We start from the raw sequence: 115343 nt of genomic DNA, 5'->3' as shown, positions 1-115343 counted from the left end.
GGACCATTCCATAAAATTGTTTTAGAATCTAAAATTACTTTTTTGAAGTTCTCTAAAGATTTTGGACCAGCGTCAAGACCTTGCCATCCATCAGGAATCGCAGTTACGTCAACAACTTGAGTGTTTGCAGTATTTGAGAAATCATCAGCCGCAACAACATCAACTGGAATGTGAACTTGAACACCTTTTTCTTTAGCTGCTTTTAAAATATCTAAAGCCAATTGTAGTTTATCATCCTCACAGATAGACTCACCAATTTTTCCGCCTTGCGCTTTGATGAAAGTAAAAGTCATACCACCACCAATAATCATGTGATCAACTTTGTCTAAGATATTTTCGATAACTGTAATTTTTGAAGATACTTTAGAACCTCCAAGAACAGCAGTAACAGGTTTTTCACTGTTTTTCAATACTTTGTTTAAACTGTCAATTTCTTTTGCCAATAATGTTCCGAAACATTTGTCATTTGGGAAAAACTGAGCAATGATTGTAGTCGAAGCGTGTGCTCTGTGAGCCGTTCCAAAAGCGTCATTAACATAAATGTCTCCAAGTGAAGCCAATTCTTTAGCAAAAGCTACATCTCCAGCTTCTTCCTCAGCATGAAAACGTAAATTTTCTAACAATAAAACTTCTCCCGGTTTTAAAGCTGCAGCTGCATTTTGAGCTACTTCTCCAACGCAGTTTTCAGCAAATTTTACTTGAACTCCTAAAATTTCAGAAGCCGTTTTTAAAATATGTTTTAATGAGTATTTTTCTTCAGCACCTTTTGGTCTTCCTAAGTGCGACATTAAAATCACACTTCCACCTTGTGCTAAAATAGCATCAATTGTAGGTTTAGCCGCTTCGATACGTGTTGCATCAGTTACATTGAAATTTTCATCTAAAGGGACATTAAAATCAACACGGATAATGGCTTTTTTATTTTTAAAATCGAAATCGTTTAAAGTTTTCATTTTTATTATTTTTTAGGTTTTTTTTCGAAAGAACAACAAATATAGGACTTTTACAGTACTAATAAATTCGGATAAACCAAAAAATCAATAATTAAAAGAACGAAAACGTTATAATTTCACAAATAAATTGGTTTATTAAATATTAAACACAATTTTAAGTACAAATTTCACATCTTCTTAAACATAAAAAAACCTTTCCTGTCTTGCAGACCGACAGAAAAGGCAAAAAATGAAACGAATAATTTCTGTTTTTTTGAAACTAAAGCTTACTAATTATTTTTAATATAACAAATCGATAAATTCTTTTGAACTGGAAACATAATGGTTTCATATTCATTGACATCATCGCTATCCAACGATATAAGATAATTTCCCTCCACAATTCCGAAATACGACAACAAAGGCGAATAAAACGTAATTCCGATTTTATGTTTTGATAAATCGGTACGATCTGTATTTATAATATCAAGCTGATAATTAATAAAAGGAAAATAATTATTGCCTAAAACATCGGTTACGCGGTGAAACTTCCCTTTCAGTTGGTCCACATAACCGCTTGCTGCAATTCCGATTAAAAAATGCAGTTTCTCTGCTTTTGGATTTTCTGCCAATAATTCTCGGAACTTATTTTTCGGATTTGTTTCTAAATTGAATTGTTGACTCTGCATTTGATATTCTTTGAAAGTGTCTTCAAAAACATATTTGTCCCACAAAAAAGAAGAAGAATTATCAATAACGATGCGATATGCCAATTTTATTTTCTTGATTTGCATCTTTTACTATTTCTGATTTAGTGGAACTTCTATTACCAACAAAACGGCATTTTCAGACAAAGCTTCCCATTCGATGGTTGAAGTTTTTTTTATCCCTAATCCGTCTTTAGCTTCTAAAAGTCGATTTTCGACTTCAAAAGCACCATGAATCACAAATACAAAAACACCATTGTCGGCATTTTTCAAAGTATAAAAACCTTCTTTTCTTCCATCATAAATCCCGATGAAACCAATGGCCCTTTCAATTTCGAATAAATTATTCAGTTTATTATGTGCATTGAAATCAAATTTATATTGCTGAAAATAATTTTTGAAATACTGTCTTCCCATCTGAAAATCAATTTCAAGATAGCTCACATTTTCTTCTTTATATGGATTAAAGATTTCAACTTCTAAATCGTCATCAGCTGCAATAACACGTATTTGATCGACGCGCAAAAACTCCTCATTACCAATAGAATCCTTATATTCAATTCCGCCAAATAGTGGCAAAATGATTAGATTCGTATTTGAACTTATACCTCTTGTAATTTGCTGTTGTGGAGCCAATATTACCTCGTTTAAGATTTTTAAAGACCCAAATCCGTTTCTGGATAAATCTTGGTAACGTTCAAAATTAAAAGTCGCAAAACGATTGTGCTTCGCAGAATTGAAAACACCTCTTGCGTCTGACTTATAAATTTGAGCTGGAATTTGCGTTATCATTTTTTTATTCGTTTAAAAAACTATCCTGCAACGTTTATTGTGTGTGTTAAAACAAAACCCTCACTTACACTTCCAGTTATAGTTGACATTTCTTTTGCAGTTGAATCAGAAAACACATTATCAGAGGCATTATAGGTATAACCCGTCAATCCTTTTGTATAGCCATTTGCCGATGATGCGTTTACTAGTGCGACCGCACTGTTTGAACCTTCAGGAAAAGCAATTTGAGTTACCAATAAAGATGTTCCGCTGGCATTGTAAATATGCACGTGAATATGCGTCGCTCTACCCGAATACCAACCCGGAAAAATAGACGTAAATGTGACCAATCCATTTTCGTCTGTGGTTTGTCTTCCTCTTAAAAAATGAACTGACGTATAATTCACAGACTGCATTGAAGTTCCACCATATTCAGAGTAATATCCGTCTTTGTCACAATGCCAAATATCTACAATCGCGTTTTTTAAAGCGGCGCAACTTGCATTTGTATTCTTAATCGTGATTTTGATTGTAAATGCAACACCCGTACGATCCATTGTAATGTTTGATTTCACTAAAGACGATGGCGTAATAGTTGGAAACGGCCCTGCAGTTTCAGATGGAGTTACAGAACAATCGCCAGAAGATGAATCTGAACCAGAAGACGAATCAGTACCAGTTGAAGAACCAGAATCATCATCTTTACTGCAAGAGTTAATGATTGGAATCGCTAAAGATGAAATTCCCATTAAACCCAAACCTCTTAAAAACTCTTTTCTTTTCATTGCTTTTATTTTTTAAATGTTATACCAATAGAATGATTAACAGTTATTTTCGAGTAAAATTATTCGAAATTAAAGCGTTGGAAAAAGTTTGAGGTAAACGATAAAATTTATGAGGTAAACAAGGAAAAATTTGTTTTTTGTAGTAAAAATAAGTCGGTTAAAACGAATTGTGGAAAATGGAACACAGATGATACGGATCGAACAGATTGGCACAGATTTATTTTATTCTGAAGCAAAACTCAAATTTGATTGATCTCTGTAAACCCCTTTAATCTGTGGTATTTGTGGTCAATATTATTTCTTGTCCAAAAGTTCAAAAAAAGCTTCTTCGTAACTAGCGCTAATCGGAATTTCAGCAGTATCAATAGTAATTATTTTATTTCTGATTTTCTCCACTTTAGAAATCGGAATGATAAAGGAACGATGAACTCTAACAAACTCCGTATCTGGCAGTTTTTGAAGCATCGCTTTTAAAGTCATTCTTGCAACAACCGTTTTTTGATTTTGAATATGAATTTTTACGTAATCGTCTAAACCTTCGATATACAAAATATCCGAAAACAAAATTTTGATCAAACTGTAATCGGCGCGAATGAAAAGATATTGCTGTTCAATGTTTTGATTCTGCTGTTTCCATTGCGAAAAAGCCTTTTCGGCAGCTTGTTGAAAACGAGAAAGTGAAATGGGTTTTAAAAGATAATCTGTTGCACTCAAAGTAAAACCTTCAACAGCAAATTCAGAATAAGCGGTTGTAAAAATCACCATGGTCTTATTTGGAAGCTTTTTGTAAAAATCCAATCCTGAAATTGACGGCATATTGATATCCAAAAACAATAAATCGACCGGATATTTCTTAAGATATTTAAACGCTTCATCAGATTTCGTAAAGACTTTTTCCAGTTCTATGTAATCAATCGTGTCACATAAACTCTGGAGAATTTCTAATGCCAATGGCTCATCATCTAATGCGATTGCTTTTATCATCCTACTTTTATAGATAAATTTACAACGTATTTTTCTGGAGTATCTTCAATTTTGAGCTGATGCTTGTTTGGATAAACCAATTTTAATCTTTCAATTGTATTCTGAAGTCCAATTCCCGATTCAGATTGAACAGAGAAGGTCTTTTTATTAGAAACAAATAACGTTAACTGTTCTTCAATAATATCAATACGAATACAAATTTCAGAAGTTTGATCTGGATTTACACCATATTTGAAAGCATTTTCGATAAAAGAGATTAAAATAAGCGGCGTAATTTGTTTCCCGAAAGTACTTCCTGTTACTTTATAATCTACTAAAACGGTATTTCCTAGTCGTGTTTTTTGCAAAGAAATAAAATTGTTGATATAATTGATTTCTTTAGTCAAATCAATCACTTCATCATTAGAATTGGTCATAATATAACGCATTAATTCTGAAAGTTGTACAACTGCATCGGGTGTTTTATCATCTTTTTTTAAAGCCAAAGCATAAATGCTGTTCAAAGTATTGAATAAAAAATGCGGATTGATTTGCGCTTTCAAGAAAGCCAATTCTGATTTCACTTTTTCTTTCTCAACACTTTGCAATCTCCCACTAATCGCAAAAAGCAGACTTGATACTACTCCAATTAAATATACTAAAGCTGTATGTCCGTACTGTGTTGGCGGGCCACCCACAAAATCAAAAGGCATTTCTTTAACCATCGATGGGGCCGGACGAAAACCTTTAGGAAAATGAAATGGACGATCGCCAAAATGCGGTTCATGACTTCTAAAATCCAAAAAATTACGATCTGGATGGTCTAAAGTGGTTGATATCCAAAGAAAAAACAAGAGAAATCCAAAAATGCTCAAATAATAAATGAACTTCTTTTCGGAAAAATAAAATCTCGGAATTAAGAAATAGTAGTTAAAATAGAAAAAACAAAGTAGTGTAAAATAGATGAAAAAGTAAATGCGGTCATGCGCGTTTGTGTATAAATGCGGCAACGAAAAAATAGTATTTGTCGATGTGAAGGCATACGGCAAAAATAAAAAAGCGAGGCACAAAACAATGTGTTTCGCGTAAAGTGAAAATTTTGCTTTCATAAATCAAATTTGATTTATCATTTTGACGATGCAAACTGATACTATTCAAATTTAATGTTATTGTAAGTTTATTTCAAATTATTGCGGTAAAAACACATAATGTTGCGACTCGCTTTGTAATAATGGCTTATTTGGCCTAAGAAATGGTTTTGTTCTTATTAATCGTGAACTGGACTCTGCGTACAAGGACAGTTGCTGATAGCCTGCAAGAAATCAAAACCTATAGTTACTACGTGAGTACCTGTATTGTAATTTCCAAGATCGTTGAACATCACTTGGTATGAATATCCAAAGTAAAATCTAGATTTCATAAAACCAGCCATTGGCCCAACAGATAACGGTTTTGGGAATTGGTCATTTAACATACGATATGAAACTCCAACCCAGTAATAATCTTCATAACGATTGTAACGTCGGTATTTGAAGTTAAAATCGGTTGTAGAACGTTTATCACTTGCAAAGTATTGATAAAAGATAGATGGTTCATATTCGATTCGTCTATTTTCCCCGTCGTTAAAAACATATCCTGTGTAAACTTGATAGTTTGAAAGCAAGTTAGGCTCTACACCACGGTATTTATCTACATTTTTCTTTAATACGTTATTCGCATTGAAACTCAAATAGAAGTTTTTATTACGATATAAAGCACTAATGTCAAAGTTGTTGTTTCCCGTATAACGATTATCTGTTACCGATGGATCAAGAATAGGATGTTCAATCGTATTATTAAATTCATCAATATCAATTCTGAAACTGTTGAAGTTATACGAAATACCGAAAGACAAATACTGCTTACCATAATAATCCAGAATCAAGTGATGCGCAAAAGAAACTTTGGCACCTGTTTGTCTTGTGTATCCGTTTTTATCATTATAAAGCGAAATTCCAACCCCTGAACGATCTAGAATTCTAAAATCGGCATATAAAGATTGGTTTTCAGGCGCATCTTTAATTCCGACCCATTGCGTCAAACCATTTGCTCTAATCCGAAGGTTATCTCCAATACCGGCATAAGCAGGTGAAAGTACAAACGGGTTATCAGCTAAATACTGCGTAAACACTGGTAGGTTTAACTCTTGGCTGTAACTTGTTGTTACAGCCATGAGTACTAGGGATAAAATAAACTTTTTCATTGTAATAATTTTTTTAGATAACATCATAGGGGCAATTATTTTGTTATCTGTATAAAGTGAAATGTCCAACAAACTCTCTTGCATCTTTCTCGTCATTTAGTTTAAGAACATACCAGTAATCACCAGAAGGCAATTCCTCACCATTGTATCTTCCGTCCCATTTTTGACCATAGTGATATTTAGCAATTACACGACCGTATCTATCAAAGATTGAGAATTCAAGGTTGTTGTAAATATTAGTACAACCAGGACCCCAAGTATCGTAAACACCATCTCCGTTAGGAGTAAAGTAATTGTCTAAGCAAACATCAATATATTTCATTGGTACTGTAATCGTTGCTGTACATCCGTTTTGATCTCTAACTACTATTACATAATCACCAGATTTGTAGATTTTGAATTTAGTAGAAGAGCTAAACGGTTCTCCATTGAAACTATACTCATAAGCTGGAGCTCCACCTGTTGCAACTACTGAAATAACGTTCATTTCAGGTTTACCTGCGGCTAAAGCAATTGCCAATGGTTTAACAGCTTTAATTTCGAAACTTACTGTTGGAACTTCACATCCATTAGTATGTCTAGCTGTTACGTAGTGATTACCTGGAGCAAGATTAGTGAAAATATTGCTTGATTGGTAAGCACCAGTCGCATCAAGTTTGTAATCTACGTCTGCTGGGTTTGTAATACTTGCATCAACAGTGATAGTTACTCTGTTAGCAGCATGATTATCCACACAGTCATAGTTTATTTCCGCTTTCGGATCTAGAACAACCGGCAATGGCATATTAATTTCAACATAGTTCATACATCCAGCCGCATCTGTAAAGTAAACTGTATGTTTACCACCTGTCAATTTAGTAAAGTCAAATATTGTTTGACCTACTGCACCATTTGTAAATGGTCCTTTTTCAACATCAAGACTTACTTTGTATGGAGCTGTACCACCTAAAATCTCAACACTAAATGCACCATCTTTATCACCAACACAAACTTCAGGAATCATAGAGTTTGGAACTTCTTTTCCTCTCAATAATTCTGGTTGCGTAATTGTGAAATCATGTAAGATGAAACATCCGTTTGCATCCTGAACAATTACTTGGTAATTACCAGGTGATAATTTCTCGAATACATGAACATCATCAAATTGGTTCAAGTTTGGAGAAAGAGCATATTTGATAACTCCTGTTCCACCTTGAGCAAGAATTTCTAATTTACCATTGTTTTCACCGAAGCAAGAAACATTAGTCACATTAAACTGAGCAGTTACTGGCGTTGCAGGCTCTGTGATAACAATAGCTTTAGATGTAAATGTACAATCTTGGCTATCAACTTTTACACTGTATGTTCCAATTGCAAGATTCTCGAATCTTCCATCTGCCTGAGCTGGGCGAATTGCAGTTCCAGCATTGTTTAACAATGTGTAACGGTAATTTCCAAGACCACCAATAGCTTTTGCAACAATTACTCCTGTTGTTTCACCCTGACATTTCACAACTGCATTAGTTACATCTAACTCTAATGTTAGAGGAACAAGAGGATCGATTTTAACTGCATTAGAAACAAATCCAACGCAACCACTAGCATCTTTCACATAGTATTGGTATGTACCAACTGGAACATCAAATGATACTGAAGATGCAAACGTTCCGATAACAGTTGCAAAGTTAGCCGTTGTACTATAAGTATAAGGCGCTTTCCCACCTGTTGCACCCAAAGTAATCTGAGACTGCGTCATACATGTTTGTACTCTTGAAACATCTAATGTTGCTTGAACTTCTGTCGGCTCGCTAATAACGATTGTTGCAGAAGTAGCCTCACAAGAGTATCCATCAGTAACTGTTATTGTATAAGTTCCTGCACTTAAGTTAGAGAATACTCTACCTGATTGTGGTCCTGAAACAATAACTGGATTTGCAGATACAATGTTCAATGTGTACATGTAGTTGCTTCCTTGTCCGCCTGTTGGCTGATTAACTGTAATTACGCCATCTTTACTTCCGAAGCATGATAACATTGATGCATTTGCACTTGCAGTTACCACAATTGGAGCAGGAACTACTAATTGAACATTAGTTGTTGCGATACATCCATTTTCATCTTTAACATTGATCGTATAGTTTCCAGCTGTTAAACCAGTAAACTCAAACTTATCAGAGTATGTGATATGAACAGTAGGACCTACTAATTCATATTGGTAATTTGTACCCCATCCGCCAGTAGCTGATGCCGAAATCTCTCCATCATTGTTACCCGTGATACAAGTAATTTCAGATTTAGTCGTCGTTACTGCTAAAGGAGCTAATGGTTGCTGAATTGTAAATACATTCGTAACTGTACACTCTGGTCTTCCAACCAATTTAGCTGTTACAGAATATTGACCTGCTTTTAATCCTGTAATTCTAACCGGACCAGCATTAGCTGCAGTTCCAGTAATTGTTACTGGACCAGTAATTGTGTAGGTAAATGAACCTGCATCATTTGTTGGATTTAATTGGTTGTCAACAAACATTAAATCAACACTTCCGTCTGCATCTCCATAACAAAGCTCGTCTTTAACCGGCGTTACGTCAATCTCAAATGTATTAGGATCAAATACAAAATGGAAATCCTTAATTGTACATCCTGTTGTTGGATTGAAAATACTTACCGCATAGTTTCCGATCGCTAATCCTGAGAATAATCCCGTAGAGTTCGTTTGATTGAAAACAGTTCCTGATACACCTGAAACTGTATATACCAATCCTGTTGGAGTTCCACCTGTTGTAGCAACAGAAACTTGAATAGTTTCATTATTAATACAAGTAATTGGAGTCACAACATTTACATTAACCTTATCCATAGTAATGAAAGGTGCAATTACAATTGGAGCAGTAGAAGTACCTTCACAACCTTTGCTGTCAAATACTCTTACGCTATAAGTACCACCTGTAAGATCCGTTTCATTGTAGACATTAGAACTACTACTTTGAACAACTGTTCCGTTCTTACTGAATTCATATAGAATATAAGGAGCAGTACCACCAGTCACAGAATTAACTGTAATACTTGCAAAATTTGTTGTATTTGTTCCCGTAGTACATACAAAAGATGAAACTGTTGGTGCATTCACTACAATAGGAGCTGGTTGAATAATTCTAGTATCAACCTGAGCATTACATCCTCTTCCTGAAGTTACTTTAACTGTATAATCTCCAGCCTGAAGGTTATCGAAAACATTCTCTTCTTGAGGACCTACACTTACTGGAACTCCACCAATAGTAGTTCCTGTTAAAGTATATGTATAAACAGGGTTATCGTTTACGCCAGGTGCATTAGGAGCCAAGTGAACAATAATACGTCCATTTGATTCTCCGTTACAATTAACATCTGTTTTCTCTAAATTCAAGCCTGTAATAAGAGTAGCTGCTTTCATTTCAACAGTAACAATATCTTTACAACCTGTCGTCAAATCCTCTACAGTAATAGTATGAGAACCTGCTGCCATATTATTGAATGTTGCAGTTGTTCCAGCAACTACTGGAATATAAGCTCCTGAAGTATATCTATAATTTCCAGATCCTCCAGTAGCTTTAGCCACAATTCTTCCGTCAGGGAAATCACAGCTTGGCAATTTCTGAACATCTAATTGTAAATCAAGAGCACCGCTAATAACTACAGCACCTGTTACAGTAGTTGTACATCCGTTAGCATCTCTTACAGTAATATCATAAGATCCTGAAGAATTTACACTGAATGTAGGACTTGATTGGAATCCTCCACCAATACTGTATTCAAATGGTCCTACTCCTGAAGTTACTGTAACTGTGAAATCATATGTTCCTGCTGCGCTAGGACATTGACTTGTTACACTTGCAGTAATACCGCTTGGAAGTGGCGCTGTTGAAATATTTTGTGTTTGTACTAAAGTTGTACATCCGTTAAGATCTTTCACATAAACATCCCATGCTAAAACAGTTCCGTTATTAGTATCTACAACAATTTTGCTATCACTACTGAATGCTGTTGGAGCGGCAGTTCCATTAGCTACAGCTGCATATCCGTATGCCGGAGTACCACCTGTTGCAGTTACTGTAATTGTTGCATTTTTATTATTACAAGTAATGTTTGTTGCTGTCATTGTAAAATTCAATGGTGCAACTGGCTGGTTAACGATAAAGTTAGAAACGTTGTCAGTACATCCTGATGTATTATCAGTAACTGTGAACGTGTAACTAGCCGCAGTTAATCCTGTATATGTTACCACATCACCTGTTTTTGTAAATGTTCCATTATTTGGTGACAATGCAAATGTATAATTCGCAGGAGCAATATAATTGCTGATTGTGAATGCAATAGAACCTGTAGCTCCTCCATTACACAATACGTCACTCATTAACTGTGCATCAACATTAATTTCGCTTGCTTTTTTAACTTCAATAGAACTTAAAGTACTACATCCATTAGTATCTGTAACCTTAATTTGATATGTTCCAGGTAACAGATTAGCAAAACTTCCTGTCGCATTTGATGTTGCTGAAGCAGCTGGCTGAACTATAGCATAGTTATATGGAGCCACACCTCCAACAATATTGCTCACTGTTATCGTAGCCGCTCCTCCCACTGTATTACAGTAAATTGGTGTAGCCGAAAGATCAAATTTCGTTGGTGGATTGTATGCAGGAACTGTTACAGATCCTGTCGCTCTACATCCATTAACATCAACCACAACATAATTAATTGTTGACGCTGCATTTACAATGTGAGTTGGAGAACTTCCAAATGTCACACCGTTATCAAAACTATAGCTATATGGTCCTGTACCATCATGAGCTGTTAGTGTAACCAAAGCATCTTTTGCAATGTTAGATGGATCACATCCAAATGGTGAAACAACATTTGCTGCTGTTAAAACAACAGGTTCGTTGATATTCACATTAACAGAAGCTGACGAACATCCTTTTGCATCCATAACTGAAATTGCATAAGTTCCTTTACTTAATCCAGCAAAAATATTAGAGTTAACAAAAGTTCCTCCATTAATACTGTATTTATAAGGTGCAACGCCATTTGAAGCTGTTACAGTAATACTTCCGTTTGAATCACCTTGACACAATGCATCTACAACTGCTGTATTAAACATTGGAATCGTAAGCGGTGTTACTACTACCGGAACAGAAACTGCCTCACAAGTTACTGCGTCTTTTACTCTGAAAGTATAAGTTCCAGCTGTACTTGTAACAAATGGTAATGCTGTAACTGGTTGGTAAATTCCACTGTTATTAAGATCATATTCGAAAGAATATGTTCCTGCACCTGTACCTTGTGTTGCTTTCAATGTAATTGTAGCATTGTTTGTTGTACAATTCAAATCTTGTGTAAGAGTTGCTTGTATCAACAATTCTTGTCTTAATACATAAGTAGCTTTTGCCACACAACCATTACCATCTTTTATAAAGAATTCATAAGTTCCTGGCGCGTTTAATGTAAAGTTAGGACTAGCATAATAACCATTACCTATACTATACATTGGTGGTGTTGCGATTGATGGATCAGTCGTTCCAGTAATTGTAATTGGAACTGGTCCACCAGTGTAGCAATACACATTAGCATTAGGATCAATTGTTGGCGCCGCATGTTTTGTAATCGTGATAGTTGTTTTATCAGAACAAATCAAGTTTGCATCTTGTACATAAACATCCCAATCATTTGCACCTAAATCATCATAAGCTAAAACAGTACTATTACTAGTTGTATAGTCTGAAGCTACCGGAGTAACTCCAGTTTTAACAAATGCATATTTATATACTGGAGTTCCACCTGTTGCTTGAACCGTAACAATAGAACCTAAGTAACAATTTGCAGGAGTTTTAGAAACTAAAGCAACCTCTAGTATCGCTGGTTGAGCAACATCGATCGTAGCCGTAGCTGGACAACCTGTAATAGCATCAATCACCGAAAGTGTGTAAGTATTAGCTGGCAAATTAGTTACTGTGATAACGTCACCAACTTGCGTTGCAGTACCTACAGCCGGACTTAATGAATATGTAAATCCACCTGCTTTGTTTTCAACTGTAAACTTAATTGAACCATCAGCGCCACCATTACAAGAAACATTTTTAATTAATGAACTTGCAACTGTAATATTTGTAACCGGAGCCACTGTATAAGACTCATTATAAGTACATCCGTTTGCATCTGTAATCTGGAATACATACGTATCTGGATCTAGATTGGCGAATGTAGTTCCTGGCTGTTTAGCTCTTACAATTGGAGATAGGATCTCATATTGGAATGGCGCAACACCATTTGTATGACTTGTAATCTCAACTGTACCATTTACTAAACAAGTAACAGGAACTGTTGTTGCGAATGTCAAGTCTGTAGGTGGGTTCAATGCCGGTACGTTCACACCGTTTGTGATGGTAACCGTACATCCGTTGGCATCCTTAACCATTACATCAAATGTAGCTCCTGCGAATGTCTCGTAGGTAGCGGTTGAAGAATAGCTTGCCCCATTGTCATAGCTGTACTGGTATGGCGTAGTTCCGCCTGACGGCACAACCGTAACCACAGCCTTTGATGGCGCGTTGCCTGACGTACATGATAAAGCAGTTGTCACTGATGATGTAGCTGTCAATAATGTCGGCTCAGTAATAGTTACAGGAACTTTCGCTGAAACGCATCCCTTAGCATCCATTACCTGGATATCGTAATTTCCTGCTGCCAAATCTGTAAATGTATCGGCAGTGCTGAAAGCTTTCAATATAGTAGCTCCTTGCGATAATTGGTATTTGTATGGAGAAATTCCGTCAGCAGCCGTAACTACGATGCTTCCGTTGCTTCCGCCTTTGCAGCTTACATTTGTTTGTGCAAATGTTGCTGTCGGAGTTGTTGTCGGTGTCACTGTGATAATATTTGACACAGCCATACATCCCTGAGAATCGGTAACTCTGAATTTATATGTTCCAGCCGCATAAGCCGCAGGAAGAGCCACATAAGTTCCGCTGTTGTTGATTTCAACCTCATAAGTAGGATAAACTCCTGTTCCTCCGCCTGGAGTCAATTTGATGTCTGCAGCCAAAGTACATGTCAGATCCTGAAGAAGCTCTGCCACCAAAGTAACCTGAGGCTTAACTTCATAACTAACGATATTTGATTCGCATCCGTTGCCATCAATAATGCTTAATTGATATGTTCCCGGAGCTGTGATATTATAAATAGGGCTCGTCTGAACCGATCCATTGATTGAATATTTCGGTGTTCCAACCGGTACTGTCTGGCCAACTGACAAATCAATCGCGATTGCTACGCCTTGGAAACAAACTGGAGCTGGTGCAACAATTGTTGGAGAAGCATCCTTAACGATTGAGATCTGAAGCGGCGCTGTGATAACACAGTTGTGGGCATCCTTAACATAAACATCCCAATCCAATGAAGTTGCAGGATTCAGCATAGCGCTGTCAGAGCTTGTATAAGTTCCTGCACCTGCACCTCTTACCACGAATGAGTAAGTATATGGAGCTGTTCCGCCTGAAGCCACAACGCTTGCCTGAGCATCTGCATTACAGTTCGCGTTCACAAAAGGATTGGCAACTAACGACAATGCAGCTGGCTGGCCTACCGTAATTGATGCCGTAGCCGTACATTGAGTCGTATTGTCTGTAACCTGCAATACATAGTTTCCTGCAACCAAGCCAGTAGCAGTAACAACGTTTCCAGACAGTGCAAGCGTGCCTGTACCTGTCGTGAAAGCATAAGTGAATGCTCCTGTATTGTTTGAAACAGTGAATGTTGCAGAACCGTCATTGCCTCCATTACAAGAAACATCTGCAGTCAATTGTCCTGCAACCGCAATATTGGTTACCGGATCTATCGTATATGATTCCTCATAAGTACAGTTGTTCGCGTCTTTTACTTCAAACAAGTATGTACCTGCTGGCAAGTTGGTGAATATACCGCTTGCCGCACCAGAAACGTTTCCAGTTTGTGAAGCAGGAGACAAGATCGCAAATGATTTTGTTCCAACTCCGTTCTGTACGTTGCTGATCGTAACCGTACTGGTTTGTCTAGCTGCCGGCAGGCAGTAGATTGGTGTTCCAACTATATCCATATCAGTCGGCGGGTTCAATGCCGGTACGTTCACACCGTTTGTGATGGTAACCGTACATCCGTTGGCATCCTTAACCATTACATCAAATGTAGCTCCTGCGAATGTCTCGTAGGTAGCGGTTGAAGAATAGCTTGCCCCATTGTCATAGCTGTACTGGTATGGCGTAGTTCCGCCTGACGGCACAACCGTAACCACAGCCTTTGATGGCGCGTTGCCTGACGTACATGATAAAGCAGTTGTCACTGATGACGTAGCTGACAAGATTGTTGGCTGACCAATAGTAATTGGTTTAGTAACTGTACATTCTCTTGCATCTTTAACTCTTACTACATAAGTAGTTTTTGCTGGCAAGTTTTTAAATTCATTTGAATCTTGGTATGCTCTAACAATAGTTGCCCCATCTTCTAATTGGTATTTAAATGGACCAACACCTGTAGCAACAACTGCCGTAATCGTTCCGTCAGAACCTCCATTACAACTAGTATTTACAGAAGAAACTGCAAAGTCTATTGTTGGAATAGCATCTAAGTTGATTGTATAAGTTGCTTGACAGTTTTTAGCATCAGTAACTGTAAACACGTACGTACCAATACTACTTGCTGTTAAAACATTACCTGGTACAGCTGGTACCGCAGTACTTGTACCTCCATTATAAGTATATGTATAAACATAAGGACTATAACCATCTGTAGCTGTTAAAGTAAATTGAGCATCTTCACTTCCAACGATACAGCTTAAATCTCTAGTTTGTTTAACATCAAGTTTAAGTTGTGGTTTAACCTCAAATGGTATTGTAGCAGTACATCCTTTACCGTCTTTAATTACTAAATTGTAAGTTCCTGCAGCATTAAATGTAAAATCTGGTGAAGTTTGGAATACACTTCCATTTACACTATATGTTGCACCACCAACAATTGCAGAATCAACCGTTCCAGGAATTGTAAATGTAAATGGAACACCTGTATAACAGATAGCTGGTGGAACATTGATTGTTGGGTCTTTATATTTGAAAACTTTTACAGTTACAAATTTGATACAACCAAAAGCATCTTTCGTGTAAACATCATAATCGATTCCTGTAACACTTCCTGCTCTAGTGAATGTATTGCTTGATACCCAAGCAGTAGTCGAAGGAGAATCTCCTGCCGCAACTACTTGATAAGTATAAGGTCCTGTTCCATCCTTTGCCTGAGCTGAAATAGTTCCTAAATTCGTACAGTCTGCAATTGAAGTAGCTGAAGCTGAAAGTGATAAATCAATAGCTGATTCTTCAATTGTAAAGTTTGTTTTTGAAACTACTGAACAACCAACATTAGGTCCATTGATCTCTTCAACCAATATATAGTATGTTCCAGTACCTAATGATCCAATCGTAATATCGCTAGTTGTTGCTCCCGCAGCTAAATTCGTTATAGTAGTAGGTGGAACAATTTCAACATTCGTAAATGCCTGATGAATTGAATAACGTACATCTACAGTAGCGGCAAGATAGTTATTTTTAATAGCAAATTTAATGCTTCCATTACCCGCATTTTTACAAGTAATATTACTAGCGACATCCTTCACAACTTCCAATTGAGAATTAGTTGGAATTGGATCTGGTGCTGCTTGGAAGTAGTAACATCCAGTACTTTCAGAATAAACAATAAAAGTATATGATATACCCGGTGTTAAGCCAGTATAAACTGCTTGTCTAGGAGATGTTTCGCCTATCCAGCCATTTGTTCCATCAGCAACAAACAGAGGAGTGCTTGGACCTTTATAGATATTAAAATGGAATGGTCCTGCTCCAGCGTAAGCACCGTCAATTGTAATAGTAGCTGAGCCACCAGTAGCTGAACAACTTGCAGCAGTATCAATTGTAATTCCAACACTAGTAAGTGGTGCTGCAATCAAAACGTCCTTCTTAAATACAGAACAACCATTTGTATCAACAACTCTAATTTGGTAAAAACCAAAATCAACAACTTCAAATATAACACTAGTACCTGGAATACCATGAGCCTCACCCACATAACCATTAACTCCAGTAACATAGTAATCATAAGGACCAGTACCACCGGTTACTGATTGAATGATGATTTCTCCTTTTGATACACCACCTGTACTTGCATCACAGTGCATATCGTTTTTATCCCAAACCACTACTAAAGCTGGTGGTTCAGAAATAGTAATATTTTTAGTTACTGAACATCCTTTTGCATCTGTAACTTTAACACTATAATTACCCGCAGCTAAACCAGATGTTTGTGTTCCATAAGGATGACCTGTAGTCGTATTTAAAACTTCTATTGTGTAAGGAGCAAGTCCTTTAGTTTGATCGATCACAATATTTAATGATCCAGATTCATCTTTGTTACAAAGAATATCTGGTCCTTTAGTCATAGTGAAATCAGGATTAACTGGTACAGTAATCTTAACAGGTACTGTTGTAGTGGTTGTACAACCAAGTCCATCAGTTACTGTGAAGATATAATCACCTGCATCATTTGTAGTCAAGACATTTCCAGATAGAGTTGCTGATGGTGCAACTGGTGAACTTGTGAATGAGTACGTATACACTCCATTACCACCACCTGCAGTTAAAGTAATTTTAGCTGCCTCATTTCCGGTAACACAAGTAATGTCTTTATCTAATCTAGCAGATAAAGTCAATTTATCATTAACGATAACTGGAGTAGTCGTTTGAGCCGTACATCCATTTGCGTCTTTTACCCAAATGTTATAAGTACCAGCCGTAGTAACCGCAAATGTATTACCTGCCTGATAAGAAGTTCCATTAATACTATATTGTAAAGTACCCGTTCCAGTACCGCTTGCAGTAATAGTATATGTACCAACTCCTAAACATTGGCCTACAGCAGAAGCTGTAACTGTTGGTGCATTATCTTTAGCAATTGTCACGTCTAATTTAACTTCACAATTGTTAGCATCTCTTACATAAACATCCCAATTTGTTGTTGCTGGGTCAAGATATGCAACGTTGCTTGGTCCAAAATCAGAAGCATTTGGTAATACTAAATCATGAACGAAAGCATATTTGTAAGCGATTGTTCCGCCCCCAGCAGTAACTGTTACTTTTGAAGTACCAACAAGACAGTTAGCATTAACTGTTGCATAACTTGCCGTTAAAGGGTTTGTTGGTTCACTAATCGTGATTGTAGCACTTGCAGGACAATGAGTAGTATTATCTTCTACAGAAACTGTATAATCACCAATAGACAATCCTGTCAAAGTAATCACATCTCCCGTAGTACTCATTGTGTATGGTAAACCTGTTGGGTTACTTGTAATTGCAACGGTGTAGTTTCCAGTAGCACTAAATCCTGAAACTGTGTATTTAGCAGATCCTGTCGAATCTCCTTTACATTTCACATCACTTAATTTACTAACTGCTACTGCAATCGGTGTAACCGGATTTACCGTCACCGATTTGGTGTCGTAGCATCCGTTGGCATCCGTAACCTTGAAAGTATAGGTCGCATTCGGTGCCAAGCCTGTGAATACTCCAGAGCTCGCTCCTGTAACATTGCCCACAGCAGATGCCGGTGCAGTGATAGCGTAAGCCAGTGTGCCAACTCCTGTCCCTGCTGTTGTCGTTACAGTAACTGTACTTGTGGTAGCTGTACATGTAACCGCTGAAGCAGTAGCTGTATTGATTTTTGGCGAATTCAATGGAGCCAATGTAATCGGCACCATTGGTGAAAGACAGCCGTTAGCGTCTTTTATGATAATATTGAAAGTTTGTGAAGCTCCATTGTCGTTTACTGACAATGTATTGCCTGCCACAAAGCTTGTTCCGTTGTTGTAGCTGTACGTATAAGCTCCCGTTCCGCCTGTTCCTGTAACTGTGATCAATGCTGATTGCTTTGCATTGGTTGCGCTACATGTGAACTTCGTCGCCGATGGAGTAGCCACGATAGCCGTAGGCTCTGTGATCGTAACATCAACACTTCCTGTACAGCCTTTGCTGTCTTTTACATAGAAAGTATGCAATCCTGCAGCAAGTCCTGTAAAGCTGTTGCTTGCGCCATATGTGCCTGCAAGAGAAGTGCTGTAAGAGTAAGATCCTGATCCGCCTGCTCCTCTCAACAATACAGATCCGTTCGAGCCTCCGTTGCAAGTAACGTTTACCTGAGTAGCCGTTACTGTAGGGTTGGTGATAGGGTTTACTGCAATAGAAACTATCTTCGTACAAGCCGGCGTATTTGAATCTGTGATCTCAAAATTATATGTTCCAGCTGTTGCAGCGTTTGCATAAACAATCTGAGTGCCCGTCACTGGAGTGCTAGAGCCGTAGGTTCCTGTTCCAGGATCAACTCTGTATGTGTATCCAGATTTTCCGCCTGAAATATCAACTGTGATTTCTGCATTCGGAGTAGCGCTGCAGTCCAGCTCTTTGCTCACCCTGATGGTAGCCGTCAATTGAGGGTAAACCATGATCGGAGTCGCTGAAGCCGTACAGTTATTGGCATCTTTTACCCAAACCGTGTAAGCTGTAGCCGAAGCAGAAACATTGAACACGTTGTTTGTTGAGAAGGCTCCGCCAACTCCGTTGATTCCGTACTGCAGCGTGCCTTTGCCTCCCGCTCCTGTAGCTGTGATCGTAAATCCGCTTCCTGAAGCCGTACACTGATTGCTCAATACTGCCGTTACCGTTGGAACCGGGTCAGAAGATAATGAAACCCCAACTAGGTCTGTACATCCGTTTGCATCTTTTACATATACATCCCAGTTCATGTTCGCCCCGCTGTTAGTATCAACTGTAAGGGTAGCGCTTGGGCCATAAGCCGCCGCTAATGGAGCCGCAGCATTATGCAGCACAACCGCATAGCTGTAGTTGGTTGTTCCGCCTGTAGCCGTAGCTGTGATTGTCGCGTTGTCATTGTTGCAGTTGATGTTTGTGGCAACTGCCGTAACATCCAATGCCAATGCTGGCTCGCCAATTACTATGCTAACTGAGTTCGTACAATCTGTAGCAAGGTCTTTTACCTCCACAGTGTACGTTCCTGCTGCTACGTTGTTTAATGTCAGCGTATTGCCAGATTTTGTCAACGTGCCTGTACCTAAAGTACCTGCCGTCAATGTGAATGAATAATTCCCAACTGTTGCAATTCCTGAAATGGTATAAGTACCTTTTCCTGTAGAAGTGCCCTTGCACGTAGCATCATTGTTCTTGTTGCCCGCGATAGCGATCACCGTAACCGGATTTACCGTCACCGATTTGGTGTCGTAGCATCCGTTGGCATCCGTAACCTTGAAAGTATAGGTCGCATTCGGTGCCAAGCCTGTGAATACTCCAGAGCTCGCTCCTGTAACATTGCCCACAGCAGATGCCGGTGCAGTGATAGCGTAAGCCAGTGTGCCAACTCCTGTCCCTGCTGTTGTCGTTACAGTAACTGTACTTGTGGTAGCTGTACATGTAACCGCTGAAGCAGTAGCTGTATTGATTTTTGGCGAATTCAATTTATTTAAAACAACTGATCCGTTTGTGATACATCCTTTTGCATCTTTAACAGAATAGTTGATCGTCTGGTCTGATCCATTGTCGTTTACTGTCAACGTTCTTCCCGCTCCATATCCACCGCCATTAAAGCTGTATTCGTATGGTGAAGTTCCTGTTGTAGGCACATTTATCGTTACCGAACCTGCAACTTTTGTATTAGTCGTGCTACAAGTAAAACCTGTTGATGTAGCACTAATTACTAATTTAGTTGGTTCTGTAATAGTAACTGTTACTTTACCAACACACCCTTTACTGTCTTTTACAAAGAAATCGTGATCACCTGCAACTAATCCTGTGAAAGAAGAAGCAGATCCATAAGTGATACCGTCTTTGCTATATTGATAATTCTGACCTCCTGTTAATGAACCTCCAGCTCCAATTAATTGTACTGAACCGTCTGTTCCTCCATTACAACTAACATTAATTACTGGGTTTGCTGTAACTGTTGGATTAGAAATAGAAAGTATTGGAGTAGTCGTTACAAATGTACAACCGTTCGCATCTGTAACTCTAATTAAGAATGTTCCAGCTGTTGAAGTCGTGTAAACATTAGAAGCCATTAAAGTATAAGTAGTTCCTCCATTTGTAGAAACTTCATATTTATAAGGAGCATTTCCTCCATTTCCATTAACCGTAATAGTTGCATCTGGACTTGTTGTAGAACAATCCAATTCTTTTACAGTGGTAGTTGCTGTTAATTGTGGATAAACTGTAATTGGTGTAGCTTGAGCAGTACAATTATTTGCATCTTTTACCCAAACAGTATATGGAGTTGCTGAAGCAGTAACATTGAAAACATTGTTTGAAGAGAACGCTCCTCCAACTCCGTTGATTCCGTATTGTAAAGCACCTGTACCTCCTGTACCTGTAGCAGTAATTGTAAAGCTATTTCCTGAACCCGTACATTGATTATTTAACACTGCTGTAACTGCAGGTACTGCATCTTTTAATATTTTAATAGATACAAAATCCGTACATCCGTTAGCATCTTTAATGTAAACATCCCAATCCATAACAGTACCATTAACTGTATTTACAGTTAATTTTGGATCTGTTCCGTAAGTTGATGGAGCAGCAGCGCCTTTTTGCACTACAGCATATGTATAACTAGTTGTTCCTCCTGTTCCAACTGCAGTAATAATTGTTGTATAATTATTACAGTTAACATTCGGTGCTGTTGCAGTAACATCTAAAACAGCAGCAGGCTGTGTTAAGTTTACTGTATATGAAGACTGACATTTTGTTGTTCTGTCTGTTGCTGTAATCGTATAAGAACCCACTGGTTGAGCTGCAGGTACACTAATCGTGTTATTCCCTGCTCCTGCTACGTTATTCGCACTTTGAATAGTAGTTCCTGAGCCATTTGTAATAACATAATCATATCTGCTCTTAATTCCGTTAATTGTAAACTGAATTGTTCCTGTACCACCATAACACTTAATGTTTGTAAGAACTGATCCTCCTGTAGTAATATCAGGAGATCCATTAACTGTATATGATTTTGTAAATGAACAACCTGTTTTAATATCTGTTGCTTGGAAAATATAATTTCCTGGAGTTAATGATTTAAACTCACCATCAGAATTAGTTGCTGTATCATATCCTGCTGGACCTGAAATAATCTGATAACGAATTGGCGCAGAAACACCACCTTTTACAGCAGCAATATTAACATGTCCTCCTGGAGGAGTTGTAGAACAATCATAACCGCTATCAGTAATAGTAATATCAGTAATTTGATATAAAGTCGCAATTGTAACACTTAATGGTCCAATTTGACAGTTATTATTGTCTTTAATATAAGCTGTTACTGTACCAGCAACTGATGTTGAATATGTATTAACAGAAGTAAAGTTTGAAGTTCCGTTGAAACTATATTGGTAAGGTCCTGTTCCTCCAGATCCTGTTACAGTAACAACAGCTGGAACTGTTCCAGTAGAACTACATGTAAGTTCTGTTGCAGAAATTGTTCCTTGAACAACTGTTGGTTCAGTTAATGTAATTGAACCAATTCCTGATTTACATCCTTTATTATCGATTACCTGGAATGGATAAGCAATTCCTGCTTTTAAACCAGTATATTTTATAGTAGATGAAAATGCACTATTATTAAAACTATAAGTATAACTTCCCGATCCTCCAGAAGCTACTAAAGTAACCTCTCCTGTAGAGCCACCATTACAAGCAATTTGTACTGGCTGTGCAACAACAGTTGGATTAGTAATAGCATCCACAGTAGCTGTAATTATAGCTTTACATGAAGTTGGGCTATTTGAATCTGAAATTTCAAATGTATAAGTTCCTGCAGAAGGAGCTGCATAATTAAATGAAGTTCCTGTAATACTTATACTAGATCCATAAGGATTTGAATCTAATTTCGCTCTGTAAGTATAAGGTGCTGTACCTCCAGAAACATCAACTTTAATAGTTGCTCCAGTTGTATTACAATCTAATGTTTTAGTAATAGTTGGAGTTGCTTTTAATTCTGGTGCAACAACAATATTACCGACTGTTGCTTTACAATTATTACTATCCGTTACTACTACACTGTGTGTTCCCACACCCACATTTGTAAATGTATTTGTTGTAACTCCAGCTGCACCATCTAAACTATATGTCAAAGTACCTGTTCCTGTAGCCGTCACAACAATTGTTGCTTTATCAGCAGCATCATAACATAAGTCTGATGTACTTGCTAAAGTTGCTGTAGGAGGTGTTGGAACATTAACAATAACTGCCGCAGAAGCTGCAGAAGGACAGTTATTCAAATCTTTTGCAACAATTGTATATGTTCCTGTTGGCACATCTGGGAATACTGCTGAATCCTGGAATGAAGTAATAACGGTAACACCATTTGCTGCTCTAAGCTCATATTTATAAGGAGTTGTACCTCCAGTAGCTGTAGCCGTAATTGTAGCACCAGTTGTACATGTTGGTGGGGTTGTAACCTGAGCTGTAACTGTAACCGGAGTAGGGGTTCCTACTGTTTTACTAAATGTTTTTGAACAGCTTCCCGCAGCGTCACTTTGAACTACAACCGTATAATTACCAGCTGTTAATCCATTGATTGTTACTGGAGATGTAGTAGAACTTTTTAAAGTTCCCCCATTTACAGAATAGTAAAAACTTCCGTTAAAATTTTGAGCTGTAATAGTAATAGAACCTGTGTTTCCACCGCTACAAGCTACATTTTGAATTGTTGGATCTAAAACAGTAAATGCTTTATCGCTTCCAACTTCAAATGGGAAATCTCTCGAAGATAAACATGATTTAGGTAATTGATAAACCGAAATATCATCAATCAATAAGTCGTTTCCGTTATATTCTAAACTTCCTGAACGAATAACAAATGTCAGGTTTGTATTATTTCCTGGATTTAAAGAAATTGTAGGAATCTCAATCCATTTTGTTCTGTTTGGGTCGTTTTTAGCTTCAGCAATTTTTCCAGTATCAACACGAGCAACAACATTTCCTGATGGATCCACTAATTCAAATCGAACAATTGGAGCCGCTCCGTCAACACCTGCGTTTAATAAATTGGCAACAGCCAAATCTACTTTTACTGGCTGATTTGGAATAACGTCAGCGATTGGTTTGCTATATAAAATACCGTAGTCACCCGCAGCCGAACCAATATTTACTAATAAATACCTTCCATCGGCAACAGTACCATTAGAAGTGTGATCTTTAAATGGATACCATGCTGTGTCGCTTCTCCAAAAGAAACTAGCTACAGAATATTGATTATCCTCAACAGATCTTGTAGGATTAGGGCAAGTATGAATATTTACATCTTGATTGTTAAAGCAATAAGCCGCCGCAATACCAGGACTGGTAGTAGGAGCTCCTCTTCCGAAATCTTCTTTTAATAAATTACTATAAGTAGATGCCGCAACAAGATTATATTTTACAACAATTTCATGAGAACCTGTCGGAATATTATTGAATACATTATTTGTAATAGGTGTATTTGCAACACCGTCTAAATAGTATTCATAAGTATAATTTGATCCTCCTGTATTTGTAACAGTTGCCGTTGTTTTTCCAGTTCCATCGCAATTGTAAACAACAGGAGCAATGGTAATTGTTGGATCTGCAGGTTTTGGATCTAATTTAACATTGTAAGGAATTGTATAAGTACATCCTACATTATCTTTAATAACAAGGATGTATGTTCCTTGTAAGACATCTTTTTCAGGAGATGACTGCCAAGTTGAACCTCCGTCAAAACTATATTGATAAGGAGCTACTCCACCTGAAACGTTTGTAATTCTTAATTTACCACCATTTCCACCTAGTGTACATCCTGCTAATTCTGCCACACCTCCAGAACCTGTTAATTCAGATGTTGGCGAATCAATTGTTATTACCTGAACTGGATCTGTACAAGTTGTTCCTGATAATGTATATTTTACTAAGACATTATAAGTACCTCCGCTTAAGTTTGAGAATGTTCCATTACTACTCCATGTTGAACCGTTATTAATACTATACTGCATTGTATAACCATTCTGCGCAGTAACATTAACTCTAATCTCACCTTTATCAGAATAACACTTAATATCTGTTTTACTGATGGTATATACTGGTTTAGGACTTGCTGTAAATGTAATCGAATTTGTTGCTTTACATCCATTTGCATCAGAAACACTAATATTATAAACTCCTCCTGCTGGCAACGTTGCGAATGTTACCGGAATTGTAGCACCTGTATAAAGTACATAATCTCCACCATTAAGTGAATAATAATATGGCGAAGTTCCTCCTGCGATAGTTAACTTAATGCCACCATCTTGACAAGCTGTTAAAGCTGGAGACATCGCAGGTGTTACAGTAAGTTTTGCAACAGAATTAATTGTAATATCCTGAGTTGCTGTACAACCATCATCAGTAATAACCTCTACCGTATAAGTACGACCAGTTGTTAATTGATCATATAAATATTGATTGTTTGAAATTTTTCCAGAAGTATTTACAAGTGTCTTAGGTGATTTTCTGTAAATATTAAAAGTATACTGAGGATCAGCATCGTTTGCTACAATTAATACCTGACCTAGATCACCATTACACAAAGGCTGAGATGCAGTAGCAGTCATACTGAAATCTCTTTTTCTAATTACAATATCACCAATATTAAAAATACAAGGATTGGTAGTTACACCAACTTGTTTGATATAAATAATATATGTTTTTTGTGTTACTCCTGTTCCCCAACCACTTCCGCTAATTGAAAATGTTGGACTAGACTGATAAGCACCTGGCACAGGATTAGCTGTTTGTTCAGCAATTGCATATTGGTACTGAGCAGATCCTCCACCAACAGTTATGCTTCCAGCTTTTCCACACATAATATCTTTATGTGTTTCTGTTGGATTAAATACGTTTTTATAAACATTGAAATAAAAACGGTTAAAACAACCACCAGTATAATTTAATGTCAAACGGAATTGACCTGATTGATCAGCTCTATAAGTAGGTCCTTCACCAACTTTTGTCCATGTACAAGAAGTTCCTTCGTTAGCACAGTTTTGGCTAGTTGATGCTGTACAGCTACTTTCATCTAGTTTCTCCCAAATAATTACGGAACCATCATTAATTCCTGTTGGAATATCTTTATATGAATTTGCCCCACACAAGAAAATGTTTGGTAACAACTTACCATTACTTGTACACTGTACTACTTGACTAGCATAATCGATAACAGGATTCGTAGCAATTCCTCCAAAAGGAACTACTGTAATTTCCTCTGTATAATCAGTACATGGTTTGTTTGCAATTCCTGTAACTTTATAAACACCAGGTTGCGTTACTGTAACAGATTGACCTGTTGCAGAAAATGACCCAGGTCCTGTCCAAGTGTAACTAGCATATCCGTCTGATGCTTTAATTACTTGGCTTGCGCTACATAAAACTACATTTTGTGTAAACTTACAATCTTTAACTCCAACTAAGAAGTTTGTAGATTGAGGTGTTCCAAGATTACATGAAGTATATGACGACAAACTCGGATCATCTGTAATTTGGTTTTTATTAATATCTCCCTTATAAGTAGCATAAGCTGAGTTCTTAATAATATTATCACAAGCATCACTCAATTCATTACAAGTAGGAACAACTTTTACGCTGAATCTAATTGTACTTCTAACAAATGGAGGACCAGGAATTAAATTCTTTTTAACTAAAGCGTCAGGAATTTTAAAAAGAATTGTTCTTGTTGCTGCATCATAAGTAACATTATTTGCAATTGTCATTCCTGTTGGAAGTGAAGTAATATCACCAGGGAAATTGAAATTAATGTTTTTTGGCAATACGTCCTTAATTACAAATTCTTTAGCATCATCATTACCTTGATTTTCAAATCCAATTACATAGTTTAATTGCTCTCCTAAAGTCACATCTTTTAAGCTAGCATCTGCACCATTTGTATCAAAAACTTGTTTTGTCAACAATATTGTTGGTTCGATAATTTCAACAGCAAAAGTTGACAAGAAAGCACCATAACCGTCACTAGAAGTCGTAAGCCTTAAAGTAGCGCCTGTTTCATCATTTGGAACAACACTATTTATTGCACCAGAACTTGATGGTGGATTTGGAATAATAACATGATCAATATCAAATCCCATAGTATTAGTACTATTAGGATTTCTTGATAAATAATGAGATCCATCAGCAGAAACTGTCGCATTAAAGAAGTTTCCTATTGGATTAACTGCATCATAGATAACTGTAAATGCACTTGATTTATTTGCTTTAAATTGTAAATCGTCACCTGTTTTAAGGTTATCACCTTCAAGAGCACCAACACCAATTTTTGCATTAACAGGAAATGGAGCTGGTAACGTTTGAAAACCATTTACCGTATAATCTACTGTTTTAATTCCTCCTGCATCTGGGTTAACACCTACATAACCGTCAAAAACAGAAATGAATTTACTTGGCATTGTTGGACTTTCGTAAATTACTACTAAAGACCATCCTCCAGCACCACCACCATCACGTTTTCCTAAAGCGGCACGTACATTACCTACTGTATAAACACCATCAGCATTTGCTAAACCTTGTAGAGTAGTCGTTACATCTTTAAAACATACATAAGGAGAATCTTTGAAAGAATTTTGAACATTAGTATAATTATATCCATCAAAAATAACTTCATCCGCTGTTACATTTTGATAGGTTCCTCCCGGTGTTTTAAATTTAATTGTTTTCCAAGTATCAGCAGGTCTTAATGAACCATCATATTTCTTTCCGCTATCAGTACTTCTTTCATAAGGATAAATAGCTGACCAATATAAACCTGCAAAAACAATTTTTTTACAACTATTATTAATTTTTAATTCAGCTTGAGATGAACTGAAAACCCCAGTTGCAGGGTCAACATTGATATATTCAACATTGTAATCATTGTTATCTCCAGGTGAATTAAATGGAGTATTAGCCTCAGCTGTCAGTGTCGCAAGATTGGTAACTGTTCCTGTAAATAGAACTCCTGTTTGAGGTGCTCCATTTCGATTATACGTTGGAGCAGTGTTTACCTTGTTAATAACAGTATTACCTATTAAAACAACATCTCCTTTAACTTTTATACTTCCTCCAGTAAGTCTCGGAGTAAAAGCTTTTCCAATCTGAGCGTTTACAGAAGTAAAACTTAAAAGCAAGAACAGAATAAACATCACTGCTTGCGATGCTTTTTTTCTATTTAAAGTCATTATTTTATCTAAACCGAAGTTCAAATTAGAAAAATAAAACTCTAAATCCTCTAGCTGACATTTTGCGTACGATAGTAGGTTCGTACCAAATGTAATGACAGTTTTTACACTTTTTAAGATAGTAGGTTTTTTCATGGTCTTCATTTTGTTTTTGGCCTGATTTATTTCTTAAGGGGCATTAAAAAATAAACTTTAGCGCTCTGAAACATTTTATTATTAAGTCCTTCTTATAATGATAAGAAGGACTGACTTTCTTATTTACTGCTATTAATTCTCAACTTTTACGATGGCTAATTTGCCGTTGTAAGGTTTGCTTCCTTTTGCCTCTAAAGCTTTCGTAGCCTCTTGTAAACCTTCAAATTTCTCGTAATAGATATAATACTTACTTGTTGCTATATTATAAAAGAAATTAATATCTGAACGTCCTGCAGCAACTGCTTTTGTAAGGAACTCATCTCTCTTTTCAACACTGCTATGAACGGCAAGAATCATGTAATATCCACTTTCAGAATTTTTAATGTTCTTGATGATCTGCATATTTGACTGGTCTTCACCAAAATCAAAATCGCTTGCTGTTAAAGGTGTACTGCTAATTTTAGTAGTTTCCCTAATACGTTTAAGAGCTGCTTGATCCTGATTGTATCTTCCTTGATCATTTTCGTATGCTGCACGCTTAATTCTACGTTTTTTCTCGATCTCAGTTTCTGCTTTAATACGCTCTAAATTCGCAAGTAAATCAGCACTGTCCTGCTCCATTTTCAATTGTGCTGCTTTCAATTGATTTATCTTTTCTAGATAAGCTCTGTTTAAAGCATCATTTTTATTCGGAACCTTTTTAAGCCTTTCATTGTATAAATTCGTCAGCTTGGCAATCTCGTCTTTTTGAAGTCTGTTTGCTTCAGCAATATTTGCTTTTAAAGCTTCTAACTGACTGTTTTCTGCCGCTACACTTTTGAATGGTTTTGGTTCTCTATATATTCCTTTTTCACTTAAATCATTTTCCTCTCTCAAGTCATTCAAATCTTTTTGTTTGTTGGCTACTGTTGCATTAAACTGAGCCAATAAATCACTTTGATTTTTGCTTGAAGCGTCTAGAGATTCTGTTAAGTTGTCTATCGCTTTTGCTGTTTCATCTTTTTGAGCTGCTGCCGCTTTTGCCGCTGCTGCTTCTGCATCCGCTTTAGCTTTTGCATCAGCTGCTAATTTTGCTTGACGAGCTTCTTCTTCGATTCTTGCTTTTTCTTCAGCATCTTGTTTCGCTTTCAATGCTTCTGCATCTGCTTTTGCTTTTGCATCAGCTGCTAATTTTGCTTGAAGTGCTTCTGCATCCGCTTTCGCTTTGGCGTCTGCTGCAAGTTTCAATTTCAATGCTTCTGCGTCGGCTTTTGCTTTAGCGTCTGCTGCTAATTTCGCTTGACGAGCTTCTTCTTCAACTCTAGCTTTCTCTTCAGCTGCTTGTTTTGCTTGAAGTGCTTCAGCATCAGCTTTTGCTTTTGCATCAGCAGCAAGTTTCAATTTCAATGCTTCTGCGTCGGCTTTTGCTTTAGCGTCTGCTGCTAATTTCGCTTGACGCGCTTCTTCTTCAACTCTAGCTTTCTCTTCAGCTGCTTGTTTTGCTTGAAGTGCTTCAGCATCTGCTTTCGCTTTGGCGTCTGCTGCAAGTTTCAATTTCAATGCTTCTGCGTCGGCTTTTGCTTTGGCGTCTGCTGCTAATTTCGCTTGGCGAGCCTCTTCATCAGCTTTTGCTTTTGCATCAGCTGCTTGTTTCGCTTGTAATGCTTCTGCATCTGCTTTTGCTTTTGCGTCGGCAGCAAGTTTAGCTTTTAATGCTTCTGCGTCGGCCTTAGCTTTCGCATCTGCAGCTAATTTCGCTTGACGAGCTTCCTCTTCTTGTTGTAATTGTTTAGCTTCTGCATCTGCTTTCGCTTTTGCAGTAGCCTCAGCATCGGCTTTCACTTTTGCATCCGCTAGCAATTGAGCCTGTAATGCTTCCATATCTGCTTTTGCTTTTGCATCAGCAACAAGTTTAGCTTGAAGTGCTTCTGCATCAGCTTTTGCTTTCGCATCAGCCGCTAATTTTGCTTGACGAGCTTCTTCTTCAACTCTAGCTTTTTCTTCTGCTGCTTGTTTTACTTTAAGAGCTTCAGCATCGGCTTTTGCTTTTGCGTCAGCTGCTAGTTTAGCTTGAAGAGCTTCTGCATCTGCTTTTGCTTTCGCGTCTGCTGCTAATTTTGCTTGACGAGCTTCTTCTTCAACTCTAGCTTTTTCTTCTGCTGCTTGTTTTACTTTAAGAGCTTCTGCATCGGCTTTTGCTTTTGCGTCAGCTGCTAGTTTAGCTTGAAGTGCTTCTGCATCAGCTTTTGCTTTCGCATCTGCTGCTAATTTCGCTTGACGGGCTTCTTCTTCAACTCTAGCTTTTTCCTCAGCTGCTTGTTTTACTTTAAGAGCTTCAGCATCTGCTTTCGCTTTTGCATCGGCAGCAAGTTTAGCTTGAAGTGCTTCTGCATCAGCTTTTGCTTTTGCGTCTGCTGCTAGTTTAGCTTGACGAGCCTCTTCATCCGCTTTAACTTTTGCTTCAGCAGCTTGTTTTGCCTTAGTTTCTGCATCGGCTTTCGCTTTTGCATCAGCAACTAGTTTCGCTTGAAGCGCTTCTGCATCAGCTTTTGCTTTTGCGTCAGCAGCTAATTGTGCTTGACGAGCCTCTTCATCGGCTTTTGCTTTCGCATCTGCAGCTTGTTTTGCTTTAAGCGCTTCCGCATCAGCTTTTGCTTTTGCGTCAGCAGCTAATTTTGCCTGACGAGCCTCTTCAGCTTCTTTTAATTGTTTTGCCTCCGCTTCGGCTTTTGCTTTTGCAGTAGCTTCAGCGTCTGCTTTAACTCTTGCATCAGCAATCAATTTTGCTTGTAATGCTTCCATATCAGCCTTAGCTTTAGCATCAGCAGCTAGTTTAGCTTGAGCTTCTGCATCTGCTTTTGCTTTTGCATCTGCCGCTAATTTTGCCTGTAATGCTTCTGCATCGGCTTTTGCTTTCGCGTCAGCAGCTAGTTTTGCTTGTTTAGCTTCTTCTTCCGCTTTAGCCTTATCAGCAGCTTGTTTTATCTTTAATGCTTCAGCATCGGCTTTTGCTTTTGCTTCTGCTGCAATTAATGCTTGTCTTGCCTCAGCGTCTGCTTTGGCTTTAGCATCAGCTGCCAATTTTTCTTTTAATGCTGCTTCTGCCGCTTGTTTCTCTTTCAGAGCCGCCGCCGCTTTTGCTTTGTTTGCCGCATCTATAGCCGCTTTAGTTTTAGCTTCTGCCGCTGCTTTTGCTTTTGCTTCTGCCGCTAGTCTAGCTTGATATGCATCCGAATCAGCTTTAGCTTTTGCATCAGCTGCTAAAATTGATTGTAAATCTGCTGCTTCTGCTTTTGCTTTTGCATCAGCTTTTTTCTTCGCTTCAGCCGCGTCCGCTTTCGCTTTTGCATCTGCTGCTAATTTAATTTTCAATGCCTCTGCATCAGCTTTTGCTTTTGCATCTGCCGCTAATTTTGCTTTCGCAGCAGCCTCAGCATCAGCCTTAGCTTTATCTGCAGCTAATTGCGCAGCTGTTTTTTGTGGCTCTGCTGGTTTAGCAGTAGTTGTTGCTGTTTTTGCTTTTGCCGCTTCAGCATCTGCTTTTGCTTTTGCTTCAGCCGCTAATTTCAATTTCATTGCTTCAGCATCAGCCTTAACTTTATCAGCTGCCAATTGAGCTTGTGTTTTTTGTGTTGCTGTGGCGCCTGGTTTATTTGCAGCAGCTTGCGCTCTTGCAGCAGCAGCAACGTCAACACGTGCTTTATTGTCAGCAGCTAATTGTATTCTTCGTGCTTCAGCATCAGCTCTTGCTTTATCAGCAGCTAATTGAGCTTGTGTTTTTTGTGTTGCAGCAACTGCTCTATTTGTTGTTGCAGTTTGTGCTCTTGTTGCAGCCGCGGCATCAGCTTTTGCTTTTGCTTCGGCAGCTAATTTAAGTTTCAGTGCTTCAGCATCAGCTTTAGCTTTACTATCTGCTTCTAATTTTGCTTTTGTTGCAGCTTCAGCATCAGCTTTAGCTTTTTCAGCAGCTGCAAGTCTTGCTTGTTTTGCTTCAGCATCAGCAATCGCTTTTGCTTCAGCAGCTAATCTTGCTTTTTCAGCACCATCTACTCTTGTAACAGGAGTTGATGGAGTCTTTTTAGCCATTACAGGTTTTGGTTTTGAAGGATCGATAAGAGAACCTTCATCATCATCACCATAGTAGTAATTTCTGTTTTTGAATCGGTAAGCAATTGCGAATTCATGAGAACCTCCTAAATTGGTAAAATTCCCAAAACCTCTTTCATAATTATACTCTATAGAAATACTTGGCGAAATATTAGCTCCTAAACCAGCTGAAACACCATATAAAGTATTATAACCTACTTGTGCCCAAACTCCTTGCGGAATTGAAATCATTGCAAGTCCAGACAAAACTGTCTTATCTTTTTTGATCTCCGTTTTTACAATTCCAGAAAATTTACTTCTGTCAAAAAACCCATAACTATCAAGGTATCCTGTGTACATACCATGCAATTCGATTGCTCTTTCTGGATCTTCTTTTACCATTCCAGAACCAAAATTGTAAAGAATCAAATTGTTGATCGATAAACCAAAATCAAGAAATGCTGTACCGTAATTGATTCCAGGGTTAACTGTAAGCAATGTATTTGACGGAATGTTATCAATTGGAAGATTTGGATCATTTGAAACAATTTTACCTTTGTTTAAACCACTTTGGTACGCACCAACGTTAAGACCAAATGTCAAATTGCTGTCTTCCTGCAAAACGATATTATGGGCAAAGTTGGCTACACCTCCAAATACGGTAAACACACCATAATTTTGTTGAAATAATCCGAAAGCAAAAGCTTCATTCTCTCTGAAACGACCAGAATAACCAAATAAATACGTATTTGGAGCATCATCAAATGAAACCCATTGTCTTTTATTATAAAAACTCACATAAGGATTTGATTCGCGTACAAAGCTGAAAGTTGGGTTAATTATGTATCTATTGAACTTTAAAGAATTTCTGATAGGTAAAGAAAACGAAACAACTCCATCCTCAGATTTCGTATCTTGAGAATAGAGTACATTTGAAAAACCGTAAAATAAAGTTATGAATAGTAGGATTTTCTTCATTTTATTTTATCAGAGTTATTGATCCTTTCTTTTCACCTGTCTCGGAATGAATAACATAGTAATAAACGGGATTTACATTTTTAATATCAATTGATCCAGACGGGGGCCAATCGCCTTGATAGTTGACAACATCAAGCACCATGTCTCCGTTTGAACTAATTATTTTTACACTAGTTTCTGGGTTTTTATATTCACTCGGAATATCCCATACATCATACGGATAACTGCTCAAGCTAATAATATTTGCAATTTTTTCTACTGAAGTAACTGGGTTACTATCATACGTAACTGTAAAAGGTAATTCCTTCTCAACGGTACATCCCGTTGCCTGGCTTACTTTTACTTTGTAATTTCCACGTGTTGCTACTAAATACGTATTAGTGTTAGCACCGGCAATTACAGTATTTCCAAGATACCATTGAAATGTTGGATTTACAGCGTTTGTTGTCACCGTAACACTTAATGTTTCGTCTGGGGCAATAACATTGGTTTCTGGGACATTTAATGAGGCATTAAAGTTATTTCCTTTAAGGTCGATTGTTCCTGTCGCTTTACATCCGCCAAAGTCAACATCAACAGTATAAACTGCTGCTTCGTTTGTGGTATAACTGCGGCTTGTCGCACCAGCGATTACACTTCCATTTTTTTTCCAAACGTAGCTATTTCCTGAAGTTGCTGTTAATACAGTTCCTGTTCCGCTAGAACAAAATGGATTTCCTAAACTTGAATCGATTGTTACTGATGATCCTGATCCTGAAGTTGTAACAGTAACACGATTTGAACTTAAATTATCCTCTGAACACAATCCGTAGTCTAATTTTGCATAATAAGTTCCAATCGAATTCACAACTAACGTTGTACCACTTTGTCCTGCAATTAATACATCATCTTTGTACCATTTGTATTTAAGATTTGGATAATTTGCCGGTGACGAAGGAACATCGCTAGGAGTTGGATTATAAACAGAAAGCGAAATACTTCCGCCAGAACAAATTGTAGCAGTTGGTGATTTTTCATTAATATAAAACGAACTCACATATGTACTATAATACGCTGGAAAAGAAGTATTGTTTGCTAAGTTTTTAAACCTTAAACTATAAACCGGTGTTGCTGTAACACTTTTTACACGCAGACTGTAAATGTCTGATCCTTTTAAATTTGTTGGAACAGCAAAACGAATGGTTTGTTGTTTTAAAGTTGGATCATCTGTAAATGAAATTTTTGTAGTAGCTGTTGGGGTTGTAAAATTCCCAGCATCATCAGAAAGTTCTACTTCGAAAGTAGTTCCTGCTGGAAAATCTACATAACTAAAAGTAGCCGAATATTGATTAAAAGGCGCGCCATCGATAATAAGCCCCGCGCAAATTCTATCGAAATTTAATTGCTGGGGCACTATCGTTTGGGCATAGCTATTTGTTTTAGTACATAAAAAAATACTAAAAAAAAGAATAAATCGGATTACAGATAGCGTAGTTTTCTGAATCATATAGTTCTTGTTCTTGCTAAGTCTATATTTTCAAAAAACAAAATATCGATGAATGTTTCTGAAAAATCATATTTATAGTTTTCAATAATGTCCTTTGCAAGAACAGAATAAAAAGCTGTAATTGATGAATTTTCTTTGCACTCAGAAGTTTGTTGATCCTTCGCGTCACTAGCTATAGCAAAGCTATCCTTGGGGATGGATAGCTCTACTGCTAACTGATTAGAATTATCTAATTTGCTGATCACTTTTGTATCAGCCGTTTCTGTTTTTTGGTTATTACATGCCAATGCGATGCCAGTAGTATCAGAAGTGTTTTCTGATTTACTTTGTGCTTTTAAAACTGCAATAGGCGAAACCAAAAATATAATATAAATAAAATATTTTTTTATAGATGGGGCCATTATGTCTTGATCTTTATTTGGTCCGAGACGAGACTAACATAAATTGTGTCTGGGGACTTTATTAATAAAATTTACGCTCTGAAATAAAAATCGAAACTTATCTATTTTCCGCTAGATGCTGTAATTTTTCCTAACTGTAATCTGAAATCTGGTTTCTTAGGATTGTAAATATCAATGAAAGTTTCTTTGTTATCACTTTGTGACATCACATTGAAAAACACAGGGTTTCCGTACCAGCTTTCTAAATCTTCATTGTTAGAATTGTACTCTGTAAAGATGTTTCCGTTACATAAGTTGAAGTACATTTCTTCAATTTTGATTTTCTTAAGATTAGCATCGTTAATCTCTGTTTTACTGTCTAATAATACAGCAGGATTAAATCCAGAGATTACGCTTCTTTTCATTTCTAATGAAGCCGTTTCAGCAACATAAATTGCCTCTTTTACTAAACCAGCCTGAATATCAGCTTTGATGTTCTCACTGTCGTTCAACATTGTCATATTTGTTGCCACAACAAGAGTTGTTTTTTTAGTAAAATCAGTTTCGCTTTTCTTTTCGAATGATTTTACCTCCATACAACGAGATCCATCTTTGTTACTTGATAAATAAGATGATCTAACTGCCAATGAGTTAAATAAACGACATTGAACACCTTGAGTAAATTTAAAATCGTCATTGATTGACTTGTAAGAAACTAATTTAGTAGCGTTTACATCACCTCCAAAGAAAGCAAATGAATCACCACCAGAGTAGCTCACCATAACGTTGTCTAAAATAGTTTTAGCACCAACACCAGCAACAGTTAAACCATTGAAAGTATCTACACCTTTAACTTTTTTTCCTGCGAATTCGATTCTAACGAATCTTAAAACACCAGAATTTCCGTTTACGTTGTCACCACCATAAGTAGTTAAACTTGGATCTAAATCCATGTTGTAAGAACCAACATTTCCAAATTTATTGATTGGTGCGTCACCAAGAAGTACGATTCCTCCCCAGTCACCAGCTTTTTTCTGGCTTCTGTTAGAAGTAAATACGATTGGATCAGTTTCTAAACCATCAGCGATAATTTGTGCACCTTTTGTAACTACCAATGTTCCTTTAGTTTCGAAATCACCAATAATTAAAGTTCCTGGTTCAATTGTTAATACTGCATTGTTTGTAACATAAACGTTGCCTTGCAAAACATAAACATTCCTCTTCAGCAATTTAGTGTTAACAGAAATGTTTCCTGCTAAAATTTGATTTGCTTCTCCATACTCTACTTTGTTAGGCTTAAATTCGGTCCAGTTATTTAACCAATTGTTGTAGCCCATAATTCCTTTCTCTTGCTGAGCACTCATACTAGTAACTGTCAAAAGAACGCAGATCATTTGAGTAATTTTTTTCATGATAAGGGGGTATTAGGGTTAATATATAAATTTGGGTATGCGTAAATGAAAAAACTCATCTCGATTTTTTCTGAAATAATCAGAACACATCGAGAACGAGTTATTTTTTATTACTCTCTTAATGTTTTTCGAAAATCTAGATCATCTACGTAAACGGATTAAAAGAGGTTTTAAAAATATGTTTTTTTATTACATTTCGTTCAAATCGTTGAACTCGTGTAATGATTTCAATGTGCTTTCGTAAAATAAAATCGCTGCGATCAAGTTTCCTTTATCAGAGTAAGGCATCATCTTTCTTTGGAAATCCACTGTCGTGTCTAAGAAAGTTGTAGTACCAACTGCTTGCGCATCTAATACTTTTTTGTGCTCACTATCGTCTGGAATACCTAAGTCGGCCATGGTAACTCCTGGTTTTGTAACCAACGCAATGTACGGAAGGGTTTTCACTAAAACTTTAATACGCTCAATGTACAATTCCAAAAGTTCTCCTTTTTGCATACCGCTCAATTCTTTTTGATCATGGTATTTTCTGATAAGAGCTGTTGTACTAATTATACTTCTTGGAGCATTTTTTGCTTGCGCTGAAACAGCTGCAGTTGTCAAGAAAAAAAGTGTACTTAATAAAATAATTTTCCCTTTCATAGATTCGATTTATAATTGGTTGTTCATGCAAACAAAAATATATAAATTAACTTAAATCGCAACTTTTATAAATTCTTTTTTCAAAAAAAAAACTTAAAAAAACCTTAAAAACCAGTCGTATGTCGAGAAAATGTGCGTTTTAACGAGTGTTTTGTTAAATTTGTTAAAATCAAAACCGTAAGATTAAAGCTATAAAAAAGAGAGGTTTTCTATCTTTAAATAGGCAAAAAAACATTACGTTTGTCGTTTTTGGCAAAAAAATATTAACAAAAAAGTCTTCATATCTGCTAGCGTGAAGTAATTTATTAACAAAATTAAATTGACACAATTGTAGTTTTTTTAAAAAAATCCTATCATTTTTTTTGCTCAAAATTCAACTCACAATCTTTTAATCTAAAATTTTTGCCTACATCATTTTCTTATATCTTTGCTTCATGCAATTTTCTCAAATTTTAGGTCAAGATTATATCAAAAGTCACTTGATAAAAAGTGCATCTTCAGGACGAATTCCGCATGCGCAATTATTTATTGGGCCAGAAGGAAGCGGCACTTTATCAACCGCAATCGCTTATGCGCAGTATATTTTGTGCAATAATACCGGTAACGAAAACGAAAATGGAAATGATTCCTGCAATTTGAAATTTCAAAACATTTCACATCCAGATCTTCATTTCATATATCCGACAGTTACAACTGAAGATGTCAAAACCAAACCAAAAAGTCTCGATTTCATTCAGGATTGGCGAACATTTGTTCAAGAAATGCCTTATGGAGGATTATTTGATTGGTACAAAATTTTAGGTGTTCAAAACAAGCAAGGTGAAATTAGAGTTGAAGATGCTCAAGAAGTTTTAAAATCCCTTTCGCTGAAATCATACGAAGGTGGTTATAAAATCATGATCATCTGGATGGCCGATAAAATGAATATTGCAGCTTCAAATAAACTTTTAAAACTGCTTGAAGAACCTTCAGAAAAAACCATTTTCCTTCTAATTTCTGAAAATGAGGAAGATATTATTCAAACTATTCGCTCTCGTTGTCAAGTAATTCACTTTAATGGACTTCCTGAAAAAGTAATTGCAGACGCCTTGGTTTCACGTGAAAATATTGATCCGAATTTAGCCAAAAAAATTGCGCATCAAGCACAAGGAAATTTCAACAAAGCACTGCATTTACTAAAAGAAGACGATTCTGAATATCCCTTTGAACAATGGTTTGTAAACTGGGTTCGTGCCGCTTTTAGAGCGAAAGGAAATGCCGCTGCGATTCAGGACTTAATTTCCTGGAGTGAAGAAATCGCAGGCCTTGGACGCGAAAGCCAGAAAAAATTCATCCAGTTTTGTATGGAAATGTTTCGACAAGCTTTATTACTGAATTATCAAGCTCCAAGCCTTGTTTATATTGAACCAAAAGTGGACAAATTCAAACTCGAAAATTTTGCGCCTTTTGTTAACGGAAATAACATTCACGAAATTTTTAAAGAGCTTTCAGATGCTATGTACCACATTGAAAGAAACGGAAATGCAAAAATAATCCTAACCGATTTATCTATAAAACTGACTCGTTTAATCCACAAAAAATAGTCCTCAAATGAACAATGTTGCCTCTATTTTATTACTAGCATTTTTAGCCATAACATTTTTACAATCAGGCTATGAAAAGATTTTTTACTGGAAAGATAATGTAAACTGGCTGAAAGAACATTTTGCCAAAACGCCATTAAAAAACCAAGTTCCTTTAGCGCTTATGCATTTGCTTATTCTCGAATTAATTTCAGGAATTTTATCTGTTGTGGGTGCCATTCAAATCGCATTAAACAGCGGACGCGAATTCGGTTTTTACGGCGCGATTTTTTCATGCATCAGCTTATTGATGATGCTTTTCGGACAAAGACTTGCAAAGGATTATGATGGCGCGAGAACCATCGTAATCTATTTTATACCAGCTGTTATGGCTGTTTATTGGCTGAATTAATTAGCCTGCTTAATTATAATTTTACAAAAAAATGAATTCAAAACATCCTTCAGAATCTATAACTATTTTAACTGATTTAGTTTTACCGAGCGAAACAAATCCTTTAAACAATCTTTTTGGTGGCGAATTATTAGCCCGTATGGATCGCGCTGCAAGTATTGCCGCACGCAGACATTCGCGCCGAATTGTAGTTACTGCTTCTGTAAATCACGTTGCTTTCAATAGAGCAATTTCGCTTGGAAGTGTTGTTACTGTCGAAGCAAAAGTGTCAAGATCTTTCAAAAGTTCCATGGAAGTTTATATTGACGTTTGGGTTGAAGACCGTGAATCTGGAAGCAGAACCAAAGCAAACGAAGCGATTTACACTTTTGTTGCTGTTGATGATACCGGAAGACCTGTTGAAGTGCCAACAATTGTGCCGGAAACCGAACTTGAAATCCAGCGTTTCGATGCCGCATTGCGCCGTAAACAACTAAGTTTAGTGCTTGCAGGAAAAATGAAACCATCAGAAGCGACAGAATTACGAGCTTTATTTTTGTAATCAAATTTGTGACAATTTGGAACAATTTGGAAGAACCAAACTCCAAAAAAAAGAACTAGTTTTGCAATTCAGAAGTTCAGTTAAATAAAGTTTAGAAAGTTTTTTCTTACTTTTAAATTTTATTCTGGAAGCCAAAAAATAACAATTAAGATAATTTAAAAAAATATGAGTTCAGACAAAGAAGCCAAATTAAAAGCGTTACAACTTACGCTTGATAAACTTGACAAAACATACGGAAAAGGAACCGTGATGAAAATGGGCGATAGAGCCATTGTGGAAGTAGAAACGATTTCTTCTGGCTCACTTGGCGTTGATTTAGCGCTTGGCGTTAATGGATACCCAAAAGGAAGAATTATTGAAATTTACGGTCCAGAATCATCTGGTAAGACTACGTTGACATTGCACGCGATTTCAGAAGCACAAAAAGCAGGAGGAATTGCCGCTTTTATCGATGCTGAGCATGCTTTTGATAGAAATTATGCTGAAAAATTAGGTGTTGATATCGAGAACTTAATCATTTCGCAACCAGATAACGGAGAGCAAGCATTGGAAATTGCTGAAAATTTAATTCGTTCTGGAGCTATTGATATTGTTGTAATTGACTCGGTTGCTGCCTTGACTCCAAAAAGTGAAATTGAAGGCGAAATGGGAGATTCAAAAATGGGTCTTCACGCACGTTTGATGTCTCAAGCTTTAAGAAAACTTACTGGAACTATCAGCAAAACAAATTGTACTGTTTTCTTCATTAACCAATTGCGTGAAAAAATTGGTGTAATGTTTGGAAATCCAGAAACTACAACGGGTGGTAACGCGTTAAAATTCTACGCTTCAGTTCGTTTAGATATTCGTCGTTCTGCTCAAATCAAAGATGGAGAGAATGTAATTGGAAACAGAACTAAAGTTAAAATCGTTAAAAACAAAGTTGCGCCACCATTTAAAACAGCGGAATTCGATATTATGTACGGAGAAGGTGTTTCTAAAACTGGAGAAATTCTTGACCTTGCTGTTGAATTTGATATCGTTAAAAAAGCAGGATCTTGGTTTAGCTATGGTGATACAAAATTAGGTCAAGGACGTGATGCTGTTAAAGCTTTAATCAAAGATAATCCAGAATTAGCTGAGGAATTAGAAGCAAAAATTAAGGAACATATGAAAGAATTAGCAAACGCTTAAATCTTTCAAAATCTGTAGATTGTAGATTTACATTTTCAAAAACCCGGAAGTAATTACACTTTCGGGTTTTTTATTTTAAAAAAAATTTAAAAATCGACGCAACCATTTCAAAAAATCACATCTTATAAATAGTTATAAAATTTTATAGGCATCGCCATAAGTGCCTTTTTTAAATTTTTAGAATGAATTTGGTTGATTTGTTTTAATGAAAATCCGTTGGCTTGTTTGGTGCCGACGGGTTTTTATTCAAAAAAAAGAAAAAAAAATTTCATCACTCAAGCAACCTTTTTCATTTTTAGCTCTCTATAATAGTGTGACGTTAACTTGAGTTCTAACCAAACTCTTTATTATCAATCCTTAATGTTTTTAATCATGAAAGAGAAAATTGAAGTGTTGTACAATAAAAACCGCAGAAAAACCAAATTGAAGTTTAAAAAAGTATTGCGATTTATTTCTGAAAAAATCATTCACAGATAAGATTTTTGAATAAAAATAAGGGGTTATTTTAGTTCAAAAGAAAACCCGGAATCCTAGAGCTTAAGGATTACCGGGTTCTGTTTTTTATTTTTTAGAATCTTTCTTCTGAAATTGGACTAACTCGTTATAAATCAATTGTCGGACACGATCTCGAAGTTCTTTTCGATGGTCACTTGTCACACCGTTTGTTTCTACAAATGGAAGGATTTTTGCACGCATTTTTCCGGGACTTCCACTTAAAAAAGTATATGAAAAACGCTCTTTGTTATCTGGAAAAACAATTGGCACAATCGGAATTTGATGTTCTATTGCTAAGCGAAAAGCTCCGTCTTTAAACTCATCCAGTAAAATGCTTTCATCATCTGGAACGCCTCCTTCAGGGAAAATACAAATACTAAGTCCTTGATTAAGTCTATTTTGAGCTCTTTTGAAAACTTCATTTTTACTTTTTGAAGAATTTCTGTCAACTAAAATACAAGTTCTTTTATAGAAAAATCCAAACAGTGGAATCTTCACCAATTCTTTCTTTCCCACAAAAACAAAAGGATTTTTAATAAGGGCAAGCATCAGCATGATATCGGTCATTGAGGTATGATTTGCGACAATCATATAGCTCGTATGTTTGATCAACTTTTGTTCGCGTTTTACTTTGTAATAAAAACCCATCCCGAAAAGGATAAATTTAGCCCAAATGCGGGCCATTTTGAAGAAATAGGGATATCCGCGTTCTGATGCAATAGAAATCAGCAAAAACGGCATCATAATCAATATTGGAATGGCCATTAAAACATAAAACCAAATGCGCCATAAAACCCAAAAAACAATCTTAAATATTTTCATAACTTCAAAAGTAAGAAAACCCAAATGAATTTTTAAAAGATTTTTTTAACCACAAAGCACGCAAAGGTTTTCACAAAGAAAATTGCAAATTTTATAAGCTAAAAATTACAATATGAATAAAGTTCACAAAGCTAATCTTAAACAATATTATAAGAAAATAATTACTAAATTGGCTTCATAACTCTATCCCACACTACAAAAAAATAATTAAGATTAGATGATGACAATAGAAAATGATTTAGCAAAAATTTTAATTGGTTTAGCAATTGACGTGCATAAAGCGCTAGGACCAGGCTTACTGGAGAATACATACAAGGAATGCTTATTTCATAAAATCGAAAAAAGCGGAATTAATGTGCAAAAAGAAAAAGCACTGCCAGTAATATTTGAAGAAATAAAATTAGATTGTGGCTACAGAGTTGATTTATTGATCGAAAACAAACTTATAATAGAAATAAAAAGTGTTGAAACTTTAAATACAATTCATCTTGCTCAAACTTTAACTTACTTAAAACTTGGTAATTACAAACTGGGTTTACTAATTAATTTTAATGAAATACTCCTAAAAAACGGAATTCGAAGAGTCATCAATGATATATAAACTCAATGCCTTAGTGGACTACTCAGCGCTATTCCATTTTACAATCATCTTAAAAAATCTTCATACTTTGTGTAAAACCTTTGTGCACTTTGTGGTTAAAAAAAACATCACGACCTTTGTTGTTTAAATAAATAAACTTGCAATCTTTGCGGTTAAGAAACAAAACTAATGGCAAAAATACTTACTGGTGTTCAGAGTACAGGAACGCCGCATTTAGGAAATTTATTGGGAGCAATTATCCCAGCAATTGAATTATCGAACAATCCTGCAAATGAATCTTATTTGTTTATTGCTGATTTGCATTCCATTACACAAATCAAAGACGGCAAAACATTAAGAGAAAATACATATAGCACCGCAGCAGCTTGGCTTGCATGTGGCTTGAACCCAGATAAAGTTACTTTTTACAGACAATCTGATGTGACGCAAACTGCCGAGTTGACTTGGTATTTGAGCTGTTTTTTTCCTTACCAAAGATTGACTTTGGCGCATTCGTTTAAAGATAAATCAGATCGTTTGGATGATGTTAATGCCGGACTTTTTACCTATCCGATGCTTATGGCAGCAGATATTTTATTATACGATGCTGAATTTGTTCCTGTTGGAAAAGACCAATTGCAACATCTTGAAATCACCCGTGATGTAGCTTCACGTTTTAATCACCAAATGGGAGAAACTTTTGTGCTTCCGGAAGCTAAAATTCAGGAAAATATCATGTTGATTCCTGGAACAAATGGTGGAAAAATGAGTAAATCTGCAAACAACATCATCAATATTTTCTTAGATGACAAAGCATTGCGCAAGCAAGTCATGAGCATTGAAACAGATAGTACACCTCTTGAAGATCCTAAAAATCCAGACACTTGCAACGCCTTTGCTATTTATTCATTATTAGCAAATGAAGAGCAAATTGCACAAATGAGAGCAAATTATCTTGGCGGAAATTATGGTTACGGCCACGCCAAACAAGCTTTGTTTGAATTAATTACGGAAAAATTTAAGACCGAAAGAGAAAAATACAATTACTACATAAACAATCTTGAAGAAGTAGATGCCTTACTGAAAAAAGGTGCCGCAAAAGCTTCTGTCGTTGCAGATGGCGTTTTAGCAAAAGTTCGCAACGTACTCGGATTTGAAAAATAAATCAAAAGAAAGCCTAATAGAAATGCAATCTATTAGGCTTTTTTCTTTTTAATAAATTTATGTTTTTAAGCTCTGCTAAGGCGCACCATCAACAAAATTAATCGTATCACAACGATAACAATTACTGCAATAGACCAGCCAGGAAACCCTGAAGAGCTGCTTGCACTATTCTCTTTTTCATTCGCCACATCAAGTTGGTTTTTATTTTTTCTGAATAAGTTATTCAACTCATAATCAACTGCATTATAATTAACTAAAGAAGAAATCATCGGATTCATTAATTCAAGTCTCAAGACCGAATTGCTATGTAAATTGTATACTTTGTTGTAAACGGCTCTAATTTTTTCATCTTTTTCGGCAGACCTAAAATGAGAAACTAAAACATAAAAACTGCGGTATTTTAAAAACTCAACTGTTTCACTTACAGCAGATGGATGTAAACTTCCGTTAACGGTTTGAATCGCATAATCAAGCTTTTCAGATACTTTATTGCTCAATTGCTCTAATGAGCTTTCAGGCAAGTATTCCTTAATTTCAAGCAAATCATCAATAGTATCGAATCGATTATTTGCCATATAATCATCTAAAATCGCATCTAAATCCTTAGATAAAAATTTATCCATAAAAACTCTAACATCCTCTTTACTAGACGAAATTGGATGATCAGAAATAAATCTGTTGCGCGAATAATTCTTTTTTGAAAAGAAGTTATATAAAATTCGGTTATTGCAAAGAAACAACAGCTGATTAGCGTAATTTTCCATAGCCAAAACCAAATTTTGGCCTAAATCAGGTGCAACATTTGCATTTCCAGAACGCTCAATTTCAAACTGTTTTTTTGCTTTTTCAATGTCTTCAGAGCTGAAAGATCGTAGGTCTGCGTTGTAAATTCCAGCGTTTTCAAATAATTCAATTATATTCATTTAACTTTAAGTTTTTGGTTAAAACAAATATATTCTTTTATTTATTTCATACTAATTTCTTTATTAAAAACCACTTAAATCGCTTCAAACATTTTTCCGGGCAATGGCCTTATTAAACCATTAAGTTCCATATTCAAAAGGGCACCAGACAATTTAAAAATCGGGAAATTGCATTCTAACGCAATGATATCCAATAGTTCTTTTCCATTTTTAACCAAAAAATTATAAATAATTTCTTCATCAGGATTTAGTTCTACAAAAAGCTGTCGTTGAATTTGTTTTGGTTTATTTTCTAGATCCCAATTCAGCACATAAATCAAATCTGCCGCACAGGTAAGGACATTCGCTTTCTGTGTTTTTATTAGGTTATTACAGCCTTGACTGTATCGGTCGGAAACACGCCCTGGAACCGCGAAAACCTCTCTGTTATAATCATTTGCTAAATTGGCCGTAATTAACGAACCACCCTTATCAGCAGATTCAATTACGATGGTGGCTTCGCTCATTCCGGCCACAATTCTATTTCGGCGCACAAACTTTTCTTTATCCGGATTTGAAGAACTCCAAAACTCGGTTATAAAACCACCATTTTCCTCCATCCTGGCCATATATTTTTTATGCGTTCTCGGATAAATTTGGTTTAATCCATGAGCTAAAACACCGATCGTTTGCAAATTATTTTCCATAGCCAATTGATGCGCTGCGATATCAACACCATAAGCAAATCCGCTTACTATTACAGGATCAAGAGGCACAAGATCTTCAATAAGTTTTCTGCAAAAATCAACTCCGTACGAAGTAACTTGGCGCGTACCCACTATGCTAATTAACTTTTTATTTTTCACGTTTATGTTTCCTGACGAAAAAATCAAAACCGGCGAATCAATGCAATGTTTAAGTCGATCTGGATAATCTTCGTCTTGAAAAAAAGAAACATTCAACCCATCCGATTTGATGAATTCCAATTCTTCACTGGCTTTATTGAAAATAGTTTTATCTTTTAGATTCTTCAATAAAACAGAACCTACCCCATCTATACCCGCTAATTGATTTGATTTAGCTTTAAAAATAGCGGCCACATCCCCAAAATGATTTAGTAATTTTTTAGCTATGATATCACCTACTCCATCCACTTTCATTAGGGCTAATAAATAAAATAAATCTTGATCTGACATTGAATAAAAGTATTACTAAATAGTTGAAAAATTTCTGAATAAGAACGCAAAAATAAATAAAACATAAGTTATTTCTTTCAAAAATAAAGAAATTAAATCAACGCAATTTTAAATTTCTTATTTACAAAAATATTTCCCTACAGATACTTAAATCTTTTAAAAATTGATTCTAAAAATTTCTTTTGCCAGTATAAAAAAAAGCTATTCAAATTTGAATAGCTTAATATGTTGTTTATAATATCATGTTAATAAACATTTTATTGTTCAGTATTGAATGACTTTATGAATAAATCATATACTAAAATGTAGTACATACTCCTTCATTAGCACTAAAACCACCATAGTAAGCAGTTACTCTTACACAAGCTTTGTTTAATGCTTCTAATTTTAAATCAATAACAACTTGAAACGGCCCTAGATAATCATTGAACACTTGGATAGTTCCACCTTCTAATATTTTCACTTTTATAGGAACATTTTCTGTAATCTTTATACCAAAAACCGCCAATTTTATTTGAACTGTTCCTTTAAAAATACCATTTGAATACTGACAATCTTTCAATTTTACAGAAAGTGAAAAGTTTTTATCTTCACTATCCATGATTTCAGAAATCAAAACGTTATTAACGTGAATATCTAATGTTGAAAAATCTTTTTCGACTTTCCACATTAAAACAGAAGCGTGATCTGCAAATCCACAATCGTCTGGTTTTTCACCATTTCCAGGTAAAAGAAGAAATTTTGGTTTGTCTAATTTTATACAAGCCCCTGCGGTCTTTAATCCAACAACTTTTACAAGGGATGGTCCGTCTCCAAATTGCTTTAATGATGAGAAATTTTCTTTTGCTAAATCCAGTTTAAGAACTGAATAAGGTTCTCCAAATACTTTTACTAAAAAATTTTCTTTAAGCTGTTCACTAATAAATTTTTCCATTTTTTGATTTATTTTAATTTTTCCTACTCTTTTGGCTTTTCGGCATCGCCCCGTTTATTTGAGTGGTTTCTAAACTCCACTTTTTTCAAATCTTCAATAGTCTTTGGTCATATTTTAATTGTCGAACTCTAAAATCAACTATCAAATAACTCATTGATTATTAAACCAAAATTCTATATTATAAGACAAAAAAAAATCCCTACAAATAGGGATTTTTTGGTTAACTTTTATTTCAATTCTGGTTTAGGGAAATTTAAAAATCATATTTCCGTTCAACAGCAAAACGTATTAAATCGGTTTTGCCATAGAGATTCATTTTTTTGAGGATATTTTTACGGTGTGTATCTACGGTGCTTTTACTTATAAAAAGTTCTTCGGCGATTTCGTTAGATGTTTTTCCTTCTCCAATAAGTCTAAGTATTGTCTTCTCTCTAGTGCTTAAAAGAATGTTTTCTTTGGTTAATTCGTCTTTGACAGCAATTGCATCGTCAAAAAAAGTTTCGTTGCTTAAAACGGCTCTAATCGCTTCGATTAATTTTCTTAGCGGGGAATTTTTCATAATATATCCTGAGGCTCCCGCTTCTTTCATTTGCTGAACAGCTTCGGACTGATCAAACATGCTAAAAGCAATAATTTTGATCTCAGGAAATTCACTCTTAATTATTCTCGTAGCACTAATTCCGTCACATTTTGGCATTCGGATATCTGTAATTACAATCTGTGGCCTTTTTTTTCGAACCAATTGTATTAATTCATCTCCATCATTGGCTTCACCAACAACGGTAATATCCTCTTCAAATTCTAAAGAAAGTTTAATACCGTCAATCAGCGACTGATGGTCTTCTGAAATTATTATTGTGATCATAATGGCAAATCTATAATGATGGAAGTTCCCTTAGTTAAAATTGAATCGATTGTGAATGTCCCGCCCATCTGTTCTACTTTTTTCTCCATGTTTTTAAGGCCTATACCCGATTTCCCAACAATCGTTTTCGGATTGAATCCTTTGCCATTATCTTCAATAATGACATTAATTTCCTTTGGTGATCCTTGTGTTAAGTAGATGTTTACTTCTGTTGCTTCAGAATGTTTTATAATGTTTGTACACAGTTCCTGAATCATACGAAATAAAGCAACTTCTACAGTATTTTCTAATCTTTCTGTAAGTTCAAACGGAATAACATTGATTGTTAAATGCTCTAAAACACTCATTTTCTCAGCCATTTTATTAACCGCAACCAACAGTCCTTCACTGCCTATAACTCCCAGGTTTTTGAGATGCGCAATATTTCGAACCTTTTGATAAGCCTCTTCTAATAATATATCGGTTTTCTCGTAAAGTTTATTTGACTGTGGGTTTTCAACTTCACTTTGACGATTCAGATTTTGGAAATTTAACTTTAATGTAGCCAAAATACTGCCCAAATCATCATGCAATTCGTTGGCTATATTTTGACGTTCCTTTTCCTGACTTTCAAGCATTAAATCAATTTCGTTAAGCTCTTGGTCTCGGAGTATTTTTTCCGTTTTTTGTATTTGAATTAGTTTCTCTTGTTCTGCAATTTTTTTCTTTTTAGTGATGTTTTTATATCCTAAAACACTAATTAACAAAACAATAATTAAAACACTCGCTATCAGATATAAAATTACGTTGTTTATTTTAATGTCTGTTTTTAACTGAAGATTTTCAAGTTCTTTTTCCTTGGTTTTGTATTTGGTATCAAAATTATTAATGGCAATATTTTGCTGCTCTGTATTCAAAGAATCGTGATATTGATTCGAAATTTCTAAATGATATAATGCTTTACTAAGATTGTTGGCGTCTTTGTAATTCAAATAAAGAAATTTATTAATATTTTCCTTGTTAACTTTAATATACTCTATCAGCTTTATTTTATCTGCCTGATGTAATAAATCAATTGCTTTTTCGTACTGACGAAGCTGAGAATAATTAGATGCCTGATTCATCAAATTATTACAGATGTAATTGGGATTGGGTGTTTTCTCTTGATGCAAAATTAAATTATCCTTGCGCAGGTAATACAAACTAGAATCTGGTTTGTATAAAACATCACTAAAAAGCACAGCCAGATTATTATATATCTTACTCTCAAGCTTTTTATCTTTTACAACTTTATTTAAAGTTATTGCTTTTCTAAAGTAAGACAGACTCTCCTGAGCTTCTTTGCTGTTTATTTTTAAAGAAGCTAATTGAACATAGCCTTTAAGAATTTTAGAATTATCTTTTGTGGAAAAGGCATAATCCATATATTCTTTAAGATAGAATTGGTGTTTTTGAGTATTATCTTTATAACTAACTAACAATGAAGCAATATTGAGATTTATTTCCATAGCCTTATCGATAATATTTGCTTTCAAATATTGTTTTTTCGCAATTAGATAATTTTCAATCGCTTTTACATCATTGTTTTGTTTACTATAACTTTTCGCTGTCAAAAAATAATAGTACCCTAAATCTTCAGGTAAAAAAGCAGTGGTATTTACCATCGAAAGTTCCGTCAATGCTTCTTTTGACTTCCCATTTTCAATGGATTTTTCGATGGAACTCAAAACTTTATTTTGCCCCATGCAAATGCTCACCGTACAAAGTAAAGTGAGCATGAAGCAAATAGTGATATGTAATTGGTTATTTACCATCTTCCTCACCTTCACGAATGGTCCCTTTACCGGTTGTGTCAGGAGTAACTATGGGGTCGAATGCAGCATCAAATATTTCTTTAGGCGTTTTTGTTAATTCATGGTTTTGATGGTGAAAAGCTGCTTCAATTTTTTTAGTAAAATCAATTTCTGCGGTACCAATTTTAGTTACATTTTTTGTTAAATCAATTACAAATAACTCAAGATTAGGCTTATTAGTATCAATTTTTAACTCATCACCTTTCAAATCTTTAAAATGAATTACAATTTTATTTCTTCCTTCACCTGAAATATTATAAATTTTGAATATTTTATAATCGTTATTAGTCGCTTTTTCTGGTAAAATGACACCAATAACTGCTTTTTTTCCTAAAACAACACCTTTTAAGTCATAAACTTTCATAATACTATATTTTATAAGTTAATAATAATCAAATCTATGTAATTATAAAAGAAAAAAAATACCTACAAATAGGTATTTATAAATGATCTAAAACCTAAAAATCACTTTAATTTAAAGATAATCAATAGGTTATTTTTTGTAACTTTTTGATTCCTAACTTCATCGACCTTCTTAAAGGCTAATAAATAAAACATGTTTACAATTTTGCATCAGTTAAAAAACATTATGTAAAATAGGAATAAAAATTAAAAGAACTTTTGACTAAAAAAAGTGTAATTTCTTAATAAAATTTAAAAATTAGCTATTAACTAAAATACAAATTTTAATAAGATTTTAATTAAAAATCTAAAAATCAAATAGCTATAAAAAAATCAAAATTGTTAATAAAAATTGTGAATAAAATTTTGATAACTATATTCGTTCCATAACTTTGTTACTATGAAAATCGAAAACTACATAGGACAGTTATTGTATCGTTATCAGTGTGTAACGGTTCCAGGATTTGGTGCATTTTTAACAGAAACTCAGTCGGCTCAGGTGAATGAAAACACGAACTCGTTTTCTCCACCTAAAAAATTGATTTCTTTCAACAGTCATTTGAAAAATAACGACGGTTTGCTTGCCAATCATATCGCAAATGCTGAAAAAACATCTTATGGTTTTGCCGTTAGTGCAATAGCATTTGAAGTTTTAAATTGGCAAAAAACGCTTGAAGAAGATGGTACAATAAGCTTAAAAAATATTGGTGAAATTCGTCTGAATTCTGAAAAGAATATCATTTTCACTCCAAATGATCAAACTAACTATTTGGCAACTTCTTTCGGATTAAGTCCGTTCATTTCACCTGTTGTGAAAAAAGAAATTTTTGAACGAAAACTGGAAGAAATTACAGAAAAAGAAACTGTTGCACTTTTTGGTGAAGAGGAATCAAAATCATCAAATTCATTATTGAAATATGCTGCCATTTTCATTCTAGGACTTGGTATTACAGGAAGCATTGGATATCCTTTATACCAAAACCAAATTGATTCTCAGACATTAGTGGTTGAAAGTGCCGTTCAGAAAAAAGTAGAAAACAAAATTCAAGAAGCAACTTTCTTCATTCAAAATCCTTTGCCAGCAGTAACGCTTTCAGTTGATTCGGCAAAAGTAGAAACTCCTGAAGCAAAACTAATGCCTTACCATATCATGGCGGGTGCTTTTAGAAGCGAAGCAAATGCTAAAAAAGCCTACGACCAATTGATCAAAGATGGTTACAAAGCACGTATGCTAGGAGAAAGCAAACATGGTTTATTTCCCGTTTTATACGGAAGTTATGCCACTATGGAGGAAGCAACAAAAGCTCAAAAAGAAATACAAAAAGGAGAAAATCCAGATGCTTGGATACTAGTCGAAAACTTATAAAATTCTCAAAAATCCTATTCGAACTGAATAGGATTTTTTTTGTCCTATTCTGCTGTTTTAAAATTCTTCTGTGGTATTGTGGATTCTTTGCATCCGATAATTTAGCTTCTTATTAAATTTTAAAAAATGAAAAGCATCAAAATTATTGCATTAGCTGTCTTCCTAATAAACAGCACTTATTTCTTTGCACAACAAACCAATACCCAACAAAAAACTTTGGAATTGAAACAAAAGAAAATGGATAAAGACTTCAAAAATCTTTCAGATCAAAACCATAAGGCACTTGATACTAAAATCGCAGCATTAAAAAGTGAATTGAAAGAAGTTGAAGGCAAAAAGAAAAATCTCGTCAAATCTGAGAATAATTTGAAAACGACAATAAGCAAAATTGAAAAACTGCAATCAACAAATCAAAAATTGGAGAAAAATATTGGCACTACTTCTCTTTCAGATGAAGAAATAATCAAACAGTGCATTAAAAACGAGGTAAACATTAAAAAACTCAAATTAACGCAAATAACGCAGCAAAAAGAGCTTGAAAAAGTGATCTCAACGCTATAAGCAAAAAGCCGATTCGGTTTTGAATCGGCTTTTTATTTTTGTTTATCGTGGAACAAATATTCTTTTCAAGTCTATTTTACATAATGTTTTAAGCCCGATACATTTCAAAATCAATTAATGCTGGCTTTGAACATTTTAAGTTCATCCCAAGTAAATTCATCACCATATTTTTCTTTCAATGGAGCCAAAGATTCTTCTTGATAAAATTCAAAAGCATCACGAAGCGCCAGAATTTTATCATCTGGAAGTACTTCGGAAATCTCTACTTTCTTGGCTTGAATCAATTTTATCAAATGCGTTTCGACAGTCTGTTTCGTTATTTTTCTAATTCGAGCTATTTCCTCAATGGAATTTTTTTCCAACCAAAGTTCGTGCGTTTCCTCAACAGTAGTCTTTTTTGGGCCTTTTTCGGCTGTTTTATACACTTTTTTAGAAGAATAACGCATTTGGGGCTCTTCGACCTGAAACATGTCTGTATTGGTCATTTTAAACTCATCTCGAATTCTCGAAATTTTATCTGTTTTATAATTTTTGATCGCCGGAGAAGTCAAACTTTCTTTACTGATTGTTTCACGGGAAACCACAATTTCCATCAGTAATTTGGCTTTCATCAATCGCAATACTGCTTTCGTCTGCAAATCGTCAAGAACGGACAATTCTTCGTAAAACTCTTTTACTTTTTTAAATTTTTGAATTTCAGCCATTTTCGATAAAAGATCCGTGACCAATTTATCCATTGGCTTAAAAAAGTAATCGTAAGCCGCTTCTACCCTTTCTTTTACAAAAATCAGATCGACTGTTTCCTTGCAGAAAATTTTATTCAATTGCGTGATAAATTTTTGCGAAGGATCTATCAAACTTTCCATTGAATCCAAACGCTTGTGCGCCCAAACAGAATGTTTTGATTTTTCAGAAGTTGTCGCATTTTCATTGTAACTGAATCTGTGATTTCGCCATTCTTGAGCCAAATCTGTCCAATTAAAACTGTTGATCAAATAGTTATGAATAAAATTCTTGGTTTCAAAATGAAGCGAATTTTTCAGATCATCTTCGGTAGCTTTGTTCAAAGCGTAATCCATCACATCTTGATCATTCGAAAGTCCGTTCATTTGCATCGAAGAAAGCAAAATAAGCCCGTTTAAGGAAGTTAAACGCGAAAGTGCAACATAAGCTTGTCCAGGCAAAAAAACTTGCGATACATCAAGCGCTGCTTTCTCAAAAGTCAAACCTTGGCTTTTATGCACCGTAATTGCCCATGCCAATTTGATTGGATAATGCGCAAAAGTGCCTAAAACCTCTTCTTCAATCTCTTTTGTGAGTTCGTTTACTTTGTATCGAATGTTTTTCCACTCGTATTTTTCAACTTCGATGGTTTTATTTTCTTCTGGAAAATGAACAAAAATTTCTTCGGCCGAAAGCGATTTTATCACACCCATTTTTCCGTTGAAATACCTTTTTTCAAATGATAAATCATTCTTTACAAACATTACTTGAGCGCCAACTTTTAGCTTCAAATTTTCCTCAACAGGGAAAATTTTCTCCGGAAAATCGCCCACTACAAAGGGCTGAAAGCTAAATTCATTTCCTGGCAAATCACTGATTGCTTGCTCATTGATTGTATCTGCTTTGGCATTATGCGTCGTTAGCGTAATATATCCCGGATTCATTTTTAAATCAAAATCAGGTTTGACATATTGATTCAAAACTTGAATATCTTCTTTTGAAATTTGATTGTTTCGAAGATTGTTCAAAACCGAAATAAAAACATCATCACTTTGACGGTAAATCTTAGATAATTCAATATACAAAGGCGGATTTTGCTGAATTACATGCGAATGAAAAAAGAATTTTCCTTTGTAATAATTGCGCAACGTTCTCCACTCTTCATCCCTAACTACTGGCGGTAATTGCAATAAATCACCAATAAAAAGCACTTGAACTCCTCCAAAAGCCCTATTATTTCTTCGGACCGTTTGCATCATAAAATCGATAGCATCCAGTAAATCAGCACGAAGCATACTGACTTCATCAATGATCAGCAACTCCATATTTCGGATCACATTTCGCTTCACATTGTTCATTTTAAAATGTCGGCGAAGCGATTCTTTATTCTCAAATTTCACTGTTTCCGTAAACTGGGAACTCTCTTCATAAGTGGGAATAAAAGCCGAAAATGGCAATTGAAACATCGAGTGAATCGTAACACCTCCAGCATTAAGTGCTGCAATACCAGTTGGCGCCACAACCACTGTATTTTTGTGTGTTGTAGCGATAATTTCACGCAAAAGAGTTGTTTTTCCTGTACCGGCTTTACCCGTAAGAAAAATAGATTTTTGCGTCTGATTTATGAATTGTAAGGTGTAAGCAGCAGCTTCTGAAACGTTTTGCATTAGGCAGGTATTAAACGCCAAAAATATCGCATTTTTATAAAAGAAAAAAACCTAAATCAATTGCTGATTTAGGTTTTCTTAGTTTAGTTAGTTTTGGAAGTCTTATTTTTTAGCCTCTTCTTTAGCTGCTGGTTTATCTTCAGCTTTTGGAGATGCTTTGTACTTGTCATTCAAAGCTTTAACTATTTCTTTGGTAATATCATACTTGTCTTCAGCATATAATACAGTTGCTGCATCGCCAGTACCGTAGATATATGCATAACCGTTTTTCTTACCATAATCTTTGATGAATTTTTTAACTCCACTGATTAGAGAATCCATTTCTACACCACTTTCTTGCTGTAATTGCTGTGATAAAGCTTGTTGAGCGTAACCCAATTGTTGCTCTCTTTTTTGCAATTCAGCTCCTCTTTGTTGTGCCCATTGCTGACCGTTAGCCTGCGCTTGGCTTTGAAAATTAGCAGCGTCTTGTTTAAAACGAGTAATTTCAGCTTGTAGTTGTCTTCCTTTTTCCTCTGCTTGAGCTTTGTATTTAGCCTCAAGGTCTTTCGCTTCAGTGTATTCTTTCATTAAAACTGAAGTATCTACGTAAGCTGTTTTTACTTCCTTAACTTCAGCTGTTTGATTACAAGAAACAGCCAAAATTGAAAGCCCGATAATTACTAATGCTTTTTTCATTTCTAAATTTCTATTTTTTTTATTGGTATGAAAGACAAAAATATAAAAAAATAAATAGCATCAACATAAACTTTAAAAAATGCTAAAATTTTATGATATTAGTTTTCTTTATGGAATATTTTGATGCCATAAAATATCATTATCAAAAATGGCTTTCATAGCTTTTTTTAGCGAAATCTTTTCAAAAAAAGAGACATAAACCCTCATTTCGTCTTAAAAAGTCCCGTAAACAGGCTAATTTTACGTTTTGGACACTTTTAATTCCAAAATTAGCTCCCAGATTTTTTTTATTTAGGCAAATTGAATTTTCCATCAAAAACAAAATTTTTTGAGATAAAAATCAATTTCAAATTGTATTTTTTTTTCAATTCAAATTTGATTCAAAAAGTAGGTTCATTTCATTTTTGATTTTTTTTAATTTTCAAAAAGACATTTTCTAATTTTTTAAAATTTCAAAATTCGAAGTGAAAAAACACAAAAAATGCCACAAAAATGTGGCATTGATTTTATTTATGAAGTCTAAAAACACTATAAAATATCACTATTAAAAGTGGCTTTCATAGCTTGCTTTAGAGCGATTTTTTTAAAAAAGACTACACAAAGCCTGCTTTTGACTGAAAACAGCCCTAAAAAGGCTTTATTTTGCGTTTTACTTGTTTTTTAAGACATAAATGTGCGATGAATACTCTTTTGTACTTGACGCTTTCAAATTTGATTTTAATCCGACGAAAAACGCCGTGATAAAATTCATTTTTCCAGTTTTGTATTTTTCAGACAAAAGACTCACGTAAAAAGAATCAAATTTCATTGGAAGCACTTTTTCCAATTTCATATCGACTTTTTCAAAAAGCGATTGAATGGCTTTTTTTGAAAAATGCCAAAAGTGAATTGGCACATCAAAAGCTGCCCAAAATTCTCCGTAATGTTTTGCGTCGTAAGATTTGAAATTTGGAACCGCAACAATTAAAGTTCCAGTTGGTTTCAAAAGACGCTTCAATTCCTGAATTTGTAATTCTAAATTTGGGACGTGTTCCAAAACATGCCACATCGTAATTACGTCAAAAGAATTATTTTCAAGTTCGCGAGTTTCATCAACAAATGAAATTCCTTTTTGCTTTGCAATATTTTTTGCTCGGTCGCTTGGTTCAATTCCAAATGTTTCCCAACCGTCATTTTTTGCCGTCAATAAAAAATCTCCAGTTCCAGCTCCAATGTCTAAAATTTTTCCTTTTTGAGATTGTTCAGAATTGATCAAATTCAATTTATTTTTTAAAGCAATGCTTTTTACAAAATGATAGGCTTTTTCAAAAATTGAACGTTTGTTATCTGTGTGCGAAATATAATCTTCGCTTTCGTAATATCTTCCTAAATTTTCTAAATCTGGTTGCGGAGAAGTAATCAGCATATCCAAATTTTCATCATAATACAAATCGAAAATTTCTTTTGAAACAGAATGGTCTTTTACAGTAAGAAAATGTTTTTTGTTTAAAACGTCCATTTTTTAATTCTAGTTATTTTTTGGTTTAATTGTATAACAAATCCTAAAAACGAAAATTTTCATTTTTAGGATTTCTATTTTATAATTCTTTATTCTTCCAATTTATTTTGACAGCCGAAATTATTTCATTTTCAATTCTGATATCTGAAAAAATTTCGAAGTCATTTTTGACATAAAACAACAAAGGCGATTTGTAATTTTCACCATTTTGTTTTTTATCATTTTCGTGATCAATTACCCATCCGTTTAAAACATCAAAATTGTTTTTCATTTCATTTAGCAAAAAAGTTCCGTAACCTTTTCCTTGAAATTGATTATCGATCATAAATCCGAACCAGGTTTCTTCTTCTCTAAAAAAAGTAAATGCCCACCCGTTTATTTCATTTTCTTGATCAACCAAAAAGAAATGTTTCAGATCGATTAAATTTTCTAAATACATTTCAAATTCCTGAAAAGTTTTTGAACCAAATTGCAACGGATATTCATTATTCCGAAGTTGCCAGATAATCTTCTTTTCGTTTTCTGATAAAATACTTTTCTGTACAATTTTCATAGTTTCACGTGGAACAAATTATTTTGTTTCAAGTTTCAAGTTTCAAGTTTCAAGTTTCAAGTTTCAAGTTTCAAGTTTCAGATTTCAGATTTCAGATTTCAGGTTTCAAGTTTCAGGTTTAACGTTATAATGTTTCACGTGGAACCTGAAACTTGAAACTTGAAAACAAAAACTATCTTCCCATATAAATCAAAAGCACGGAAATATCACTTGGTGATACGCCGCTAATTCTTGACGCTTGCGAAATTGTCACTGGGCGAATTTTACTTAATTTTTGTTTCGCTTCGATCGACATAGATTTTATTTTATGGTAATCGAAATTCTCAGGAATTTTTACTTCTTCTAAACGATTTAATTTATCAGCATTATTTCTTTCCTTTTCGATGTAACCCGAATATTTAACTTGAATTACAGCTTGCTCTACAATTTCTTCGTCAAGATCATTCTCTTTGATGTAAGCATCTACTTTTTCAAATTTCAACATATCTTCTAATTCAATCTGCGGACGAGAGAAAACTTTAAACATTTTATCCCCCTGTGAAATTGGTGCCGATTCTTTCTCAACTAAAATTGGATTTGTTTCTGCAACCGTAACACTTGTTTCTTTGAAGAACGCAACCATCTTTTCAGACTCGTTTAATTTGTGTTCCATTCTTCGCATTCTGTCTTCAGAAGCTAAACCAATTTCATATGACATTGGCGTCAATCTGAAATCGGCATTATCTTGACGCAACAATGTTCTATATTCTGCTCTTGATGTAAACATACGATATGGTTCTTCCGTTCCTTTCGTAATTAAGTCGTCAATCAAAACTCCAATATATGCTTCATCACGTTTTAAAATCAAAGGTGATTTTTCATGCACTTTTAAATGTGCATTTATTCCAGCCATCAAACCTTGTGAAGCTGCTTCTTCATATCCTGTTGTTCCGTTAATCTGTCCGGCAAAATATAAACCTTCAACTAACTTTGTTTCCAAAGTATGTTTCAATTGTGTTGGCGGAAAATAATCATATTCGATTGCATAACCCGGACGCAAGAATTTTACATTTTCAAAACCAGCTACAGTTCGCAATGCTTTAAATTGAATATCCTCTGGAAGCGAAGTTGAAAATCCGTTTACGTAAACCTCACAAGTTTTCCATCCTTCTGGTTCAACAAAAAGTTGGTGGCGTTCTTTATCTGCAAAACGATTAATTTTATCTTCAATCGATGGACAGTATCTCGGACCTAAACTTTTTATTCTTCCGTTGAACATTGGAGAACGATCAAAACCAGATCTCAAAATATCATGAACTTCTAGCGAAGTATACGTCATGTGACAAGAACGTTGATGCGTTAACGGAACGGTTAAATCCGAATAAGAAAACTTATCCGGTTTTGCATCTCCTTTTTCTTCATTCATTTTCGAATAATCCAAAGAACGACCATCAACTCTTGGAGGTGTTCCTGTTTTCATTCTTCCTGCTTCAAAACCTGCTTGAATCAAATCTTCGGTAATTCCGGTTGCGGCACTTTCGCCTGCTCTTCCTCCACCGAATTGTTTTTCTCCAATATGAATCAAACCATTCAAAAAAGTTCCATTTGTCAAGACAACAGATTTCGAACGAATCTCAACTCCAAGTGCAGTTCTAATTCCTTTTATCTTTCCGTTCTCAATAATCAACCCTTTTACCATTTCTTGGTAGAAATCCAAATTAGGAGTTCCTTCCAACATCAATCTCCATTCTTCAGCAAAACGCATTCTGTCACTTTGAACTCTTGGCGACCACATTGCAGGTCCTTTTGATTTGTTCAGCATCTTGAACTGAATTGCAGTTCTATCTGAAACAATTCCGGAGTATCCACCAAGCGCATCGATCTCACGAACGATTTGTCCTTTTGCAATTCCACCCATCGCAGGATTACATGACATCTGTGCAATGTTTTGCAAACTCATTGTAACCAACAAAGTTTTGGAACCCAAATTTGCTGCCGCTGCCGCGGCCTCGGAACCGGCATGACCAGCACCCACAACAATAACATCGTATTCTTCTAAAAACATTTTTGTTTTATTTTTTCTCCGAAAACCATTCTACGAACGTTTCAGAATTACTTTTTCTTTTCTGTTCCACGTGGAACGAAATCTTTAAAATTCCAATTTAAAAATCCAAATCCCAAAACCATTATGTTTCACGTGGAACGTTTCAATCATTTTCGATTATCAAATTGACTAGTTCAGTTTATTTCTCAAAACCAAATCAAACTCTTTTATCTTCAAAAACGTTTCACGTGGAACACAATTTCAAAGAGTTAAAATTTCAAAATCAAATCTCTTTTTATAAAAAACGTTTCACGTGGAACATTTTAAAATTTTAAAAATCGAACAAATTTTCGATTCAGATTAAACGTTCCACGTGGAACGTTTTACATAAAACCTACAAGGAATCTCTTTAAATTGTTTCACGTGGAACATAGATGTTTTTCTATCTTATCTGAAAAACGTTTCACGTGGAACATATTATTTTAGTTTTTTTTTTAGATGTTTAATTACTGTTCCACGTGAAACATCTTAATCTTTTCATCTTCTTTTGAACGCATTAATTCAGCATCTGCATCTGTCTTATCTTTGTATCCACAGTAATGTAATATACCATGAGCGAGAACACGCTTCAATTCTTCATCAAAAGAAACATTAAAATCTTTAGCGTTGTCTTCTACTCTTTCAACAGAAACAAAAATATCCCCGTTCAATTCATTACCAACTGTATAATCAAAACTAATAATATCAGTTAGTGTATCGTGATCTAAATACTCTACATTTATTTTATGAAGGTATTCATCATCACAAAAAATATAATTTATTTCTCCTTCATTCTTGTTCTCAGAAACTATAACAGCACTCAACCAATCATTATATTGTTGTTCGTCGCTTAAAGTAAATTCTGTTTCGTAATTAAAGTTTATCATTTTGTATTGAAATATTCTTGAACCTTTTGATTAAAATTCGAGCGCAAAGGTAGCGATTGTCTATTTAAAATTTCTACACTATTTAAATATTCAGTTAATGAGCTTGGTAAAGCGTTCGCTCGATTCGGAAACTCTGCCTTATTTGTTTCAGATTCTCGCTTCGTATCTTGACCTTGCTGTTGCATTGCGTTGTTTAATTTTAGCAACTCTTGCTGAATATTTAAAATTCTCTGAAGGTTCTCATTCTTAAATCCTTTATTTAAAATCTGTTTTTCCGAAGCTTTCATCTGATCAATTACAGACTTTCCTTGTCCGTCTAAACCTTTCTTCGATAACTCATTTTGTAATGCTTCACGAAGTTTTACTTGCTCTTTATAAATCTCCATTATCTTTTCAGCGTCTCCTTCTCCATCTTCACCTTCATTTCCATTCTTTCCTTTTCCTCCATTTTGGTTTCCTTGACCATTTTTGCCTTGACCACTTTTTCCGTCTTTGCCTTGTCCATTCTCTTTTCCTTCTCCTGGTTTTGAGTCACCACTTTTTCCATCTTGACCACTTCCAGGTTTCTCGCCAGACTTCATTCCGTCTTTCATTTTATCAGCAAGACCTTTTTGTTTTTGAATAATATCTGGCAATTGCATTCCTTGTCCATCTCCTGGTTTTGGTTTTCCTGCTCCAGGATTCGCCATTGACATTTGCATATTATTTAATAAGTCACTTAAAAAGTCGGCTAATTTGTTTGCAGATGAAACTGCATATTGCTGGTGCGAAACTCCTTTTGGGATTTGTACATCAGTCAAAACTTCAATTGCTTTGTCCATATTATATTGTACATTTCCAATTTCCTTTGTAACATCTTCAGAAATTTTTGGATTTCTAAGTGACATGGCAAACAAACTATCATCGACATGTTTGAACTGTTGTTTTAAATTCTGCTGAATTTTAATGTTCTTCGTATAAGCAGAAGAACCTAATTTTATCGATTTAAATTGTTTCATTACATCTTCCTGAGATAATGAAAAAGCTAAAAGGTTATCCAGAATCTGACGAAGCATCGCAACATCTTCTTGCAATTGTTCTTGATCACCGGCTTCCATATTAGACTCCATTTGCTCGGCCATACTTTTCATTTTCTTAGCCGCACTTTTCTGTTTTGGCTTAGCCGAAGAAGTATTCTTATTACTTAATTCTTCAGAAGCTTTATTCAAATCGTTCTCTACATCTTTTTCTTTAGAAGCATCTTTCGGAATATCTAAAGGAGATTTCAATGAGTTGTTTTCTTCTTTTAAATCTTTTAAATCTTCCTGAATTTTATCAAATGATTTATTGATTTCGTCTTGCTTCTCTTTTGTATTTTCTTTGTCTTTATCTGATAACTGTTCCTGTTGTTCTGACAGTTTATTCAATTTTTCAGCAACTTGTCCAGCTTTCTTTTCTACATAAAAACGCTTCGTTAATTCAACTAATTGTTCTAAATTACGAGATTGGTTCTTGCTGATCTGTTTGAACTTTTCCATTTTATCAAACAAGTCATCGCTGTTCATTTTATCATTTAAGTTCTTTAACTCGTCTAATAGTTTTTGATTTTTCTCTAAATCTTTCTCTGCGTTATCTAAACGCTTTTGTAAATCTTCAGCAGTTTTATCCTTTTTCTCTTTACTGAATTTATCCAAATTGTTGTTCATTTTTTCAGTAAACTGTTTCATCATTTCGTCTTGTTGTTTCTGACGTTTGATAAAATCATTTACTTTCTGCTGATCTTTGAATTCTAAATTATCTTTTTCTTTTCCTGTATTTTTCAGTTTATCCATTTCAGAAAATTGCTTTTCTTGATTCTTTAAAGACTTCGATAAACTGTTTATGTTGTTATTTTGTTGTTGCAATTCGGCATCCTGAATTTCATCTGTAGTAGAAACGCGATCTGAAAAAGTAGAAGATTTTGTACTCTTGAATCCGTGCAAAGCATCGTTATCAAAAACCTCAAAATAGTATTCATAAGATACTCCTTCTTGAACAGCAAGGTTACTTGGAAAGTTAAAAACAAACTGATCGAACACCGCTTGCTTTACAGGAATAGTTCCACGCTTTGCAGTTTGTGGTTTGTTCCTTTCATAGTAAACAATCTGCAATTTTGATAAACCATAGTCATCTCCCAATCTTCCTAACACATAATTCTTATCTAATTTCAAACTGTCCGGCGCTGGCGCAACTGTGATTGTTGGATGCTGATCTTTAATAACTGACAGCTGATAATCCAGTTTTTCATAGTTTTTAACCTTATTATTCGAAGTAAGAATTTGATAGTCTGTATTTTGAACTATATTTTTAGCTAGCTTAAATTCGTTTTCATCCTTTTTAAAATTAAAAGATGCCCTTTCATCCTTCCAAACTACCTCTTGGGTTGATTGCGTATTCATTCTCCAGGTCACAGTTGTACCTTCAGGAATGATTGCATTTCCTGTTCCTTGAATAATTTCTGATTTCTTTTTTAAATAAGATGGAAAGTTTAAAATCATTTCGAAGTTAGCAATTGACGGAACTGTGATTACTTTCAATTCGTATTCGTTTGATGAAACTGAATTTCCTTCAAAAGAAAAAGCAACATCTGAAGTTGGTTTTTCAATCTTGAATTCGAACTTTCCTGTTTGAGAAGATTCCATAAAATAGCTTTCATCACCAATATGAATCATAACATTTTCTGGAACAACTTTACCTTCAGTTTCAACTTTTACAATAAAATCTTTGTTTTGTTCGGTTTGCAAATTATCATTTAAAACCACAAATTTGAAAGGAGCTGGTGGCAAAAACGAAGCATTGAAATGCACTACTCTATTAAAACTTTGAGAAATTATACTGCTATTTCCAGAGATAAAAAATACAGCAAACAACAAAACCGGAATCAAAGCCAAAGGCAAATACTTCTTGTTTGATTTAAAATTGATGGCATTCCCAAACGGAATTGGTTGTAAAGAATTTGCTTTTTGTTCGATAGAAGCCAACATCAATTCTGAACTTTCAGCTGAATTTTCATTTGAAGAAAGCTGTAAAAAGTTCGTCAGCTTATCGCTTACCTCTGTAAAATGATTTCCAATAATTGCCGAAGCCTGATTGTAATCAATTCCTTTTTGCAGTTTGAACAATTTGAATATTGGAAACAATATAAATCGGAACAAAAGGAAAACTTCAACTCCAATAAACAACCAAAATAAAAGTGTTCTTCCCATTGGTTTTAACCAAAGGAAATACTCAACAAACAACGTAAATAAAAAATACAACAACCCAAAACCAATAAAAAGAAGCGCTCCTTTTATCAATTCGTTGGTATAATATTTTCTAATAAACCCCTCTAATTTTAGATATATTGCAGATGATGTTTTCAAAATAAAATCTCTTTTAATTATAACCCATAAAAGTACTAATTATAAAGATTCAAATTCCAAAAAATAAATTCCAAATTCCAAGCATTCATTCCGTTTGGAATTTGGAATTTTAAAAAATTGGAATTTATCTAAAGTTGTATCTTTGCAACAAAATTTATACAAATGTCAAAGCAAGTTCGTGTGCGTTTTGCACCAAGTCCAACAGGACCATTACATATTGGCGGAGTTCGTACTGCCCTATTTAATTATTTATTTGCAAAAAAACATAACGGTGTTTTTTATCTGAGAATTGAAGATACAGACCAGACTCGTTTTGTTCCAGGTGCAGAAGAATATATAATGGAAGCATTGGAATGGTTAGGAATTTCTCCTCAAGAAACTGTTGGAAAAAATGAAAAATTTGGTCCGTACAGACAAAGCGATCGTAAAGATTTATACCAAAAATATGCTGATCATTTGATCAATTCAGGTTGGGCTTATTATGCTTTTGATACTCCAGAAGCATTAGATGCTCATAGAAAACAGCACGAAGCTGAAGGAAAAACATTTATTTACAATCATCACAATCGTGAAAAATTAGATACATCTTTAGTAATTTCTGCTGAAGAAACTTCGAAAAGAATTGCAAATGGAGAACATTATGTAATCCGTTTTAAAACTCCGGTTGATGAAACTTTGCACTTGAAAGATATCATTCGTGGTGATGTTAAGTTTGAAACAAACCTTCTTGATGATAAAGTTTTGTTCAAAAGTGACGGAATGCCAACCTACCATTTAGCGAATATTGTTGATGATCATTTGATGGAAACGTCACACGTAATTCGTGGTGAAGAATGGTTACCATCAATGCCACTTCACGTTTTATTATACAGAGCTTTCGGTTGGGATGCACCAGAATTTGCACACTTGCCTTTGATTTTGAAACCAATTGGAAACGGAAAATTATCTAAAAGAGATGGTGATAAATTAGGTTTTCCAGTGTTTCCATTAGAATGGAAAACGGAAGAAGGCGTTTCATCTGGTTACAGAGAGAAAGGATTTTTCCCAGAAGCTGTTGTAAATTTCTTGGCTTTATTAGGATGGAATGATGGAACTGACAAAGAATTATTTTCTCTTGATGAATTAGTTGAAGCTTTTGACTTGAACAGAGTTCATAAAGCAGGCGCTAAATTTGATCCAGAAAAAAACAAATGGTTCAATCACCAATATTTAGTAAAACAAAATGATGCCGATTTAGCGAAAAGCTTCTCTCCTATTTTAGAAGAAAAAGGCGTTGATATTTCTAAATATGACATTACAAGAATCGTTTCATTGATTAAAGAAAGAGCAAATTTCGTTTCTGATTTTTGGGATTTAACTGATTTCTTTTTCCAAGCTCCAACATCTTATGATGAAAAAGCAAGCAAAAACTGGAAGGAAGAAACTCCAGCTTTAATGCAAGAATTGATTTCGACTCTTGAATATATTGACGGTTTTGACTCAGCAAATATTGAAGCAATCGTCAAAGATTGGTTAACTAAAAATGAAATCGGAATGGGTAAAGTAATGCAACCTTTCCGTCTAAGTTTGGTTGGCGCACTTAAAGGCCCTCACCTATTTGATATTGTTGAAATCATTGGAAAAGAAGAAACAATTTCTAGAATTCAGAAAGCGATCGCAACTTTATAAAAACAAAAAAGCTCCCAAAATTGGGAGCTTTTTTATTATATTCCTATTTCTCAAAAAAGGTAATCTTATAATACTTATCATTATCCGATTCAATTAGCCAATTTCCCTTATTTGAAACCAAACAGTTTACGGAAATCTTATCCTTTGATTTATTCAATTCCACTAAATAGTTTTGAATCCTTTTATCAGTACTATTCAAGTGCATCGTATCAAAATCGAGCTTTAATTTCTTATATTCTTTCAAATTAAAAAAAGCCACAACTTGAGAATTTCTATATTCTGATTCCCACATTTTATCTACATCAAATGAAATCTTTTGACTACTTTTAATAGCACCTGTTGATAAATCTAGTTGGCTATAGAAATAATATTCTGCCGAATAGTACTGAAAAATTGAAAATACTCCTTGCCCATTTTCAATTCTAAAACCATTACTTAATCTTAATTTAGAAGCATTTCTGTTCATTTCAGCATCAGATATTTCCTGAACTTTTTGCCAAACTTGTTTTCCTTCAGAATCAAATTTAATTACATAATATCCTCCTACTTCATTATTTACAAGTCTCTCATCTTTCTTACCAAACAATCCATAAACATATATATCATTTGTATCTTCATCTAAATAATAATTATTGATCGATAATTGATCTGCAAATTTGTCATTGAAGCTTTTTGAAAGACTATTATAATTTGAATCAATTTCTCCTCCACTATTGTTAGAAAGTATTAATGGCTTTCCAACATTTATATTATACGACAGTGTCTTAGTGTTTTTGCCATCTAAATCATAAATAGCTCTGTGAAAAACAAATGATCTCGCGTCTTTATTAATAAATTTGGTAGTTACATCAAAAGAATTTTTATGATAGAAAATCTTGTAAGCTACTTCATCTAAATTGTAAAAATCTTTTTTATTCACAGTAAAAAAAGACGGTTTATCTAATTTTATTACTTGAGTTTTTTTCAGTTTGTTATTATATTTATGAAGAAACAAATTCCCTTTTTCAATATTGTCAAGATATTTGTTTTTCTCATTTCCAACGCTATATGAGAATTCTTTAGAAAAAAGAAAGAAATTTTTATTACTATCTAAAGTAGCAATCAACTTATTGTTTTCAAAAATTTTAGTACTACTAACCCAGCCTACACCATTAAATTCAGTACCTACAAAAGTATTATCAATTGTAGATGGCTTAAAATCTAAAAATTTTCCATTTTCAACTATTTTAGTTCCTTTGAGATTGTCCAAACTAAAAAGATCAACTTTATTGATTCCCCTGATGGAACCGTAAGCTTTTCCTTTTTTTACGAGAACTTCATTCTCATTTTTCAGAATTTCAAATTCCACAGGTTTGTTATCTTTTTCAAACTTTTCCTCTACAATAGTGGTTTGTGCATGTAGATAAAAAGAAGAAAATAAGGCAATACTAAAAAGTATTTTTTTCATAATTTTTTGTTTTTGGTTAATTTTTAATCAAATTTAATATAAAAATTTAACACTAAAAATCATCTAAAAAATAAATAATAAACAATTTTGATTATATATTCGTATTTTTAGAAATTCATAAAACTAAATTAATATCACCATGGGTACAGCATTTATTATTCTAATAGTCATTGGACTATTTATTTTACTGTCGTCTTTCTTTACTGTAAAGCAACAAACAAGCGTAATCGTAGAGCGCTTTGGAAAATTTACTAGTGTCAGAAATTCGGGTTTGCAATTAAAACTTCCAATAATTGACAGAATTGCAGGTCGTGTAAATCTAAAAATTCAGCAATTAGATGTTCTTATTGAAACACAAACTAAAGACAATGTTTTCATCAAAATGAAAGTTTCTGTTCAGTTCAAGGTAATACAGGAACATGTTTATGAAGCTTTTTACAAATTAGAATATCCTCATGATCAAATAACTGCTTATGTATTTGACGTTGTTCGTGCCGAAGTTCCTAAATTAATTTTGGATGACGTTTTTGTTCGTAAAGATGATATTGCAATTGCAGTAAAAAGAGAATTGAACGAAGCAATGACAACTTACGGTTATGACATCATCAATACGCTTGTAACCGATATTGATCCAGATATCCAGGTAAAAAATGCGATGAACCGTATCAATGCTGCAGAAAGAGAAAAAACTGCCGCAATGTTTGAATCTGAAGCTCAACGTATTAGAATTGTAGCTAAAGCAAAAGCTGAAGCTGAAAGTAAAAAACTTCAAGGTCAAGGTATTGCCGATCAACGTAGAGAAATTGCTCGTGGATTAGTAGAAAGTGTTGAAGTTTTGAACAATGTCGGAATTAATTCGCAAGAAGCATCTGCCTTGATTGTAATTACACAACATTATGATACGCTGCAAGCTATTGGAGCTGATACCAATTCTAATTTGATATTGTTGCCAAACTCTCCACAAGCAGCAAGCGATATGTTAAACAATATGGTAACTAGTTTTTCAGCTTCAAATATGATTGGAGAAGAAATGAAAAGACAAAACAAAAAAACTAAAAAACCAAACAATTCGGATATAAACTTCAATCCATCAGATACTTCAGAGCCAACAGAAACGGCTTAATCAAGAAGAGTAAAATAAAAAAGAGGCTTAATTGCCTCTTTTTTTATTCATAAACCAACCAATTACATAAGGTAAAATTGATTGAAGAATTTTTACATAATGATTTGAAAAATAATCAGTGTAAGATGAAACAAAGCCATTTACAATTTTTTGTGGTGTTATGCTCTCTTTCGTTTTCTGAAAACTTAAAACTAATTTTTGATAATTAATCTCTTTTTCTAATTTCAAAATTTCCAGATCTCGGTCAATTTCTGCGTACGATGCGTATTTTTTCCTTTCCATAATTCTTAATCATTAAAAAAGATTTCCGAAAATTTCTCTAAAATTGGGCCTTCAACAAACTTGTCTTTTACAAAGAAAAGCAAAATAGTAAAGAAAAGATAGATCCCTCCTACTGCCAAAAATCCTAATGCATTGCTTCCTAACAAAGTACCAAAAGCATAAGCCAACGCAATTGACCCAAAAAGCAATACCATACTGAAGCACAATAAAATCAAAGTAAATTTAAAAATCAAAGTGGTTGATTTCATTGCTACTTTAAAGCCCCAAAGCTTATAATAAGCCAAATGACTTTCAATATATTCTTTAGCTTGATCCTGAATATTTTCAGTATTTTCTTTTAATTCTTCAAAAGCCATAATTCTGATTTTAAATAAAAAAACACATTACTTTTCATAAAGATAATCAAGTAATGTGTTTTTAGAATAATTTTATTTTTGAAGTTTAGCATTCTGAGCTTTTAAATCAGCCAATTTAGATTCTAAAAAAGTGATTACTTCCTCAGTTTTGTAACTCATATTCGAAAGCAATTCTTCATAAGTTCCATCCATATTTTCTTTTGCGTGTTTGAATTTTTCGCGAAGAACTTCAGAACTTGCTGAAAGAGAATCCTGCAAATTGTTTTTTGCATCATCTAAACCTTCCTTCAATTTTGCACGTGTCTTTGATCCTTTATCGGGAGCAAATAAAATTCCGATAGCTGCACCAGCTGCGGCAGCGGCTAAAATTGCGGCTGCAGTATTTAAGTTCTTTGACATAATATTAAAATTTAAATGAATAATAAAGGTAACCTTTTTTAAAATATAAATTACTGAATAAATGTTATTTACATAAATTTAACACAATAATTAGTACATATAAGTCACAGCCTCATATTTACCATCTTTTTCAGTTATGCTAACAAACGGAGAACCATTTGAAGCCGATTTGCTCTTAATTCTCATAGCCGTTTGGTTTTGATTTGCAATTGGCGGTTCACCTTTTGTCCTTGTCGAAACTCCTGAAAATGTTCCGGTTTGTTTCAGTCCTATTGTCTTTTCTTGAGGTAAAACAGTTACCATTTTGTAATCATCTTTTGAATCAACAACTACTTTATCAGAGATTTTTTGAGTTTGATTCGTTTTTTTATTCGTAATTTTTGAAACCGCATATTTACTGATCTTTACTTCTTCAGCGCTTCCGTTTTGCGAATAATAAATTAAACCATTTTCATTTTTTATAAAATTAACATCAAGTTCTTCACCGTTATGTTTTGTGATTTGATGTGTTTGTGAAATTGCAACATTTGCAAATAATAATGCTAGCGTAAAATATAATACTTTCATGATAATTAGATTTAAATTAAAAATTAAAAAACTGTCAGATATTGAAGTATAAAAACAATAACTGCCTAAAACCAATATTATGGAATCTCATCATTATGAAATAATTTGAAAAATACCTTTTACGCGAAATATTATCAAAATCAATTCACAATAAAAATTAGAACATAAAATTGTCTTCTCAAGAATTCAATTCTGAAATTATATCAAAATAAAAAATCGTCTTTTTTAATTTTAATAAAATCCAACTTAGAATCTAATCGGAAATATTAATTTTTAGAAAATCAACACTGACTTTTCGTATTGAGATAAAAATACCAACTTTATAAACAATTGTGTGTTAACAACCCGTTAAACTGACAAAAACGAGGTCAAAACCTTAAATAAAAGCTAAAATTAAACAATAATTTAAAAAACGAGTTATCTATCCAACCTTTTAAAATAATTTCTTAAAATCAATTTATGAAGGTTAATTTTAATAAATTATAACTATAAAAATTTAAAATATGATTAATTTTATAAATAATAAACAAAATATCATTTAAAAAAAATCATAATAATAAAAAACTATAACAACAAAAATGATCAAAAAAGATAATTTTGACTTAAATTTTAAAATTTTGCTGTTTTTAAAAAAAATTGAAGGCAAAAAAGACTAAAATTCAAATAAAGCTCAACAATAAACAATCTTTTAAAAAACGAATTCTGTATCCAACAAATTTTAATTTTATCTTAAAATCAATTTATGAGAGTCAGTTTTAATCTATAAAAATTATAAAAAATTTAATTTCAATAGTAAATATATATAATAAAAAAAAGCGCTTATATAAGCGCTTTTCATAAATTTATCTGATACTATTACTTTACCATTTCAGAAAGAATTTCAATTTCTCTTTCCGAAGCATTTTTTGGCGGATTTGAATGTAATTTCGAAATTTCTTCAGAAAATTGATTTCTCAAACTTTCACTTTCAATATCTCTTAAATTCAAAAGTGATTTTGATCTTACATAAGTCGATTCACTTTTTAAAGACATTGAATATAATTTCTTAATATCTTCTTCTTCAAAATCTGTAGATTTCCAGTTTGAATATTTCAAAATAAACTGAGAAAACAACAACGAAGCCTTATTATTGTTGATATTTTTCTTTAATGAATTCTGAATCAAAGAGAAACTAGAAACATTTTTGATGTTCTCTCCTATTGCGCTTTCAATTGCAATACGTTCTGGTTTTGTTTCAACTTTGAAATATTTGTTGATTTCTTTTAAAGAATTGTTGATGCTGTTTTCTTCTTTTTTACCTTTTTCTTCCCAAGCATCTTTCAATCCAACTGTTTTGTTAAACACTAATTTTGAAGGAGTTGAGTCTTTATCGACAGTAAAATATCCTAAACGTTGGAACTGGAATTTATCTTCATTTTGAGCTGTTGATAAACTTGGCTCAACATATCCAGTAACGATTTCTAAAGAGTTTGGATTCACAAAATCTAAGAAATTTTTCTCTTTGTAACTGTCCGGAGCTTCATCTGTAAACAAACGATCATACAAACGAACTTCTGCTTCCAAAGCATGTTTTATAGAAACCCAATGCAATGTTCCAGATACTTTTCTTTGGCTTGCTTCTGTTCCGCTTCCACTTAAAGAATCGGTATCATAAGTCACATGAATTTCTGTAATATTGCCTGCAGCATCTTTTATAACTGATTCTCCTTTAATGATATATGCATTTTTAAGACGCACTTCTTTTCCTAAAGTCAAACGGAAATATTTAGCTGGAGCTTCTTCCAAAAAGTCTTCTCTTTCAATATATAATTCACGAGAAAAAGGTACTTTTCTGAAACCTGCATTTTCATCTTCTTGATTGTTTTCAGCTTCTAACCACTCCTCTTTTCCTTCAGGATAATTTGTAATTACCAATTTTACAGGATCTAAAACAGCCATTACACGAGGTGCAATTTTGTTCAAATCTTCACGAATACAGAATTCTAAAACCGATACATTGATCAAATTATCACGTTTTGCAATACCAATTGTATTAGCAAAATTACGTAACGAAGCAGCTGTATAACCACGTCTTCTTAATCCAGAAATAGTTGACATTCTTGGATCATCCCAACCGTTAACATGCTTTTCCTTAACTAGTTGCTGTAATTTTCTTTTACTAACAACTGTATGCGATAAGTTACGTCTTGCAAATTCTCTTTGCTTTGGACGAAGCTTATTATCATCAAAAATTTGATCTAAAAACCAATCGTACAATTCACGGTGAGGCAAGAATTCCAGTGTACAAAATGAGTGAGAAATTTGTTCTAAATAATCACTTTGTCCATGCGCCCAATCGTACATTGGATAGATTTTCCAAGCATCTCCAGTTCTATGGTGATGTTTGTGTAAAATTCTGTACATGATTGGATCACGCATTAACATGTTTGTTGATTTCATGTCAATTTTTGCACGAAGAATATGTGTACCAGCCTCAAATTCACCGTTTTTCATTCTTTCGAATAAATCCAGGTTTTCTTCAACTGAACGATTTCTGTACGGACTATCGGTTCCTACAGTTGTAGGAGTTCCTTTTTGAGTTGCCATTTCTTCAGAAGATTGACTGTCAACATACGCTTTATCTTTTTTAATCAATAAAACTGCCCAATCGTATAATTGTTGGAAATAATCTGAAGCATAGCATTCTTCTGCCCAAGTATATCCTAACCATTCAACATCTTTTTTAATAGCATCAACAAATTCCTGCTCTTCTTTTTCAGGGTTTGTATCATCAAAACGTAAATTCACAGGAGATTGATAATCAATTCCTAAACCAAAATTTAAAGCAATAGAACTTGCGTGCCCAATGTGTAAATAACCATTAGGTTCTGGTGGAAAACGAAAGCGAAGTTTAGTATTTGAAAGACCTGATTTTACGTCTTCCTCTATGATTTGTTCAATAAAATTGAGTGATTTCTCTTCTGATGCCATTATTTTATAGTAATTTTAGCAAAGATAAAAAAAAGGTTTCAGCTTTCAGGTTTAAAGTTATTTAACTACCGCAAAACCTGAAACTTTAAACTTGAAACAAGATAAAAATGGGAGTTATAAAACTGAAAAATATCCGTACTTTTTCATACCACGGATGTTTGATTGAAGAAGGAAAAATTGGATCTGATTATACTGTTGATCTAAAAATTAAAACCAATTTACAGAAATCAGCCGAAACAGATCATCTTTTAGACACTGTTGATTACGTTCATTTGAACAAAATTGTGACAGAAGAAATGGCAATTCGTTCGCATTTATTAGAACATGTAGCCAAAAGAATCAATATTCGAGTACTTGCAGAGATAGAAACTGTAGAAAAAACAACAGTTTGGGTTTCTAAAATTAATCCTCCTATTGGTGGTGATGTTGAGTCAGTTACTATAAAAATGACGGAAATAAGAAAGTAATTTTTAAAACTAAAATTGCATTTTTTCAAAATACTTCATTTGAAACTTTTGATTTTTAAAGATTTTAGTTACTTTTGCCATCCGTTCAAGTAATGGCGTCGTGGCCGAGCGGCTAGGCTGGGCTCTGCAAAAGCTCCTACTCCGGTTCGAATCCGGACGATGCCTCTAAAACCTCTAAAGCAATTTAGAGGTTTTTTTTATGTCTAATTTTTCATAAGAATGAAAAACTGGATGTCGAAATCGTCAACTTTGTCAAAGTTTCAAACTTTGACAAAGTTCTACATCACACTTATAAACACAAAAAAACCTCTGAAATTCAGAGGTTTTAATTATCTTTTTAAAAGCTTTTTTTCATTTTTTATTCTCTTAATACTATCTCTTTTAAACTCTTTATTTTCAAAATAGTTTTCCTGTACTTGTTTTTCCACAATAATAACTTTTATTGGAATAAGTCTTGGTAAAAGATAATTCTCAGAACCAGGGAAAGAATAACTAACATCATCAATTACGAAAATAGAACCCTTCTTTAACTTTTTAACTATATTATTAATATCATTATTAAAACTATTTCCTTCAATTGTAACCTTTTTATTATTAGAAAATTTTACAATGAAACCATTTATTTTATATTTAGTAAAATTCAAATCAAAAATAAAATCATTAGGAAAACTATAACCAATAATAGAATTATAAAGTTCTTCTTTTGTCATTTCAATAACACATTCAGTACCACATTTTCTATTATTAATTGTAGCCAAAGGATGATCCAAATCTCTTATTCTAAATTTATGTTCTTCTGTAATTTTTGAACCATCCTTTAATTCAATATCAATTTTAATGATAGAATAAAGGCCCTGTCCTGGTTTAAGATTATACTTGCCTTCTTTAACTTTAGTCAATCCTAATCCTGTAGCATCAAAAGATTTACAATTTGGAACAGCAACAGAAATCGGATTAGAAACTCCTCTATAAATTACATTTATATTATCTGTTGAAACTATGCTAAGGTTAGATTTAATAGAACTTAATGAATCATTTTGTGCAGTAATATTCAAGTAAAAAAATAAAAATAGATAGGATACTTGTTTCATAAGCAACTACTTCTTCTCTATTCTTTCAAAAGCATTTTTAACCATTTCCTTTTCTTTTGGAAACCAACCTTGAACCACTAAAGCAACACCAAAAACCATTAAAACAATGCTAATTCCTTTTTTGATTTTAAGAATATTAGTTGGTGTCATTTTACTTTTTAATTGTTTGGCTAAAAGTATTTTAATACAATCAACAAGTAAATATGTAATAATAACAGCTGTAAAAAAGGTCATCATTCTTGGTGTTTGCATTTGAAGTTTTGGTCCAATTGAAATAATTACAGCTAACCAAAAACCAAGAACTCCAATGTTGATAACGTTCAGTAAAAAACCTTTTACAAACAAACTTCCGTAGTTTCTTTTCAGAATATCACGGTCAATTTCTTCATCATTTATTTTTTCTTCTTTCTTTAATTTTACAAACGAAATAATACCATAAGAAAGCATAATTATTCCTCCAAAAATAAAAAGAGCTGGATCATCTTTTAGGCTGGAAATCAATCGATAACTTCCTAAATAGGCAATAGCAATAAAAAATATATCGCCTAATACTACGCCAAAATCAAAAACAATCGCCGCTCTGAAACCTTTGGTAATACTGGTTTCTAATAGTACAAAAAACACCGGACCGATCATAAAGCTTAAAAAAAGTCCCCATGGCAGTCCAGCCAGAATATCATTTATCATTAAATATAATTTGTTATTTTACTTCTTCGATTTTACCGCCAAAAACTGTTTTTTGGTTGATTTGTTTTGGTTTTCCATAAATGTAAATAGAGCCTCCTGCGCTCACTTTTGCATCGACAAGGGTTGAAGCATTAACATCGGCTTTTCCTCCCGCAGAAACGCTTACAGTCGTCTGAGACGTTTCTAATTTACTTGCCAGCAAATAACCTCCAGCTCCTAAACTTGCATCTTGATTTGCAGCCTTACCAGCCAATGTAATTGAACCTCCTGATACTGAGCTTACTTTTAGTTTATCAACATCTAAATCAACATTTATAATACCACCTTCTTGTGCACTTACTTTAAACGAAGTTGCTTTGATCGCTTCATTACTCGTTACTGTTGCTCCTTCATTTACATCTATAAGTTCTATATGTTTGTAATACAATGTAATACTTAAATCATTTCCTGACAAAAGTTTTGGAAAAGGCATTCTTAACTTCAAGATACCATTTTTATTAACCACTTCAACTTCTGCTTCTCTTGCGCCTTTTATCACAATTCTATTTTCAGATGCCTGAACGACTTTTACACTTAATTTATCGAAAACCTTAACGGTATCAAAATCTCCCAACTCTTTGGTAACCTGACCAAAAGACATTTGTACAAATAAAATTGCTGCTCCAATAATTAGCTTTCTCATACTTTTATTTTTAAATTAATTATTTATTCCGCTCTTCTCAAAAAATGAAAATCAAGTTGTTTTTTAACTAAATCTGCATTTTTTACTTTAACATAAATCTCGTCTCCTAACTGCAATAAACGATTTGAAGTTGCTCCAACCAAAGCGTATTGTCTTTCATCAAAAGTATAGTAATCCTCTTTTATTTCTCTGATTCTTACCATTCCTTCGCATTTGTTAGAAACGATTTCAACATAAATTCCCCATTCAGTAACACCAGAAATAACTCCAAGGAATTCTTCATCCTGATGATCCTGCATGTATTTAACCTGCATGTATTTAATACTATCTCGTTCAGCATTTGTTGCTAAATTTTCCATGCTTGAACAGTGCAGACATTTAGTTTCGTAAGTTTCTTCATCAACAGAAGCTCCTCCGTCCAAATAATACTGCAATAAACGGTGCACCATAACGTCTGGATAACGACGAATTGGTGATGTAAAATGGCTGTAATAATCAAAAGCCAAACCATAATGTCCAATATTATCTGTTGAATATTTGGCTTTGCTCATACTTCTAATGGCAAGAGTATCAATAAGATTTTGTTCTTTCTTACCATTTACTTGTTCCATTAAAGCGTTGATTGATTTTGCTATATCATCTTTTGTTCTAAAATCAATTTTATAACCAAATTTAGCAATTACAGTTTGCATTGCAATTAATTTATCTTCATTTGGTTCATCGTGAATACGGTATACAAAGGTTTTCTTTTGTTTTCCAATGTATTCTGCCACTTTTCTATTCGCCAAAAGCATGAATTCTTCAATCAAATGATTGGCATCCTTTGACACTTTGAAATACACGCCTTCAGGTTCTCCAGCTTCATCCAAATTGAACTTAACTTCTACTTTATCAAAAGAAATCGCACCTTGCTGCATTCTTTTTCTGCGTAAAATTTTCGCTAATTCATCTAATTTTAAAGTTGCTTCAACGATTTCATCAGAAACTAAATACGAACTTCCAGTAATTGAAATATCAACTGGAATTGTATGATCTTTAGTTTCAATGATATATTGCGCTTCTTCATAGGCAAAACGCTGATCTGAATAAATTACAGTTCTTCCAAACCATTGGTTCATAACTTGAGCTGTCGGAGAAACTTCGAATATTGCTGAGAAAGTATATTTTTCCTCATTTGGACGCAGTGAACATGCAAAATTAGATAATACTTCTGGAAGCATTGGCACTACTCTATCGACCAAATAAACCGAAGTTGCTCTTTGATACGCTTCATCATCCAGAATGGTATCCTCTTCTAAATAATAGGAAACATCGGCAATATGAATTCCGATTTCAAAATTTCCGTTAGATAACTTTTTGAAAGACAAGGCATCATCAAAATCTTTTGCATCTTTTGGATCAATCGTAAATGTAAGCGTATCACGCATATCACGACGTTTTGCAATCTCTGATTCCTGAATCGAAGTATCTAATTTTTGTGCAAACGCCTCTACTTCTATCGGGAAATCCGATGGCAAACCATATTCTGCTAAAATAGCATGAATCTCTGTATTGTGCTCACCAGGTTTTCCTAGTACTCGAATTACAGATCCAAACGGACTATCAGCTCTTTTTGGCCAATCTTCAATCTTCACTAAAACTACATCTCCGTTTTCTGCTTCGCCAATTTTATCCTTCGGAATAAAAATATCGGTATACATTTTAGGATTTGCAGTCGAAACAAAAGCAAAGTTTGGTTGCATATCAATTACGCCTACAAACTCAGTTTTATCTCTTTCGATAACTTCAATTACTTCACCCTCAGGTCTTTTTCCTTTTCTTCTGTTATAAACGTAAACTTTTACTTTGTCTTTATCTAAAGCACGATTCAAATTATTAGTCGGAATAAAAACATCTTCTTCAAACTCATCACAAATAAAATATGCCGTTTTTCTGCTCGTCATATCTATTGTTCCTTCATAGTAATCCTGGCTTTCAGCTTTAACTAAATATTTTCCAGGTTCTGTTTCTATAATCTTCTTTTGTGCAGCTAGAATTTTTAAATCTTTAATAATCTGATTTCTGCTTTTTGTATCATCAAGTTCTAGCTTTGCCGCTATTTGTTTATAATTGAATGTTTTATTAGCACTTTGCGATAAAATTTTTACTATCTTACTAGAGAAATCTTTCTCTTTTTTTATCGGCTTTCTAATTTTCTTACTCATATATCTTTTCTTATAAGGTTTAAAATTACAAATAAGATATCAGAATATAGATTTTAACAATTAGAATTATTAAAAATATAACTTTTCGTACATTTACAAAAAGACCTAATATGGAAAGCTTTAAGACTATCGCCGTATTCAATTATCTACATGAAACCGTAATTCTCAAACACTTACTGGAGCAGGAAGAAATTCCCTATTTTTTCGAAAACGAAATCACGCTTTCCGTAGCACCAATGTATTCAGCGGCGCTGGGTGGCATTCGTCTCAAAGTTCATCCAGACGATTTCGAGCAAGTTCAAGAAATTCTGGACAATCTCAACAATCCTCTCAAAATCGTCTGAAACAAGATTCAAACAAATTCAAAAAAGAGAAAAATTCAATTCATTCAAAAATTTTTTTCCTTTTCAACTTTTTTAGTTTTCAACATATATTAAATACAACAAAAAAGATTTTTAAAAATTTAAAAAAAATTTATGGTTATTATAGTGTGTTAATATGTCGAATAATTTTTTTTTTGAAGTCATTGAAATCTCGTTTTACTTATTTATTCTGAGTTATCAACATAGTTATTTTTTGTTAAATGATTAATTTATAAGACTTTTTGTATTTTAATTAACAACGGTTGACAACCAAATTTAAATTGATTTTGTAGATAAGTTGATATGTTGATTTCTGTTGAAAATGATATTTTTGGTATTGATAACTTTTCCAAAAATTCACGAAACTTTTCTTGCATATTTAATTTCACTTTTGGATTATGAAATTTTTGAAAACAACCAAAAAAAACTTCTAATTTTCTTTTCGAACTTATTAACATTTTCTGTTAACTTAAAGTTAATTGAATATCAACGAATTACAAACTGCTATTAACACCTTAAAATTTTAACAAATATTCTGAATATTATTTATTGATTGTGAGATACTTATGAAGTTATTAAAATTGTTGATAACCTGTAAGATTTTGAAAATAAGATAGTTGTAAAAGGAGAGTTTTATATCATGAATCACAAGGATTTCTAGAAACTTCAATTTTAAATTTTAATAATGTTTAAAACCCTCGATTTAAAAAGAAATTAGTGAAAATTGGTGTAATTCGTGGCAAACATATATTAATTGAGTAAATTTGCATTACACAACTAAATAGTATTTAAAATGAAAATTTCGATAGGAAACGATCACGCAGGACCAGAATATAAAAAAGCAATTGTTGAAATGCTGAAAGCGAGAGGATATGAAGTAACTAACTATGGTACAGATACTGATGCTTCTGTAGATTATCCAGATTTTGGACATCCCGTTGCGAATGATGTATCTGAAGGAAAAGCTGATTTTGGAATCGTAATCTGCGGAAGCGGTAATGGAATCGCAATGACTGTTAATAAACATCCGAAAGTAAGAGCTGGTTTATGCTGGACGAAAGAAATCGCGTATTTAACTCGTTTACACAACGATGCAAACATTGTGAGTATTCCAGCGCGATTCACATCTATTCACCAAGCTGTTGAAATCGTTGAAACTTTCTTGGATACCGCTTTTGAAGGTGGAAGACATCAAAACAGAGTGAATAAAATCGCTTGCGCATAAAAAGTCAAAAAAAATTCGGTGCTTCGCACCTATTAATAAACACACCGGGCCGATTTTTAATTGGTCCGGTTTTTTATTTTAAGTATTTATAATTCAGTGTTTTAGCAAACTTTGAAATACAGTTTTTTGAGTTATCAACAATGTTAATATCTATTTTCTGTAATTGAAAAGGCAAATTATAAGCGCAATTTGAATAGCTAAAATTCCAGCGAACTTTACAATAAAAGATGTTTTGGACGTTTTATGTGTAAAGATTAACATTGCTGTTAATAAACCGATGGATCCACCGATAAGAGCAAGGAAAAACAGGGTGTTTTCAGGAATTCTGCGTTTTTGCTTAACGGCAAGAAATTTATCAAATCCAGCAATTACAAATTCAAGAACATTTACAACTAAAAAATATATTAATAAAACTTCCATTGGCTAAAAAATAGAAACAAAGATATTATTTTAGCCAAGTGAATAATGATCTGTTTAAGGTTTTAAATAAACAGATTATGTCAAAATTATAATCAAGAATTATTTCATTTCAAACTATGACTAATATTCAATTCATTGCCAAGTCAGTACAAGCGCCGGCGATTAGCATTCAAAACACGGTAAAATTATTAGAGGAAGACTGTACGATTCCGTTTATTTCGCGTTACCGAAAAGATGCGACAGGAAATCTCGATGAAACTGTTATTGAGCTGATTGCAAAATTGCAGAAAGAATACGATACGCTTGTAAAACGTAAAGAAGCCGTTTTAAAATCGATCGAAGAACAAAAAGCGCTTACGCCAGAATTGAAGAAAAAGATTGAAGACAGTTTTGATTTGCAAGAAATAGAAGATTTCTACCTTCCTTATAAAAAGAAGAAAAAAACAAAAGCTGATGTAGCGCGCGAATTTGGTTTAGAGCCTTTAGCAAAATTGATTATATCTGAAAGTGATGCTGATATCGATTTTATTTCGACGCAGTACATCAATGAAAATGTTATTAACGAAGAAGCGGCAATTCAAGGCGCAAGAGATATTGTAGCCGAATGGATCAACGAAAATATCTATGTTCGTAAACAGCTTCGTAGATTGTTTCAAAGAAAAGCGACCATTGCGACAAAAGTGGTTAAAAAGAAGGCCGAAGAAGAAGGAGCACAAAAATTCAACCAATATTTTGATTGGGAAGAACCGTTGACAAAAGCGCCAGCGCACCGTTTATTAGCAATGCTTCGTGCAGAAAATGAAGGTTTTATAAAAATGAAAATTGATGTTGATATCGACGATGCTTACGATGTAATTGACGAAATCATCATTAAAAAACAAAATAATACAACGGCACATTTACAGCTGGCGATCGAAGACAGTTATAAACGTTTGTTGAATCCGGCAATTGGAAATGAAACCTTGCAAGAAGCAAAAGCAAAAGCAGATGCGAATTCGATTCAGGTTTTTGCTAACAATTTAGGTCAGTTATTATTGGCGCCGCCGTTGGGAGAAAAACGTATTTTGGCAATCGATCCAGGATTTAGAAGCGGTTGTAAAGTAGTTTGCTTAGATGAAAAAGGCGATTTATTATACAACGAAACCATTTATCCGCACGCGCCTCAAAACGAGGAATCTATGGCGATTAAAAAAATCCGTTCGATGGTAAATGCCTATCAAATTGATGCTATTTCGATTGGAAACGGAACAGCTTCGCGTGAAACGGAGTTTTTCATCAAAAAAATCGCGTTTGATAAGCCAATTCAAGTATTTGTGGTTTCTGAGGCAGGAGCATCTGTTTATTCAGCTTCAAAAATTGCGCGAGAAGAATTTCCTAATTATGATGTAACGGTTCGTGGTTCGGTTTCAATTGGAAGAAGACTTTCAGATCCGTTGGCTGAATTGGTAAAAATCGACCCGAAGGCAATTGGAGTAGGACAGTATCAGCATGATGTGGATCAAACGAAATTAAAAGAAGAATTAGATAATACGGTTATTCGCTGCGTAAACTCGGTTGGAATCAATATCAACACCGCAAGTAAACATTTACTAAGTTATGTGAGTGGAATCGGGGAGAAGCTGGCGGAAAACATTGTACAATATCGTTCTGAAAACGGACCTTTTGAAGATAGAAAACAACTGAAAAAAGTGCCACGTTTAGGAGATAAAGCGTATCAGCAAGGAGCAGCGTTTATCAGAATTACGAATGCTAAAAATCCGCTGGATAATTCGGCGGTGCATCCAGAAGCTTATCCAGTTGTGGAAAAGATGGCGAAAGATTTGAATATTTCTTTAAATGACTTAATTGCCAACAAAGAGAAAACAGCGCTTATTAAGGCCGAAAAGTATGTAACACCTGAAATTGGTTTGCTTACACTAAAAGATATCATAAAAGAGCTTGAAAAGCCTGGATTGGACCCAAGAAAGTCCGCTAAAGTATTTGAGTTTGATGCCAACGTAAAATCGATTAAAGATTTGAAAACGGGAATGATTTTACCGGGGATTGTTAATAACATCACTAACTTCGGCTGTTTTGTGGACATCGGAATCAAAGAAAGTGGTTTAGTGCACATTTCGCAGTTAAAAGCAGGATTTGTAAGCGACGTAAACGAAGTGGTAAAACTACATCAGCACGTTGATGTAAAAGTGACTGAAGTTGATGAAGATAGAAAACGAATTCAGTTGACGATGATACTTTAAAAATTTCAAAAAATAAATTCCAAATCCCAATGGTTTAAAACAAAAAAATCCCAAACTACATAATTGCAGTTTGGGATTTTTAATGTTTTTTTGACTTTCTTATTTTTGTTCCTCTTCTTTTTTAGAAGGCGCAGGTGAATCGTCTTTAGCAGCGTTTTTGAATTCTTTGATTCCGCTTCCTAAACCTTTCATTAATTCTGGAATTTTTTTACCTCCAAAAAGTAATATCACAATACCTACTATAACAAGGATTTCTGTAAGACCTAATCTTCCCATGATTGTATAATTAACGCCGAAGCAATTTTGATTTCTATTCTCACCGCAAAGGTATATAGAATATACGTACAACGACAGTTTTTGGATTAAAATATTTGTTTTCTACCACGTTAAATATTTTATAAAATAATAAAATTGCAATATTTGCCGTTTTTTCTCCCATAATAAGAACATGATTAATCACTATATTTGCTAGTACAAACAATAAAATGGCTAAAAAAAATAAAAATTTTAGAAAAAAATTATTCATCAAAAACCGATTGGTAATTTTGAACGAAAATACTTTTGAAGAAATTTTTTCATTAAGGCTGACTTTGATGAATGTTTTCGTAATGTTCACTTTAGGCGGCATATTTTTGATTTTAGTTACTACATTTATCATTGCTTTTACGCCGCTTCGCGAATTTATTCCGGGTTATTCGTCTTCAGAATTAAAACGAAATGCAACCGAATTGGCGATAAAATCAGATTCGTTGGAGAAAGTTTTAAAGCATAATGAAGCCTATTTAAAAGGAGTTCAAAAGGTTTTAAGAGGAGAATTGGAGTATGCAAAATTTAATAAAGATTCTATTATTGCCGAAAATGAGGAACATCAGGATGTAAATATGAAGGCAACTGAAGAGGAAATCAAGCTTAGAGAAGATGTTACAAAAATGGAGAAGGAGCAAAGTGAAAGCAAAAAAAACAATAAGAAAAGTGACAAAAAATAATACCACAAAAAATGTCAATTAAGTCAATTGCTGCAAAAATATTTGCTCGAAAAGTATATAAACAAACGCTCAGATGGGCAGAAAAACCAGTTGAAACCCAGCAAAAGGTTTTTAAAAGTTTAATAGAAAATGCGCAAAACACCGAATTTGGAAAAGATCATCATTTTGATCAAATAAAAAGGATCAGTGATTTTCAAAAAAATGTTCCAATTCGGGATTATGAGGATTTGAAAAACTATGTTGAAAAAGTCAAATTAGGCGAGGAGAATATTCTCTGGAAAGGAAAACCAATTTATTTTGCTAAAACTTCGGGAACAACTTCGGGTGCAAAATACATTCCGCTTACAAAAGAATCCATGCCTTTTCATGTCGAAGCGGCGCGCAATGCGATTCTCCATTACATCAATGAAACTGGAAATGCCAATTTTGTTGACGGAAAAATGATTTTCTTGCAGGGAAGCCCAATTTTGACTGAAAAACACGGAATAAAATTTGGGAGACTTTCTGGAATTGTAGCGCATTTTGTTCCGAAATATCTACAAAAAAACCGAATGCCATCGTGGGAAACGAATTGCATTGATGATTGGGAAACCAAAGTAAATGCGATTGTTGACGAAACGATAAAAGAAGATATGTCGGTGATTTCCGGTATTCCGTCTTGGGTTCAAATGTATTTTGAGCGTTTACAGGAAAAAAGTGGCGGAAAAAAGATCAGTGAAATATTCAAAAATTTTAATTTGTTTATTTACGGAGGTGTTAATTACGAGCCATATCGGGCGAAATTTGAGCAAATGATTGGCAAAAAAGTGGATAGCATTGAGTTATTTCCAGCTTCCGAAGGTTTTTTCGCCTATCAAGATTCTCAGAAAGAAAAAGGAATGCTTTTATTGCTGAATTCGGGAATTTTCTATGAATTCATCAAAGCGGATGAATTTTTTACAGAAAATCCAAAAAGATACACAATAGGAGAAGTTGAAATTGGGGTAAATTATGCTTTAATAGTTTCTACAAATGCCGGACTGTGGGGATATAATATTGGTGATACGGTGCAGTTTACATCGTTAAAACCATATCGCGTTATAGTTTCGGGACGTATCAAACATTATATTTCAGCTTTTGGGGAACACGTAATTGCAAACGAAGTTGAAAATGCTATGAAAGAAGCAACAGCCGGAAGTAACATTGTAATAAACGAATTTACCGTTGCACCGCAAATTACACCAGACAGTGGATTGCCGTATCACGAATGGCTGATTGAATTTGAAAAAGAACCCGAAAATATGAACGCTTTCGCCGAAGCCATTGACGATTCAATGCGAAAGCAAAACATTTATTATGACGATTTAATCACCGGAAATGTGTTGCAGAAAGTAGTGATTACCAAAGTTTCAAAAAACGGTTTCCAAGAATACATGAAATCACAAGGAAAATTAGGCGGACAAAATAAAATTCCGAGATTGTCGAATGATAGAAAAATTGCGGATAATCTTACAAAAAATAAATAATATTTCCGAGATTAAACAGTTATTTATCCATACGAATTAGAATGGATAAGTAAATGAAAATTAAATGAGTCAAGGAAAATTTCAAAATAAATACCGTATTTCTTCAATAAGAGCGCAATGGTGGGATTATGGTTGGAACGGAGCCTATTTTATAACCATTTGTACTCAAGACAGAGAACATTATTTTGGAGAAATCCAAAACGGTAAAATGATTTTGTCAGAGGCAGGCATAATTGCCGATTTATTGTGGCATCAAATTCCAATGCATCATAAAAACATTGAATTAGGCGATTTTGTGGTCATGCCAAATCATATTCACGGAATTTTGATTATTGATAAACAGAATAATATTGATTTGGATAACAGGAATAATACCAATATTGTTGTACAGACAGGGCATACCCTGTCTCAACGATCTCAATCGCCTCAACAGTCTAAACCCAAACCGCCAGGTTCGCAACGATTTCAAAACATTGGAAAAAATACCATTTCCTCTGTAGTTGGATCCTATAAATCTGCTGTAACAAAACACGCTAACAGACTAGGATATCCATATCAATGGCAAAAATTATTTTACGACAATATCATTAGAAGCAATAATGACTATCAAAGAATTTCTGATTATATTGTTTCAAATCCAGAAAATTGGGGAAAAGATAAATTTAAAAATAGCAGATAAATCAAAATAATTTTTCATTGGTTATGGTGCAGATTCAGGGCATGCCCTGAATCAACAAACGTTACACAAACAGTGAGAAATAACGCGAAAAGATTCATAGTTAAAAGGCAAAATCCTTACATTTGAATTTATAAATAGAATAGAATGAAAGAAACCAAACATATATCAAGATCAAGAGCGCAGGAATCATCTGCAGCTATCGAAAAAATGTACATTACAATGCGTCATTTATTTAACCGTGGTTTTTACAAACCAATGGGAGTTTCTGGCGATAGTTTAAGAGAGTCATTATTGGCATTACGTCCAGAAATCTACGGAAATATTGCCGAAGAAAAAGTAGAATTAAACGGACTTTTATACGTTATTGAACGTCTACCAATCGGAATTGAGCAATGTCGATTTATCAATTTAACTTCTGATGAAGGCTATTCAAAATCTCATTTCCAGCCGATTGTTCCTCCAAAAAGAAGAAGAAATTGTTACCGAATTGACGAAGAACAAATGAACGTAGAAATCACGCGCGGACGCTCGGATATTTACGATATTTTGACGCATTTGACTTTCATTTTCATTGAATCTCATAAAATCAAAAACCGCGTTTTAATTGATGACGGCGGTGAAGTTTCACGCGATTGGCTGAAATTGGAACAAGCAGTAATGCAAACCAAAAAATTGACGCAGATTGAAAAAGAAAAAGCAATTTCGCACGTAGCGAATATCTTGGCTAGAACATTTGAAGAAGTTTTGGATATTTATGATGCATTTGGTTCAGAAAATGCACCAGATCGTTTCTTGCACGTTATCTATTGGTTAGGAAAATTGGCAATTGAAGAAATTGTTGAGAATAATAAACGTACAATTACCTTCAGTCCGGTTTTGCGTGAGCGTTTAGGACACCATATTCACGGAGAAATTTGGGCGACAAACATCAAAGAAGTTTTAAAAACAAATGACCTTTTGAAACGTCCAATTCACGTAATTAGTGCCAATATGCACAGTGTGATGAACTCGATTTTTGCGACGCCTTTATTAACGCCAAAATATAAAGGCAAAACGGATTTCTTTATTTATGAAGAATTAAGCGGTTCGGGTTCAAAAGAAATAAGAGGACAAGTTGAAGAATTGGCGTTGAAAAACGGAATGATTTCGTTACCAGATTGCTCAGGAACAAATATTGACGTTCAGATTTTTGATACAGCAAAAATTGACTGGTCAAAAACAGCATTTTCAAACGCAAATGTTGGCGAAGAAAAACCAGTCATTATCGTAATGGATTATGCGTTTGGAGAACAGGCGTATGAAACGATAGACGAGCTTTTGAAACCATTTAAAAAAGAAACTTTGCTGAATGTAAAATCGGTTTCGATTATGGGTAAAGCTGGAATTCTGGAAGGCGGAAAAGGCGATATCATGATTCCGACAGCGCATATCAACGAAGGAACTGCTGATAATTATTTCTTCGAAAATGAGCTTACGGGCGAAATGTTTAAAGGAAATGATATCGATATTTACGAAGGGGCGATGGTTACCGTTTTAGGGACATCTTTGCAAAACAGAGATTTGCTGAAATTTTTCCACGAATCAACTTGGGGCGTAATTGGTCTGGAAATGGAAGGATCTTACTACCAGAAAGCGATTCAGTCGGCATCAAAAATTAGAAAAAGCGTGCCACACGACATTAAAGTTCGTTATGCGTATTATGCATCAGATAATCCTTTGGAAACCGGAAGTACGCTGGCTTCAGGCGGATTGGGAACAACTGGTGTAAAACCAACATATTTGATTACAATTAAAATTTTGGAACAAATTTTCAACGTAAAATAAATTATAAATGAGTACAAAAGTACCCCAAAATCAGGATCAGGAAATCGATATTTTTCAGCTTTCAAAAAGCATTGGAGGTTTTTTTGATCGTTTGAATAGATTCATTTTTAGAGCTATTCAATTTTTTATCCGGAATTGGATTGCGGTTCTGATTTTGTTTGTACTTGGAGTTGCGCTTGGATTCTATTTGGATTCAAACAAAAAATCATTTCAAAATCAGATTGTGGTTACGCCAAATTTTGAAAGTGTTGATTATTTGTATGCCAAAATCGATTTGATTGAAGCCAAAATTATTTCTGGAGACGCAGATTTTCTGAAAAATACCGTTGGAATTCAGCATCCAGAATACATCCGAAAAATTGAAATCAAGCCCGTTGCAGATGTTTATAAATTTATCGAAGACAAGGAGCAAAACCTGGAATTGATCAAATTAATGGCTGAGGTAGGTGAGATCAAAAAGGTTTTAGAAGATAATGTAACGAGCAAAAATTACACATATCACACTATTTCTTTTATTTCATCTGAGCCGGCAACCGAAAAAGAAGTTGTCGAACCACTTTTAAATTATCTGAATAATTCCGCTTATTATAATGATATTCAAAAAATTGGATATAAAAACCTAGAAAAAGAAATAGCTCAAAATGATACGATAATTTCGCAGATTGATCAAGTTTTAAGCAGTCTTTCGGGCGGTGCAAAAAGCGATAAATTGGTTTACAATAATGAAAATTTACAGCTAAACGACATTATAAAAACCAAACAAAAACTAGTTACTGAACAAGGAAAAAACCGATTCAGGCTAATCACTTTTGATAAAACGATCAAAGAAATCAACTCTACGTTGAACATCAATGAAAATAAAACGGTGAACGGAAATCTGAAAATCATTTTGCCGTTTGTTTTTATTTTTCTTTTTGTTTTGGTGAGTCTGTTTTTCAAATTTTACCGTAAACAGCTTGCTCTTTCAAAGGCAAATCAACTTTAATAAATTGAAAGCCAATTCACTTTTTGAGAGATTTTCACAAAATCCGTTTTTAAAACAAAGCTTCGGTACCTTGTTTTTAAGGATTTTTGGAGTCCTTTTATTGTTTGGTTTTACTGTTTTCCTTACCAAATCTTATAGTCCAAAATTAGTAGGTCAGTATGATTTTGCACGTTCCTTTCTTATTGCCGTCGGAAGTATTTGTTTATTAGGTTTCGATCAGTCGATTTTGTATTTCAAAGGGCGATTGGCAAGCCTTGACGCGATTGAAGAACTAAAGAAAATATATTTCAAAATGGTTGCAATGCTTTTTGCAACGTCAATTATTGCATTGCTCGTTATTTTGATTATTGACGAAAAAATCATCAACAATTATTTTGGAGATTCTGAAGTGTATTCGATTTTTTTAAAAGGCTCGTTGACACTGTTTTTCTATGGATTATCGACTTTGAATACAGAAGTTATCAGAGCTTTGGACAAACTTTATATTGCAGAATTATTTCGAAATATCGTCAAATATATTCCGCTCATAATTGGTTCTGTTGCGTTGTTTTATTGGCACAGAGAAACCTATTTGGTTGATGTTTTTTTGCTTGGATTTGTGTTTTTGGCGGTAATCAGTTCGATATTCGTTTTTTATTATTTCAGTAAAACAGTTTTGATAGAAAGAGATGCCATTTTTTCACATAAAGAAATCTTCGTGAAATCATATCCAATCGCGATTAGCGGTATGGCTATTTTTTTATTGATGTGTTTTGACATTATGTTTCTGAAAAAATACAGAAATGACGAAACTGTAGCTTTTTATTCCGTTGGAGTGAAATTAATGACGATTATTTCGGTAGTGATTTTGACAATCAATATTACGGTTTCGGCTAAAATTTCGGAATATTTTGCAAGCGGAAATAGAGCCGAATTAATCAAAATCGTAAGAAACTGTTCTCGATTAATCTTCGGAATAACATTTCCGGTAATTCTCTTAATCAGCATTTTTTCAGAATATATTTTATCCTTTTTCGGGCCTCAATATATTGTGGCAAAAGAAGCGTTTCTAATATTAGTGATTGGCCAAGGAATTTGCTCGGCATTTGGTTCGGCGCCAATTTATTTGAATATGACTGGAAGGCAACACACTTTTCAAGTAATTTTGATTATTACCGTAATTTTAAATTTTGTTTTAAACCGATTTTTAATTCCGCAATACGGAATGATCGGAGGGGCAACTGCGTTTGTTTCAAGCTCGTTTTTCTGGAATTTTGCTGTTGCGGTTTTCATTTACAAAAAAGATAAAATAAAGGTATTTTTGAATTAATAGTAAGGAAATGAACATTCAAAAAGAGCATCAACTTTTTAGCATAATTATACCTGTTTACAACGTTGAGGATTATTTGCCACAATGTTTGGACAGTATTTTGTGCCAAAGTTTTTCTGATTTTGAATTGATTTTAGTCAACGATGGTTCTACAGATTCTTCATTGAAAATATGTCAAAAATACCAAGCTGATTTTTCTCAGATAAAAATTATCGACAAAAAAAATGGCGGTTTGTCCGATGCCAGAAATGTAGGGCTATTATCGGCAAAAGGCGATTATATTATTTTTACCGACAGTGATGATTATTGGCAGGGAAAACAAGTTTTAGAAGATTTAGGACAAGTAATTTCTCAGACAAATCCTGATGTAATCATACACGAAGAAAGCCGATTTTTCTCAGAAAATGATGTTTTATGTAAATACAATCAAAGATTCATAAATAACAAAAATGGGAAATTTGAAGATGAGATTCTAAATTTGGTTTATTATGATTTATATGTTGCATCGGCTTGGGATAAAGTTATTAAAAGATCAATTTTGATTGATCATCAGCTGTTTTTTCCCATCGGAAGAAAATCAGAAGATATTGAATGGTGTGGGAAATTGATACATTATTTGAAGACTTTCAGCATTTATTCCAAATCATTTTATATTTACCGCCAAGTCCGAAAAGGTTCAATTACGACAACCGTGAGCGCAAAACATATCGAAGATGTTTATGATATGGTAAAAGAGGGTTTGGGCTCAGAAAAAATGAAATCTGAAATTTTAAGCAAAGCAATCGAAAATTATTGGGCTTGCAATTATGTCGTAATTTTAAAAGACTTTTATGTTTTGTCGGCCAAAACGCGAAATGAAATTTGGAATAATTTAGTTTCGTGGAAATACTTGCTTCAAAAAGGGCGAAATTTAAAAGTGGACAAAGTCATGAAATTTTACTCGTTTTTGAACTTCAAAGCGTTGATTTTCTTTTTAAACGGTTATCGAGTAAAAACAATTTGGTTTAAAAAATACAGAACACTGAAATAGATTATGCAGGTTTTAATTAAAAAAAGTACAGCAGCATTTTTGCTTATTGCGGCAGCTAATTTAGTTGTGGCATTTTTGTCTTATTTTATTCTGCCTCCAAAATTTTTCTACGATACTGCCATTATTATTTACGATAAGTACAATGAAATTGGGTATTTAGGAAGTTATCCGCTTACGATTTTGTTTTATAAAATTATTGGTTTTAGGCATCTTCCTTTTCCCATAATTGCGTTGATTCAATTTCCAATTTTAATCTATATTTTATACAAAATCGGCATTCCGGATAATTTTGAAAAACTGAATATTAAGAATATTTTAGTGTATTTGGGCATTTTTATGATTGCGATTTTTATCTCAATGCCGTCAAAAGAATTTATAACGTACTTATTTATCGCGGTAATTGTTTTATTGTGCCGAAACGAGCGATTTTCGTTCCGAAAAACAATTCTGATAGCCTCAGTGCTTTTGGTTGTTTTTGGTGCTTTATATCGTCCTTATTTTGCTTTGATTCCTGTTGTTGGTGGCGGAATGTATGCAGTGAGTTTCATCAATTTTAAAAACAAAACAGTAAGTACCATTTTTTACGGTTTGCTGATTGCGGTTTTTTTATCACTGAGTTATGGCGTCGTAAAAGGAAAATATTTTTCTGAAATAAGTAGAGAAGTGGTAAACAGCTCAAGAATGGTTTCTGGAGATGCCAATTCCATGATTACTTCGCCAGTAAAAACAGATACTTGGTACGGAGAAACAATCGGGATTTTTTATGGATTTTTTACTGTAAATCTACCATTGAATGGGTTAAAACACATTCTTTCTCCTCAAATCATTGTTTTTGTAATTTGGCAGCTTTTGGTGTTTTATATTTTGCTAGTCCGATTTTCTAAATGTTTGATAGCAAGAAAAAAGTATCGTTATGAACTTTTGATTATGTTCATTTTGTTTTCTTTTTTTATTCTCCAGGGCGTTTTTGAACCAGACTTAGGTTCATCGATCCGGCACAAAATTGGGATTTTTCCTTTAATCTATTTCGCACTTTATTATGACCATTTCCGAAAAGAACTTCAATAAAATATTTCACTTATTCTTGTGTGTAATGGCGATTGCAATGATTTTCAGGAAACCCTGTTCATTGCTGATTGTTTTCTTTGCAGTGTTTAGTTTGATGTTTGCCAAAAAATTGAAATATTCTAAAAAACAATTCGTTTTAATTGCTTGTATTGCCTCGCCAGTTTTACTGGAATTACTGCTTTTTTGGAATAATGATTCATTTCTTTTAGGATTGAAGGCGATTGAAAAAAGGACATCATTGCTAGTTTTTCCATTGTTTATTATTGGAAACTATCAACGCGTAGATTTCTTTAAAATAGTTCGGACATATGTCGTTTCGACAACGGCGTTAATGATTTTTTTCTTGATTCGCTTTGTCATTCTTTTTCCGGATTTAATAGATAAATATCTCAATCGAATTGATTTGTGGGAAATGGGATATCAATTTGCAGACAGCATTGGAATTCATGCGCCAGAATTGAATATGCATTTGGCTTTTGTTTCAGTTTGTGCGCTGTATTTTGTTTTCGATAATTTTAAAAATCAGCAAAAAACAGGATTCAAAATTTTGAGTATTTTGGTTTTCCTGTTGTCTTTTTTCTTTGTGCTTTTGGTAAATACCAGAATGGCTTTGATAAATGTTTTAATCGGATTTATGATTGTTTTCTTTTACGAAATCCGATCCAAATTTAATCCGAAGAAGATTCTTTTAACGGGCTTTTCTGTTGTTGTTTTATTGGGAGGAATTCTGTTTTTATTCATTCAGAAGAATCCATATATGAAAGAAAAATATTCCTCGGTAACTTTTGCTTATATGGACAAAGTTGGAAAACTAGACGAAATTGATCATCCCGAAATAAAAGTATTTAATTCGTTGGTAACGAGAGTTTCTATCTGGAAATCGGCTTGGGAATTATCAGTAAAAAATCTTCCTTTTGGAGTTGGAGCCGCAGATGGAAAACCGGAATTATTTAAATATTACCGAGATACAAATCAGCATTTTTTGGCGAAATATGAGTTCCCCACGCACAATCAGTTTTTGGATTTTCTGCTGAAATTTGGAATCCTCGGACCTTTGGTCGTAGTGCTTTATATTTTTACAATTGGCTATTTAGGTTATGATCTAAAAAATGCGATAATAGTTTCTTTTTTTCTCATTTTTTTCACCTCAAATTTAACCGATGATCTTTTGCTCAGCTTTGACGGAATTGCCTTCAGCGGTATTTGGTCCTCTATTTTTGCGAGTTATTGGTTGCAGCAGAAAGTTACTCTTGATAAAGTGCCAAAAGCTGTTTAAAATTTTGATTTTTATCGAATAATTGCCGGCATCTTGATAATGCATTTTCACCAAATTTTGCTCTAGTTTCGGTATCTTTTAAAATTTCGAAGAAAGCATCTAATTCGGTTATTTCCTTAAAAAGAAACCCTGTACTGTTGTGAAGAACAGCATCTTTGTTCCCGATAATATTAGTAGCAATAACAGGTTTTTGCAATGCCATAGCCTCAAGAACAGCAATTGGCAAACCTTCCCAAAGGGAAACTTGCATATAAATATCAATATTGTTGAGCTCTTTTAAAACTGTTTTTCGGTCTAAAATCCAGCCTGTAATTCGGATGTTTGGTGCTGTAATTAAAGGTCGTAATTCGCCGTCGCCAATCCACACAAAATTAAAATCTGGAAATTTTAACGCAATTTGATTGAACATTTCAGGATTTCTGGCAGCGGTAATTCTGGCCATAATGCCAATTGTTAGTTTTTCGTTTTGATGAGGTGTGTAATGTTCTTGAACATTTGCAATATCAATACCGTTTCGGACTAATTTTGCAGGCCCTAATTTTTGAGCAATTTTTTCCTCGGTGTCGCCGCAAGCGACAATTGTTCCACCAAAAAAACGCTGGAAACCTTTTTCAATTGTCCAATAAAATGTTCGGAAAGTGCTTGAAATATCAGTTCTTAAAAATGAATATCCGTGAGGCGTGTAAAAGAGTTTTTTCTTCTTAAATAGAAAAAAATAAGCCACTCGGCCCAAAACTCCTGCTTTTGAAGAATGCAGGTGAATAATATCTGGATTTAATTTTTTAAGCTCTTTTGTTAATTGATAAGCCGATTTTATGTCTTGAAATGGAGATAACTCCCGAACCATATTGACCTGGATCAGTTTAACACCATCTGAAAATTCAGATTTGATTTTTTGAGCATCTATTTCTTTTCGATTACCGCTATAAATAATAGTGGTTTCTACGTTTTTGTTTATTTCATCATCTCCAAAGAAAGTCGATAAATCTCTAAAATAAGTATAAACGCCACCACCGAGCGCCTCAATTACATGTACAACTTTCAAAATATTGGATTTATTTTCGAGGTAAAAATAGAGAAATGAGTTTAATATTTATCTCAAAGGTAAAACTTCTTTTTAAGATATGGTTTCAAGGGTCATTTGAAAGGACAGATATTTTAGTACATTTGTGCGTGTATCTTGGGTTTTATTATTGAATGAAATCCGAAAATGTTCAATTAAAACAATTATGAAAAGAATACTTATTACCGGAGCTGCAGGATTTTTAGGATCGCATTTGTGTGACCGATTCATTAAAGAAGGCTATTTTGTTATTGGAATGGATAACCTGATTACTGGAGATCTCAAAAATATTGAACATTTATTTAAGTTAGAAAACTTCGAATTCTATCACCACGATATCACGAAGTTTGTTCATGTTCCAGGTGATTTAGATTATATTTTGCATTTTGCGTCGCCAGCAAGCCCGATTGATTATTTGAAAATTCCTATACAGACTTTAAAAGTTGGATCTTTAGGAACGCATAATTTATTGGGACTAGCAAGAGTTAAAAAAGCAAGAATTTTGATTGCATCGACTTCTGAAGTTTATGGAGATCCTTTAGTTCATCCGCAAACAGAAGAGTACTACGGAAACGTAAATACAATTGGTCCACGTGGTGTTTATGACGAAGCAAAACGCTTTCAGGAATCAATCACTATGGCGTATCATACTTTTCACGGCGTAGAAACCAGAATTGTGCGTATTTTTAATACGTATGGGCCAAGAATGCGATTAAATGACGGGCGTGTAATCCCGGCGTTTATTGGACAAGCGCTACGTGGAGAAGATTTGACAATTTTTGGAGACGGAATGCAAACGCGTTCTTTCTGTTATGTTGATGACCAGGTTGAAGGTATTTACAGATTATTACATTCTGATTATGTGTATCCGGTAAATATTGGAAATCCTGATGAAATAACAATTAAAGATTTTGCTGAAGAAATCATAAAACTGACAGGAACAAATCAGAAAGTAGTTTATCATCCACTGCCAATAAATGATCCTTTGCAACGTCAGCCAGATACTACAAAAGCAAAAGAATTACTTGGCTGGGAAGCAAAAGTAAGCCGTGCAGAAGGAATGAAAATCACTTATGAATATTTCAAATCATTATCTCCGGAAGAACTTGCCAAAGAAGAACATAAAGACTTTTCTAGTTATATAAAATAAAATTTCAGACAGCTCGAATTTTAAATTGAATTCGGGCTGTTTTTTTAATAAATCCCAAAAACAATTAGTATAAATGAGCGAATTAGTTTCTATTATTGTACCCACATATAATACTGAAAAGTTCATTAGACAAACAATCGAATCAGTTCAAAATCAAACCTACAGTAATTGGGAAATGATTTTGGCGGATGATGCTTCTACAGACAAAACGGTTGTTATAATTGAAGAATTTGCGCAAAAAGACAGCCGAATAAAACTCTTCAAATTACCAGAAAATAAAGGAAATGGTTTTGCTAGAAATACTGCTTTAGAAAAAGCCACAGGAAAATACATTGCCTATTTAGACGCCGACGATTTATGGTTTCCAGAGAAATTAGAAAAACAGATTCAGTTTTTAAAAGCAAATAATTTACACTTCACTTTTAGTTTTTACGATTCTATTGATGAAGAAGGAAATGATTTAAATAGAAGAGTCGAATCACCAAATCCGCTGACTTATAAAGAATTGTTTTTCTGCAATTATGTAGGCAATTTGACAGCGATTTATGATGCTGATTATTTTGGAAAAATCATTTTGGAAACGTCTCAAAAACGTCAGGATTGGAGAATTTGGCTTACGATTTTAAAACAAATTAAAATAGCTAAACCAGTTCCAGAACCTTTGGCTTTTTACAGAATTAGAAAAGATTCTGTTTCTTCTTCAAAATTCAAATTAATCAAACACAACTTTGGAGTTTATCGAGAATTCCACGGGTATAATTTTGTGTTTTCTGTTTTGTTGATGATTCGGTTTTTATATACTCAGCTGATTGTAAAAAAACAATACATAAAGAAGATTTAAAAAATGGAGGTCGCAATTTGCGACCTCCATTTTTTTGTCCTATAAAATATTTTAAGACTAAATAGTAAACTTGAAGTCACAATTTGTGATATCAAGTTTTTTAAAGTCACAATTTCTTCCAGGATGTTGATTAAAATTGGAAGTCACAAATTGTGACCTCCAATTTAAGGTCGCAAATTGCGACCTTAAAGAATTACTTTTTATATCCAATTTTTACTCTTTCTTCTTCATTTTCTTTTTTCTCAGTTAATTCATCTAAATAAGAAAAAACCAATTCTATATTTTTATCATGATTTTCTAACTTCTTCTGAATATGAAGAATATCAACCTTAATTTCAGTTGTATCCAAAAGCATTTGTCTCACTTTCGTGAAAATCCTCATGATTTGAATATTGGTTTGGATTGCCTTGTCGCTTTTTAATACGCTTGAAAGCATTAGAATTCCATGTTCTGTAAATGCAAATGGTAATGTTCTGCTTCCTCCCCAACTTGAAGTCGCAATTTGCGACTTCAAGTTTTCGAATTCATTTTCTTCAAGTTGAAACATAAAATCCTGAGGAAATCTCGATAAATTCCTTTTAACTTGCTCATTTAGTCTTTTAGTTTCTACATTATAAAGTGTTGCCAAATCAAATGCTAGCATCACTTTTTGTCCGCGAATAAAATATATTTTATTAGAAATTGTTTCTTCAGAAAGAAGAGAATGATCGTCCATAAGTTTTTAAATAAAAAACAAATGTAAGATTTTATTTATATTATAAATAAGATTTAAATTGTTTTAGCTTGCCGCGATTGGTTCTTTCTAAAACTGTTTTTCGGGCAAAACTGAAATTTAGATTGGGTTCTAAGTACAGATCAATTGCTTGTTTTATTTTTTCGATTTGTTCTGAAGCTAATTCATTTTCAGATACATATTCAATTTCGAAAGTATCTAATTTGATTTGTTTGATAATGAATTCTTTCACGTTTCCATCATCTTCAATAATGCTTTTGGTAACATAATAAAACGTCAAACCTGGAGATTTTTTGCCACTTGGTAAAATCGCAACATCATTTGTTCTTCCAATAAGTTTTTTTAGAATTGGTTTTTGAGGCGTGCTTTTTTCATCCAAAATTCCAATGTCGCCAATTTCATATCGAATGAAGGGATTTGCTTTGTTGAATAAAGACGTAATTACAATTTTTCCTTCTGTTCCATGTGGAACAGAATTATTGTTTTCGTCTAAAATTTCGACAAATAAAGTTTCAGCATTTACTTGCCATTCCCCTTGAGGGTTTTCAAAAGCAATCAAATCTAATTCAGATGCGCCATATTCGCTGATAATTGGAATTCCGAATTGTTTTTCCAACAATTTTTTATCCGATTCAAAAAGCATTTCCGAAGTAACAAAACAAGCTTTTAATGTTGGGCAAATCTCTTTTAAAATAATATTTTTTTGTTCCAAATATTTGGCAAACAAAACAATAGAACTGGTATATCCGTTGAGGTAATCGAATTTTTTGGTTTTGAATTTCTGTAGAAATTTTTCCAAAACGTCATCAGATAAATCAAAGACCGGGAAGCGAAAACGATGCGTCAAAAAATCCTTGAAACGCTCTTTTTGATAGCCAATAAAATCCATTGGAATTCCGTAAAAACGGGCTTGATATGAATGATTAAAATCAATTCCAAACCAACCAAAACGCATAATATTAGATGCCCAAGTCAAAGCATGCGAATATTTGTCTTTAGCAAAAACAAAAGGAGTTCCGCTAGATCCAGAAGTTTTGTTGAGGTAAACGGACTTTTTGGGATAACCTTTTGAAAGCCTTTCTTCCAGCGGTTTTTGTAAATTCTGTTTGTTTAAAATTGGAAGATTTTCCCAATTTTCAGCAGTTGAATTTCCGGCCAATTCCTTGTAAAAAGAGTTGTTTTTTAAATGAAAATCAACAATTTCTGCTTTTTTAGTTTCGAGAAACGAAGCAAATTCTTCTTCAGAAAAATGAACAATTTTATCCAATTCGGCTTTGGCTTTCTTTATTGGAAAACCATTTAATTGAAGCGAAATATCAAAAAGGCGAATCATTTTTCAGAATAATTTTTCGTCAAAAATAAGGTTTAGGAATTAGTAACAGTGCAGAACCAACAACTTTTTAAAGATTTAATTATTTTTTACGTGCAAAAGCAAGTATTTTTGCACCACAACTAAATACAACAACACCATGACAATTTTATTATTGGGATCAGGCGGAAGAGAGCATGCATTTGCATGGAAAATGACACAGAGTCCGCTTTGCGAAAAACTTTTTGTAGTACCTGGAAATGCAGGAACTGCTGCAATTGCTGAAAACATTGCAATTTCTGCTACAGACTTTGAAGCAGTAAAAGCATTAGTGCTTAAAGAAAATATAAGTTTAGTAGTCGTAGGACCAGAAGATCCGTTAGTAAAAGGTATTTACGATTTTTTCAAAAACGACGAAAGTTTAAAAAATATTCCAGTTATTGGACCATCGCAATTAGGTGCGCAATTAGAAGGAAGTAAAGAATTTGCGAAAGAATTCTTGATGAAACACAATATTCCAACTGCAGCTTACGATAGTTTTACTGCTGAAACAGTTGAAAAAGGATGTGAGTTTCTAGAAACTTTGCAACCGCCATATGTTCTAAAAGCAGACGGTTTAGCAGCTGGAAAAGGAGTTTTGATTATTCAGGATCTTGAAGAAGCAAAAACGGAACTAAGAAACATGTTGGTTCATGCAAAATTCGGTACAGCAAGTTCAAAAGTTGTTATTGAAGAATTCTTGGACGGAATCGAATTAAGCTGTTTCGTTTTGACTGACGGAAAAAGCTATAAAATTCTTCCAACGGCAAAAGATTACAAAAGAATTGGAGAAGGAGATACAGGTTTAAACACAGGTGGAATGGGAGCAGTTTCTCCAGTTCCTTATGTGGATGCGGTTTTAATGGAAAAAATTGAAACTCGTATCGTAAAACCAACTATCGAAGGTTTCCAAAAAGACGGAATCGAATACAAAGGTTTTGTTTTCATTGGATTGATCAATGTTAAGAACGAACCAATCGTAATTGAATACAACGTAAGAATGGGAGATCCCGAAACTGAAGTTGTAGTTCCAAGATTGAAATCAGATTTAGTTGAATTGTTCTTATCTGTTGCAGATCAGAAATTAGGAGACTTTAATTTAGAAGTTGATCCAAGAAGTGCAACAACTGTAATGGTTGTTTCTGGCGGATATCCGGAGGATTTCGAAAAAGGAAAAGTAATTTCTGGATTAGAAAATGTTACAGATTCTATAGTTTTTCACGCAGGAACAAAATTAGATGGCGAAAATGTCGTTACTAATGGAGGACGTGTAATTGCGGTGACATCATATGGAGATAATTTCCAAGAGGCCATAAAAAAATCTTACCAAAACATAGATAAACTAAGCTTTGATAAGATGTATTTTAGAAAAGATATCGGTTTCGATTTAATCTAAAAATAAATTCACCAGCCCTTTTTAGTTAAAGGGTTTGGTTTTTTATTTTAAAAATGAGTGAGCCGTTGTATCTTGGTTTTCTGTTCCAGCATCATCAAAAATGCGTAATTGTTTAATCCAATAAACGATTGCACATGCACAGATGGCCATGAAAATCCAGTTAATAGTGTTTGCACCAACCCATGTAATTAATTCCAAATGACGTAAAAAATCAAGAGGAGCAAACAAAATGTTAACGAATAGGTATTGAATTCCTTCAAAAAAAGCTGTCATAATTTTAAAAATTATATGTTATTTATTGTTGTGTAATGCTTTGAAGACAAAATTCGATTAATCGAATCTTTTTTCAACTTGTTCGGTTTTTCATTTTAAACAAGTATTATCTTTACAATCACAAAAGTATAAAATATCCTTATGATAACAAGTGTTTTTAAAAAATCTACACCATTAAATTATTCTTTGGTTGTAATTTTAATACTGGTTTTCTTTTTTCTGTTTCAAATTCAAGAACCATCTTGGATAACAGCTCCTTTTTTAGCATTTCAAAAAGTGAGTTTGTTGTGCTTTATTTTGGCTTCTTTTTTCCTTGTTAATTTCATCGTAAAAAAGAACGGGCTCAGTAAAGACAATGGATATTCGATATTTTTCTATTTACTTTTTATATTATTTTTCCCCACCATATTTAACGATTCGAATGTTATTTATGCCAATTTCTTTTTATTGCTGGCACTTCGAAGATTAATTTCATTGCAGTCATTAAAATCTTCAAAAGAAAAAATATTTGATGCTTCTTTTTGGATTTTAGTAGCTTCGTTATTTCAATTTTGGTGTATTCTGTTCCTGATTTTAGTTTTTATATCAATTATTTTTCACGTTTCGCGCGATTATCGCAACTGGGTTTTGCCATTTGTGGCACTTTTGGCAGTTTCATTAATCTTTTTATTGGTGTCACTTTTATTCCATTTTGACGCCATTGCATTTTTCGAAAAAAGAGCTGTAATCGATTTGAATATCGACTATTTTAAAAATAATTACGAAAACGGAGCACTTTCAATTTATGTTGCAGTCGCACTTTTCTTTGTAGTTTCAATGTTGATGACATTGTCAAACAGACCACAAATTGTACATTCTTCCTATAAAAAAGTAGTAGCTTGTTTTTTCATCGCGGCCTTCGTTTTTATTCTTTCACCAAATAAAAGCAATGATTTGTTGCTGTTTAGTATTACGCCTTTAACCATTATGGCATCGAGCCACGTAGAATATATGCAGCAAAAATTAAACAACGAAATTGTGTTTTATGTGCTTATTTGCTGCAGCTTATTTACTTTTTTCTCTCAACTATAATTTGCTTCCGTAAGCAAGATCGCCGGCGTCGCCAAGTCCTGGCACAATGTAGTTTTTTTCATTAAGTTTTTCATCTAGAGATGCCACCCATAAATGGCAATTTTCAGGAAGATTTTTTTCTAAATGGGCAATTCCTTCTGGCGCTGCAATGACTACAACAATATGAAATTCTGTTGGAGTAGCATTTTCCATCAGTTTTTTATGAACGGCTACAATTGATTGTCCTGTTGCTAACATTGGGTCTAGCAATAAAACCGTTTTATTATTCAAATTTGAAATGGCTTGATATTCAACTAAAATTTCAAATTCATCATCGCCATTTGGATGAAATCTGCAGGCGGAAACAAAACTGTTTTCGGCATGATCAAAGTAATTCAAAAAGCCATTGTGAAGCGGTAATCCCGCTCTCAGAATCGGACATAAAACCAAATCGGTTTCAATTTCAGTCGTTTTTTTAATTCCAAGTGGTGTTTGAATATCGACACTTTTGTATGGCAAAGTTTTGCTCAATTCATACGCCATAATTTCGCCAATCCGTTCAATATTTCTTCTAAAACGCATGCTGTCGTTTTGAACATTTACATTTCTTATTTGGCCTAAAAAATGATTCAGAACGCTGTTGTTTTCAGATATATAATGAATTTTCATATTTAAATTTTAAAGGAATTGATTGTTTTTAAGACAAAAATGAAAAAATAATGGATTTTTTCACACTATAAAAGTATAAAAAGTATCTTTGTGTCTCTAATAATTAAAGACATGTTTTCAAAATTAGCATATTCGGTATTCGAACAAAGCATTAAGGATTATCATCAATTTGATAATGTTGATCAGCCTATCAACAATCCTTACCCAAAGGATAAATTTGAACATTTACTATATCTAAAAAACTGGATTGACACTGTTCAATGGCATTTTGAAGATATTATTCGTGATCCACAAATTGATCCGGTTGCGGCATTAATTTTAAAAAGAAGAATTGATGCTTCAAATCAGGAAAGAACTGATATGGTGGAATATATTGACAGCTACTTTTTGCAAAAATACAGCTCAGTACAAGCAAAAGACGGAGCAAAAATCAACTCTGAAAGTCCAGCTTGGGCATTTGACAGATTGTCAATTTTAGCTTTAAAAATTTATCACATGCACGAAGAAGCTACACGTGCTGAAGCTTCTCAAGAGCACAGAGATAAATGTCAAGAGAAGTTAAATGTACTATTGGAACAAAGAACAGATTTATCTACAGCAATTGAAGAATTATTGACAGATATCGAAAACGGAGACAAATTCATGAAAGTGTACAAACAAATGAAAATGTACAATGATGATGAATTGAATCCAGTTTTGTATCAAAATAAAAAATAATTTGGCCGACTTGTCTACCAAAATTAAACACATAGCCGTCATGAGACTATCCGCAATGGGAGATGTCGCCATGACGGTTCCTGTTTTACGAGCTTTTGTAAAACAATATCCAACGGTAAAATTGACCGTTATTTCACGACCTTTTTTCAAGCCTTTTTTTGACGGAATCCCAAATGTGGAATTTTTTGCTTTTGATGAAAAAGAAAGACACAAAGGCTTTCCTGGACTTTTGAGATTGTTTAAAGATGTGCAACAATTGAAGATTGATGCTTTTGCAGATCTTCATAATGTTTTGAGATCTAAAGTTGTGAGTTTGCTTTTCGCTTTAAGCGGAAAAAAAAGAGCAACGGTTGATAAAGGCAGAGAAGGAAAAAAAGAATTGACTCGTGCAGAAAATAAGGTTTTCAAACAGTTGCCAAGTATGTTTGAACGACACGCAAAAGTGTTTGAAGAACTTGGTTTTCCTGTAGATTTATCAAATCCTGAATTTCCTAAAAAAGCAGTTTTAAGCGCAGAAATCACCGATTTAATTGGCGAGAATTACCAAAAATTAATTGGAATTGCACCTTTTGCTCAGTACGATTCTAAAGTTTATCCTTTGGATTTAATGCAAGAAGTAATTGCAAAATTGGCTGAAAATAAAGACCAAACGATTTTGCTTTTTGGAGGCGGAAAAAAGGAAATTGAAATTTTAGATTCGCTTTCTGAGCCTTTTAAAAATGTAATAAATGTAGCTGGAAAAATAAAGTTTCAGCAGGAATTAAAATTGATAAGTAATTTAGATGTAATGCTTTCTATGGATTCTGGAAATGCACATATTGCAGCCATGCTCGGCGTGAAAGTGGTTACGCTTTGGGGCGCGACACATCCTTACGCAGGATTTTTGCCATTTAATCAGACGTTAGAAAACGCTTTAACTTCAGATCGTGATCAGTATCCAAAATTGCCAACATCGGTTTATGGAAATAAAATAGTTGAAGGATATGAAGATGCAATGCGCACAATCTCTCCAAAGAAAGTGGTCAAAAAATTGAATTAGGCGTATAATCCATTTAAATCATGGATAAAATACCCAATTGTTTTCTTTTTGTTTCGATCGGCGACAATTACAACAAAATGATTTTCTTTCTCTGTAGATAGCAAAATGTGCTCAAAATCTTCGGTTGAGTTTCTGTATACTTTATGTACCAATTCAGATTCCTTAATTTTATTTGAAAGTATTTTAGCCATTTTTAATTTGCTGATATACGGCCAGATATTAAACATGCTTTTGTCAGAAATGGCTATTTCAGTCATTTTGCCATGAGTTGTTTCGGCCAATTTTTCTTGGGTTAGTAATTTTGGTCCTTTTTTGCTTCGGTGTTTTTTAATTATAAAGTAAACACAAAAAAAGGCTGTTACTACAAAAAGTGCTATAAATGATAAACGAAGGATGTGATGTATTGTCATGATATTTAATTTTTAAATGTTGACAAATTTGATCTTACTCTGTAAATCCCTAAAAAGACGACGAGATTGCGATTACTTTCATTTCCCTACTAATATACTAAAAATTCGGCAATTTTTTAAATAAAAATTTGTTTTTATTGTAATCCTAATTTTAACAGAAATTTCCTTGGTGGAGAAATTTTACTAATAAAAAAAATCCCAAATTCCAACTTTTATAATTGGAATTTGGGATTTTAAATATTTGAAATTTCAACGATTAAACATCATCGTAATCAACATAAATTGTTTCTGATGTTGGATGCGCTTGACAAGTTAAAATCAAGCCTTCAGCGATTTCGCTATCCGTTAAAATTGAATTTTTTGTCATTTCTGCGCTTCCTGATGTCACACGTCCTAAACAGCTGCTGCAAATACCGCCTTGACAAGAATAAGGAGCGTCAACACCTTGTTTTAAAGCAGCATCAAGAATCGTTTGTTTTTTAGACATTTCAAAAGTAACTTCTTCATCATCAACTAAAACCGTGATTTTGGTATGTCCTTCTTGAGAACCTTGAATTTCGTGTTCTTGAGCAGAAGATGTAAAAAGCTCAAATTTGATAGCTGATTCTTTTACATTTTTTTCTTTTAAAATACCCGAAACTGTATTGATCATTTCTTCTGGTCCGCACAAGAAAAACTTGTCAAATTGAAGTTCTTTATGTTTGTTGTTCAACACAAAATTAACCGCTGATTTGTCGATTCTTCCAAACAAAGCATTTTCTGCTTTAGCTTGACTAAATACGTAATGCACGAAGAAACGGCCAACATACTGCAATTGTAAGTCGTGAAGTTCTTGATGAAAGATAGTTGCTTCAGGAGTTTTATTTCCATAAACCAATACAAATGAGCTTTTTGGCTCACTTTTTAAAACTGATTTTATAATTGAAATTACAGGAGTGATACCACTTCCAGCAGCAAACGCTACGTAATTTTTTTGTTTTTCAGCATCTGGTTCAAGTGTAAATTTTCCTTCTGGATGACCTACCTCTAGAACATCGCCAGCTTTTAAAGTTGTATTAGCAAACTGAGAAAAAAGACCATTTTTTACTGCTTTTACTGCAATTCGCAATTCACCGCTTTCTGGCGCTGAGCAAATGGAGTAAGCACGTCTTATTTCTTGATTATCAAGTGTTAATTTTAAATTTATGTATTGTCCAGCTATGTATTTGTAGTCTGGCTTTAGTTCTTCAGGAACATTAAAAAGTACCGAAACTGCATCTGCTGTCTCGCGTTTTACCTCTTTAATTATAAGTTTTAAGAATGAAGGCATGGTTATTTTTTTTTTGCAAAAGTAGCAAGAACTAAGTAATTGACACTTACTAAAATATTTTTTTTAACTTTTTTTGTAACGTTTTCCTACATTTGGTCTCTTACTGAAAAACTAAAACAAATAACCATGATAAAAAAGTTTATTTACCTTGAATGGAAAGCCTTTGTCAGATCAGCCTCGTTTGGAGCAAATTTGGCCATGAAAATTTTAATCGGTTTTTTGATGGTGTACTTTTCAGTACTTTTTGTTGCAATGGGAGTGGGCGCATTTTATGTGCTTAAAAAAATGAACCTGGAGCCTTTAATCACCATTAACAAATTCTTGATTTATTATTTTTTGTTTGATCTTATAATTCGTTTGTTGATGCAAGCAATTCCGGTTCTCAATATTAAACCGTTATTAGTTTTGCCTTTCAAAAAGCCTACGATTGTTCATTTCTCTTTAGGAAAAACAGCATTATCATTTTTTAACTGGGTTCATGCATTATTTTTTGTGCCTTTTTCAGTTGTGTTGTTTATTGAAGGATATGACGTTTTCGGAATTATATTTTGGCTTTTGGCTATTTTTTCTTTAATCTATATCAACAATTTTTTAAACATCATTTTAAGCAATATCGATAAATTATTTGTTGTTTTCATTGGGTTGGCTTTAGCATTGGGAGCAGCGCAATATTACAAACTTTTCGATATCACGTTTTTCACAACACCTTTTTTTCAAGGGCTTTATGATATAAAAGGATTGTTTTTGATCCCAATTTTATTCTTAATCGGATTGTATGCATTTACATTTAAGTATTTCAAAAACAATTTATATCTAGATGCGGGACTTTCTAAAAAAGAAGACATTGCGACTACCGAAAATTATTATTGGTTGAATCAATTTGGAACTTTGGGAACGTTTCTTAAAAATGACATCAAATTGATCAAAAGAAACAAAAGATCAAAAACAACCCTTATTATGAGTTTCTTCTTTTTGTTTTACGGATTGATCTTTTTTGGAAACACACATCAGCCGGCGGTTATGTACATTTTTGCAGGAATATTTGTTTCAGGTGGCTTTTTATTTGTCTTTGGTCAGTTTGTACCGAGTTGGGACAGTTCGTATTATCAATTGATGATGACACAAAATATTCCGTACCGAAATTATATTACATCAAAATGGTGGCTTGTTGTTATTGCGACTTTTATTTCAACAATTTTGGCTTCATTTTATCTTTTTTACGGTTGGCAGGTTTATTTGACCATTGTGGTCGGCGCCATTTATAACATTGGAGTAAATTCTCATCTGGTTCTTTTGGGAGGAGCATTTACCAAAACGCCAATCGATTTGAGTAATGCCGGCGGTGCTTTTGGAGATAAAAAAGCATTCAATGTAAATGCAATGCTTTTGACTTTGCCAAAATTATTGCTGCCTTTAGGATTATACGGAATCGGACTTTATTTGGGTGATAAAACGCTTGGTCTAATGTTGGTTGCAGGAGCTGGAATTTTGGGATTTGTATTTAGAAACAAAGTTTTTTCAATCATTGAAAAAAGATACAAAATCGAAAAATACAGTACAATCAGCGCTTACAAACAAAAGAATTAATTAGATAATTAGTCATTGAGCCAATTAGAAAATTATTCTAAAATATAAAATCAACAATCTAAAATCAAATAACCATGATACAAGTAAATCAACTTTCAAAAAAATATAACGGCACAACAGTTTTAAATATCGAAAATCTTGAAATTCCAAAAGGACAAAGTTTTGGGCTTGTTGGAAATAACGGCGCAGGAAAAACAACTTTTTTCAGTCTGCTTCTAGATCTTATTCATCCATCGACTGGAAATATAAAAACAAATGATATTCAAGTAAATACCAGCGAAAACTGGAAATCTTTCACAGGATCTTTTTTAGATGAAAGTTTTCTTATTGGCTATTTGACGCCTGAAGAATATTTTTATTTCATTGGTGATTTACGTCATCAGAATAAAGCCGATATTGATGCGCTTTTGGCAAAACATGAAGAATTTTTTAATGGTGAAATTTTAAAAAACAAAAAATATCTTCGTGATTTATCAAAAGGAAATCAGAAAAAAGTAGGGATTATTGCAACGCTTATTGGAAATCCGGAAGTGATAATTCTAGATGAGCCTTTTGCAAATTTAGATCCTACTACCGTAAGCCGTTTGAAAAAAATCATCAAAGAATTAGCCGATGATCCGAATGTAACTGTTTTGGTTTCAAGCCATGATTTGCAACACACCGTTGAAGTTTGTGACCGAATTGTTGCGCTTAATAAAGGTGAGATTGTAAAGGATATTCAAACTTCTAAGGAAACCTTGCAGGAGCTGGAATCGTTTTTTGCAGTTTAAGTTTCTATATTTCAAAAAGAAGCGTAATTTTACAAGTCATTATACTAAAAGTGCTTTTTATAAGTTAATGCTTTAAAATTGATTCTATTGAAAAAGAATACTCTTAAATATAGTTTTTTTCTCACTTTTGCATTGCTTTTGATAGCGTGTTCCACAAAGAATAACACCTTTGTGAATAGAAATTCGCATGCTTTAAGTACCAAATACAATATTTTGTATAATGGGGAAATTGCCCTTGAAAAAGGACTTAAATCTATTCAGGCCAATAACCAAGATAATTTTTGGAAAACACTGCCAATCGAAAAAATGCAATTTGATGAAAATTTTTCGGAAGGAGAAAAGGCAAAAAATCCCGATTTTGAATTAGCAGAAACAAAAGCAACAAAAGCCATTCAGAAACACTCCATGAATATTGGAGGAAGAGAACGAAATTATCAGATAGATGAAGCTTATTTAATGCTGGGAAAAGCGAGATATTATGATCAGCGTTTTATTCCTGCAATAGAGGCATTCAATTATATTCTGTACAAATACCCAAACAGCAGCAATATTTACACGGCAAAAATCTGGCGCGAGAAAACCAATATGCGTTTAGGAAATGATGCAATTGTGATTAAAAATATAAATCTGTTATTAAAGAAAACAGATTTGAATAAGCAGACTTTTTCTGATGCAAATGCACTTTTGGCTGAGGCTTTTTTAAACACAGAACAAAAAGATAGTGCAGTAGCCAAATTGAAAATTGCAGAAAAATTTACCAAAATAAACGAAGACCGAGCACGTTACCGTTTTATTTTGGGGCAATTATATCAAGAGGCCGGAAAAAGAGACAGCGCAGTTTACTTTTATAACGGCGTAATCGATATGAATCGAAAAGCCGATCGTAAATACATGATGCATGCTTATGCAAGAAAAGCACAGATGTTCGATTATGAAAAAGACGATCATGATATGTTTATTGAAACCTATAATAGATTAGTCGAAGATCGAGAAAACAGACCTTATTATGATATTCTGTTTTATGAAATGGGAGTGTTTTTTGATAAGAATAACGAGCAGAAAGATGCTTTGGAATTTTACAATCACTCCTTAGCCAGAAAATCGAAAGATCCATATCTTGTTGCTTCAACCTATCGAAATATTGGAAACATGTATTTTAGAAATACAGATTATACCATGGCTGCGAAATATTATGACAGTACTTTGGTGAAACTTAATCCAAAAACAAGAGAGTTTGCTTTTATTGAAAAAAACAGAAAAAATCTAGATAATGTAATCAAATACGAAGCAATTGCAAAACGCAATGACAGTATTATCAAGGTTTACAATTTGCCAGTAGAAGAACGTAAATTGTATTTTGAAATTTATATCGCAGAGTTAAAAAAGAATGATGATGCGAAACGACTTCAAGAAGAAAAAGAAAAAGAAAAACAGGCAAACATTCAACGCAATACAAATGCAAACAATGGATCAGCTGCAATGAATCCGCCTAATAAAATGGATTTAGCTGCTGGAGCATTTAATCCCCCATCTGGAAATGATGGTGGAAGCACTTTTTATTTTTACAATCCAACAACGGTTGCTTATGGAAAAGTGCAATTCAGAAAAATGTGGGGGAATCGTGCTATAGATGGAAACTGGAGATTAGGGTCGGCAAAATCCTTTGTTAATACTCCTATAAAAGATTCACTAAATATCAATCAAGATTCTATAAATGCATTACAGCAGGTAATTCCGGAAAAATACACTACAGCATTTTATGAAAAACAGGTTCCTACAAGTCCTGTTGTTATGGACAGTATTGGCAAAGAGCGAAATTTTGCTTATTATCAACTAGGACTTATTTATAAAGAAAAATTCAAAGAATATAAATTAGCGAGCGATAAACTAGAGCAATTATTGCAAAACAATCCAGAGGAAAAACTGGTTTTGCCATCTATGTATAATTTGTATAAAATTTATCAAATAACAGATCCGGCTAAAGCGGAACGAATAAAGTCAGAGATAACAACCAAATATTCGGGTTCGAGATATGCGCAGATTTTAAACAATACAAATTCTGAAGACTTAGCTTCTGCTGACAAGGAATACAATAAATGGTATAAATTGTATGAAGAAGAGCAATTTGTTGAAGTTTTAAATAATATCGATAATCTTATCAACCAGTATTCTGGCGAAGATATTGTTTCTAAGTTTGAATTGCTGAAAGCAAATACTTTGGCAAAAGTAGAAGGCTTGGCGGCATACAAAAAAGGACTTGAAAACGTTGCAGATAATTATCCAAATAGTGAAGAAGGAAAAAGTGCCCGCGAAATTTTGGAAAAAGAAATCCCGACTTTAGAAAAACTTGATTTTACGGCAGTTGACGGCAAGAATTGGAAAATTTTATATGCAGTTCAAAACAATGACAGTAAAACGGTTAAGAAAATCGAAGAAGCAATTAAAGTATATATGTTAGTCGAAAATTATGAAAGATTAACAACTTCATTTGACAAATACAATAAAAACGAAAGTTTTGTAGTTATTCATGGTTTAAAATCAGAGGCGTATGCCAGAGATGTTTCAGGAGTTTTGAGAGAGGATAAAAAATATAAAATCTCGAATATGCCAATTATTATTTCAAGTGATAATTATAAGGTAATTCAAATCAAAAAAAATCTTGACACTTATTTAGCCCCAAAAACCCCATAAAAGCCATGTTTGAAAAAGTCAAAAAAAGCAGCACAGAGAATTTAGGAAAAACCAACAGAATTGTGGAAGGAACTTCTATTGTTGGAGATATTGTTTCAAAAGCTGATTTTAGACTGGATGGCGAACTGATTGGAAATTTTACTTCGCAAGGAAAATTGGTTATCGGTGCTTCAGGAATTATTAAAGGTGAAATTATTTGCCACAATGCCGATATCGAAGGAGAATTTCAAGGGAAATTAAAAGTTTTAGAAGTTCTTAATATTAAAGGAACGGCACGTATTCATGGAGAAATCGCCGTTGGTAAATTATCGATAGAACCAGGAGCTGAGTTTACCGCTTCCTGTACAATGTTAAATTCGAATCCGGTTATACTTTTAGAAGATGGAAAAGGAACCGAATAATAATAGGAGAAATAAATGGATAGCGCTGATTAATATTCCGATACAAATGGGCGCTATAATCTTTTTGTTTTCTTACTTAGGGACCTGGCTTGATGAAAATCATCCGAGCCCTAAAGTTTATTATCACAAGATTTTGATTATGGTTGGTGTGGCCATAGCATTATATAATGTATTTCGTCAGGTTAACGAAATCAATAAAACAAAATAATGAAAGCTTAAAAGCGGCTAAATAATTGCATCTTTGCAAAAAAAAATACAGCATGTTTTTAAAAAAGTACAAACTTGTTTTCTATTTAGTCGTTATTGCATTTGTTTCCTATATAATACACAAGGGAGTTTTTTTCATTTTTAAAATTGATGATCAAAACTTTTTTTACAGTTTAGAAACACTGTATTTGATCTTTTTGTTTTTCTCCGCCTTATTAATAATATTGACATTAAAATTTAAAAAAGACAAGTTCGATACTATCGGAATGTTTTTTATGTTGGGAACTTTTGTTCAAATGTTTTTGTATTATGGATTCCTTCGACCGATTTTATCAGACAAGATTCATAATGTCTCTGTTGAAAAAAGCAATTTTTTTATAACATTTATGCTATTTTTGTTATTTGAGACGGTTTTAACTGTCCGATTATTAAATGAAAAGCGTTAAAATAACAATTCTTTAAAACAAGGTTTAAAAATAATTTTTCATATCCTTTTGAATATTAATAAAAAATGTACCTTTGCACCAAATTTTAGAAACGTAAAAAAATAAGATTTTCCACGATATGGTGATTTCAAACAAACCACTCAGCTTTATTCTAGCAGCTTTTGTAGCTTGTCTTCCACTAATGAGTTTTTCAAATACTGAAAAAGACTCTGCGCATGTTCAAACTGAAGCAGCCCATGAAGGCGCTACAGAAGGTCAGCATGCTGAGCCAACAGATGTTAAATCTAAAATAAAGGCATTTATTGGTCACCACGTTTTAGACTCTCATGATTTTACTTTGACTCAAGATGATGAGACAGGAAAATATTATGGTTTTCCATTACCAGTAATTATTTGGGATAATGGTTTACACATTTTCTCTTCTTCAAAATTCCACCACGGTCATGAAGCAGCAGAATCAAATGGTAATTATTATGCAATTAATCACCATGATGGTAAAATTTACAGAACTGATGCAACAGGAACAATTACTGAGGATGAAAAAACAGGACATCCAACAAATGTTCGTCCGTTAGACTTCTCAATTACAAAAACAGTACTTTCTATTTTTGTTGCAGCATTATTAATGTTTTGGTTGTTTACAAGTTTAGCAAAATCGTATGCTAAAAATGGAGGAATCGCTTCTGGAGTTGGAAGATTCTTTGAACCACTTGTAGTTTTCATTCGTGACGAAGTTGCTATTCCTAATATTGGAGAGAAAAACTATAAAAGATATATGAGTTATTTATTGACTATATTTTTCTTTGTGTTATTCTTAAATATCTTTGGATTGACTCCACTAGGAATCAATGCAACAGGAAACTTTACAGTTACATTTACTTTAGCAATCATTACTTTCTTAATAACAAACTTTTCAGCTAACAAAAACTACTGGGGTCACATTTTCTGGATGCCAGGTGTACCAAAATTAATGCGTATAGTTTTAGCGCCAATTGAATTGTTGGGAGTTTTTATTAAACCATTCTCATTAATGATTCGTTTGTATGCAAACATTTTTGCAGGTCACATCGTATTAATGAGTATTATTGGATTGATGTTTATTTTTAAAAGCTGGATTGGAAGTACGTTATCTTTTGGATTATCATTTGTACTTTCTATTCTAGAAATTTTAGTAGCATTTTTACAAGCCTATATCTTTACAATGCTTTCTGCACTTTATTTTGGTTCAGCAGTAGAAGAGCATGGGCATGAAGAAGCGCACGTTTAATCAGAATGTTTAATTTTTAATATATATATTATGAACGGTTTAAATTATGTAGGTGCAGGATTAATCGTAATCGGAGCAGCATTAGGAATTGGTAGAATCGGTGGTCAAGCAATGGACGCTATCGCTCGTCAACCAGAAGCTTCAGGAAAAATCCAAACAGCTATGCTTATCGCTGCTGCACTTATTGAAGGTATTGGTTTCGCTGCGTTATTCGCTGCTTAATTAAAACACAAAAAGACAATAGTTGCAACGGTTGGTTGTAACTATTGTTTTAAAAATAAAACATTAAAATAAAATTGCTCTTTGCAGTAATTTAAAAAGATATAATTAAAAACTTATAATTCTATATAATGGAAAAGTTAATAAATCAGTTTGAGTTCGGTTTGTTCTTTTGGCAAGTATTAATATTTGTTGGATTAATATTCTTGTTGAAGAAATTTGCATGGAAGCCAATTCTTGATGCAGTAAATGATAGAGAACAAGGTATTAAAGATGCATTGCTTTCTGCTGAAAACGCAAGACAAGAAATGGAAAATTTACAAGCTGACAATCAAAGAATTTTGAATGAAGCTCGTGCAGAACGTGACGCGATGTTGAAAGAAGCTCGTGAGATGAAAGAGAAAATGATTGCTGATTCTAAAAATGAAGCGCAAGCTCAAGGTCAAAAAATGATCGAGCAAGCTAAAGCAGCTATCGAAAGTGAAAAAAATGCTGCAATGGCAGAATTGAAATCTCAAGTTTCGACTTTATCATTAAGCATTGCTGAAAAATTATTGAAAGAAGAATTATCTAACAAAGAATCTCAAACTAAATTAGTAGAGAAAATGTTAGGTGACGTAAAGTTAAACTAAGATTATGGCAGGTACAAGAGCAGCAATTCGTTATGCAAAAGCAATTCTGGACTTAGCAAACTCTAAAGGTGTTGCCGAAGCTGTAAATAACGATATGAAATCAATTGCAAACGCAATTGAAACGAATCAAGAATTGAGCACATTTATCCTAAACCCAACAACAACAGTTGAAATTAAACAAAGTGCTCTTTTAGAAGTTTTTGCAAATGTAAATGATGTAACTAAAGGTTTGTTTCGTTTATTATTTGAAAACAAAAGATTTGAAATTTTAGCTTCAATTGCACAAGAATATACTAAGGTATATGATGAAAGTAATGGGCTTGAGGTTGCAAAAGTAACTACAGCTGTTCCTTTGGACGCAGCTTTAGAAGCTAAAGTTTTGGCTAAAATCGCAACTTTATCTGATAAGAAAATTTCAATTGAAAATATTGTAGATCCTTCAATCATTGGTGGATTTATTTTGAGAATAGGTGACAAGCAATACAATGCTTCTGTTGCAAACAGATTACAAGTATTAAAAAGAGAGTTAAGTAATTAGTTTTATAACACAAAAAGTGTCTAAATTATAAATTAAGATGGCGGAAATCAAACCTGCTGAAATTTCAGCAATATTAAGAAAGCAAGTAGAAGGTTTTGAATCTGGTGCTACGCTAGAGGAAGTAGGATCAGTACTTCAAGTTGGAGATGGTATTGCTCGTGTTTACGGGCTATCTAATGTTCAATATGGTGAGTTAGTGGAATTTGATAACGGTATGGAAGGTATCGTATTGAATCTTGAGGAGGATAATGTTGGGGTTGTATTATTAGGACCATCAACAGGAATTAAAGAAGGATCTACAGCAAAAAGAACTCAACGTATTGCTTCTCTTAAAGTAGGTGAGCAAATGGTAGGACGTGTAGTTAACACTCTTGGTTTTCCAATTGATGGAAAAGGACCAATCGGTGGAGACTTATACGAAATGCCTTTAGAAAGAAAAGCACCTGGAGTTATCTTCCGTCAGCCAGTAACTGAGCCATTACAAACAGGAGTAAAAGCAGTTGATGCTATGATCCCAGTTGGTCGTGGACAACGTGAGCTTGTAATCGGTGACCGTCAAACAGGTAAATCAACTGTTTGTATCGATACAATCTTAAATCAAAAAGAATTTTATGATGCAGGAAAACCTGTATTCTGTATATATGTTGCAATTGGGCAAAAAGCTTCAACTGTAGCAGGAATCGCTAAAATGTTAGAAGAAAAAGGAGCAATGGCTTATACAGTTATCGTTGCTGCAAATGCTTCTGATCCAGCTCCAATGCAAGTTTATGCTCCATTTGCTGGTGCTGCAATTGGAGAGTACTTCAGAGATTCTGGTCGTCCAGCTCTTATCGTTTATGATGATTTATCTAAACAAGCTGTTGCTTACCGTGAGGTTTCTCTTTTATTAAGAAGACCACCGGGACGTGAGGCTTACCCTGGAGACGTTTTCTACTTACACTCTCGTTTATTAGAGCGTGCTTGTAAAGTAATCGCTGACGATGGTATCGCTAAAAACATGAACGATTTACCAGATTCTATCAAATCTATCGTAAAAGGTGGTGGTTCATTAACTGCATTGCCAATTATCGAAACTCAAGCTGGTGACGTTTCTGCATATATCCCAACAAACGTAATCTCTATTACAGATGGTCAGATTTTCCTTGATGGAGATTTGTTCAACTCTGGGGTTCGTCCTGCTATCAACGTAGGTATCTCTGTATCTCGTGTTGGAGGTAATGCACAAATTAAATCAATGAAAAAAGTTTCTGGAACTTTAAAATTAGATCAAGCTCAATTCCGTGAATTAGAAGCTTTCGCTAAATTTGGTTCTGACTTGGATTCTGTTACATTAAACGTAATCGAAAAAGGAAAAAGAAACGTTGAAATTTTGAAACAAGGTTTAAATGATCCTTATCCTGTTGAAAACCAAGTTGCAATTATTTACGCTGGATCTAAAAACTTGTTGAGAAACGTTCCTGTAAATAAAGTAAAAGAATTTGAAGTTGACTTTTTAGCTTACATGAACAGTAAGCATAAAGATACGCTTAACGCGTTGAAAGCTGGTAAATTTGACGATAACATTACAGATGTTATTGAAAAAGCAGCAAAAGAAGTTTCAGCAAAATATAACTAATTAGATAATTGGTAAATTAGATAATTAGAGAATGGTTTCACATATTCTAATTATCTAATTTTCAAATTGTCACATTTTCTAATTAATAGATGGCAAATTTAAAGGAAATCCGTAATAGAATTACTTCCGTTTCATCGACGATGCAGATTACATCGGCTATGAAAATGGTTTCTGCTGCAAAGCTTAAGAAAGCACAAGATGCAATCACTGCAATGCGTCCTTATGCCGAGAAATTAACGGAGTTGTTGCAAAATCTTTCTGCTACACTTGATGGTGAAGTTGGAGGAGATTATACAACACAGCGTGAAGTAAAAAAAGTATTGCTTGTAGCGATAACTTCGAATAGAGGTTTATGTGGTGCATTCAATTCAAATGTAATTAAGGAGATTAAAAACCGTACTGATTTTTATGCTGGAAAACAGGTTGATGTTTTTGCTATTGGTAAAAAAGGTGGAGACGCTTTAATCAAAACGCATAAAATTCACGGTCATCATAATGCAATTTTTGATAATTTGACTTTTGAAAACGTTGCAGGAATTGCTGATGATTTGACTGGAAAATTCTTATCTGGAGAATATGACAGAATCGAATTAATTTACAATCAGTTTAAAAATGCTGCTACTCAAATTGTTCAAACAGAACAGTTTTTACCGCTAGCACCTATTAAATCTGATGCATCAGTTTCTGCTGGAGATTATATTTTCGAGCCTTCAAAAGAAGAAATTGTATTGACTTTGATTCCTAAATCGTTAAAAACTCAATTATATAAAGGTATCCGCGATTCATTTGCTTCAGAGCACGGAGCACGTATGACAGCTATGCACAAAGCAACTGACAACGCTACTGAATTAAGAAACCAATTGAAATTGACTTACAACAAAGCACGTCAAGCGGCAATTACTAACGAGATCTTAGAGATTGTTGGTGGAGCTGAAGCTTTGAACGGATAATAAGATATTCAAGAATAAAAAAAGCCAGCAATTTGCTGGCTTTTTTTTGCATTTTATGGAAAGTGGTTTGTGATTTATTTCTAATCGGTTTATAAAATGGTGATTCTCAATTT

At 33.8% G+C, this 115343-nt stretch carries 86 protein-coding genes and 1 tRNA gene (1 of these 87 only partly in view); 41 read left to right on the top strand and 46 right to left on the bottom strand.

Going from position 1 to position 115343, the window contains the following annotated elements; translation table 11 throughout:
• The 13 genes from AAYQ19_RS12375 to AAYQ19_RS12315 all read right to left on the bottom strand — a co-directional run.
• A protein-coding gene (locus tag AAYQ19_RS12375) for a phosphoglycerate kinase (protein WP_343536630.1) crosses the window boundary here: on the bottom strand, positions 1-953 show its 5' portion. Its footprint begins 235 nt before the window's first position; only the first 953 of its 1188 coding nucleotides appear in the window; it begins with the start codon at positions 951-953; its stop codon lies off the left edge, out of view.
• Between the two features lie 269 nt (positions 954-1222).
• Complete coding sequence (locus AAYQ19_RS12370; protein WP_343536629.1) at positions 1223-1726, bottom strand: hypothetical protein; 504 nt, start codon at positions 1724-1726, stop codon at positions 1223-1225.
• A 6-nt stretch (positions 1727-1732) separates the two neighbouring features.
• A complete protein-coding gene (locus AAYQ19_RS12365; RefSeq protein ID WP_343536628.1) occupies positions 1733-2431 on the bottom strand; it encodes a pirin family protein in 699 nt (232 codons plus the stop codon).
• 20 nt (positions 2432-2451) lie between these two features.
• A complete protein-coding gene (locus AAYQ19_RS12360; protein WP_343536626.1) occupies positions 2452-3195 on the bottom strand; it encodes a dioxygenase family protein in 744 nt (247 codons plus the stop codon).
• Positions 3196-3489: 294 nt separating this feature from the next.
• Positions 3490-4179 (bottom strand): LytR/AlgR family response regulator transcription factor, encoded by a 690-nt coding sequence (locus AAYQ19_RS12355; RefSeq protein ID WP_343536624.1) that lies wholly within the window; start codon positions 4177-4179, stop codon positions 3490-3492.
• Entirely contained in the window at positions 4176-4961 is a 786-nt protein-coding gene (locus tag AAYQ19_RS12350) for a sensor histidine kinase (protein ID WP_343536622.1), read from the bottom strand. Before AAYQ19_RS12350 ends, AAYQ19_RS12355 begins: the two co-directional genes overlap by 4 nt.
• A gap of 464 nt (positions 4962-5425) precedes the next feature.
• Complete coding sequence (locus AAYQ19_RS12345; protein WP_343536620.1) at positions 5426-6400, bottom strand: PorP/SprF family type IX secretion system membrane protein; 975 nt, start codon at positions 6398-6400, stop codon at positions 5426-5428.
• Positions 6401-6443: 43 nt separating this feature from the next.
• Positions 6444-27839, bottom strand: coding sequence for a T9SS type B sorting domain-containing protein (locus AAYQ19_RS12340; RefSeq protein ID WP_343536619.1), 21396 nt, complete (start codon positions 27837-27839; stop codon positions 6444-6446).
• Positions 27840-27971: 132 nt separating this feature from the next.
• Positions 27972-32882: a PorP/SprF family type IX secretion system membrane protein gene (locus tag AAYQ19_RS12335; protein ID WP_343536618.1), complete on the bottom strand. Its 4911-nt coding sequence runs from the start codon at positions 32880-32882 to the stop codon at positions 27972-27974.
• Position 32883: 1 nt separating this feature from the next.
• Positions 32884-34275, bottom strand: coding sequence for a gliding motility protein SprC (gene sprC / locus AAYQ19_RS12330; RefSeq protein WP_343536617.1), 1392 nt, complete (start codon positions 34273-34275; stop codon positions 32884-32886).
• A gap of 89 nt (positions 34276-34364) precedes the next feature.
• Positions 34365-34769, bottom strand: coding sequence for a hypothetical protein (locus AAYQ19_RS12325; protein ID WP_343536615.1), 405 nt, complete (start codon positions 34767-34769; stop codon positions 34365-34367).
• Between the two features lie 101 nt (positions 34770-34870).
• The gene (locus tag AAYQ19_RS12320) at positions 34871-36160 is read right to left on the bottom strand and encodes a beta-helix domain-containing protein (protein WP_343536614.1); all 1290 of its coding nucleotides are present in this window, start codon (positions 36158-36160) and stop codon (positions 34871-34873) included.
• A gap of 189 nt (positions 36161-36349) precedes the next feature.
• Positions 36350-36802 carry a hypothetical protein gene (locus AAYQ19_RS12315; protein WP_132988283.1) on the bottom strand — a complete coding sequence of 151 codons (453 nt, stop codon included), beginning with the start codon at positions 36800-36802 and terminating at the stop codon, positions 36350-36352.
• Positions 36803-37236: 434 nt separating this feature from the next.
• On the opposite strand from AAYQ19_RS12315, the gene AAYQ19_RS12310 reads away from it, so the two are divergent.
• The 4 genes from AAYQ19_RS12310 (at position 37237) to recA (ending at position 40490) form a co-directional block, all read left to right on the top strand.
• Positions 37237-38385: a DNA polymerase III subunit gene (locus AAYQ19_RS12310; protein WP_343536612.1), complete on the top strand. Its 1149-nt coding sequence runs from the start codon at positions 37237-37239 to the stop codon at positions 38383-38385.
• Between the two features lie 7 nt (positions 38386-38392).
• Positions 38393-38776 carry a DoxX family protein gene (locus AAYQ19_RS12305; protein ID WP_343536611.1) on the top strand — a complete coding sequence of 128 codons (384 nt, stop codon included), beginning with the start codon at positions 38393-38395 and terminating at the stop codon, positions 38774-38776.
• A 31-nt stretch (positions 38777-38807) separates the two neighbouring features.
• Positions 38808-39317 (top strand): acyl-CoA thioesterase, encoded by a 510-nt coding sequence (locus AAYQ19_RS12300; protein WP_343536610.1) that lies wholly within the window; start codon positions 38808-38810, stop codon positions 39315-39317.
• Between the two features lie 165 nt (positions 39318-39482).
• Positions 39483-40490: a recombinase RecA gene (recA, locus tag AAYQ19_RS12295; protein WP_343536609.1), complete on the top strand. Its 1008-nt coding sequence runs from the start codon at positions 39483-39485 to the stop codon at positions 40488-40490.
• Positions 40491-41051: 561 nt separating this feature from the next.
• On the opposite strand, the gene AAYQ19_RS12290 is transcribed toward recA, so the two are convergent.
• Positions 41052-41807 (bottom strand): lysophospholipid acyltransferase family protein, encoded by a 756-nt coding sequence (locus AAYQ19_RS12290; RefSeq protein WP_343536608.1) that lies wholly within the window; start codon positions 41805-41807, stop codon positions 41052-41054.
• A 217-nt stretch (positions 41808-42024) separates the two neighbouring features.
• Between AAYQ19_RS12290 and AAYQ19_RS12285 the strand changes: the two genes are divergently transcribed.
• Positions 42025-42408 (top strand): GxxExxY protein, encoded by a 384-nt coding sequence (locus tag AAYQ19_RS12285; RefSeq protein ID WP_343536607.1) that lies wholly within the window; start codon positions 42025-42027, stop codon positions 42406-42408.
• 168 nt (positions 42409-42576) lie between these two features.
• Positions 42577-43551, top strand: a complete 975-nt coding sequence (gene trpS / locus AAYQ19_RS12280; RefSeq protein ID WP_343536606.1) for a tryptophan--tRNA ligase — start codon at positions 42577-42579, stop codon at positions 43549-43551.
• A gap of 65 nt (positions 43552-43616) precedes the next feature.
• On the opposite strand, the gene AAYQ19_RS12275 is transcribed toward trpS, so the two are convergent.
• The 6 genes from AAYQ19_RS12275 to AAYQ19_RS12250 all read right to left on the bottom strand — a co-directional run bounded on the left by AAYQ19_RS12275 (position 43617) and on the right by AAYQ19_RS12250 (position 49644).
• Entirely contained in the window at positions 43617-44474 is an 858-nt protein-coding gene (locus tag AAYQ19_RS12275) for a hypothetical protein (RefSeq protein ID WP_343536605.1), read from the bottom strand.
• Between the two features lie 74 nt (positions 44475-44548).
• A complete protein-coding gene (dprA, locus tag AAYQ19_RS12270; protein ID WP_343536604.1) occupies positions 44549-45649 on the bottom strand; it encodes a DNA-processing protein DprA in 1101 nt (366 codons plus the stop codon).
• A gap of 298 nt (positions 45650-45947) precedes the next feature.
• On the bottom strand, positions 45948-46583 hold the full coding sequence (locus AAYQ19_RS12265; protein WP_343536602.1) for a hypothetical protein: 636 nt from the start codon (positions 46581-46583) through the stop codon (positions 45948-45950).
• Positions 46584-46836: 253 nt separating this feature from the next.
• A complete protein-coding gene (locus AAYQ19_RS12260) occupies positions 46837-47448 on the bottom strand; it encodes a response regulator transcription factor (protein ID WP_343536600.1) in 612 nt (203 codons plus the stop codon).
• Entirely contained in the window at positions 47445-49172 is a 1728-nt protein-coding gene (locus AAYQ19_RS12255) for a sensor histidine kinase (protein ID WP_343536599.1), read from the bottom strand. The genes AAYQ19_RS12260 and AAYQ19_RS12255 overlap by 4 nt, the downstream gene beginning before the upstream one ends.
• Before the next feature lie 58 nt (positions 49173-49230).
• Positions 49231-49644: a hypothetical protein gene (locus AAYQ19_RS12250; RefSeq protein WP_343536598.1), complete on the bottom strand. Its 414-nt coding sequence runs from the start codon at positions 49642-49644 to the stop codon at positions 49231-49233.
• A gap of 438 nt (positions 49645-50082) precedes the next feature.
• On the opposite strand from AAYQ19_RS12250, the gene AAYQ19_RS12245 reads away from it, so the two are divergent.
• Positions 50083-51048, top strand: coding sequence for an HU domain-containing protein (locus AAYQ19_RS12245; RefSeq protein WP_343536596.1), 966 nt, complete (start codon positions 50083-50085; stop codon positions 51046-51048).
• A 126-nt stretch (positions 51049-51174) separates the two neighbouring features.
• On the top strand, positions 51175-51609 hold the full coding sequence (locus tag AAYQ19_RS12240) for a hypothetical protein (protein WP_343536595.1): 435 nt from the start codon (positions 51175-51177) through the stop codon (positions 51607-51609).
• 110 nt (positions 51610-51719) lie between these two features.
• On the opposite strand, the gene AAYQ19_RS12235 is transcribed toward AAYQ19_RS12240, so the two are convergent.
• The 7 genes from AAYQ19_RS12235 to AAYQ19_RS12205 form a co-directional block, all read right to left on the bottom strand.
• On the bottom strand, positions 51720-53999 hold the full coding sequence (locus AAYQ19_RS12235) for a helix-turn-helix domain-containing protein (protein ID WP_343536594.1): 2280 nt from the start codon (positions 53997-53999) through the stop codon (positions 51720-51722).
• 102 nt (positions 54000-54101) lie between these two features.
• Positions 54102-54677, bottom strand: coding sequence for an OmpH/Skp family outer membrane protein (locus tag AAYQ19_RS12230; protein WP_343536593.1), 576 nt, complete (start codon positions 54675-54677; stop codon positions 54102-54104).
• Between the two features lie 649 nt (positions 54678-55326).
• The gene (locus AAYQ19_RS12225) at positions 55327-56175 is read right to left on the bottom strand and encodes a class I SAM-dependent methyltransferase (RefSeq protein ID WP_343536592.1); all 849 of its coding nucleotides are present in this window, start codon (positions 56173-56175) and stop codon (positions 55327-55329) included.
• Positions 56176-56254: 79 nt separating this feature from the next.
• Positions 56255-56728 (bottom strand): GNAT family N-acetyltransferase, encoded by a 474-nt coding sequence (locus AAYQ19_RS12220; RefSeq protein ID WP_343536591.1) that lies wholly within the window; start codon positions 56726-56728, stop codon positions 56255-56257.
• A gap of 172 nt (positions 56729-56900) precedes the next feature.
• Positions 56901-58772, bottom strand: coding sequence for a tRNA uridine-5-carboxymethylaminomethyl(34) synthesis enzyme MnmG (gene mnmG / locus AAYQ19_RS12215; RefSeq protein WP_343536590.1), 1872 nt, complete (start codon positions 58770-58772; stop codon positions 56901-56903).
• A 485-nt stretch (positions 58773-59257) separates the two neighbouring features.
• Positions 59258-59677 (bottom strand): rRNA maturation RNase YbeY, encoded by a 420-nt coding sequence (gene ybeY, locus AAYQ19_RS12210; RefSeq protein ID WP_343536589.1) that lies wholly within the window; start codon positions 59675-59677, stop codon positions 59258-59260.
• Positions 59674-63057, bottom strand: a complete 3384-nt coding sequence (locus tag AAYQ19_RS12205) for a coiled-coil domain-containing protein (protein ID WP_343536587.1) — start codon at positions 63055-63057, stop codon at positions 59674-59676. Before AAYQ19_RS12205 ends, ybeY begins: the two co-directional genes overlap by 4 nt.
• A 162-nt stretch (positions 63058-63219) precedes the next feature.
• On the opposite strand from AAYQ19_RS12205, the gene gltX reads away from it, so the two are divergent.
• Positions 63220-64725 (top strand): glutamate--tRNA ligase, encoded by a 1506-nt coding sequence (gene gltX, locus AAYQ19_RS12200; protein WP_343536586.1) that lies wholly within the window; start codon positions 63220-63222, stop codon positions 64723-64725.
• A 43-nt stretch (positions 64726-64768) separates the two neighbouring features.
• On the opposite strand, the gene AAYQ19_RS12195 is transcribed toward gltX, so the two are convergent.
• Positions 64769-66172 (bottom strand): hypothetical protein, encoded by a 1404-nt coding sequence (locus AAYQ19_RS12195; RefSeq protein WP_343536585.1) that lies wholly within the window; start codon positions 66170-66172, stop codon positions 64769-64771.
• 139 nt (positions 66173-66311) lie between these two features.
• Here AAYQ19_RS12195 and AAYQ19_RS12190 point away from each other — a divergent pair, with 139 nt between their 5' ends.
• Entirely contained in the window at positions 66312-67295 is a 984-nt protein-coding gene (locus tag AAYQ19_RS12190) for an SPFH domain-containing protein (protein WP_343536584.1), read from the top strand.
• 27 nt (positions 67296-67322) lie between these two features.
• Here the strand turns inward: AAYQ19_RS12190 and AAYQ19_RS12185 are convergent, their stop codons facing one another.
• From AAYQ19_RS12185 to AAYQ19_RS12165, 5 genes are all read right to left on the bottom strand, one after another.
• Complete coding sequence (locus AAYQ19_RS12185; RefSeq protein ID WP_343536583.1) at positions 67323-67577, bottom strand: DUF6327 family protein; 255 nt, start codon at positions 67575-67577, stop codon at positions 67323-67325.
• A gap of 5 nt (positions 67578-67582) precedes the next feature.
• A complete protein-coding gene (locus AAYQ19_RS12180; protein WP_343536582.1) occupies positions 67583-67933 on the bottom strand; it encodes a competence protein in 351 nt (116 codons plus the stop codon).
• 72 nt (positions 67934-68005) lie between these two features.
• Positions 68006-68332, bottom strand: coding sequence for a YtxH domain-containing protein (locus AAYQ19_RS12175; RefSeq protein ID WP_343536581.1), 327 nt, complete (start codon positions 68330-68332; stop codon positions 68006-68008).
• A gap of 90 nt (positions 68333-68422) precedes the next feature.
• Positions 68423-68899, bottom strand: coding sequence for a hypothetical protein (locus tag AAYQ19_RS12170; RefSeq protein ID WP_343536580.1), 477 nt, complete (start codon positions 68897-68899; stop codon positions 68423-68425).
• An 855-nt stretch (positions 68900-69754) separates the two neighbouring features.
• Positions 69755-71869, bottom strand: a complete 2115-nt coding sequence (locus tag AAYQ19_RS12165) for a glutamine--tRNA ligase/YqeY domain fusion protein (RefSeq protein WP_343536579.1) — start codon at positions 71867-71869, stop codon at positions 69755-69757.
• A 107-nt stretch (positions 71870-71976) separates the two neighbouring features.
• Here AAYQ19_RS12165 and folB point away from each other — a divergent pair, with 107 nt between their 5' ends.
• Together folB and AAYQ19_RS12155 are read left to right on the top strand one after the other, a co-directional pair.
• Positions 71977-72336 carry a dihydroneopterin aldolase gene (folB, locus tag AAYQ19_RS12160; protein WP_057115457.1) on the top strand — a complete coding sequence of 120 codons (360 nt, stop codon included), beginning with the start codon at positions 71977-71979 and terminating at the stop codon, positions 72334-72336.
• Positions 72337-72430: 94 nt separating this feature from the next.
• Positions 72431-72501, top strand: a tRNA-Cys gene (locus tag AAYQ19_RS12155).
• Positions 72502-72665: 164 nt separating this feature from the next.
• Here the strand turns inward: AAYQ19_RS12155 and AAYQ19_RS12150 are convergent.
• Genes AAYQ19_RS12150 through rnr form a run of 4 tightly spaced genes read right to left on the bottom strand, consistent with a single transcriptional unit; the run spans position 72666 to position 77000 of the window.
• On the bottom strand, positions 72666-73427 hold the full coding sequence (locus tag AAYQ19_RS12150) for a GldM family protein (RefSeq protein ID WP_343536575.1): 762 nt from the start codon (positions 73425-73427) through the stop codon (positions 72666-72668).
• A gap of 6 nt (positions 73428-73433) precedes the next feature.
• Positions 73434-74114: a LysE family translocator gene (locus AAYQ19_RS12145; protein WP_320569326.1), complete on the bottom strand. Its 681-nt coding sequence runs from the start codon at positions 74112-74114 to the stop codon at positions 73434-73436.
• Between the two features lie 13 nt (positions 74115-74127).
• The gene (locus AAYQ19_RS12140; RefSeq protein ID WP_343536573.1) at positions 74128-74796 is read right to left on the bottom strand and encodes a head GIN domain-containing protein; all 669 of its coding nucleotides are present in this window, start codon (positions 74794-74796) and stop codon (positions 74128-74130) included.
• A 23-nt stretch (positions 74797-74819) separates the two neighbouring features.
• Positions 74820-77000: a ribonuclease R gene (gene rnr, locus AAYQ19_RS12135; RefSeq protein WP_343536571.1), complete on the bottom strand. Its 2181-nt coding sequence runs from the start codon at positions 76998-77000 to the stop codon at positions 74820-74822.
• Positions 77001-77110: 110 nt separating this feature from the next.
• Here rnr and AAYQ19_RS12130 point away from each other — a divergent pair, with 110 nt between their 5' ends.
• Both AAYQ19_RS12130 and rpiB read left to right on the top strand, forming a co-directional pair.
• Positions 77111-77344, top strand: a complete 234-nt coding sequence (locus tag AAYQ19_RS12130; RefSeq protein ID WP_132988252.1) for a putative signal transducing protein — start codon at positions 77111-77113, stop codon at positions 77342-77344.
• 811 nt (positions 77345-78155) lie between these two features.
• On the top strand, positions 78156-78587 hold the full coding sequence (gene rpiB, locus AAYQ19_RS12125) for a ribose 5-phosphate isomerase B (RefSeq protein WP_008465784.1): 432 nt from the start codon (positions 78156-78158) through the stop codon (positions 78585-78587).
• 150 nt (positions 78588-78737) lie between these two features.
• Here the strand turns inward: rpiB and AAYQ19_RS12120 are convergent, their stop codons facing one another.
• Positions 78738-79007, bottom strand: coding sequence for a DUF1294 domain-containing protein (locus AAYQ19_RS12120; protein WP_343536569.1), 270 nt, complete (start codon positions 79005-79007; stop codon positions 78738-78740).
• A gap of 116 nt (positions 79008-79123) precedes the next feature.
• Between AAYQ19_RS12120 and AAYQ19_RS12115 the strand changes: the two genes are divergently transcribed.
• The gene (locus AAYQ19_RS12115; RefSeq protein ID WP_343536568.1) at positions 79124-81247 is read left to right on the top strand and encodes a Tex family protein; all 2124 of its coding nucleotides are present in this window, start codon (positions 79124-79126) and stop codon (positions 81245-81247) included.
• 99 nt (positions 81248-81346) lie between these two features.
• Here the strand turns inward: AAYQ19_RS12115 and AAYQ19_RS12110 are convergent, their stop codons facing one another.
• On the bottom strand, positions 81347-81523 hold the full coding sequence (locus AAYQ19_RS12110; RefSeq protein WP_343536567.1) for a Sec-independent protein translocase subunit TatA/TatB: 177 nt from the start codon (positions 81521-81523) through the stop codon (positions 81347-81349).
• 209 nt (positions 81524-81732) lie between these two features.
• On the opposite strand from AAYQ19_RS12110, the gene AAYQ19_RS12105 reads away from it, so the two are divergent.
• From AAYQ19_RS12105 to AAYQ19_RS12065, 9 genes are all read left to right on the top strand, one after another.
• Positions 81733-82233 carry a peptidase gene (locus tag AAYQ19_RS12105; RefSeq protein ID WP_343536566.1) on the top strand — a complete coding sequence of 167 codons (501 nt, stop codon included), beginning with the start codon at positions 81733-81735 and terminating at the stop codon, positions 82231-82233.
• 11 nt (positions 82234-82244) lie between these two features.
• The gene (locus tag AAYQ19_RS12100) at positions 82245-83738 is read left to right on the top strand and encodes a GH3 auxin-responsive promoter family protein (protein ID WP_343536565.1); all 1494 of its coding nucleotides are present in this window, start codon (positions 82245-82247) and stop codon (positions 83736-83738) included.
• A gap of 64 nt (positions 83739-83802) precedes the next feature.
• Entirely contained in the window at positions 83803-84417 is a 615-nt protein-coding gene (locus AAYQ19_RS12095) for a transposase (RefSeq protein ID WP_343536564.1), read from the top strand.
• Between the two features lie 144 nt (positions 84418-84561).
• Positions 84562-86241: a DUF6909 family protein gene (locus AAYQ19_RS12090; protein WP_343536563.1), complete on the top strand. Its 1680-nt coding sequence runs from the start codon at positions 84562-84564 to the stop codon at positions 86239-86241.
• 7 nt (positions 86242-86248) lie between these two features.
• Entirely contained in the window at positions 86249-87226 is a 978-nt protein-coding gene (locus AAYQ19_RS12085; RefSeq protein WP_343536561.1) for a hypothetical protein, read from the top strand.
• Between the two features lie 4 nt (positions 87227-87230).
• On the top strand, positions 87231-88535 hold the full coding sequence (locus tag AAYQ19_RS12080) for an MATE family efflux transporter (protein ID WP_343536560.1): 1305 nt from the start codon (positions 87231-87233) through the stop codon (positions 88533-88535).
• Positions 88536-88545: 10 nt separating this feature from the next.
• The gene (locus AAYQ19_RS12075) at positions 88546-89565 is read left to right on the top strand and encodes a glycosyltransferase family 2 protein (protein WP_343536559.1); all 1020 of its coding nucleotides are present in this window, start codon (positions 88546-88548) and stop codon (positions 89563-89565) included.
• Between the two features lie 3 nt (positions 89566-89568).
• Positions 89569-90633 (top strand): hypothetical protein, encoded by a 1065-nt coding sequence (locus AAYQ19_RS12070; RefSeq protein WP_343536557.1) that lies wholly within the window; start codon positions 89569-89571, stop codon positions 90631-90633.
• A 109-nt stretch (positions 90634-90742) separates the two neighbouring features.
• Positions 90743-91909, top strand: coding sequence for an O-antigen ligase family protein (locus AAYQ19_RS12065; RefSeq protein ID WP_343536556.1), 1167 nt, complete (start codon positions 90743-90745; stop codon positions 91907-91909).
• Here AAYQ19_RS12065 and AAYQ19_RS12060 read toward each other — a convergent pair.
• Positions 91878-92954 (bottom strand): glycosyltransferase, encoded by a 1077-nt coding sequence (locus tag AAYQ19_RS12060; RefSeq protein ID WP_343536555.1) that lies wholly within the window; start codon positions 92952-92954, stop codon positions 91878-91880. The genes AAYQ19_RS12065 and AAYQ19_RS12060 overlap by 32 nt on opposite strands.
• 184 nt (positions 92955-93138) lie before the next feature.
• Between AAYQ19_RS12060 and AAYQ19_RS12055 the strand changes: the two genes are divergently transcribed.
• A complete protein-coding gene (locus tag AAYQ19_RS12055) occupies positions 93139-94122 on the top strand; it encodes a UDP-glucuronic acid decarboxylase family protein (protein WP_066033174.1) in 984 nt (327 codons plus the stop codon).
• A 73-nt stretch (positions 94123-94195) separates the two neighbouring features.
• Positions 94196-94963 carry a glycosyltransferase family 2 protein gene (locus AAYQ19_RS12050; protein WP_343536550.1) on the top strand — a complete coding sequence of 256 codons (768 nt, stop codon included), beginning with the start codon at positions 94196-94198 and terminating at the stop codon, positions 94961-94963.
• A gap of 193 nt (positions 94964-95156) precedes the next feature.
• On the opposite strand, the gene AAYQ19_RS12045 is transcribed toward AAYQ19_RS12050, so the two are convergent.
• Positions 95157-95678 (bottom strand): ORF6N domain-containing protein, encoded by a 522-nt coding sequence (locus tag AAYQ19_RS12045; RefSeq protein WP_343536549.1) that lies wholly within the window; start codon positions 95676-95678, stop codon positions 95157-95159.
• A gap of 40 nt (positions 95679-95718) precedes the next feature.
• Positions 95719-97029: a phenylacetate--CoA ligase family protein gene (locus tag AAYQ19_RS12040; protein ID WP_343536548.1), complete on the bottom strand. Its 1311-nt coding sequence runs from the start codon at positions 97027-97029 to the stop codon at positions 95719-95721.
• A gap of 136 nt (positions 97030-97165) precedes the next feature.
• Here AAYQ19_RS12040 and purD point away from each other — a divergent pair, with 136 nt between their 5' ends.
• Complete coding sequence (purD, locus tag AAYQ19_RS12035; protein ID WP_343536546.1) at positions 97166-98440, top strand: phosphoribosylamine--glycine ligase; 1275 nt, start codon at positions 97166-97168, stop codon at positions 98438-98440.
• A gap of 42 nt (positions 98441-98482) precedes the next feature.
• Here the strand turns inward: purD and AAYQ19_RS12030 are convergent, their stop codons facing one another.
• On the bottom strand, positions 98483-98713 hold the full coding sequence (locus AAYQ19_RS12030) for a DUF6341 family protein (RefSeq protein ID WP_343536544.1): 231 nt from the start codon (positions 98711-98713) through the stop codon (positions 98483-98485).
• A gap of 141 nt (positions 98714-98854) precedes the next feature.
• Between AAYQ19_RS12030 and AAYQ19_RS12025 the strand changes: the two genes are divergently transcribed.
• A complete protein-coding gene (locus AAYQ19_RS12025) occupies positions 98855-99784 on the top strand; it encodes a DUF6427 family protein (RefSeq protein ID WP_343536542.1) in 930 nt (309 codons plus the stop codon).
• On the opposite strand, the gene upp is transcribed toward AAYQ19_RS12025, so the two are convergent.
• A complete protein-coding gene (upp, locus tag AAYQ19_RS12020; protein ID WP_343536540.1) occupies positions 99779-100432 on the bottom strand; it encodes a uracil phosphoribosyltransferase in 654 nt (217 codons plus the stop codon). The two genes, AAYQ19_RS12025 and upp, sit on opposite strands and share 6 nt — an antisense overlap.
• Before the next feature lie 111 nt (positions 100433-100543).
• Here upp and AAYQ19_RS12015 point away from each other — a divergent pair, with 111 nt between their 5' ends.
• Together AAYQ19_RS12015 and AAYQ19_RS12010 are read left to right on the top strand one after the other, a co-directional pair.
• Positions 100544-101149, top strand: coding sequence for a DUF4254 domain-containing protein (locus AAYQ19_RS12015; RefSeq protein ID WP_343536538.1), 606 nt, complete (start codon positions 100544-100546; stop codon positions 101147-101149).
• A gap of 40 nt (positions 101150-101189) precedes the next feature.
• On the top strand, positions 101190-102188 hold the full coding sequence (locus AAYQ19_RS12010) for a glycosyltransferase family 9 protein (RefSeq protein WP_343536536.1): 999 nt from the start codon (positions 101190-101192) through the stop codon (positions 102186-102188).
• On the opposite strand, the gene AAYQ19_RS12005 is transcribed toward AAYQ19_RS12010, so the two are convergent.
• Positions 102185-102598 (bottom strand): hypothetical protein, encoded by a 414-nt coding sequence (locus tag AAYQ19_RS12005; protein WP_343536534.1) that lies wholly within the window; start codon positions 102596-102598, stop codon positions 102185-102187. The genes AAYQ19_RS12010 and AAYQ19_RS12005 overlap by 4 nt on opposite strands.
• Positions 102599-102854: 256 nt before the next feature.
• Positions 102855-103907, bottom strand: a complete 1053-nt coding sequence (locus tag AAYQ19_RS12000; RefSeq protein WP_343536532.1) for a 2Fe-2S iron-sulfur cluster-binding protein — start codon at positions 103905-103907, stop codon at positions 102855-102857.
• A gap of 126 nt (positions 103908-104033) precedes the next feature.
• On the opposite strand from AAYQ19_RS12000, the gene AAYQ19_RS11995 reads away from it, so the two are divergent.
• The 11 genes from AAYQ19_RS11995 to atpG all read left to right on the top strand — a co-directional run bounded on the left by AAYQ19_RS11995 (position 104034) and on the right by atpG (position 115230).
• On the top strand, positions 104034-105494 hold the full coding sequence (locus tag AAYQ19_RS11995) for a DUF5687 family protein (protein WP_343536531.1): 1461 nt from the start codon (positions 104034-104036) through the stop codon (positions 105492-105494).
• A 74-nt stretch (positions 105495-105568) separates the two neighbouring features.
• Positions 105569-106264 carry an ABC transporter ATP-binding protein gene (locus AAYQ19_RS11990; protein ID WP_343536529.1) on the top strand — a complete coding sequence of 232 codons (696 nt, stop codon included), beginning with the start codon at positions 105569-105571 and terminating at the stop codon, positions 106262-106264.
• An 87-nt stretch (positions 106265-106351) separates the two neighbouring features.
• Positions 106352-108955, top strand: coding sequence for a type IX secretion system periplasmic lipoprotein PorW/SprE (gene porW, locus AAYQ19_RS11985; protein WP_445709693.1), 2604 nt, complete (start codon positions 106352-106354; stop codon positions 108953-108955).
• A gap of 5 nt (positions 108956-108960) precedes the next feature.
• Entirely contained in the window at positions 108961-109356 is a 396-nt protein-coding gene (locus AAYQ19_RS11980; protein ID WP_343536526.1) for a bactofilin family protein, read from the top strand.
• The gene (locus AAYQ19_RS11975; RefSeq protein ID WP_343536525.1) at positions 109337-109564 is read left to right on the top strand and encodes an AtpZ/AtpI family protein; all 228 of its coding nucleotides are present in this window, start codon (positions 109337-109339) and stop codon (positions 109562-109564) included. Before AAYQ19_RS11980 ends, AAYQ19_RS11975 begins: the two co-directional genes overlap by 20 nt.
• A 563-nt stretch (positions 109565-110127) precedes the next feature.
• Positions 110128-111276, top strand: a complete 1149-nt coding sequence (atpB, locus tag AAYQ19_RS11970; RefSeq protein ID WP_343536524.1) for a F0F1 ATP synthase subunit A — start codon at positions 110128-110130, stop codon at positions 111274-111276.
• Between the two features lie 30 nt (positions 111277-111306).
• Entirely contained in the window at positions 111307-111498 is a 192-nt protein-coding gene (gene atpE / locus AAYQ19_RS11965) for an ATP synthase F0 subunit C (protein WP_343536523.1), read from the top strand.
• Between the two features lie 128 nt (positions 111499-111626).
• Positions 111627-112127, top strand: coding sequence for a F0F1 ATP synthase subunit B (locus tag AAYQ19_RS11960; RefSeq protein ID WP_343536521.1), 501 nt, complete (start codon positions 111627-111629; stop codon positions 112125-112127).
• Positions 112128-112131: 4 nt separating this feature from the next.
• Positions 112132-112665, top strand: a complete 534-nt coding sequence (gene atpH / locus AAYQ19_RS11955) for an ATP synthase F1 subunit delta (protein WP_343536520.1) — start codon at positions 112132-112134, stop codon at positions 112663-112665.
• 37 nt (positions 112666-112702) lie between these two features.
• Positions 112703-114280: a F0F1 ATP synthase subunit alpha gene (gene atpA, locus AAYQ19_RS11950; protein ID WP_343536519.1), complete on the top strand. Its 1578-nt coding sequence runs from the start codon at positions 112703-112705 to the stop codon at positions 114278-114280.
• Positions 114281-114369: 89 nt separating this feature from the next.
• Positions 114370-115230, top strand: coding sequence for an ATP synthase F1 subunit gamma (gene atpG, locus AAYQ19_RS11945; RefSeq protein ID WP_343536518.1), 861 nt, complete (start codon positions 114370-114372; stop codon positions 115228-115230).
• Positions 115231-115343 lie beyond the last annotated feature (113 nt).

The organism is Flavobacterium mesophilum (assembly GCF_039581405.1).
GTDB lineage: Bacteria > Bacteroidota > Bacteroidia > Flavobacteriales > Flavobacteriaceae > Flavobacterium.
Note: the sequence above shows the minus strand (reverse complement) of the source record. Positions and strands in the feature narration are given on the sequence as shown.

Bases quoted from the DNA above. Each gene is read 5' to 3' on its own strand.
- AAYQ19_RS12370 (WP_343536629.1), bottom strand. From the start codon at position 1,726: ATGCAAATCAAGAAAATAAAATTGGCATATCGCATCGTTATTGATAAT.
- AAYQ19_RS12365 (WP_343536628.1), bottom strand. From the start codon at position 2,431: ATGATAACGCAAATTCCAGCTCAAATTTATAAGTCAGACGCAAGAGGT.
- AAYQ19_RS12360 (WP_343536626.1), bottom strand. From the start codon at position 3,195: ATGAAAAGAAAAGAGTTTTTAAGAGGTTTGGGTTTAATGGGAATTTCA.
- AAYQ19_RS12355 (WP_343536624.1), bottom strand. From the start codon at position 4,179: ATGATAAAAGCAATCGCATTAGATGATGAGCCATTGGCATTAGAAATT.
- AAYQ19_RS12345 (WP_343536620.1), bottom strand. From the start codon at position 6,400: ATGAAAAAGTTTATTTTATCCCTAGTACTCATGGCTGTAACAACAAGT.
- AAYQ19_RS12340 (WP_343536619.1), bottom strand. From the start codon at position 27,839: ATGAAAAAACCTACTATCTTAAAAAGTGTAAAAACTGTCATTACATTT.
- AAYQ19_RS12335 (WP_343536618.1), bottom strand. From the start codon at position 32,882: ATGAAGAAAATCCTACTATTCATAACTTTATTTTACGGTTTTTCAAAT.
- AAYQ19_RS12325 (WP_343536615.1), bottom strand. From the start codon at position 34,769: ATGGCCCCATCTATAAAAAAATATTTTATTTATATTATATTTTTGGTT.
- AAYQ19_RS12320 (WP_343536614.1), bottom strand. From the start codon at position 36,160: ATGAAAAAAATTACTCAAATGATCTGCGTTCTTTTGACAGTTACTAGT.
- AAYQ19_RS12315 (WP_132988283.1), bottom strand. From the start codon at position 36,802: ATGAAAGGGAAAATTATTTTATTAAGTACACTTTTTTTCTTGACAACT.
- AAYQ19_RS12310 (WP_343536612.1), top strand. From the start codon at position 37,237: ATGCAATTTTCTCAAATTTTAGGTCAAGATTATATCAAAAGTCACTTG.
- AAYQ19_RS12305 (WP_343536611.1), top strand. From the start codon at position 38,393: ATGAACAATGTTGCCTCTATTTTATTACTAGCATTTTTAGCCATAACA.
- AAYQ19_RS12300 (WP_343536610.1), top strand. From the start codon at position 38,808: ATGAATTCAAAACATCCTTCAGAATCTATAACTATTTTAACTGATTTA.
- recA (WP_343536609.1), top strand. From the start codon at position 39,483: ATGAGTTCAGACAAAGAAGCCAAATTAAAAGCGTTACAACTTACGCTT.
- AAYQ19_RS12290 (WP_343536608.1), bottom strand. From the start codon at position 41,807: ATGAAAATATTTAAGATTGTTTTTTGGGTTTTATGGCGCATTTGGTTT.
- AAYQ19_RS12285 (WP_343536607.1), top strand. From the start codon at position 42,025: ATGATGACAATAGAAAATGATTTAGCAAAAATTTTAATTGGTTTAGCA.
- trpS (WP_343536606.1), top strand. From the start codon at position 42,577: ATGGCAAAAATACTTACTGGTGTTCAGAGTACAGGAACGCCGCATTTA.
- AAYQ19_RS12275 (WP_343536605.1), bottom strand. From the start codon at position 44,474: ATGAATATAATTGAATTATTTGAAAACGCTGGAATTTACAACGCAGAC.
- dprA (WP_343536604.1), bottom strand. From the start codon at position 45,649: ATGTCAGATCAAGATTTATTTTATTTATTAGCCCTAATGAAAGTGGAT.
- AAYQ19_RS12265 (WP_343536602.1), bottom strand. From the start codon at position 46,583: ATGGAAAAATTTATTAGTGAACAGCTTAAAGAAAATTTTTTAGTAAAA.
- AAYQ19_RS12260 (WP_343536600.1), bottom strand. From the start codon at position 47,448: ATGATCACAATAATAATTTCAGAAGACCATCAGTCGCTGATTGACGGT.
- AAYQ19_RS12255 (WP_343536599.1), bottom strand. From the start codon at position 49,172: ATGGGGCAAAATAAAGTTTTGAGTTCCATCGAAAAATCCATTGAAAAT.
- AAYQ19_RS12250 (WP_343536598.1), bottom strand. From the start codon at position 49,644: ATGAAAGTTTATGACTTAAAAGGTGTTGTTTTAGGAAAAAAAGCAGTT.
- AAYQ19_RS12245 (WP_343536596.1), top strand. From the start codon at position 50,083: ATGAAAATCGAAAACTACATAGGACAGTTATTGTATCGTTATCAGTGT.
- AAYQ19_RS12240 (WP_343536595.1), top strand. From the start codon at position 51,175: ATGAAAAGCATCAAAATTATTGCATTAGCTGTCTTCCTAATAAACAGC.
- AAYQ19_RS12235 (WP_343536594.1), bottom strand. From the start codon at position 53,999: ATGCAAAACGTTTCAGAAGCTGCTGCTTACACCTTACAATTCATAAAT.
- AAYQ19_RS12230 (WP_343536593.1), bottom strand. From the start codon at position 54,677: ATGAAAAAAGCATTAGTAATTATCGGGCTTTCAATTTTGGCTGTTTCT.
- AAYQ19_RS12225 (WP_343536592.1), bottom strand. From the start codon at position 56,175: ATGGACGTTTTAAACAAAAAACATTTTCTTACTGTAAAAGACCATTCT.
- AAYQ19_RS12220 (WP_343536591.1), bottom strand. From the start codon at position 56,728: ATGAAAATTGTACAGAAAAGTATTTTATCAGAAAACGAAAAGAAGATT.
- mnmG (WP_343536590.1), bottom strand. From the start codon at position 58,772: ATGTTTTTAGAAGAATACGATGTTATTGTTGTGGGTGCTGGTCATGCC.
- ybeY (WP_343536589.1), bottom strand. From the start codon at position 59,677: ATGATAAACTTTAATTACGAAACAGAATTTACTTTAAGCGACGAACAA.
- gltX (WP_343536586.1), top strand. From the start codon at position 63,220: ATGTCAAAGCAAGTTCGTGTGCGTTTTGCACCAAGTCCAACAGGACCA.
- AAYQ19_RS12195 (WP_343536585.1), bottom strand. From the start codon at position 66,172: ATGAAAAAAATACTTTTTAGTATTGCCTTATTTTCTTCTTTTTATCTA.
- AAYQ19_RS12190 (WP_343536584.1), top strand. From the start codon at position 66,312: ATGGGTACAGCATTTATTATTCTAATAGTCATTGGACTATTTATTTTA.
- AAYQ19_RS12185 (WP_343536583.1), bottom strand. From the start codon at position 67,577: ATGGAAAGGAAAAAATACGCATCGTACGCAGAAATTGACCGAGATCTG.
- AAYQ19_RS12180 (WP_343536582.1), bottom strand. From the start codon at position 67,933: ATGGCTTTTGAAGAATTAAAAGAAAATACTGAAAATATTCAGGATCAA.
- AAYQ19_RS12175 (WP_343536581.1), bottom strand. From the start codon at position 68,332: ATGTCAAAGAACTTAAATACTGCAGCCGCAATTTTAGCCGCTGCCGCA.
- AAYQ19_RS12170 (WP_343536580.1), bottom strand. From the start codon at position 68,899: ATGAAAGTATTATATTTTACGCTAGCATTATTATTTGCAAATGTTGCA.
- AAYQ19_RS12165 (WP_343536579.1), bottom strand. From the start codon at position 71,869: ATGGCATCAGAAGAGAAATCACTCAATTTTATTGAACAAATCATAGAG.
- folB (WP_057115457.1), top strand. From the start codon at position 71,977: ATGGGAGTTATAAAACTGAAAAATATCCGTACTTTTTCATACCACGGA.
- AAYQ19_RS12150 (WP_343536575.1), bottom strand. From the start codon at position 73,427: ATGAAACAAGTATCCTATCTATTTTTATTTTTTTACTTGAATATTACT.
- AAYQ19_RS12145 (WP_320569326.1), bottom strand. From the start codon at position 74,114: ATGATAAATGATATTCTGGCTGGACTGCCATGGGGACTTTTTTTAAGC.
- AAYQ19_RS12140 (WP_343536573.1), bottom strand. From the start codon at position 74,796: ATGAGAAAGCTAATTATTGGAGCAGCAATTTTATTTGTACAAATGTCT.
- rnr (WP_343536571.1), bottom strand. From the start codon at position 77,000: ATGAGTAAGAAAATTAGAAAGCCGATAAAAAAAGAGAAAGATTTCTCT.
- AAYQ19_RS12130 (WP_132988252.1), top strand. From the start codon at position 77,111: ATGGAAAGCTTTAAGACTATCGCCGTATTCAATTATCTACATGAAACC.
- rpiB (WP_008465784.1), top strand. From the start codon at position 78,156: ATGAAAATTTCGATAGGAAACGATCACGCAGGACCAGAATATAAAAAA.
- AAYQ19_RS12120 (WP_343536569.1), bottom strand. From the start codon at position 79,007: ATGGAAGTTTTATTAATATATTTTTTAGTTGTAAATGTTCTTGAATTT.
- AAYQ19_RS12115 (WP_343536568.1), top strand. From the start codon at position 79,124: ATGACTAATATTCAATTCATTGCCAAGTCAGTACAAGCGCCGGCGATT.
- AAYQ19_RS12110 (WP_343536567.1), bottom strand. From the start codon at position 81,523: ATGGGAAGATTAGGTCTTACAGAAATCCTTGTTATAGTAGGTATTGTG.
- AAYQ19_RS12105 (WP_343536566.1), top strand. From the start codon at position 81,733: ATGGCTAAAAAAAATAAAAATTTTAGAAAAAAATTATTCATCAAAAAC.
- AAYQ19_RS12100 (WP_343536565.1), top strand. From the start codon at position 82,245: ATGTCAATTAAGTCAATTGCTGCAAAAATATTTGCTCGAAAAGTATAT.
- AAYQ19_RS12095 (WP_343536564.1), top strand. From the start codon at position 83,803: ATGAGTCAAGGAAAATTTCAAAATAAATACCGTATTTCTTCAATAAGA.
- AAYQ19_RS12090 (WP_343536563.1), top strand. From the start codon at position 84,562: ATGAAAGAAACCAAACATATATCAAGATCAAGAGCGCAGGAATCATCT.
- AAYQ19_RS12085 (WP_343536561.1), top strand. From the start codon at position 86,249: ATGAGTACAAAAGTACCCCAAAATCAGGATCAGGAAATCGATATTTTT.
- AAYQ19_RS12075 (WP_343536559.1), top strand. From the start codon at position 88,546: ATGAACATTCAAAAAGAGCATCAACTTTTTAGCATAATTATACCTGTT.
- AAYQ19_RS12070 (WP_343536557.1), top strand. From the start codon at position 89,569: ATGCAGGTTTTAATTAAAAAAAGTACAGCAGCATTTTTGCTTATTGCG.
- AAYQ19_RS12055 (WP_066033174.1), top strand. From the start codon at position 93,139: ATGAAAAGAATACTTATTACCGGAGCTGCAGGATTTTTAGGATCGCAT.
- AAYQ19_RS12050 (WP_343536550.1), top strand. From the start codon at position 94,196: ATGAGCGAATTAGTTTCTATTATTGTACCCACATATAATACTGAAAAG.
- AAYQ19_RS12045 (WP_343536549.1), bottom strand. From the start codon at position 95,678: ATGGACGATCATTCTCTTCTTTCTGAAGAAACAATTTCTAATAAAATA.
- AAYQ19_RS12040 (WP_343536548.1), bottom strand. From the start codon at position 97,029: ATGATTCGCCTTTTTGATATTTCGCTTCAATTAAATGGTTTTCCAATA.
- purD (WP_343536546.1), top strand. From the start codon at position 97,166: ATGACAATTTTATTATTGGGATCAGGCGGAAGAGAGCATGCATTTGCA.
- AAYQ19_RS12030 (WP_343536544.1), bottom strand. From the start codon at position 98,713: ATGACAGCTTTTTTTGAAGGAATTCAATACCTATTCGTTAACATTTTG.
- AAYQ19_RS12025 (WP_343536542.1), top strand. From the start codon at position 98,855: ATGATAACAAGTGTTTTTAAAAAATCTACACCATTAAATTATTCTTTG.
- upp (WP_343536540.1), bottom strand. From the start codon at position 100,432: ATGAAAATTCATTATATATCTGAAAACAACAGCGTTCTGAATCATTTT.
- AAYQ19_RS12015 (WP_343536538.1), top strand. From the start codon at position 100,544: ATGTTTTCAAAATTAGCATATTCGGTATTCGAACAAAGCATTAAGGAT.
- AAYQ19_RS12010 (WP_343536536.1), top strand. From the start codon at position 101,190: ATGAGACTATCCGCAATGGGAGATGTCGCCATGACGGTTCCTGTTTTA.
- AAYQ19_RS12005 (WP_343536534.1), bottom strand. From the start codon at position 102,598: ATGACAATACATCACATCCTTCGTTTATCATTTATAGCACTTTTTGTA.
- AAYQ19_RS12000 (WP_343536532.1), bottom strand. From the start codon at position 103,907: ATGCCTTCATTCTTAAAACTTATAATTAAAGAGGTAAAACGCGAGACA.
- AAYQ19_RS11995 (WP_343536531.1), top strand. From the start codon at position 104,034: ATGATAAAAAAGTTTATTTACCTTGAATGGAAAGCCTTTGTCAGATCA.
- AAYQ19_RS11990 (WP_343536529.1), top strand. From the start codon at position 105,569: ATGATACAAGTAAATCAACTTTCAAAAAAATATAACGGCACAACAGTT.
- AAYQ19_RS11980 (WP_343536526.1), top strand. From the start codon at position 108,961: ATGTTTGAAAAAGTCAAAAAAAGCAGCACAGAGAATTTAGGAAAAACC.
- AAYQ19_RS11975 (WP_343536525.1), top strand. From the start codon at position 109,337: ATGGAAAAGGAACCGAATAATAATAGGAGAAATAAATGGATAGCGCTG.
- atpB (WP_343536524.1), top strand. From the start codon at position 110,128: ATGGTGATTTCAAACAAACCACTCAGCTTTATTCTAGCAGCTTTTGTA.
- atpE (WP_343536523.1), top strand. From the start codon at position 111,307: ATGAACGGTTTAAATTATGTAGGTGCAGGATTAATCGTAATCGGAGCA.
- AAYQ19_RS11960 (WP_343536521.1), top strand. From the start codon at position 111,627: ATGGAAAAGTTAATAAATCAGTTTGAGTTCGGTTTGTTCTTTTGGCAA.
- atpH (WP_343536520.1), top strand. From the start codon at position 112,132: ATGGCAGGTACAAGAGCAGCAATTCGTTATGCAAAAGCAATTCTGGAC.
- atpA (WP_343536519.1), top strand. From the start codon at position 112,703: ATGGCGGAAATCAAACCTGCTGAAATTTCAGCAATATTAAGAAAGCAA.
- atpG (WP_343536518.1), top strand. From the start codon at position 114,370: ATGGCAAATTTAAAGGAAATCCGTAATAGAATTACTTCCGTTTCATCG.